This window comes from Clostridium sp. SHJSY1, assembly GCF_031626875.1.
Taxonomy (GTDB): domain Bacteria; phylum Bacillota; class Clostridia; order Clostridiales; family Clostridiaceae; genus Clostridium.
The window spans coordinates 1-115,343 of record NZ_JANDMF010000004.1; the positions used below are offsets into that span (position 1 = coordinate 1).

At 28.6% G+C, this 115,343-nt stretch carries 105 protein-coding genes and 1 other annotated feature (1 of these 106 running past the window's edge); of the genes, 22 read left to right on the plus strand and 83 right to left on the minus strand.

Annotated features, from left to right (window positions below; translation table 11 throughout):
• Window positions 1-467 precede the first annotated feature (467 nt).
• From NNC19_RS03485 to NNC19_RS03505, 5 genes are all read right to left on the minus strand, one after another.
• Complete coding sequence (locus NNC19_RS03485) at window positions 468-647, minus strand: hypothetical protein (RefSeq protein ID WP_310937224.1); 180 nt, start codon at window positions 645-647, stop codon at window positions 468-470.
• Window positions 648-668: 21 nt separating this feature from the next.
• The gene (locus NNC19_RS03490) at window positions 669-2,171 is read right to left on the minus strand and encodes a reverse transcriptase family protein (protein ID WP_310937225.1); all 1,503 of its coding nucleotides are present in this window, start codon (window positions 2,169-2,171) and stop codon (window positions 669-671) included.
• On the minus strand, window positions 2,168-3,976 hold the full coding sequence (locus tag NNC19_RS03495; protein WP_310937226.1) for a hypothetical protein: 1,809 nt from the start codon (window positions 3,974-3,976) through the stop codon (window positions 2,168-2,170). The genes NNC19_RS03490 and NNC19_RS03495 overlap by 4 nt, the downstream gene beginning before the upstream one ends.
• A complete protein-coding gene (locus tag NNC19_RS03500; protein WP_310937227.1) occupies window positions 3,966-6,944 on the minus strand; it encodes a hypothetical protein in 2,979 nt (992 codons plus the stop codon). The genes NNC19_RS03495 and NNC19_RS03500 overlap by 11 nt, the downstream gene beginning before the upstream one ends.
• A gap of 362 nt (window positions 6,945-7,306) precedes the next feature.
• The gene (locus tag NNC19_RS03505; protein ID WP_310937228.1) at window positions 7,307-7,627 is read right to left on the minus strand and encodes a hypothetical protein; all 321 of its coding nucleotides are present in this window, start codon (window positions 7,625-7,627) and stop codon (window positions 7,307-7,309) included.
• Between the two features lie 290 nt (window positions 7,628-7,917).
• On the opposite strand from NNC19_RS03505, the gene NNC19_RS03510 reads away from it, so the two are divergent.
• From NNC19_RS03510 to NNC19_RS03520, 3 genes are all read left to right on the plus strand, one after another.
• Window positions 7,918-8,385, plus strand: coding sequence for an Lrp/AsnC ligand binding domain-containing protein (locus tag NNC19_RS03510; RefSeq protein WP_310937229.1), 468 nt, complete (start codon window positions 7,918-7,920; stop codon window positions 8,383-8,385).
• Between the two features lie 65 nt (window positions 8,386-8,450).
• A complete protein-coding gene (locus NNC19_RS03515) occupies window positions 8,451-8,657 on the plus strand; it encodes a DUF378 domain-containing protein (RefSeq protein ID WP_310937230.1) in 207 nt (68 codons plus the stop codon).
• Between the two features lie 151 nt (window positions 8,658-8,808).
• Window positions 8,809-9,477 carry a putative ABC transporter permease gene (locus NNC19_RS03520; protein WP_310937231.1) on the plus strand — a complete coding sequence of 223 codons (669 nt, stop codon included), beginning with the start codon at window positions 8,809-8,811 and terminating at the stop codon, window positions 9,475-9,477.
• Between the two features lie 74 nt (window positions 9,478-9,551).
• Here the strand turns inward: NNC19_RS03520 and NNC19_RS03525 are convergent, their stop codons facing one another.
• Both NNC19_RS03525 and NNC19_RS03530 read right to left on the minus strand, forming a co-directional pair.
• Window positions 9,552-11,297 carry a phosphoenolpyruvate carboxykinase gene (locus tag NNC19_RS03525; RefSeq protein ID WP_310937232.1) on the minus strand — a complete coding sequence of 582 codons (1,746 nt, stop codon included), beginning with the start codon at window positions 11,295-11,297 and terminating at the stop codon, window positions 9,552-9,554.
• 187 nt (window positions 11,298-11,484) lie between these two features.
• Complete coding sequence (locus NNC19_RS03530) at window positions 11,485-12,195, minus strand: lysophospholipid acyltransferase family protein (RefSeq protein ID WP_310937233.1); 711 nt, start codon at window positions 12,193-12,195, stop codon at window positions 11,485-11,487.
• 134 nt (window positions 12,196-12,329) lie between these two features.
• Between NNC19_RS03530 and NNC19_RS03535 the strand changes: the two genes are divergently transcribed.
• Entirely contained in the window at window positions 12,330-13,196 is an 867-nt protein-coding gene (locus NNC19_RS03535) for a ComEC/Rec2 family competence protein (RefSeq protein ID WP_310937234.1), read from the plus strand.
• A gap of 38 nt (window positions 13,197-13,234) precedes the next feature.
• Here NNC19_RS03535 and NNC19_RS03540 read toward each other — a convergent pair whose 3' ends face one another.
• From NNC19_RS03540 to NNC19_RS03550, 3 genes are read right to left on the minus strand one after another with little or no spacing between them, the layout of a single operon-like run.
• The gene (locus NNC19_RS03540; RefSeq protein WP_310937235.1) at window positions 13,235-13,366 is read right to left on the minus strand and encodes a FeoB-associated Cys-rich membrane protein; all 132 of its coding nucleotides are present in this window, start codon (window positions 13,364-13,366) and stop codon (window positions 13,235-13,237) included.
• A gap of 16 nt (window positions 13,367-13,382) precedes the next feature.
• Window positions 13,383-15,146 (minus strand): ferrous iron transport protein B, encoded by a 1,764-nt coding sequence (gene feoB, locus NNC19_RS03545; RefSeq protein ID WP_310937236.1) that lies wholly within the window; start codon window positions 15,144-15,146, stop codon window positions 13,383-13,385.
• Between the two features lie 11 nt (window positions 15,147-15,157).
• Window positions 15,158-15,379: a FeoA family protein gene (locus NNC19_RS03550; protein ID WP_310937237.1), complete on the minus strand. Its 222-nt coding sequence runs from the start codon at window positions 15,377-15,379 to the stop codon at window positions 15,158-15,160.
• A gap of 224 nt (window positions 15,380-15,603) precedes the next feature.
• On the opposite strand from NNC19_RS03550, the gene NNC19_RS03555 reads away from it, so the two are divergent.
• Window positions 15,604-16,332 (plus strand): ribonuclease H-like domain-containing protein, encoded by a 729-nt coding sequence (locus NNC19_RS03555; protein WP_310937238.1) that lies wholly within the window; start codon window positions 15,604-15,606, stop codon window positions 16,330-16,332.
• An 87-nt stretch (window positions 16,333-16,419) separates the two neighbouring features.
• Here the strand turns inward: NNC19_RS03555 and argS are convergent, their stop codons facing one another.
• Window positions 16,420-18,111 (minus strand): arginine--tRNA ligase, encoded by a 1,692-nt coding sequence (gene argS / locus NNC19_RS03560; protein WP_310937239.1) that lies wholly within the window; start codon window positions 18,109-18,111, stop codon window positions 16,420-16,422.
• Window positions 18,112-18,186: 75 nt separating this feature from the next.
• Window positions 18,187-18,385 (minus strand) — a binding site (T-box leader).
• Window positions 18,386-18,513: 128 nt separating this feature from the next.
• On the opposite strand from argS, the gene NNC19_RS03565 reads away from it, so the two are divergent.
• Window positions 18,514-20,022, plus strand: coding sequence for a Ppx/GppA phosphatase family protein (locus NNC19_RS03565; RefSeq protein ID WP_310937240.1), 1,509 nt, complete (start codon window positions 18,514-18,516; stop codon window positions 20,020-20,022).
• 52 nt (window positions 20,023-20,074) lie between these two features.
• Here NNC19_RS03565 and trmB read toward each other — a convergent pair whose 3' ends face one another.
• From trmB to NNC19_RS03590, 5 genes are all read right to left on the minus strand, one after another.
• Window positions 20,075-20,713, minus strand: a complete 639-nt coding sequence (gene trmB / locus NNC19_RS03570; protein ID WP_310937241.1) for a tRNA (guanosine(46)-N7)-methyltransferase TrmB — start codon at window positions 20,711-20,713, stop codon at window positions 20,075-20,077.
• Window positions 20,714-20,728: 15 nt separating this feature from the next.
• Complete coding sequence (locus NNC19_RS03575; protein ID WP_310937242.1) at window positions 20,729-21,403, minus strand: site-2 protease family protein; 675 nt, start codon at window positions 21,401-21,403, stop codon at window positions 20,729-20,731.
• 116 nt (window positions 21,404-21,519) lie between these two features.
• Window positions 21,520-22,596, minus strand: coding sequence for a hypothetical protein (locus tag NNC19_RS03580; protein WP_310937243.1), 1,077 nt, complete (start codon window positions 22,594-22,596; stop codon window positions 21,520-21,522).
• 17 nt (window positions 22,597-22,613) lie between these two features.
• Entirely contained in the window at window positions 22,614-23,648 is a 1,035-nt protein-coding gene (locus NNC19_RS03585; RefSeq protein WP_310937244.1) for a phosphodiester glycosidase family protein, read from the minus strand.
• A gap of 309 nt (window positions 23,649-23,957) precedes the next feature.
• On the minus strand, window positions 23,958-24,908 hold the full coding sequence (locus NNC19_RS03590) for an L-lactate dehydrogenase (RefSeq protein ID WP_310937245.1): 951 nt from the start codon (window positions 24,906-24,908) through the stop codon (window positions 23,958-23,960).
• A 245-nt stretch (window positions 24,909-25,153) separates the two neighbouring features.
• Here NNC19_RS03590 and rocF point away from each other — a divergent pair, with 245 nt between their 5' ends.
• The gene (rocF, locus tag NNC19_RS03595) at window positions 25,154-26,050 is read left to right on the plus strand and encodes an arginase (protein WP_310937246.1); all 897 of its coding nucleotides are present in this window, start codon (window positions 25,154-25,156) and stop codon (window positions 26,048-26,050) included.
• 63 nt (window positions 26,051-26,113) lie between these two features.
• Entirely contained in the window at window positions 26,114-26,731 is a 618-nt protein-coding gene (locus tag NNC19_RS03600; RefSeq protein WP_310937247.1) for a 3'-5' exonuclease, read from the plus strand.
• 21 nt (window positions 26,732-26,752) lie between these two features.
• Here the strand turns inward: NNC19_RS03600 and NNC19_RS03605 are convergent, their stop codons facing one another.
• Together NNC19_RS03605 and pflA are read right to left on the minus strand one after the other, a co-directional pair.
• Window positions 26,753-27,982, minus strand: a complete 1,230-nt coding sequence (locus tag NNC19_RS03605) for a M48 family metallopeptidase (protein WP_310937248.1) — start codon at window positions 27,980-27,982, stop codon at window positions 26,753-26,755.
• 402 nt (window positions 27,983-28,384) lie between these two features.
• Entirely contained in the window at window positions 28,385-29,092 is a 708-nt protein-coding gene (gene pflA, locus NNC19_RS03610; protein WP_310937249.1) for a pyruvate formate-lyase-activating protein, read from the minus strand.
• Between the two features lie 229 nt (window positions 29,093-29,321).
• On the opposite strand from pflA, the gene NNC19_RS03615 reads away from it, so the two are divergent.
• Window positions 29,322-30,704, plus strand: coding sequence for a DUF2334 domain-containing protein (locus NNC19_RS03615; protein WP_310937250.1), 1,383 nt, complete (start codon window positions 29,322-29,324; stop codon window positions 30,702-30,704).
• Window positions 30,705-30,730: 26 nt separating this feature from the next.
• Here NNC19_RS03615 and NNC19_RS03620 read toward each other — a convergent pair whose 3' ends face one another.
• From NNC19_RS03620 to NNC19_RS03690, 15 genes are all read right to left on the minus strand, one after another.
• Complete coding sequence (locus tag NNC19_RS03620) at window positions 30,731-32,218, minus strand: glutamate synthase subunit beta (protein ID WP_310937251.1); 1,488 nt, start codon at window positions 32,216-32,218, stop codon at window positions 30,731-30,733.
• Between the two features lie 12 nt (window positions 32,219-32,230).
• Window positions 32,231-36,793, minus strand: a complete 4,563-nt coding sequence (gltB, locus tag NNC19_RS03625; protein ID WP_310937252.1) for a glutamate synthase large subunit — start codon at window positions 36,791-36,793, stop codon at window positions 32,231-32,233.
• 450 nt (window positions 36,794-37,243) lie between these two features.
• Window positions 37,244-37,918, minus strand: coding sequence for an orotate phosphoribosyltransferase (pyrE, locus tag NNC19_RS03630; protein WP_310937253.1), 675 nt, complete (start codon window positions 37,916-37,918; stop codon window positions 37,244-37,246).
• An 11-nt stretch (window positions 37,919-37,929) separates the two neighbouring features.
• The gene (locus tag NNC19_RS03635; protein WP_310937254.1) at window positions 37,930-38,826 is read right to left on the minus strand and encodes a dihydroorotate dehydrogenase; all 897 of its coding nucleotides are present in this window, start codon (window positions 38,824-38,826) and stop codon (window positions 37,930-37,932) included.
• Window positions 38,827-38,844: 18 nt separating this feature from the next.
• Window positions 38,845-39,588: a dihydroorotate dehydrogenase electron transfer subunit gene (locus tag NNC19_RS03640; RefSeq protein WP_310937255.1), complete on the minus strand. Its 744-nt coding sequence runs from the start codon at window positions 39,586-39,588 to the stop codon at window positions 38,845-38,847.
• A 10-nt stretch (window positions 39,589-39,598) separates the two neighbouring features.
• Window positions 39,599-40,468 carry an orotidine-5'-phosphate decarboxylase gene (pyrF, locus tag NNC19_RS03645; protein WP_310937256.1) on the minus strand — a complete coding sequence of 290 codons (870 nt, stop codon included), beginning with the start codon at window positions 40,466-40,468 and terminating at the stop codon, window positions 39,599-39,601.
• A 10-nt stretch (window positions 40,469-40,478) separates the two neighbouring features.
• Window positions 40,479-41,675 carry a dihydroorotase gene (locus NNC19_RS03650; protein ID WP_310937257.1) on the minus strand — a complete coding sequence of 399 codons (1,197 nt, stop codon included), beginning with the start codon at window positions 41,673-41,675 and terminating at the stop codon, window positions 40,479-40,481.
• A 14-nt stretch (window positions 41,676-41,689) separates the two neighbouring features.
• Complete coding sequence (locus tag NNC19_RS03655; protein ID WP_310937258.1) at window positions 41,690-42,124, minus strand: aspartate carbamoyltransferase regulatory subunit; 435 nt, start codon at window positions 42,122-42,124, stop codon at window positions 41,690-41,692.
• The gene (pyrB, locus tag NNC19_RS03660; protein WP_310937259.1) at window positions 42,125-43,045 is read right to left on the minus strand and encodes an aspartate carbamoyltransferase; all 921 of its coding nucleotides are present in this window, start codon (window positions 43,043-43,045) and stop codon (window positions 42,125-42,127) included.
• 301 nt (window positions 43,046-43,346) lie between these two features.
• Window positions 43,347-45,203: an HIRAN domain-containing protein gene (locus NNC19_RS03665; RefSeq protein WP_310937260.1), complete on the minus strand. Its 1,857-nt coding sequence runs from the start codon at window positions 45,201-45,203 to the stop codon at window positions 43,347-43,349.
• A 161-nt stretch (window positions 45,204-45,364) separates the two neighbouring features.
• The gene (locus NNC19_RS03670; protein ID WP_310937261.1) at window positions 45,365-45,505 is read right to left on the minus strand and encodes a hypothetical protein; all 141 of its coding nucleotides are present in this window, start codon (window positions 45,503-45,505) and stop codon (window positions 45,365-45,367) included.
• A gap of 211 nt (window positions 45,506-45,716) precedes the next feature.
• Entirely contained in the window at window positions 45,717-49,187 is a 3,471-nt protein-coding gene (locus NNC19_RS03675) for a pectinesterase family protein (RefSeq protein ID WP_310937263.1), read from the minus strand.
• A 319-nt stretch (window positions 49,188-49,506) separates the two neighbouring features.
• Window positions 49,507-50,286, minus strand: coding sequence for a serine hydrolase (locus tag NNC19_RS03680; RefSeq protein ID WP_310937264.1), 780 nt, complete (start codon window positions 50,284-50,286; stop codon window positions 49,507-49,509).
• Window positions 50,287-50,403: 117 nt separating this feature from the next.
• Window positions 50,404-51,504 carry a 6-phosphofructokinase gene (locus tag NNC19_RS03685; protein ID WP_310937265.1) on the minus strand — a complete coding sequence of 367 codons (1,101 nt, stop codon included), beginning with the start codon at window positions 51,502-51,504 and terminating at the stop codon, window positions 50,404-50,406.
• A gap of 216 nt (window positions 51,505-51,720) precedes the next feature.
• On the minus strand, window positions 51,721-52,572 hold the full coding sequence (locus NNC19_RS03690) for an undecaprenyl-diphosphate phosphatase (protein WP_310937371.1): 852 nt from the start codon (window positions 52,570-52,572) through the stop codon (window positions 51,721-51,723).
• 430 nt (window positions 52,573-53,002) lie between these two features.
• On the opposite strand from NNC19_RS03690, the gene NNC19_RS03695 reads away from it, so the two are divergent.
• On the plus strand, window positions 53,003-54,361 hold the full coding sequence (locus NNC19_RS03695; RefSeq protein ID WP_310937266.1) for a Mur ligase family protein: 1,359 nt from the start codon (window positions 53,003-53,005) through the stop codon (window positions 54,359-54,361).
• A 16-nt stretch (window positions 54,362-54,377) separates the two neighbouring features.
• On the plus strand, window positions 54,378-55,115 hold the full coding sequence (locus tag NNC19_RS03700) for a type 1 glutamine amidotransferase (protein ID WP_310937267.1): 738 nt from the start codon (window positions 54,378-54,380) through the stop codon (window positions 55,113-55,115).
• A 31-nt stretch (window positions 55,116-55,146) separates the two neighbouring features.
• Here NNC19_RS03700 and NNC19_RS03705 read toward each other — a convergent pair whose 3' ends face one another.
• Window positions 55,147-55,344 carry a hypothetical protein gene (locus NNC19_RS03705; protein ID WP_310937268.1) on the minus strand — a complete coding sequence of 66 codons (198 nt, stop codon included), beginning with the start codon at window positions 55,342-55,344 and terminating at the stop codon, window positions 55,147-55,149.
• Between the two features lie 318 nt (window positions 55,345-55,662).
• On the opposite strand from NNC19_RS03705, the gene NNC19_RS03710 reads away from it, so the two are divergent.
• Window positions 55,663-56,964: a serine hydrolase gene (locus tag NNC19_RS03710; protein WP_310937269.1), complete on the plus strand. Its 1,302-nt coding sequence runs from the start codon at window positions 55,663-55,665 to the stop codon at window positions 56,962-56,964.
• Window positions 56,965-56,988: 24 nt separating this feature from the next.
• A complete protein-coding gene (locus NNC19_RS03715; protein ID WP_310937270.1) occupies window positions 56,989-57,588 on the plus strand; it encodes a flavin reductase family protein in 600 nt (199 codons plus the stop codon).
• Window positions 57,589-57,606: 18 nt separating this feature from the next.
• Here NNC19_RS03715 and NNC19_RS03720 read toward each other — a convergent pair whose 3' ends face one another.
• The 19 genes from NNC19_RS03720 to NNC19_RS03810 form a co-directional block, all read right to left on the minus strand.
• Entirely contained in the window at window positions 57,607-57,954 is a 348-nt protein-coding gene (locus NNC19_RS03720) for an ArsC/Spx/MgsR family protein (RefSeq protein ID WP_310937271.1), read from the minus strand.
• Between the two features lie 8 nt (window positions 57,955-57,962).
• Window positions 57,963-58,598: a pyrophosphatase PpaX gene (gene ppaX / locus NNC19_RS03725; RefSeq protein ID WP_310937272.1), complete on the minus strand. Its 636-nt coding sequence runs from the start codon at window positions 58,596-58,598 to the stop codon at window positions 57,963-57,965.
• Window positions 58,599-58,756: 158 nt separating this feature from the next.
• Window positions 58,757-60,451 carry a GTP-binding protein gene (locus tag NNC19_RS03730; RefSeq protein WP_310937273.1) on the minus strand — a complete coding sequence of 565 codons (1,695 nt, stop codon included), beginning with the start codon at window positions 60,449-60,451 and terminating at the stop codon, window positions 58,757-58,759.
• 17 nt (window positions 60,452-60,468) lie between these two features.
• A complete protein-coding gene (gene cysD / locus NNC19_RS03735; protein ID WP_310937274.1) occupies window positions 60,469-61,269 on the minus strand; it encodes a sulfate adenylyltransferase subunit CysD in 801 nt (266 codons plus the stop codon).
• A 12-nt stretch (window positions 61,270-61,281) separates the two neighbouring features.
• A complete protein-coding gene (locus NNC19_RS03740) occupies window positions 61,282-61,593 on the minus strand; it encodes a 4Fe-4S binding protein (protein WP_310937275.1) in 312 nt (103 codons plus the stop codon).
• A complete protein-coding gene (locus NNC19_RS03745; protein WP_310937276.1) occupies window positions 61,577-63,253 on the minus strand; it encodes an adenylyl-sulfate reductase subunit alpha in 1,677 nt (558 codons plus the stop codon). Before NNC19_RS03745 ends, NNC19_RS03740 begins: the two co-directional genes overlap by 17 nt.
• Window positions 63,254-63,273: 20 nt before the next feature.
• Window positions 63,274-64,338: a sulfate ABC transporter ATP-binding protein gene (locus NNC19_RS03750; protein ID WP_310937277.1), complete on the minus strand. Its 1,065-nt coding sequence runs from the start codon at window positions 64,336-64,338 to the stop codon at window positions 63,274-63,276.
• 2 nt (window positions 64,339-64,340) lie between these two features.
• A complete protein-coding gene (gene cysW, locus NNC19_RS03755) occupies window positions 64,341-65,156 on the minus strand; it encodes a sulfate ABC transporter permease subunit CysW (RefSeq protein ID WP_310937278.1) in 816 nt (271 codons plus the stop codon).
• Between the two features lie 6 nt (window positions 65,157-65,162).
• Window positions 65,163-65,987 carry a sulfate ABC transporter permease subunit CysT gene (cysT, locus tag NNC19_RS03760; protein WP_310937279.1) on the minus strand — a complete coding sequence of 275 codons (825 nt, stop codon included), beginning with the start codon at window positions 65,985-65,987 and terminating at the stop codon, window positions 65,163-65,165.
• Between the two features lie 18 nt (window positions 65,988-66,005).
• Entirely contained in the window at window positions 66,006-67,034 is a 1,029-nt protein-coding gene (locus tag NNC19_RS03765; protein WP_310937280.1) for a sulfate ABC transporter substrate-binding protein, read from the minus strand.
• Between the two features lie 202 nt (window positions 67,035-67,236).
• The gene (locus NNC19_RS03770) at window positions 67,237-67,458 is read right to left on the minus strand and encodes an aminotransferase class I/II-fold pyridoxal phosphate-dependent enzyme (protein WP_310937281.1); all 222 of its coding nucleotides are present in this window, start codon (window positions 67,456-67,458) and stop codon (window positions 67,237-67,239) included.
• A gap of 1 nt (window position 67,459) precedes the next feature.
• Window positions 67,460-67,990: an aminotransferase class I/II-fold pyridoxal phosphate-dependent enzyme gene (locus NNC19_RS03775; protein WP_310937282.1), complete on the minus strand. Its 531-nt coding sequence runs from the start codon at window positions 67,988-67,990 to the stop codon at window positions 67,460-67,462.
• 175 nt (window positions 67,991-68,165) lie between these two features.
• Window positions 68,166-69,080: a cysteine synthase family protein gene (locus NNC19_RS03780; protein ID WP_310937283.1), complete on the minus strand. Its 915-nt coding sequence runs from the start codon at window positions 69,078-69,080 to the stop codon at window positions 68,166-68,168.
• On the minus strand, window positions 69,077-70,234 hold the full coding sequence (locus NNC19_RS03785) for a PLP-dependent aspartate aminotransferase family protein (protein WP_310937284.1): 1,158 nt from the start codon (window positions 70,232-70,234) through the stop codon (window positions 69,077-69,079). The genes NNC19_RS03780 and NNC19_RS03785 overlap by 4 nt, the downstream gene beginning before the upstream one ends.
• Window positions 70,235-70,344: 110 nt before the next feature.
• Window positions 70,345-70,458: a DUF2292 domain-containing protein gene (locus NNC19_RS03790; RefSeq protein WP_396136396.1), complete on the minus strand. Its 114-nt coding sequence runs from the start codon at window positions 70,456-70,458 to the stop codon at window positions 70,345-70,347.
• 188 nt (window positions 70,459-70,646) lie between these two features.
• Window positions 70,647-71,582, minus strand: a complete 936-nt coding sequence (cysK, locus tag NNC19_RS03795; protein ID WP_310937286.1) for a cysteine synthase A — start codon at window positions 71,580-71,582, stop codon at window positions 70,647-70,649.
• 235 nt (window positions 71,583-71,817) lie between these two features.
• On the minus strand, window positions 71,818-72,444 hold the full coding sequence (locus NNC19_RS03800) for a bifunctional 4-hydroxy-2-oxoglutarate aldolase/2-dehydro-3-deoxy-phosphogluconate aldolase (protein ID WP_310937287.1): 627 nt from the start codon (window positions 72,442-72,444) through the stop codon (window positions 71,818-71,820).
• A gap of 11 nt (window positions 72,445-72,455) precedes the next feature.
• Window positions 72,456-73,406 (minus strand): sugar kinase, encoded by a 951-nt coding sequence (locus NNC19_RS03805; protein ID WP_310937288.1) that lies wholly within the window; start codon window positions 73,404-73,406, stop codon window positions 72,456-72,458.
• Between the two features lie 137 nt (window positions 73,407-73,543).
• Window positions 73,544-74,332 (minus strand): gluconate 5-dehydrogenase, encoded by a 789-nt coding sequence (locus NNC19_RS03810; RefSeq protein ID WP_310937289.1) that lies wholly within the window; start codon window positions 74,330-74,332, stop codon window positions 73,544-73,546.
• A gap of 308 nt (window positions 74,333-74,640) precedes the next feature.
• Here NNC19_RS03810 and NNC19_RS03815 point away from each other — a divergent pair, with 308 nt between their 5' ends.
• Window positions 74,641-75,444, plus strand: coding sequence for an IclR family transcriptional regulator (locus NNC19_RS03815; protein WP_310937290.1), 804 nt, complete (start codon window positions 74,641-74,643; stop codon window positions 75,442-75,444).
• A 154-nt stretch (window positions 75,445-75,598) separates the two neighbouring features.
• Window positions 75,599-76,015 (plus strand): hypothetical protein, encoded by a 417-nt coding sequence (locus NNC19_RS03820; RefSeq protein ID WP_310937291.1) that lies wholly within the window; start codon window positions 75,599-75,601, stop codon window positions 76,013-76,015.
• Between the two features lie 41 nt (window positions 76,016-76,056).
• On the opposite strand, the gene NNC19_RS03825 is transcribed toward NNC19_RS03820, so the two are convergent.
• The 4 genes from NNC19_RS03825 to NNC19_RS03840 form a co-directional block, all read right to left on the minus strand.
• Window positions 76,057-76,311 carry a hypothetical protein gene (locus NNC19_RS03825; RefSeq protein WP_310937292.1) on the minus strand — a complete coding sequence of 85 codons (255 nt, stop codon included), beginning with the start codon at window positions 76,309-76,311 and terminating at the stop codon, window positions 76,057-76,059.
• 14 nt (window positions 76,312-76,325) lie between these two features.
• The gene (locus tag NNC19_RS03830; RefSeq protein ID WP_310937293.1) at window positions 76,326-76,484 is read right to left on the minus strand and encodes a hypothetical protein; all 159 of its coding nucleotides are present in this window, start codon (window positions 76,482-76,484) and stop codon (window positions 76,326-76,328) included.
• Window positions 76,485-76,606: 122 nt separating this feature from the next.
• A complete protein-coding gene (locus NNC19_RS03835) occupies window positions 76,607-77,572 on the minus strand; it encodes an AraC family transcriptional regulator (RefSeq protein ID WP_310937294.1) in 966 nt (321 codons plus the stop codon).
• Between the two features lie 169 nt (window positions 77,573-77,741).
• Window positions 77,742-79,736 carry an FAD-dependent oxidoreductase gene (locus tag NNC19_RS03840; RefSeq protein WP_310937295.1) on the minus strand — a complete coding sequence of 665 codons (1,995 nt, stop codon included), beginning with the start codon at window positions 79,734-79,736 and terminating at the stop codon, window positions 77,742-77,744.
• A 182-nt stretch (window positions 79,737-79,918) separates the two neighbouring features.
• Between NNC19_RS03840 and NNC19_RS03845 the strand changes: the two genes are divergently transcribed.
• Entirely contained in the window at window positions 79,919-80,470 is a 552-nt protein-coding gene (locus NNC19_RS03845; RefSeq protein ID WP_310937296.1) for a PadR family transcriptional regulator, read from the plus strand.
• 209 nt (window positions 80,471-80,679) lie between these two features.
• On the opposite strand, the gene NNC19_RS03850 is transcribed toward NNC19_RS03845, so the two are convergent.
• Complete coding sequence (locus NNC19_RS03850) at window positions 80,680-81,492, minus strand: metal ABC transporter permease (RefSeq protein ID WP_310937297.1); 813 nt, start codon at window positions 81,490-81,492, stop codon at window positions 80,680-80,682.
• Complete coding sequence (locus NNC19_RS03855; RefSeq protein ID WP_310937298.1) at window positions 81,485-82,162, minus strand: metal ABC transporter ATP-binding protein; 678 nt, start codon at window positions 82,160-82,162, stop codon at window positions 81,485-81,487. The genes NNC19_RS03850 and NNC19_RS03855 overlap by 8 nt, the downstream gene beginning before the upstream one ends.
• A gap of 118 nt (window positions 82,163-82,280) precedes the next feature.
• Between NNC19_RS03855 and NNC19_RS03860 the strand changes: the two genes are divergently transcribed.
• Window positions 82,281-83,192, plus strand: a complete 912-nt coding sequence (locus NNC19_RS03860) for a metal ABC transporter solute-binding protein, Zn/Mn family (protein ID WP_310937299.1) — start codon at window positions 82,281-82,283, stop codon at window positions 83,190-83,192.
• Window positions 83,193-83,317: 125 nt separating this feature from the next.
• On the opposite strand, the gene NNC19_RS03865 is transcribed toward NNC19_RS03860, so the two are convergent.
• The 3 genes from NNC19_RS03865 to NNC19_RS03875 form a co-directional block, all read right to left on the minus strand.
• Complete coding sequence (locus NNC19_RS03865; protein ID WP_310937300.1) at window positions 83,318-83,761, minus strand: GNAT family N-acetyltransferase; 444 nt, start codon at window positions 83,759-83,761, stop codon at window positions 83,318-83,320.
• A gap of 117 nt (window positions 83,762-83,878) precedes the next feature.
• Complete coding sequence (locus NNC19_RS03870; RefSeq protein WP_310937301.1) at window positions 83,879-85,126, minus strand: MFS transporter; 1,248 nt, start codon at window positions 85,124-85,126, stop codon at window positions 83,879-83,881.
• 150 nt (window positions 85,127-85,276) lie between these two features.
• Window positions 85,277-87,931: a family 78 glycoside hydrolase catalytic domain gene (locus tag NNC19_RS03875; protein WP_310937302.1), complete on the minus strand. Its 2,655-nt coding sequence runs from the start codon at window positions 87,929-87,931 to the stop codon at window positions 85,277-85,279.
• 175 nt (window positions 87,932-88,106) lie between these two features.
• Here NNC19_RS03875 and NNC19_RS03880 point away from each other — a divergent pair, with 175 nt between their 5' ends.
• Window positions 88,107-89,099: an AraC family transcriptional regulator gene (locus NNC19_RS03880; protein WP_310937303.1), complete on the plus strand. Its 993-nt coding sequence runs from the start codon at window positions 88,107-88,109 to the stop codon at window positions 89,097-89,099.
• A gap of 79 nt (window positions 89,100-89,178) precedes the next feature.
• Here NNC19_RS03880 and NNC19_RS03885 read toward each other — a convergent pair whose 3' ends face one another.
• The 7 genes from NNC19_RS03885 to NNC19_RS03915 form a co-directional block, all read right to left on the minus strand.
• Complete coding sequence (locus tag NNC19_RS03885; protein WP_310937304.1) at window positions 89,179-89,370, minus strand: hypothetical protein; 192 nt, start codon at window positions 89,368-89,370, stop codon at window positions 89,179-89,181.
• Between the two features lie 18 nt (window positions 89,371-89,388).
• Window positions 89,389-89,658, minus strand: coding sequence for a hypothetical protein (locus NNC19_RS03890; RefSeq protein ID WP_310937305.1), 270 nt, complete (start codon window positions 89,656-89,658; stop codon window positions 89,389-89,391).
• The gene (locus NNC19_RS03895; protein WP_310937306.1) at window positions 89,604-90,614 is read right to left on the minus strand and encodes an ABC transporter ATP-binding protein; all 1,011 of its coding nucleotides are present in this window, start codon (window positions 90,612-90,614) and stop codon (window positions 89,604-89,606) included. The genes NNC19_RS03890 and NNC19_RS03895 overlap by 55 nt, the downstream gene beginning before the upstream one ends.
• Before the next feature lies 1 nt (window position 90,615).
• Window positions 90,616-91,638 (minus strand): ABC transporter ATP-binding protein, encoded by a 1,023-nt coding sequence (locus NNC19_RS03900; RefSeq protein WP_310937307.1) that lies wholly within the window; start codon window positions 91,636-91,638, stop codon window positions 90,616-90,618.
• A 12-nt stretch (window positions 91,639-91,650) separates the two neighbouring features.
• Window positions 91,651-92,568: an ABC transporter permease gene (locus tag NNC19_RS03905; RefSeq protein WP_310937308.1), complete on the minus strand. Its 918-nt coding sequence runs from the start codon at window positions 92,566-92,568 to the stop codon at window positions 91,651-91,653.
• Window positions 92,569-92,570: 2 nt separating this feature from the next.
• Window positions 92,571-93,545, minus strand: coding sequence for an ABC transporter permease (locus tag NNC19_RS03910; RefSeq protein ID WP_310937309.1), 975 nt, complete (start codon window positions 93,543-93,545; stop codon window positions 92,571-92,573).
• A gap of 70 nt (window positions 93,546-93,615) precedes the next feature.
• On the minus strand, window positions 93,616-95,505 hold the full coding sequence (locus tag NNC19_RS03915; RefSeq protein WP_310937310.1) for an ABC transporter substrate-binding protein: 1,890 nt from the start codon (window positions 95,503-95,505) through the stop codon (window positions 93,616-93,618).
• Between the two features lie 392 nt (window positions 95,506-95,897).
• Between NNC19_RS03915 and NNC19_RS03920 the strand changes: the two genes are divergently transcribed.
• A complete protein-coding gene (locus NNC19_RS03920; protein ID WP_310937311.1) occupies window positions 95,898-96,758 on the plus strand; it encodes a GyrI-like domain-containing protein in 861 nt (286 codons plus the stop codon).
• A gap of 192 nt (window positions 96,759-96,950) precedes the next feature.
• Here the strand turns inward: NNC19_RS03920 and NNC19_RS03925 are convergent, their stop codons facing one another.
• The 3 genes from NNC19_RS03925 to NNC19_RS03935 are packed head-to-tail and all read right to left on the minus strand — an operon-like array spanning window position 96,951 to window position 98,827.
• A complete protein-coding gene (locus NNC19_RS03925; RefSeq protein WP_310937312.1) occupies window positions 96,951-97,595 on the minus strand; it encodes an ABC-2 transporter permease in 645 nt (214 codons plus the stop codon).
• The gene (locus NNC19_RS03930) at window positions 97,585-98,451 is read right to left on the minus strand and encodes an ABC transporter ATP-binding protein (protein ID WP_310937313.1); all 867 of its coding nucleotides are present in this window, start codon (window positions 98,449-98,451) and stop codon (window positions 97,585-97,587) included. Before NNC19_RS03930 ends, NNC19_RS03925 begins: the two co-directional genes overlap by 11 nt.
• Window positions 98,444-98,827, minus strand: a complete 384-nt coding sequence (locus tag NNC19_RS03935) for a GntR family transcriptional regulator (protein ID WP_310937314.1) — start codon at window positions 98,825-98,827, stop codon at window positions 98,444-98,446. The genes NNC19_RS03930 and NNC19_RS03935 overlap by 8 nt, the downstream gene beginning before the upstream one ends.
• A 280-nt stretch (window positions 98,828-99,107) precedes the next feature.
• Here NNC19_RS03935 and NNC19_RS03940 point away from each other — a divergent pair, with 280 nt between their 5' ends.
• Both NNC19_RS03940 and fabV read left to right on the plus strand, forming a co-directional pair.
• Complete coding sequence (locus tag NNC19_RS03940; RefSeq protein WP_310937315.1) at window positions 99,108-99,689, plus strand: DUF1349 domain-containing protein; 582 nt, start codon at window positions 99,108-99,110, stop codon at window positions 99,687-99,689.
• Window positions 99,690-99,778: 89 nt separating this feature from the next.
• Window positions 99,779-100,966: an enoyl-ACP reductase FabV gene (fabV, locus tag NNC19_RS03945; protein WP_310937316.1), complete on the plus strand. Its 1,188-nt coding sequence runs from the start codon at window positions 99,779-99,781 to the stop codon at window positions 100,964-100,966.
• 122 nt (window positions 100,967-101,088) lie between these two features.
• On the opposite strand, the gene NNC19_RS03950 is transcribed toward fabV, so the two are convergent.
• The 11 genes from NNC19_RS03950 to NNC19_RS04000 form a co-directional block, all read right to left on the minus strand.
• Window positions 101,089-102,492, minus strand: coding sequence for an FAD-binding oxidoreductase (locus NNC19_RS03950; RefSeq protein WP_310937317.1), 1,404 nt, complete (start codon window positions 102,490-102,492; stop codon window positions 101,089-101,091).
• A gap of 24 nt (window positions 102,493-102,516) precedes the next feature.
• Window positions 102,517-103,695 carry an electron transfer flavoprotein subunit alpha/FixB family protein gene (locus tag NNC19_RS03955; RefSeq protein WP_310937318.1) on the minus strand — a complete coding sequence of 393 codons (1,179 nt, stop codon included), beginning with the start codon at window positions 103,693-103,695 and terminating at the stop codon, window positions 102,517-102,519.
• A gap of 35 nt (window positions 103,696-103,730) precedes the next feature.
• Entirely contained in the window at window positions 103,731-104,519 is a 789-nt protein-coding gene (locus NNC19_RS03960; protein ID WP_310937319.1) for an electron transfer flavoprotein subunit beta/FixA family protein, read from the minus strand.
• 262 nt (window positions 104,520-104,781) lie between these two features.
• Window positions 104,782-105,477: a FadR/GntR family transcriptional regulator gene (locus NNC19_RS03965; protein ID WP_310937320.1), complete on the minus strand. Its 696-nt coding sequence runs from the start codon at window positions 105,475-105,477 to the stop codon at window positions 104,782-104,784.
• Between the two features lie 110 nt (window positions 105,478-105,587).
• Window positions 105,588-106,607 (minus strand): glycoside hydrolase family 130 protein, encoded by a 1,020-nt coding sequence (locus NNC19_RS03970; protein WP_310937321.1) that lies wholly within the window; start codon window positions 106,605-106,607, stop codon window positions 105,588-105,590.
• 29 nt (window positions 106,608-106,636) lie between these two features.
• The gene (locus NNC19_RS03975; RefSeq protein WP_310937322.1) at window positions 106,637-107,716 is read right to left on the minus strand and encodes a GDSL-type esterase/lipase family protein; all 1,080 of its coding nucleotides are present in this window, start codon (window positions 107,714-107,716) and stop codon (window positions 106,637-106,639) included.
• A gap of 17 nt (window positions 107,717-107,733) precedes the next feature.
• Window positions 107,734-108,837, minus strand: a complete 1,104-nt coding sequence (locus NNC19_RS03980) for an SGNH/GDSL hydrolase family protein (RefSeq protein ID WP_310937323.1) — start codon at window positions 108,835-108,837, stop codon at window positions 107,734-107,736.
• Between the two features lie 14 nt (window positions 108,838-108,851).
• Window positions 108,852-110,042, minus strand: coding sequence for an MFS transporter (locus NNC19_RS03985; protein WP_310937324.1), 1,191 nt, complete (start codon window positions 110,040-110,042; stop codon window positions 108,852-108,854).
• A 1-nt stretch (window position 110,043) separates the two neighbouring features.
• Window positions 110,044-112,278, minus strand: a complete 2,235-nt coding sequence (locus NNC19_RS03990; protein WP_310937325.1) for an alpha-galactosidase — start codon at window positions 112,276-112,278, stop codon at window positions 110,044-110,046.
• A gap of 148 nt (window positions 112,279-112,426) precedes the next feature.
• On the minus strand, window positions 112,427-113,704 hold the full coding sequence (locus NNC19_RS03995; RefSeq protein ID WP_310937326.1) for an extracellular solute-binding protein: 1,278 nt from the start codon (window positions 113,702-113,704) through the stop codon (window positions 112,427-112,429).
• A gap of 29 nt (window positions 113,705-113,733) precedes the next feature.
• Window positions 113,734-114,984 (minus strand): response regulator, encoded by a 1,251-nt coding sequence (locus NNC19_RS04000; protein WP_310937327.1) that lies wholly within the window; start codon window positions 114,982-114,984, stop codon window positions 113,734-113,736.
• 154 nt (window positions 114,985-115,138) lie between these two features.
• Here NNC19_RS04000 and NNC19_RS04005 point away from each other — a divergent pair, with 154 nt between their 5' ends.
• On the plus strand, window positions 115,139-115,343 hold the start of the coding sequence (locus NNC19_RS04005; RefSeq protein ID WP_310937328.1) for a histidine kinase. It continues 1,559 nt past the right edge of the window; the window shows 205 of its 1,764 coding nt (coding positions 1-205); its start codon is at window positions 115,139-115,141; its stop codon lies beyond the right edge, outside the window.

Sequence of the window (115,343 nt, forward strand, 5' to 3'; positions counted from 1 at the left end):
AAGAAATTTCGTATAACATATGTATAAGATAATTGTATTTCTCTCTCTTTTATCTTAACTACATTATACGAGAATATAAGAATACTACCATATATATGGTGAAGAATACTACCATATATATGGTGAAGAATATAAGAATATTTCCATATATTCTTCAGAATATACATATTTTATAACAAAAAAGATCATCTCATATAAAAATAAGAGACGACCTTAATATAGTTATGATAGATTCCTTGCTAACAATTCTTCAATTTAGTTGTGACACTTCAGCGTAGCATCACTACTGTCACATAACCGAAGGCTCGGTTTTTAATGTGCACAGTAGTGATAGCGCAGCGAATTGCGCACAACTTGATGATGTGGACCTGACAATTCTCCACTATGGCGCAACACCACAGTATAAAGGCCAAGGAATCTATTTATAATTCAACTTGTTTTCATTATAACAAATAAACAAACAAATTTCAACAATAAATTATTATTTTATCAATATTTTTTACATAGTTTTTCGAGTTTCTTATAAGAAATATCAGAAATAATATAATCATCTTCTTGTCTGTAGTTCCATAAAGTCCATTATATGATTGAATACCAAATTCATTAAAACCTGATTCATTTACTTTAATCTCAGTATTATCTATCATTATCTCTTATCCATTTTTTTATTATCCTAATAAATTATTTCCTGCTTCAATTATTTTGGCATATCTTTTAGCATTAACACTCTTAACCCATGATATCATTCCACTTATTTTACTTAAAGTACTTGCTGGTACTTCTTTTCCTTCTGACTTAAGCTTATTAGCATTATAAATTATAGCTCTTAAAGTTTTAATCCACTTTTTTGGAATTCCAACCTCATCATTATTTATAACAATACCAGTAACAGCTTGACGGTTATGTTTTCTAAGAAAGCGTGTCTTCTTTCTATTGATTGTAAGTCCCTCATCACATGCTATCCTAGAAATTAATCCCATAAACTTTCCAATATTCAAATCATAGTTTTCCTCAGCAAAACTAAAACTCATGTCATCTGCATATCTTGTATAAACACAATTATATTTTGTAGCAAGTCCACTTAATCTTTTATCAAGTTTCATACAAATAATATTTGTAATCATAGGACTTGCAGGTGAACCTTGTGGTAAAATTCTATCTGAAGTTTTAACATACTTCACTTCATCCCTAACTTCTATTGGCATACGTTCACAATATGTACATATCATTGATAATAAAGATGCAATATAACCTGAATATCCAAAAGATTTAAACATTCCTCTAACCCTTTCAAAGGTTATGCTTGGAAAGAAATCTTGAAGGTCCATATTTATTAATAATGCTGTATTTTCTCCATATGCTTTATCTGACATATGAGCTTTTGCACCTGAAATAACTGATTTTCCTTTTAAAAATCCATGTGTATAATCTGATACAGAAATCTTTGTCAAAATTTCTTCTAAAATAGTCTTTTGAGCATTTTTTAGCATTGTTTTTGGTGCTGCTATGTTACGCTCTCCACCCTTTTTCTTTGGTATAGTATATCTATGATAATGATCTATAGTAACTACATCCCTATGATAAACAAGAAATCTTAGTTTCTTATATTCAATCCCAAGAAACTCAGCTAAATCCTTATCATCTTTCACAATAGGCAAATCCTGTAATCTTAACTTTCCTTCATCATTTTCTTTGTCATGTAATAAACTAGAATAACCCTTCCCAATAAATAAAATTTTCTCAGCCTTCTCTTTTTTCCACGCTTCAGATTTTTCTATTCTTTCAAGAGCATTTTTCTCTTTTCTCTCTTTACGTCTTGCAATTGACTCTTCCATAATAGTTTTAGCTACATCTTGTCTTATTTTTTCATAATCCCAAGTTTGATTATATTTCTTCTTAAGGTCAATAAGTTTTTCATTTATCTTATCTTTTTCTTTATATAAGTTAGTAATCTGTTCACCTATTTTTTCATATTCCTTTATCAATTCTTTTCTATGTGCATAATCCTCTTTGGTTTCATTAGCTTGTCTTTCATAAGGTGTTGGTAGATTCTTTGGCCAAAATCCATATTCCTGCATTTTAATCAAAGTAAATTCTTTTTTTCCTATTTCATTTACTTGTGACCTATAATCTTGTCTATTATTTGTTGAATTTTCTCTATTCTCCATCATAATATTGTCTCCATAATATCATTTATTTTATATTCTCTATCCACTTCTAACTTTAACTTTGTAAACTTTGAAGAAATCAAATATAAAGTAAGAATATGTGCACAAGGTGCTGAAATATTTCTAGGTCCTTTATTGAATTCTTTACATTTACATTTTACCCTAGAAATTTGCCCATCTTCATCTATTACAATTTCTGTTTTTGTTAAATCATGCTCTCTACTATAATCTTCTGTGCCTTTAAAGTTCCAATTCTTATATTTAGGATTAGGTATTTTAAATGAGTGATTAAAGACGAACTCATTATTCTCTGTAAATTTAACTGAAAAATTATCCATGCTCTCTTTCATAAGTTCTTGAACTTTATATTCCATTTCTGTTGTTTCATATAATTCCTTTGGAATTTCAGTACTTAGAAGCCTTCTAAATCTTACAGTATCATTTATTGCATCAAAATATCCCTCACCACGTCTTAAAAGCATACCTACTCCTGCTTTATTTACAGTTTTGGAATCTTCTTTTATATTTTCATAAATCTTATCCAAAGATAAACAACGTTCTTCTTTCATTAATTCATAAACTTTATTATAGTTTCCATCACCTATAAATCCACCTATGATATTAAAGGCAGTTCCTTTAACCCAGTCATTAGAAGACCATGATGAGAACCCTATAGTCATCTTCATACCTCCAAGATCAGCAATAATAAACTGTGGCATACCAAATCCAAGCAATCTTATTTTAAAGGATTTTGCCAGTGGAAGTATTTTTTCTATTACAAGCCATCTCCTCCTTCCCCATATCTTTTCTTCTCTATACTTTTCACCATTATAAATTGCTTTTAAAGTAAGTTCAGTTCCAAATGGCTCAAATACTATTCTTATAGCATTTCCTGGATCTAATATCCACTTCATATATCTAGGCCCTTTTTGTTCTTTATGCCTTCTTAAAAATGAACATATATCATAAATATCTATAGGAGCCAGTTCAAGGTCAATTCCCCCTAAACTCGCTGCTGAAGAAACTTGATTAAAACCCTTAATCCAAGTTTCAGGCAAATCTATTTTCTTTTCAACATACTCTGGAATTATACCTGTATCTACAGTGAATCCTCCTGGATTTACAGATAATTTAACATCATTATATGTTCGAAATCTTTGAATTTCTTTAGCTAACTTTGCTGAAAAGTCTATATTTGTTGTCCCAAGAGATGGCTCTTGAAGAAGTTCAAATTCATTCATATCAATTGATAAACATCCATAAGTAGATTCATCTAATGAAAAGGCTTCAAAGGAAACTTGATCTTTATGTACAGTTATTACTGGATCAAGTACAAACCAAAGATCTAAATCCCTTTCTCTTATAAATTTCCAAAAATCTCTTTCAAGTTTATAATAATCCTTCCATGCATCATGACTATCAATTTCTTTTTTCATCTTATTTTTTACATCAATAAGCTTGTATATTTCAGAATTTTTATCATCTAATTTATTTAAAACTTCATTGATATCTTTATTTAAACTTTCTCTAATTTCTGGTAAATACTCTTTATGCTCTAGAACTCGTCTTTCTATCTCAGTATCAAGCCATTCAAAAAACTCAACTCTTTCTTTTTTCTTTACACTAGAATCTGAAATAACAATTTCACGAAGCATAAGCATTGCATCTCTAAAAAGAAGAGGATTTTTTAACTTTCCTAAAAAAGATACTTTTTCATCTCTAGAAAGATCCGGGCTAAGTCCAAGTACCTTATCATTACCTTCATTCATACACATAGATGGGCTTGCATATTTATAATTAACCTTCAATTAAAACAACCTCCTTTCTGATTTTTGCTAAAGTGGTAAGTGCTCTTTCTGAATCCACAATTATATTTGAACCTCCAATATCTAGTAATATATTTTGTACTTCCTCTAATTTATCTTTATATTCACACAAAAATCTTGGGATAACTTTATATAGGTTATCTTTGCTTCTGGATATTTTATTAGGAAGAAATATTATGGTCTTTAAATAATACATAAAAAGCTCTTTATCTCCATTTCCTAAATTATTAAGTATTTCATCTGTCTTATTTGAAATATAAGATTTAACTTCACTAGATGTGTGTTCAAGCATTTGAATTACAAAGTCTGCCGGAATTAAATCACTATATAATTCATCTAACTTTTTAAGACCAAAAGAATATACTTTATTTACAGGTGAATCAATAATAATACCATGTAATTCTTTTCTCTTATCCTCTTCCATGTTCTCAAATATTTCCTCTGCTCTTTTATTAAGTAAAGTTATATCTGATTCTAGCATAATCAATAAAGTAGAATTTCTATTACTTAATTCCTCTGTATTTACCATAAATGCATCAGCTAACATATTAATCATCTTTGAAGATCCTGTTTCTAATATGCTTATAATTTCAGAATCAGATGGCAAATTCTTATTTTGGATTGATTCTAATATAGAAATTACTTGTCTACTTCTTTGAGAAACTCTACTACCCTTTGATTCAATTTTAATTGAATTAAGTACATTTTCTAATTCTTCATATGAGATAGAAAAAATAATTTCTTCAATCAACTCTTCTATCCAAACCTCTATTCTTCCAACATTAAACATTTCGGAAATCATACTTAATATAAAATCTGCTTTTTCAACTTCTGAAATTTCTTCAATTTTACCAGTAGATAAAGATAATATATCTTTAATTTCTTTAGATAAACTAATATTTAAATCTCTGAATTTTTCACTACTCTTAATGATAGTCTTTACAAAGTTACAATAATCATTATTTTCTAATGTAAATATGCTTTCTTTAAAGATATTTATCCATATATCAATATTATTTAAACATATTAGATTCACTATATCATCAGATGAAAATGCTCCCTCTGTTTTCTCAAAAAATCTTCTAGCTATCTCATGATTTTCTTCTATTGAACTAGCCATTAATGAAATCATTATTACTGAATCAAAAACAGTTATGGAATGCAACTTTTTATAAAGTTCTTCTTTAAACATATCCACAAGTGGCTCATATGAACCTTCTGTTAAGGAAACTAATTCTTTAATAGACATAGATTCTACTAACTCCTTAGTCTTCTCAGATTCCTTTAAAATATAATAACACCCTTTTAATACTGGATTAATTTTAGCCATAGTTGCAATCTCTAATACATCTTTTAGATGATTGTCCCAAATTTCTTTCTTAAATTCATATCTTCCACTAAGCTTCATCAATTGATCGTTAGCCATCCAATTTTGTCTTTCATACCAACTTTCCCAACTTGTTGGAGGTTTTTCTTTAAAATCATAATATAAATAATATTTTAATAACTCATTAAATTGAAAGTTACCAGGAAATTTACATACATAATCATACTTGGTATAACTTGTTAAAAGGGTTTTCATAGCCTCTATGTATTTATCTGGATCATTTTCTGCATAAGAATTGATTATTCTTTTTATATACCTTTTATAGTACCTTAATTCTTTAGTTTTTGAATTTCCTCTAAAATAGTAATTTAATCTTGGTGCATCTAAATAGTAGGCAATTTTTCCAACAACATCTGCTAATCCATATATTTCTGCTTCTTGGATTACATTTTTTAATGCAATACTATTTAATACAACCCCATCACTATATGCACTTATCTTATAACGTTGCTTTCTTCTTACCGTTATCCATTTGCCTTGGGAATAATCATATCTTCCAATATTTTCACTAAGTAAACCTTGCAAAGCATATTTTCTATAAGCAGCACCTTCTAATATCTTTCCTTCAGGAATTTCCTTGTTATTTATATTTAGAATATGTAAATCTATATCTGATAAAGAATCTTTTATTAATATTTTTCTCTCAGCTTTTAATTCTTCATTAAAAGTTGAAATATAAATTCCAGCACATCTCTTCACACCATTTGCATAGCTTTCTTCTGCCCAATTAATTTCATTTTCTAATATTACCTTTGCTTCTTCAACTAATATATCATTATTTCTTTTAGCTAATTGTAAAAATAATCCACTTACAAGTTCAGTACTCCCTACTTTTAAAATTAATTCATATATATTTTTTGAAGGATTCATTCCTATTAATTCATTTAATGATTTCTTTCTAGTATAAAGATTTGAATCACAAAAGATACTATAAAGAATTTGATAATATTCACTAGATTCTTCATCCAATTTTAAAATTTCATTAGGATGTTTTGCTATTGTAAAATCAGCAAAGCTAATATTGTTTTCTTCTAGTATCCTTATGTAGTCCTCATAAGAGTTTGATTCAAAATATGGCAATATAACTTGCTCTTCTTCATTCAAATTTTTGAAACTTTTAACTATATACTCCTCATTTTTAGACCAATAATTTATTATTCCTGTTTTATAATACATTTTAGGCAATTCTTTATTTCTATTATAATAGTAATAATCTTCTACAATTCTAACAGCTTGAAATGCTGGTAAATGATCTTTTTTTCCTTTAAATACAGCATAGCTTGTATATTTAACATCATCTTCTAAAACATTACAAATAGACATCTCATTACTTTCACTACTTTTATATTGATGTTCTCCATAAAGTATTAAAAAGCTAGGATTATTATTCTCATCATACCCCCATAAAATAACATTTCTAAATGGATTATATTCTTTTTTCCATATTCGCTTCCTTTCTTTTGATTTCTCAATTAGGGTATCCTTTTTTAATTCATTTTTATTTAACTTCTCTTCTCCACCACTTGTTAGTGCCGAAAAAATTGATTTTAAAAACTTTGACATAATAGTAAACCACCTTAATTTTTTTATTTTAAAAGTTACTTAATCAAAATTACCTATATCTTTTCTAATAATATAAAATAATTCTATCATCAAAAGCTAAAGTTTCCAATAACATTTTCGACAATAATCGGTTATATTGCTTTTTTTTAAAGTCATTTTTTTAATCTTTCAAGTCTTTTTCGAATTTAAAAATATATTTATGTAAAAAATAATAATTTTCCTTGATATTTTACGCTAAAATATACTAGATAAACGTTTTTAAAATTAAAACAAAAAGCAAAAAATCCTCAAAAATTATTTTTGAAGATTTTTTGCTTTATTTTTCACATATTTTCTAAAGTTATTTTATATAAAACTTTAATTTACTTAATATTTTTAATTCTATTAGGCTTAGCTTTTGGTTTAATCACCACTTTTTTACCAGACTTCTTAGGTCCACCTGTTTGTTGAATATCTAAATACCATGAAAAAAATGTAACTACAAGTATCATTATACCAACATTTATATAAATATTTGTAAACTTTCCATACCATTGAACAATAAGCCCCACAATAGCTATAACCAATGGTATATATTTATTTATTCTTATTTTTGGAAAAACAAATTTTTTAAGCAAAGCAATTATTCCCATCACTATTACAAACATAATTACAAGAAATATTATACTTACTAGTGTATTCATACTATACCCTCCTATTAACTAACTCTACTTATAATATTAGATTATAAATTGTAGTTTTTCAAGTATTTATCCTTTATTTATAATAATATTATTTCTAAATACTTGCAGCTTTTAATATCTATATTAAGTTAATTCCAGGAATTATTTTACAATTTTAAAAACTAATTTCATTGTTTCTTAACGATATAGCAATAATATTTTTGTTTTTTTTATAATTATTCATTTTTTTCTTTAAAATTCTTATAATATTTGATAGAATAATATTAATGATTCATTAAAGAGGTGATAATATGACTGAAAATGTAACGCTTCAATTGGACGAGTTAGATCTTCAAATTTTAGATTTACTTATTAAAGATTGTAGAACTCCATATTTGGAAATAGCTAGAATATGTCATGTGAGTGGTGGAACTATACATGTTCGTATGAAAAAAATGGAAGATTTAGGTATTATTAAAGGTTCAAGAATTCTTCTTGACCTTGGAAAACTTGGTTATGATGTTTGTTGCTTTGTTGGAATTTATGTGGACAAGGCATCATCATTCAATACTGTAATAGAAGAAATGCAAAAAATTGATGAAGTTGTAGAACTTCATTTAACAACAGGTGATTATTCCATGTTTGCAAAAGTTATTTCAAAGAATATTCATGATTTACAAAATGTATTGCTAGAAAAAATCAATAATATCTCAGGAATACAAAGAACATATACTTTTGTATCTTTGTCACAGCCAATTGATAGAAATATTACATTATAATATTTGCATAAAAAAACATATTCCGGATATACTAAATATTGTACATATAAAGGAGCGTGTTTTTTATGAAACTTTTAAGCAAAATTGCTTTTATTTTAGTTTTGATTGGCGCTATAAATTGGGCACTTGTCGGATTTTTTAAATTTGACTTGGTAGCCATACTATTTGGAGAAATGACAATGCTTAGCAGGTTAATTTATGGGCTTGTTGGTATTGCAGGTTTATATTGTATTTCATTTTTCTCAAAGAAAGAATTTAGAAGCGCACATTGAAGCTAATCATAGCCATTCTTTATAAGATTGGCTATTTTTTTATTCAAAACTAAAACCCATATATAAAATTAAGTTTTTTTTAAGCTTTTCTTTAATTAAATATTATTAAAACTATTGTATAATATACTTAATAATTAAAAAGGAGGTTACTATGCAATTAATTCATTTTTCAGATTACGGTATTTATAATTTATTTTTTTATTATATTGTTTACTCTTTTCTAGGCTGGTGTGCTGAAGTAGGATATGCATTTAAGAATCAAAAGAAATTTGTTAATAGAGGCTTTTTACATGGACCTCTTTGTCCAATATATGGAGCCTGCATATTATCTGTAATATTATTACTTAACGAATTTAAATACAGTAATATATTTCTTTTACTGTTATTTGCAACATTTTTCACATCATTAATAGAATATCTTACAGGTTTTCTATTAGAAAAGTTATTTAAAACAAAATATTGGGATTATACAGAAGACCCTTTTAATCTTCATGGGAGAATTTGTTTACATTTTTCACTAATGTGGGGAGCTGTTACAATAGGAATAGTTAAGGTGATTCACCCTATTGTAGTTAATATTATAAATTTAATTCCTGACATTTTAAAACCAGCATTATTTTTTACATTAATTCTATTTGTGATTGCTGATTTCTATTCAACACTTAAATCATTGATAAATTTCAGAAAAATAGTTTTTATATTTCAACCAAATGGTTTGTTAGGAAATAAATATTATTCATTTATTCAAAATTCAAATTTTGAAACAAGAATCAACGAAATTAAAGAAAAACTTTTTAAATGGAAAAATAAACGTTATTAAAAAGTGTGGATTTGTAATCCACACTTTTTATTTATAAACAAGGAATTCATTATAATTTTTTTATACTTAATCTATTATAATTTCTTTATCTCTTCAAATAATTCTAAGGCTGCATCTCTAGGCCCTGTTTTTTCTTGTCCAGATACCCCAAGACAAGTCTTTATTTGTCCAACTTTTACCTCAGCTTCTTTAAACATTGCATCAAAATATTTATCAATTAATGCATCTGTTTCTTTTTCTTTCTGAGCAGGTCCAAATGGATTTGCAAAAAAAGATTCTACTAATCCTTTTTCTGTAGTTGTTCCTTTTGCCATTCTAGCTCCAGCCCTAAATACTTTAATAGCATCTACTGGTGCATTAAAATACTCAAGAGACTTTCCATTTTCATCAACTTTAGTATAGTTATTTGCATAATAAAACAAATCTACTGGATATCCTTTAGTTATTACATTATATGGAGCAACTGGAGTTACAAGTCTTGCATTTATTTTATCTGGATTCATAAAAATACTTCTATCAATTTCCTTAAATGCATAACCTTGATCTAAATCATCAAGCCTTACAAAAGCACCAATTTCAGTACCATATCCAACTATCTTTCCATCTTCAAGCTTAAATGTTCCCATATCATCAAATATTATACTCATGTCTGAAATATAGTCTTCACTCAATGATCTAAATGCTTCTAAACTTTCCGATTTACCAGCACCACTATCACCCATGATAACAACATTTGCTGTCTTCCCACTCTTTAGTGTTAAATTAACCATAGCTCCATGTATTGGCAAGCATCCTCTTTTAATCATTATAAGATTATGAAGAGTTAATGTCATCTTTTTAATGTATCCAAAGTAATCAATTTTATCTGAATGATTTACATATCCTAACATAATATTATTTTCATTATCATCATAGAAGACTGTTTTTAATTCTTGTCCATCTGTAGCCCCATACACATAGACAATATCTGGCTTCCTTCCTCTACATTCTTCTTTTCTTGCCATTTCAAATAAATTACATAAAGTAATTCCATGTTCCATAAAATCTCTATGGAAATATATATATGCTAATAATTCTCCAACTTTTGCAGGATAGCAGAACCAATGATCTTTATTTATATTAGCATCCTTTAAAGGATTTTCAAAAACTTCTGTAAACATTCCATCCCTTGTATTTCTTTTTGGATAAGTTATAAAAGGTGCTTCTAATAATATTGAATCTACAAAAGGAATATCCTCCAATACTTCATAGTTTTTTGGAATTGGCCATACAAGTTTATTAATCATAATAGACGCATTTCCACCTGCTGGAAGTTCTCTAAACACTTTAGGCACTACTCCTAAAACATTTTTTTCAATTTTCCTATATAATGATAATATCAAATTGGAAAATCTATCATTCGCTTCTGTAAAGCTCATTGCAGCTAATCCTTGCGCAACTCTTCCACTATGAATTAGTGTATATCTTTCAAGTCTTCTCCAAAATAAATAAAAATCTTCAACTACACGAATAAAACTCTCTTTATCTGATAATAATTTTTCAAATTTAGGATTTGTCTCTACAATTTCTCTTGCACTCATAACAGTTAAACATTTAAAAACTTTTGCTAGGTTTTTTCTAATACTTTCAATATCATCTTCTTGCATTACATTACTTAAATAAGTATAAGAAAGATTCTTTTTTTTCTGAGCTTGTTTTAGGTATACATCTAAAACCCTTCTAAATCCTTCACTTTCTAACAAACTTTCAAAAGTCTTACAATACTTTGCTGTAAAATTAATAATGATTTTATCATTACTAATCGAGAATTCTTTTCTCATTTAATTTTGCCCCCTTATGATTTTTCCTTTTAAATAATTACATTTGCTTAATAACAATATACACATTATAGCATAGGTTTTGCAACTTTCAAACCTTCACCTCTTCATTTTCAAGGGTTTTTTTAATCTTTTTCCACATGTAAACCTTATCACTGAAAGTTGTTTCTTAAATATGAAGGATTTCATTTTATGAAATCTCTTCATATTTAGTACAAATTTCTTGATATAATTTATCAATAAGCATCCTTTCTTCCTCTTTTGATAAATTTTCAGTATCAATAGGTTTTCCAAATATTATTTTTACTTTTCCTTGTTTGAATTTTTTATTATCTTCAAAGCATGCAGATGTTCCATTAATGGCAAATGGTACAATCTTGGCTTTTGATTTAGTAGCAATTTTTATGCTTCCCTTTTTAAATTCCTTTATTTTTCCATCTTTACTTCTAGTCCCTTCTGGAAATATTGCAAAGTTGTATCCATCTTTTATCCTATCAATTGCTATATTCATAGCTTTCAACCCTTCTCTAGCATTACTTCTATCCAATGTAACACCCTTTAAATTAGCAATCCAATATCCTATAACAGGTACCTTTAATAATTCTTCTTTTGCAACGAAATCTACTGTTCTACCTATTGTATGCCTTATCACAGGTATATCTAATATACTTTGATGATTTCCCATGAATACACAAGTACCCTCTGGTATATTTTCTTTTCCTATAACCTCTATATCAATTTTCAGCATCTTTATAGTGAAATCGCTAAAGCCTGAAAAGACCTTTTGCCCATACTTCCATGCTTCCTTATCCCCTTTAAATTTTTCAATAAAATACCTCTTTACACCTCTAATTCTCATCCAAATCATGTACATCACATATAAAATTATTCTTAAGTACAATTTTTATCCACCTTTCTAATAAAGTCAAACCTATTATATTATTACAACACAATATATGCAACTAAAACTATTTTTTCTTACATTGTATATTTGCAAAACTTATGGCTAGTATATTAATGTTTAAGGAGATTAAAATGAAAAAGAAAATATTTATACTAATCTATATATTATTTATTCCAATGACTGCTATATGTTGCGAGCATGATAAAATTAATTTAGAAAACTTATCACAAAATATTAATGTTCATTTTATTAATGTAGGTCAAGGAGATTCTATTTTAATTCAAGTTAACAACAAAAATTTATTAATCGATTCTGGGCCAAAGGATTCTAAAAAAAATATAATTAATTATCTTGATAATTTAAATATAAAAAAAATAGACTTTTTATTAGCAACTCACCCTCATGAAGACCATATTGGGAATATGAGTGAAATAATAAAAAAATATGATATAAAAACCTTTTATTCACCTAAAGTTATCAGTACTACCAAAAGCTTTGAATCTATGATTGATGCATTAAAAAGTAAAAATTTAAAAATTAATATATTAAAAGCTGGATCATCTTCAATAGATTTAGGCGAAAACACTTCAGTTTCTATATTTTCTCCTAATAAAGATAAATATATGAGTGGTAATACTGAAAATCTAAACAATTACTCACCTGTAATACTAATTAGATTTGGCAAAAATAAATTTCTATTTACAGGAGATGCAGAGAAGGATGTAGAAAAAGAAATATTATCATCCAATATAGATATAAAAGCAGACATTTTAAAACTTGGCCATCATGGGTCCTCAACTTCTACGTCTGAAGAGTTTCTTAATGCTGTTAATCCGTCAATAGGTGTTATAAGTGTAGGAGAGGATAACTCCTATGGTCACCCCCATAAAGAAGTCTTAAATCTATTGAATTCTAAAAAAATTAAAATCTTAAGGACAGATATTGATGGAGATATAATACTTTCATCAGACGGAAAAAATATATTTCAAGTAAATTAAAGGAGTTGCTTAAATTGCAACTCCTTCCTATCATAATTTTATACTTTTCTTGAAGAACATTTTTTTGAGCAATCACTACAATTACATTTTCCTTTTGAAGAACTTTTTATATTTTTTGATATAATAAAGATTGCTGCTACTATAATTACACCTGTAATTAAAATCTCCATAAAGTCACCTTCTTTTTTAGATAATTAAACTACCTATTCTAAACACTAAAAATGATACTACCCAAGCTAATACTAATTGATAAAATACAGAGAATAAAGTTAACTTGGTACCATATTCTTTTTTCATAGTACCTATTACTGATACACAAGGTGTATAAAGCAATATAAATACCAGGAATGCATATGCTGATAAAGCTGTAAAATGAGCTGATAAAGTTACTCCTAAATCACCAGCAAATATTACTTCCATAGAAGCTAAAACCGTTTCTTTTGCTAGGATTCCTGAAAGCAGAGAAACCGCTGATTGCCAATTACCAAAACCCAAAGGTGCAAGTACTGGTGCAAGTACTGAACCTATATTTGCTAATATACTTTCATCAATATTTTCAGTCATTCCTGAAAAATTAAAGTTAGATAGCACCCAAATTACTACACTCATTGCAAATATTATTGTTCCTGCCTTCTTGATAAATCCCTTTGCTTTATCAAGAGTTTGCTTAATTACTGATTTAAATTCAGGCATTTTGTATTCAGGAAGTTCTATAATAAATGGCTCTTCATCTTTTTTAAATAATGTATTTTTAAATAGTATCCCTATAAAAAATGCAATTAATATTCCTAATATGTATAGAGATGCTACTACAAGCCCTTGGTATTCTGAAAAGAAAGCTGCTGCAAAGACTGTATAAACTGGAAGTCTAGCATTACAAGACATAAGAGGAACAAGCAACGCAGTAAGTTTTCTATCTTTTTCACTTTCAAGAGTTCTTGCAGTCATAATTGCAGGAACAGAACAACCAAATCCTACTATCATTGGTATGAAAGCTTTACCTGATAATCCTATCTTTCTCATGAATTTATCCATTAAGAATGCAACTCTCGCCATATATCCGCTATCTTCTAAAATAGTTATACATATAAATAATGCTAAAATTACTGGAAGCAATACCAATATTCCTCCAACACCAGATATAATTCCATCTACAATCAATGATTTAAACCAATCTGATGAATTAACAAGCAACTCCCTTACCCATGGCATAAATGAATCATTTAGCAATCCATCTAATAAATCTGATAAAGGTTGTCCTATCCATGAAAAAGTTATCTCAAAAGTTAAGATCATCATAAGTATAAATATAGGATATGCAAGCCATGGATTTAATAAAATTTTATCAACCTTATCTGAAAGAGATATTTTATTTTTATCTTCTTTAACTTTACACTCTAATAGTACTTCTTCAATAAAATTATATGCATCTTTCTCACTTTCAAAACTAAATTTCTCTCTATCATTTATATTATTATCATTCTTTTCTTTTAAACAATCTATTAATTTATCAATTCCTATGTCCTTTGCTGCTGATATTGGTATAACTTTTACATTTAATAATTCACCTAACTTTTCATAATCAATTATAATCCCTCTGTTTTCAGCTATATCAACCATATTAACAGCTAGAATTATAGGTTTATTAAATTCCTTTAGTTGTGTAGTTAAATATAAATTTCTATCAAGATTAGTTGCATCAACAATATTTAATATTAAATCAACCTCATCCTGTTTCAAGAAATTTTTAGCTACTTTCTCTTCATTAGAAAAAGTGTCCATAGCATAGATTCCAGGAAGATCAACTACTTTTATATCTTCATAGTATCCTTCTTTTTTATCTACTGTTACACCAGGCCAGTTACCAACATATTGTTTTGAACCTGTAAGTTTATTAAATAATGTAGTTTTCCCTACATTTGGATTTCCAAGTAATGCTATTGTTGTCATTAGGGCCCCCTTTAGTTATGAATAAATATATTTTTAGCATCTTTCTTTCTAATAGCTAAATCAAATCCTCTAAGATTAATTATCATAGGATCTCCTAAAGGAGCTTTTCTTTTTAACAATACCTCTGTCCCTTCTATACATCCAAGAGCTGAAAGTCTCTTAGCTAACTTTTCATCTCCACTTACCATTTTTACTACTCCAAATTCGCCTATTTTTAAATCACATAGACACATGTTATCACCTCGTATTGAAAATCATTATCATACACTTATAATATCATCTTCTTTCACTTAAGTCAACTTTTAGTATAATTGTATTTAAACTTTCATACTATTCCTATTTGTAGTATTAATGGTATAATAAAATGAAACTTAAACTATAATTAAAATAAATACACTATTTAAATACTTATGTTACCTAGATGTGACTTAAATTTATTGAAGAAAGTTGTGGTATTATGATAATTAGAGAAAATACCCTAAAGGTTAAATCTTCAGGCAAATATATTCTTTGCCATGATGAAATGAATTTTTCACCTAAAGATCTAATTTTCTTTGATTTGGAGCATTATGTCTACAAAAAGCCAAAATGTATAGGAGTATTTGGTGCCTGTATATTTGATGAAAAAAGAAATGAACTTCATGTGACTCAATATATGATAGAGAATAGAATGGAATCTATTGATATTCTATATTTAGCTAAAAAATACTTCATAAAGATGAAGCAAAAAGAAAAAAAAGCCATAGTTACTTTTTCAGGAAATAATGATTTTAGCGTTATCAATTACCTATTCCAAAAATATGGTATAGACTTTGATTTTAAGACAGAATTTGCCTCTGTAGATATTCAAAAAGAGTATGAAAGAGATAAATCCACTTCAATAGGACTTAAAAATCTAGAAAAAGTTTTTGGGATAATACGAGAAAGTGAAGTAATGAGTGGTTCAAATCTAGCTAAAACTTTTCATAAAGTTATGAAGGATAAAGACTATGTTAGTAGAATGCCTAAAGAAAAATTAGAGAATATTTTATTATACAATGAACAAGATGTAGTAAACCTATATCACATTTTTATCAACTGGAAGCAATATATTTATGATGATATCTCTGAATCAAATGAAGATATATCAGAAGCAGAAGAATCATCAGATGAAGAGCTTGATCTTTCTGATACAAATGAAATTTAAAGTTTGTTCATTGTAAGAACACCCCCTTAAAATAGAAGTACTATTTTAAGGGGGTGTTTCTTTTAGTTATTTAACCATATTTCTTTTCTACATCTCTTCAACAACTTCTATACCTATAAGTTCAAGTGCATTCTTAATAACTTGACAAGTTGCTTTTACTAAATTTAATCTAGTTAATTTTAAACTTTCATCATCAAGGTTCAATACTGAATGAATAGTATAGAATTTATTAAAGTCTTTCGCTACATCTATAACATATCTAGTTAATACTGATGGTTCTAATTTATCTAATGAAATAAGAATATATTTATTAAACTTTTCTAAAGTTTTAACTAATTCAAATTCTTCTTTAGAATTCAGTTTAGAATAATCAACTATACCTTTTATTTCCCCAGCTCTTCTTAAAATACTATTCGCTCTTGCATATGCATACTGTACATAAGGTCCTGTTTCACCTTCAAACGAAAGTATTTCTTTCCAATCAAACACTATATCTTTCTCTCTTGAATTCTTAAGATAAGTAAATACTACTGCACCTACTCCTATTTTTTTTGCTACATCTTCTTTGTTTGCAAGATCAGGATTTTTTTCATTCATTATTTCTAAAGTCTTTTCAACTGATTCTCTTAAAAGGTCATCAAGTAATATTACTTCCCCTTTTCTAGTTGAAAGCTTTCTATCCGCAAATTTAACTAATCCAAAGCCTACATGAACACAATCCTTAGCCCATTCATTTCCTGCAAGTTCTAACACTTTAAATACTTGTTTAAAATGCAATGCTTGCGGAGTTCCTACAACATATATGCTCTTATAGAAATCATATGTTTTCTTTCTGTACATCGCTGCAGCTAAATCTCTTGTTGCATATATTGAAGCTCCATCACCTTTAAGAACTATACATGGTGGCATGTTATAATCATCAAGCATAACAACTTGAGCTCCATTACTCTCTACTAAAAGCCCTTTGTCTTTTAATGTATCTACAACTACATCCATCTTATCATTATAAAATGCTTCTCCAGCATAAGAATCAAATTCTACACCTAATATTTTATAAACTCTTTCAAATTCCTTTAAACTTAAATCTCTAAATCTCTTCCATAAAGCTTCTGCATCTTTATCTCCATCTTCTAAAGCCTTAAAATATGCTCTTCCTTCATCTTCAAGTTCTGGATTTTTTTCAGCTTCATCATGAAATTTTACATAAATTCTTAAAAGTTCTTTTATAGGATCTTCTTCTAAAGCTTCTTCATCTATCCACCTATGATAAGCAGATATCAGCTTACCAAATTGAGTTCCCCAATCACCAAGATGATTTATACCTATTGCATTGTATCCTTCTTTTTTAAACATCTTATATAAAGAATGACCTATTGCTGTAGTAAATAAATGTCCAACATGAAATGGCTTTGCAATATTAGGTGATGAATATTCAACACATACAGTCTTTCCTTCACCTACATTTGAAGAACCATAATTCTCTCCGTCTGACAATACCTTCTCTATTGTATTCTTAGCAAATACACTTTTATCAGCAAAGAAATTAATGTACGGTCCTAAATTCTCAATTTTTTCAAATCCTTCACTATTTAACTTATTCTTTAATTCTTCTGCTATCATGTTAGGAGCTTTTCTCATTGTTTTTGCAAATTGAAAACATGGAAAAGCATAATCTCCCATTTCTGGTCTTGGTGGAATTTCTATTAATTTTTCAATTTCTTCTACATCTAATTCTACTTCTGCACTGATTAATTCAGCAACTTTCTTTTTATAATCCATAAAATCCTCCTAAATATATAAACTTACTTCAAATATAAAATAAGCTCTTAAAATAAAAAAACGCCTCTTAATAAAATAAGAGACGGAATATTTCTTCCGCGGTACCACTCTAATTGCAGTAAATGCCACTTAAATTTCTTAACGCAATTTCTCGCGACTACTTTTTAGGTAGTTTCTCCAAGGCTCTATTCAAACCAATCTATTCATAAGGCTTACACCATCCCTTACTCGCTTCCAAATCAATTAATCCTACTTCCCTTTTCACAGAATCTCTTTATTAAATTCTTTAGTATATTATACATATAAAGAAGATTTTATGTCAATACAGAAATTTATTAACATTATATACTAAATGATAATATAATATTATCTAAGCTTATTTAATTTTAAGAGGCGTTTAATATGGACAAAACTGGAGTCATTATAATCGGTGGTAATTCAATTACTTTTACCCTCACCGAAATTCAAAAAAGTGGCTATTTCAAAATAATTGATGAACTATCTTTTCCCATAAGACTTTATGATGACATTATGAAAAATTATGAAATATCTGATTTAAAACTAAAAGAAACTATATCTATATTAAAAGAATTTAGAAATCTTGCTGATACTTATGAGGTAACCAAACTCATACCAGTATCCACCAGCTTCTTAAATGATGCCATTAATAAAGATATTTTTATCAAAACCATTAAGAAAGAACTTAATATAGAATTATGTATTTTAGAAACTAAAGATGAAATATATTATACTTATCTATCTATAATAAACAGTATTTATTTAGATAATGCTATACTCATTAATATACAAGAAAAAACAACTCATATAATATGGATAACCAATAAAACTATAAAGCACAGTGTCACCTTATCAATAGGTTCAACTAATTTATCATATAACTATAATTTACAAGATAAAATATTGAAAGAAAATATTGATAAGGCTTTAATAAATATTAAAAGTGAGTTAAATAAAATTAGCAAAATAAAAGGAATAAAATTTGATCATATAATTGGTACTGGTGAAACTATTCACTCAGTTGCCAAACTCGATAGGATACGAAAAAAATATCCTCTTGACATATTGCACAACTACATTACAAATGATATAGATATTCAAGATATATATAATCTACTAAAATCTAAAACTCTTACACAAAGAAAAAGGCTGGATGGAATTTCACAAGAAAATGTAGATCTACTAGTTGGGGGAACTCTTTTATTTCAAGAAATAGTTTCATATTTTAATATATCTAACATTACTATATCTAAACCTAGCTTAAAAGAAGGTATTATTTTTGATTATATAGAAAAAAACTTCAATTTAACACAAGATATATTAGACTTAAGTTTAATAGGTTTAGTAGAAGACTTCAACTTAAACCTGTCTCATTCCAAACATGTTTACCATACTACAAAAAAACTTTTTGAATCATTAAAACCGCTCCATAAATTAGGTGATTACTATAATAAAATTATTAAAACCGCATCATATCTTCATGATATAGGTACAAATATAAACTATTACCAGCACGAAAAACATTCATTTTATATAATATTAAACTCCAACATTAATGGCTTAACTCATAAAGAATTACTTCTTAGTTCCGCCATAGCTGCTTCACATAGGAATTTCAGTTATCATCTTTCCTTACCCCAATATTGTTTACTAATAAATAAGCTTAATGTGAAAGCAATAGATGAAATAGGAATTCTTTTAGCTATAGCTGAAAAGTTAAATAGAAATCTTAAAAGTGAAGCAGAAGACCTACATGTAACTATAACTGAAAATTCTGTAATAATAAAAATTTTATCAAAATCTGACTTAAATTTAGAATTTCAACAAATTTCAAAATTATCACGAAGATTTCATGAAATATATGATAAAACTCTTTTAATTTTTAAAGATTAAAAAACAAGCTATCTAAACTAGTTAAGTAATTTAACTGTTCAGATAGCTTGTTTTATTTCAATCTTGCTTTTAAAAACATTGTTTTCATTCCCAATTTAGTGAACTTAGTTTCATATTCAGTCATTATATTTTCTTTAAAATCAGAATTATGTAGGTCATATGTTAAAAATTCTATTTCAAATCCACTTTCTTTGAAATATTCCTGTGAATCATTAAAAAGATTTGTATCATCTGTCTTAAACCACATTTCAGAACCTACCTTCAAGAATTTCTTATATTCCTCTAAAAACCTTGAATGTGTTAATCTCCTCTTATTATGTCTATCCTTAGGCCATGGGTTGCAAAAATTAATATAAATCTTTTCTATCTCATCTTTATCGAAAAGTTCACTTACAAAGCTTATATTTAAAGCTACTAATCTTCCATTATTAATTTCAGGATACTCTTGAACCTTTCTCATAGCATATACTAAAACTTCATCTTTTAAATCAATAGCTACATGGTTTATATCAGGATACTTTAAACAATTTTGTGTTAAAAATCCACCACGTCCACATCCAAGCTCTAGATGTATAGGATTATTATTTCCAAACTCTTCTTTCCACTTGCCTTTAAGTTCTCTTGGCTCATTTACAAACAATTTATTTTCTTCTAATTCTGGTCTCGCCCACCATTTTTTTCTTAGTCTCATTTCTGTCCTCCTAGATTAGTACAACAATCCAAATATTGGTTTTACTATCATTAAAATAAACTGCATTACGTATCCAACTGGGATAGATAAAACTCTTCCTCCCAAAAATATAACTGCAAACCAAATAATCGGTTGATATCTATATAATGTGTCACTAATACTATTAAAAAAATCTGGTTTTAAATCTCTTAACACCCAAAAACCATCTAGTCCTGGAAGTGGTAATAAATTAAATACAAAAAGTGATGCATTAATAGAAAAAACAGCTTGCAACATTCCAATAATAACATTAGAAATTGCACTTGGTAAAAAGCTTGTTTTCATAACAAGTACCATAAATACTCCCCAACATAGACACCCTATAAAAGCTAAAAATAAATTTGCAAGTGGTCCAGCTATACTAACCTTTAGATCATCCTTATAATAATTTTTAAAAACTCTTGGATTTGTTTCTACAGGTTTTGCCCACCCAAAGCCAACAAAAAGTATAAGTAGTGTTCCTAAAGGATCTAAGTGACTTGCAGGATTAAGAGTAAGTCTCCCTTGAAATCTTGGCGTTTTATCACCTAACATATCTGCAACCTTAGCATGAGCATATTCATGAAATGCAAATGCTAAAAGTATTGCAGGAACAATTATAATTTTGCTATATAGAAAATCTGTTAAGCTCATGTTATTCATTAAGTCCATAATTCTCTCCTATTCAAAAAGTATTCTGAAAGGTATTATATCATAAAGTATAGCAAATTGAAATTTATATGACTAAAAACTTCTCTAGAATATTCTAGAGAAGTTTTTAGTTCAAGTTATTTAGTTTCCTTATTAGATTCCTCAGCTAAGTTTTTAACATATAACTTATCATTATCTTTGCTTAAAATCACCTTATTATTCACAGAAATAAATTTACCTGAATAACTTACTTCTACATTTGTAGTAAGGTTTTTTACCTTTCCTTCTAAGCTATTATTAACCAAAATTTCATTTTTGTTATTAATATATATTTCCTTCTTAGATACTCCTTTGTCAAGCTGTACAGTCTTCCATGTAGCTATTTTAGTATCAATAGAACCATAAACTATTTTTGTTATTTTATCTCCAGCACCTAACTCCCCCCAATATACATTATCCTTTGAATCTATGCCTAAAAGTTCATATTTATTAGAATCAGTAAAATTAATTATTGTTGATTTTCCATTTGAATAACTATAAAATTTATTATTTTTTTTGTCTTTATAAATCATATCTCCATTTTTATTGGGATATATTAACAATTCACTAACAGTCATATTTTTTATAGGTATATTTTCAAATTTACCATCAATGTTTCTTCTAACTATAGTTGAAGTACTGCCATTAGTGTTTACAGGTATATATATAACTCCATTTTTTGTTTCTGTTTCAATTCCAACAATCTCCATTCCATTGGTATATGTAATTAGTACACCTTTTTCTGTAAAAGACTTTTCCTTTTTATTATTTGCTGTAAAACCTAATATATCTACAATATTTTTTTTAGAAGAACTCCCCACTTTCTTTTCAGCTATTGTAAGCATATTTGAATCTGAAAGCCATTTACTATACAAAACTTCTCTTTTTTCATCATTTGTTATTATTTCTTCTGATGTACCATTTTTTGTATCTAAAAGATACAATTTATTTTCTACAAAATAAGTCACATATTTACCATCAAATGAACTTTCTATTTTTGTGGCTTCATTTGGTATTGACAAATCCACATTATTTGGTATTACTTCTTTCTTAGGTTCTTGTACTTTAAAATCAGAAGATTGTTTAAAATATACTTTATCTAAATATAATAATCCAGCAGCTTGCATCAGTACTGATAACAAAGCCCATATTATAATTCTTTTGAATCCATTCATATGTTAACCTCTCTAACTTATTTTACTATAACAGCAGTTGGTATATACCTTTCTCCAAGTTCATTTGAAGGAGTATTTATAACTTCCCCATTATAATACATAGTTGTAGACTTACCTCCATCTAATGTAGTAGCTGTCATACAACCTAATTTAATCATTACTTGTTGTGCTTCATCTAAAGTTGCGGCCATTCTACTCCCGCTTTTAGAATCTAAAACTACAAATAGTATACTACCATCACTTTTTTGTCCAATTAGAGTTCTAGGGGAATATCCACCAATACGATATTTCAATTTTGCTGCTTTTCCTTCAACAACCAGAACATCTGTATCAAAACTAACAGCTTCTGTAACTCCTTTTGACAATAATTCATTTTTAGTAAAATCACCAGATATTAAACGACCATTAGCCATAGCAATAGTTCCTTTTTTCGCCCCTGCTGTATCATCATAAATTACATTTCCTCCAGTAATAATCACTCCAGAAGGAGTACCTCCATTTGCAGACCACGCTTGACTATTTGGCTCATCTTGAAACGCTCCGCCATTTATAGCTGCTACTGCGTTATTATTTTCAGCTATCATAGATGTTGTCTCACCTTCTTTTTGAGAAGAATTTAACTTCGATGTATAACCTATTTTAATTCTAAAGGGATCATTTATTGTAAGAACCTGTCCAATAAAATTTTCTCCTTCAATTGTTTTATGATCAATTGTCTCATCATGATTGTTAGAGATACTAATTAAATTTGAATTTGTATCCGTTGAAATATTATTCTCGTTAGATTCTGTTCCTCCTCTTCCTAAAATTTTATTAATTTCTTCTTCTGAAAGAAATGTAGTTGCTAACCAACTATAATGCATTGAACCAACTGCTGTACCAACAAATATAGATTTTGCAGTTTGAAATGGCCCATACAATAATACCAATGGTCCAGTTGCACCTGTAAAAATCAATTCAAAAAACATAAATCCAATTAATAACTTCCAACTAAATTTTCTAATCTTTTTAATCTTTTTTTTCTTTTTTATCTTACTAACATTTTTCTCCATTCGCTGCCTCTCCATTAAAAATTTAATTCTACACTTTATTTTCTCTAATATATAATCGTTTTACAGTAATATCAATATTAATAATATTTTTTTCACTATTTAGCTATTTTTTTTAATATTCATACTAAATTATACTTCAAGTTTTTATAGTTGTAAAATCATATTATAAATTCAGAGTTATTGCAATAAAACATTTACAAAAATATTTCTTACAATTAAAAATAAAATTGAAATAAGGTATAATTTAGACAAAAATAATTATCTAAATTATACCTAAAAACTTTACTGAATAAATTATAAAAAAATGAATTATAAATTACATTTTTTTAAATGTTCTTTTAAAATATCAGCTGACTTTTTTAACTTATCTTTTTCTTCAGTATCAAGAGGCATTTCAATTGTGCTTTTAGCTCCAGTTCTATTAACTATTGTTGGTATAGCTAAATAAATATCCTCTATCCCATATTCTCCTTGAAATAGACTAGAGACAGTTAAAATACTATTTTCATCTCTAAATATTGCCTCTACTATCCTATTAACAGCAAGCCCTATTGCAAAATAAGTAGCCTTCTTTCTACTAATTATTTCATAAGCAGCATTCTTAACATCATTTTCTATTACATCTTTTATTTCATTATCCCATTCTAAATTTCTTTGCTTTGAATATTCATCAAAACTCTCTCCAGCAATACTTGAACTACTCCAAGTTACAACTTCACTATCTCCATGCTCACCTACAACATATCCATGAATATTACTATTATTAACTTCAAAATACTTACCTAATACAAACTTAAGTCTTGAAGTATCTAGCACTGTTCCTGACCCAATTACCCTTCCTTTTGGAAAACCAGATATTTTATAAGTTATATAAGTTAAAATATCTACTGGGTTTGATACTACTAGCAAAATAGATTTAGGACTATACTTTACTAATTCAGGAATAAAGCTTTGAAATATCTTATAATTTTTATCAATTAAATCTAATCTAGTTTCCCCCTCTTTTTGTCCTGCCCCAGCAGTAATTATTATAATATCTGAATCTTTTGTTTCGTCTAACCCACCTGCATAAATATTAACAGGCTTTACAAATGAAGTTCCATGAACTAAATCCATTACTTCTCCTAATGCCTTATCCATATTAATATCATAAATACATATTTCAGTTGCAATCCCACTATTCATTAATGCATAAGCTGTAGTTGCACCTACAAAACCTGCTCCAATTATTGATATTTTTCTTTTACCTTCTTTTATCATAATTACTCCTCCTTGTATATTTTAGTATTATATAAATCTCAAGTAATTGTCTATATTTAATTTAAAATAGTTAATTAATAATTTATAATACATATATTTATCATAATATCATATAATTATTAATTTTTCGTCTTATTTAAACATAAACTAAGTATATAAAATTTAATAAAATTTTATATTTACATTACATCATTATGATATTAATATAGTTAATGGGCTATAAAGACGAAAACTGGAGGTATGATATGGATATAAATATAATTGGTGTCCCATTATTCTATGGCTGTGATAAACCAGGTGTAGACCTTGGGCCTAATACACTTAGAGAAAATGGACTTGTTAATATATTTTCTAAAAATCATAACGTAAATGATTTAGGGAATATTTTTATAAATAATGTGAATACAAATGATAAATTCATACACAGTAAGAAAATGAAATATCTTAACGAAATAGTAGATGCTAATGAACTTTTAGCAAATTCTGTATGGAATAGTTTGAAAAATGATAAATTTCCTCTAGTTATCGGTGGAGATCATGCATTAGCTCTTGGAAGCGTTGCAGCTTCTGGAGAATTCTATAAAGATGATTATGCTGTTATATGGGTTGATGCTCATGGTGACCTTAATACAGAAAATACAACACCATCTGGAAATGTTCATGGAATGCCATTGGCTGCTTCAATGGGATTGGGAGACAATGATTTAACATCAATATTTTCAAAAAGTCAAAAGGTTTCTATGAAAAATGTTTTTATACTAGGTGCTAGAGACCTAGATCAAGGAGAATTAGACTTAATAAAATCAAATAACCTTAATGTTTGGACTATGAAGGCAATAAAGGAAAAAGGGTTAGATGCTTGTATTAATGAAGTTCTTGATATAATTAACAAAAAAAATATAAATAATATTCATTTAAGTTTTGATATAGATTCAATAGATCCATCCTTTGTTCCTGGTACTGGTACTCCAGTTGATGATGGACTAACTTTAGAAGGTGGAAAAAAAATAATTAGTTCTTTATTTATGACAAAAAAAGTTAAATCCATGGATTTTGTAGAGTTTAATCCATTACTTGATAGTAATGATACTTGCTTGAATAGCTGTTTATCTCTTTTAAATACAATTAGTAATTCACTATAGTTCTTAAAGCTTAGGTTGTGATATAATTGTTTTATTGTCACAATAATCTTTAGGAGGAATAAAATGAAATTATTAATTTTTGATACAGAAACTACGAGCATAAGGCCTGGTCATATATGCCAGCTTAGCTATATTACAATAGATGCTTCAACTAAGCCACAAAAAACAGAAGGAAAAAACTTTTTCATAACTGTTGATGAAATGGACCCTTCCGCAGAAGCTATACATGGTTTTTCATTGGAGAAATTATATGAATTATCAAATGGTAAATATTTTGAAGATATGTTAGAGGAATTTGAAAATGACTTTAGAGATGCTGACTTTGTTATAGGTCATAATGTGAATTTTGATATAAAATTTATGAAACATGAACTAAACTGTATGGGAATTGATTATGAACCAAGAAATACTTTTTGTACTATGAATTATTACAAGAATATATGTAAGATTTTACGACCTAATGGGGATTATAAGAATCCAAAGCTAGAAGAAGTTATTTCATTCTTAAATATAAGCAAAGATCAAATTTCTGCTAAAGCTAACCAACTGTTTCAAGGTAGTGGAAATTATCATGATGCTAGATTTGATACTGCTGCAACTTATTTACTAATTATAGAAGGATTAAAAAAAGGATATATTCCTGCTGGTTATTTCAGTTCACAAAACAAAAGAGGTTACTAATAAGTAGCCTCTTTTGTTTTGCTATTCTTTAAATTTATTACTATTCTCAATTCTTTCTTTCACTGTAGGGTGATCATAGGCAAGCCATTTATATAAACTATTAACATTTATAGGTGTTAAATTACTTTCTACAAACTTTAACTCCAATAGACCATTTGTTAAATTATCATGAGTGACTTTCATTGCAAATTCATCAGCTTCTACCTCAGCTTTTCTAGAAATAGCAGTCTCTAACGGTGCTGTTAAAATAGATATTATGCTTAATATTAATAATATCCTTGGAACATTATCAATTATTCTATATTCTCTTCCCTTACTTTTAAGCATAAATATATGAATGGCTAAAACCATCATTACAATTCCTAGTAATCCAAGAATCATGGATTTTTGGATATGATTGAGTTTATAATGCCCCATTTCATGTGCTGCAACTGATAATATTTCTTTTTCACTTAATTTATTTAATGTAGTATCCCAAAATACAATTCTTCTACTATTATGTATTCCTGTCATATATGCATTCATACTTTCTGTTTTATGACTTTTTGGGATAACCTTTATATCTAAATTTTCAATGCCAGCATCCTTTGACAACTCTAAAATCTTATCTTTTAATTCTCCATCTTCCATATCAACAAGGTTATTTTCCATTTCATCAATATATGGATAAACATAATTGCTAATTAAGCTAACTGATACTAATATACCAGATACCCATATATACCATCTCTTCCTTTTTAGAAAAATCAAATATATAACCACAGCAATTGGTAATACAAATATTAAATCTTCTCCTAACCCTTTTATAAAATCACTTAAAAAATTAAAAAAACTTTGATTACTCAAGCCTACTAATCTTGCTCTATAAAAGCTACTAAACAGCACCTTTGGAAATAATAGAATTTCTGATAAAGCTCCATACAATATACATAATACTATTCCTTCTATTATCTTCTTTTTAAGTTTCATCCTCTTAATAAGTTCAATTCCTCCAAAATAGTAAAAAAGTATTGGAGTCCCTAAACTTATGAGTGTTCCACAAAAAAAATATAACTGTGAAAACTCATAATTTGCTTGTACCTTTTTAGGAGTCTCTGGAACTTGAATTTGTCCATCCACAATACTTTCTTCAACTTTAACCTGCTCTGTTAAACCGCTTTTATTCTTAAACTCTAAAGCCATAGTTAAGGCAAATAGTATAATAAATATTAAAGAAAATCCAACCAGTGTCCTTACAAGAAACTTTTTCATTATATCTCCTCCATCCCTTTTTATATATATTCTATCTCTCTTAAAATAATCCATTAACTTAACAAAACATTTCTTACTATTAATTGTAACTTTTGATAATATTATGTATAATTGATTTATAGTTATATTGGGAGGTATTAATATGAATTTCACCACTAAAAATTTCATACACTTTTTATTAGCCTTTTTAGGTATATCAATTAGTTTTTCATTTCTATTTCAGAAAATTTATATAGGTATACCTATAGGTCTTTTTTTATCCATATGTATATTTTATGACCCAAAAAAATATGAAAGCTCTAAGAAAAAATTTGAACATAAACAATCTTCAAATAGTGATGATAATATTTAACATTTAACAAAGCACCAATTACCAAAATTCATTAGTAATTGGTGCTATATTTATTTAGTTATTAATTTCTTATAACTTTCACATACTTCTTTATCCATTGTAGGAACACCTTCTAATGGATATTTCATATTCATCATTTCATATTTGTTTACCCCCAAAAGATGATAAGGTAATAACTCCACTTTTTCTACATTTGGAATATCTGAAATATAGTCATTAAGTTTCCTTATATGTTCTTCTCCATCTGTGTACCCTGGAACCACAACATGTCTTATCCATATTTTAGTATTGTTTCTTTTCATAGCTTCTAAGAAATTTAAAGACTCATCTATCTCCATAAGAGTTATTTTCTTATAGTCTTCTCTTGTAATATCCTTAATATCAAAAAGAACTAAATCCGTATATTTTAATATTTCATCATAGTCTCCAAATCCATATCCTGCAGTATCAATACAAGTGTTTATATCATTTTCTTTACAAAGCTTTAATACCTCTAAAAGAAATTCAGGTTGCCTTAATGGATCTCCTCCTGAAAAAGTAACCCCACCTCCACTTTTTTGAAAATATGGTTTAAAACTTTTAATTTTATTCACAAGCCTTTCAGGTGAATATTCTTCACCTTCATTTACTGCCCATGTATCAGGATTATGGCAATACTTACACCTTAATGCACATCCCTGAAAAAATACCACAACTCTAATTCCAGGTCCATCTACAAGTCCCATTGATTCTATTGAATGAATTCTACCTATAGCCATATTTTCCTCCAATCAAAACTTTCATTTGTTTATATTTTTATTATATAACATATTCTTTAATATAAAAAGGTGAAAGAATATTATGTTTAATATTTTATCTTTAAAGCTTAAAATTCAAGCCTTTATTCTTATTTAAGTCAAATTATCCTAAATTATTGTATACTAGTTGATAAAAAAATAGTATAATTAGAAGAAATTAAAATTTATATACAACTGGTAGGTGTAGAGAATGAAAAAGAAAATTAAATTAATCGTAATTCCACTTATTTTACTAATGATTTTAACAGGTTATGGCATATGGCGCCATTATATTTTTTTAAATAATGAAGTAACTATAAAAAATAATGTACTATCATCTTCTCTTTTACCTGATGATAATTTTACAAGTTCATACAAAGCAAAACTTAATTTTGATGATATGTCAATTAGCAAAGTTTCAGGAGTTACTTTCAATATTCTTAATGACCATAATATAAAAAATATTCCTGTGCTTTTAAAATCTCAAAGATATTATATACCTTTATCATACATATCTAACAAATTGGGATACAAGACTCTGTATAATGATGAATTATATTCTATAATAAGTGATTCTAACAAAATTCTAGTAAATGCTAACTCTAATTCTTTTACAAAAAATGAAAAAACAGGACATTTAAGAGGTAATATACTTTTTAAAGACAATGAACCCTATATATCAATATCTGATATAGAAGAGCTTTTTAATCTTTTTGCAGAATTTGATTTTGACGCAAATAGTATTACTCTTTTAAATAATGAAGTAAAAACTCCAACCCCACAAACTTTAGAAGATGGTAAGAACATAGCTTTATTTAGGTTTGAAGATTTTACTTGTGGTGATTCAAATTTTGTTGACAAAAATCAAACCAAAATTAAAATTATGGGAGATTATCTATTTTCTCAAGGAATTAAATTTCATCTTGGATGGATTCCTAGATTTAAGGCTCCAACTGATGGTATTGATAATGATTTACTGACAAATAACAATATTACTAATGTTGGTTTTATTAATCTTCTTGATTACTTAATTAATAAAGGTTGTGAAATTGGATTGCATGGTTACACTCATCAACATGATGATGAAAGAAGTGCTGTAGGTGAAGAAATGTCTAAAAATGTTAATAGTGATGAAAAATCAACTAGAGAAGTTATTGAAAATGGTATTGATACAGCTAGCGCTCTAAATATTCCAATAAGTTTTTATGAAAGTCCTCATTATAGAGATACTCATTTGCAACAAAAAATAATAGGAGATTATTTTAGATATATTTACGAACCTTATGATAATTCAAAGAAAAATATATATAAATCAGAAGAAGGCAGCTTATTTGTTCCTACTCCGTTGGGATTTGTTGAAAATGGAAGTTCAGCAAGTATAACTAATGGACTGGCTTCAAAGGATAAAAGTGTATTAAAAAGTTTTTTCTATCATCCTTCAATTGAAATTGACTATATAGACTTTAATACAGATAATAATAAACTTAATTATACTATTAGTGATGATTCTCCAATGAAAACAATAGTTAATTCTATTAAAAATAATAATTGCGTGACTATTCATGTAGATGAACTGAAAAAGTCAGACAATTAAAAAAAGTGGATTAAATCCACTTTTTTTTATTCTAAATTAGTATATCCCATTAAGTTTAAATCTACTTCTTTAGCTACTTCACGTCCTTCTCTAATTGCCCAAACAACCAAAGACTGACCTCTATGCATATCTCCTGTTACAAATACACCATCAACACTTGTTTTGTATTTGCCTGATTCTGTTAACACATTACTACGCCCATCGACTTCAACATCAAAAGCCTTAGTAACATAATTTTCACTTCCTAAGAAACCAGCAGCAATAAGTACTAAATCAGCCTCTACTTCATATTCTGAATCAGATATTTCTACCATCATCATTCTACCTGTATCTTCATCTTTCTTACTTTCAAGCTTAACAAGTTTTGCTTTACATACTTCTCCAGCTTCATTAGAAATAAACTCTTTAACTGTTGTTTGATATACTCTTGGATCATGTCCATATACAGCAATAGCTTCCTCTTGACCATAGTCTGTTTTGCAAACTCTAGGCCATTCAGGCCAAGGATTGTTATCAGCTCTTTCATCTGGTAATTTTGGCATCATTTCAAGTTGCATTACCGATGCTGCTCCATGTCTAATTGATGTACCAACACAGTCATTACCAGTATCTCCTCCACCAATTACTATTACCTTCTTATCCTTAGCTGATATATATTTACCATCTTGTAAATTAGAATTCAAAAGACTCTTTGTAGTTGACTTTAGAAAATCTACTGCAAAATAAACTCCTTTAGCTTCCCTTCCAGGTACCTTAATATCTCTTGGATTTGATGCACCACAAGCTAAAATAATACTATCAAATTCCTTCTTGAGCTTTGAAGCTTTATAGTTTGCACCAATATTTGCATTAGTTACAAACTTAACTCCTTCTTCTTTCATTATAGAAACTTTTCTTTCTATAATATTTTTTTCAAGTTTCATATTTGGGATTCCATACATAAGTAATCCTCCAATACGATCTTCTCTTTCATATACTGTTACATCATGACCACGTTTATTTAATTGATCAGCAGCAGCAAGTCCTGATGGACCAGAACCTACTATTGCTATCTTTTTCCCAGTTCTAACTTTTGGTATATTAACTTCTACAACACCATTTTCATAAGCATTTTCAATAATACTTAATTCATTTTCTTTAATAGAAACTGGCGAACAATTAATTCCTGAAGTACATGCTGCTTCGCAAGGCGCTGGACATACTCTTCCTGTGAATTCTGGGAAGTTATTTGTTTTTAATAAACGCTTATATGATTGATCCCAATTATCAGTAAATATCAAATCATTCCACTCTGGAATCAAATTATGCAAAGGACATCCTGTTGTTGCTCCTTTAATTGTCATTCCTGATTGACAAAATGGTACTCCACAATCCATACAACGAGCCCCTTGAGCTTTTCTTTTTTCCTTTGTCAGTGGTGTATGAAATTCATTAAAATTATTTATTCTTTCTTTTGGATCTATAGCTAAACTATTTTCACGTTCAAATTCTAAAAAGCCTGTTGGTTTTCCCATGTTATTTCGCTCCTATCTCTTTGTATTAGCATAAAATGCTTCAATTTGTGCTTGCTCACTGCTAAGTCCTTTTTCTTCCATTTGCACTGTTGTCATAAGCATACGCTTATAATCATATGGGATTACCTTCTTAAACTTCGGTAAATATTCTCCAAAATTTTCTAGTATTTCTCTACCTTTTTTAGAATTAGTATGTTTTACATGCTCTTCAATGATTTCTTTCAATTCTAAAACATCATACTTAGAAGTAACACCTTCAGTTGAAACAAGTTCCTTATTTAGCTTCTTATATAAATCTCTATTTTCATCTAATACATAGGCAATTCCGCCACTCATACCAGCAGCAAAGTTTTTACCTGTTTTTCCAAGTACAATAACACGTCCACCAGTCATATATTCACATCCATGTTCACCAACTCCTTCAACAACAGCAGTTGCTCCAGAATTACGTACACAGAATCTTTCTCCTGCTACACCATTTATAAATACCTTACCACTTGTAGCTCCATATAATGCAACATTACCTATTATAATATTTTCATCTTCTTTAAATTTAACACCTTTTGGTGGATAAACTATTATTTTTCCTCCAGATAGTCCTTTTCCTAAATAGTCATTGCTATCACCTATAAGTTCTAATGTTAATCCTTTTGGAATAAATGCTCCAAAACTTTGTCCACCACTACCTTTACATTTTACAACAAAAGTATCATCTTCCAATGTGTTATGATATTTCTTTGTAATTTCAGCTCCAAATATTGTTCCTAATGTACGATCTATATTTGTTACATCTATTTCAATAGTTTTCTTTTCCTTATTATCAAGTGATAATTTTAATTTCTTAAGCAACACTCTTTCATCAACAGTCTTCTCAAGTTCAAAATCATATACTTGCTTATTATCATAATTGGTATTAGTATAGTTTTCTCCAATATAAGGATTATTTATAATTCTAGAAAGATCTATAGTATTAGCTGCTTTTAATGAAACATTTTCTTTTTGTCTTAATAAATCAGTTCTTCCAATCAATTCGTCAATTTTTCTAATACCTAGTTTAGCCATATATTCACGTAACTCTTGGGCTACAAACCTCATAAAGTTCATAACATATTCTGGTTTACCCTTAAATCTCTTTCTAAGTTCAGGATTTTGTGTTGCAACACCAACTGGGCAAGTATCTAAATTACATACTCTCATCATTACACAACCTAAAGTTACAAGTGGTGCAGTTGCAAAACCAAATTCTTCCGCTCCAAGTAGTGCTGCTACTAAAACATCTCTACCACTCATAAGTTTACCATCAGTTTCAAGAATAACTTTTGATCTTAAATCATTCATTATTAATGTTTGATGTGTTTCTGCAACTCCAAGTTCCCATGGAAGACCTGCATTGTATATTGAATTTCTAGGTGCAGCTCCTGTACCACCATCATAACCTGAAACAAGAATAACTTGTGCACCAGCCTTAGCAACGCCTGCAGCTACTGTACCTACCCCAGCTTCTGAAACAAGTTTAACTGATATTCTAGCATCCTTATTTGCGTTCTTACAGTCATATATTAATTGAGCTAAATCTTCAATTGAATATATATCATGATGTGGTGGCGGAGATATTAACCCTACCCCTGGAGTTGAATGTCTTGTCTTAGCAACCCATGGATATACCTTTCCTGATGGTAAATGTCCACCTTCACCTGGTTTTGCTCCTTGAGCCATCTTTATTTGAATTTCCTTAGCACTTACCAGATATCTTGAAGTAACTCCAAATCTTCCTGATGCAACTTGCTTTATTGCAGAACATTTATTAATGCCATCTTCACCTACAGTAAGCCTTTCTAAATCTTCTCCACCTTCACCAGAGTTTGATTTACCTTGAAGCATATTCATTGCAATTGCAAGAGTTTCATGAGCTTCCTTTGATATAGAACCATAACTCATAGCCCCTGTTTTAAATCTCTTTACAATAGATTCAACACTTTCAACTTCATCAATTGATATACCTTTTTTAGGATAATTAAATTCTAATAATCCTCTTAAATTCCCTATATCTGTTTCACTATTAATAAATGAAGTATATTCTTTAAACGTATCATAATCTCCACTACGAGTTGCTGATTGTAGAAGATGAATTGTTTTAGGGTTATACAAATGTTCTTCTTTTTCACTTCTAAGCTTGTGACTTCCTTCACTATTTAATGTTAAATCAACATTTAGTCCAAGTGGATCAAAAGCTGAAGAATGAAGTTCATCTACCTGCTTTTCAATATCTTTAACACTAATTCCTTCTATTCTACTAACTGTATTAGTAAAATATTTATTTATAACTTCTGAATTAATACCTATAGCTTCAAAAATTTGTGATCCTTGATATGACTGAATTGTAGATATTCCCATTTTGGATGCAATCTTAACTATTCCATGAAGAATTGCATTATTATAATCATCTACTGCAGCATAGTAATCTTTATCAAGCATTCTATTATCAATAAGCTCTTTTATACTTTCTTGAGCCAAATATGGATTGATTGCACAAGCTCCATAACCAAGTAAAGTAGCAAAATGATGGACTTCTCTTGGTTCTCCACTTTCAAGTATCATTGCAACAGAAGTTCTCTTCTTTGTTTTTACTAAATGTTGTTGAAGTGCTGAAACTGCAAGAAGTGATGGTATTGCAACATGATTTTCATCTACTCCTCTATCAGAAAGTATCAAAATATTAGCTCCATCTCTATATGCTCTATCAGTTTCAAGGCACAGATGCTCTATTGCATGTTCTAATGATGTATTCTTATAGTAAGTAATAGGAATAACTACAACTTTAAATCCATCTGCTTTCATATTTTTTATTTTTAGCAAATCAGTGCTAGTAAGTATTGGATTATTAACTTTCAACACCCTACAATTTATAGCTTCTTCTTCCAACAAGTTACCATCTTCACCAATATATACAGATGTTGATGTTACTATTTCTTCCCTGATAGCATCAATTGGTGGATTTGTTACTTGCGCAAAAAGTTGCTTAAAATAATTAAATAACGGTTGTTTCATTTTTGATAAAACTGGTAGTGGACTATCAACCCCCATTGCAGCAGTTGGCTCTGCTCCTGTTCTTGCCATTGGAAGAATTGCAGTCTTTAAATCCTCATATGTATATCCAAAGGCTCTTTGAAGTTTAGCTCTTTCTTCAGGTGAACATTCTTCTACTCTTTTGTTAGGTATAGTAAGATCCTTAAGTCTAATTAAATTACTATCTAACCATTCTCCATAAGGTTGCTTATGTGCATAATATTCTTTTAATACTTCATCATCAATAAGCTCACCTTTAATAGTATCAACTAGTAACATTTTTCCTGGTCTTAATCTTTCCTTAACAAGAATCTTTGCAGGATCAATATCAAGCACCCCAACTTCTGAAGATAATATTAAATTATCATCATCTGTTATATAGTAACGAGATGGTCTAAGTCCATTACGGTCCAATATAGCTCCCATTATATCTCCATCACTAAAAAGAATGGAAGCTGGTCCATCCCATGGTTCCATCATTGTTGCATAGTATTGATAGAAATCTTTTTTAGATTGACTAATACTATTATCCTTGCTCCATGGTTCTGGAATTGCAATCATTACTGCTAGTGGTAATGGCATTCCACTCATAACTAAGAATTCAAGTGTATTATCAAGCATAGCAGAATCTGATCCTTCTTGATTTACAACTGGAATCACTTTATGCATATCATGCTCTAAGTATTTAGATGACATATTTTCTTCTCTTGCAAGCATCTTATCTACATTTCCACGGATAGTATTAATTTCTCCATTATGAACAATAAATCTATTTGGATGTGCTCTATGCCAACTTGGATTTGTATTAGTACTAAAACGTGAATGAACTAATGCAATAGCTGATATATATAATGGATTTTGCAAATCTCTGAAGAATAATCGAAGTTGTCCAACTAAAAACATTCCTTTATATACAATTGTACGGCTAGATAAAGATACAACATATGTATTATCATTACTTTGCTCAAATACCCTACGAATTATATAAAGTTTTCGATCAAAATCTAATCCTTTTGATAAACTATCAGGCCTTTTAACAAATCCTTGCATTATACATGGCATACAGTCAACAGCCTTGCTTCCAAGTACAGTTGAGTCTGTTGGAACTTCTCTCCAACCCAAAAACTCTAATCCTTCTTTTTCTACAATTATTTCAAACATTTTTTTTGCTTGATTTCTCTTTAATTCATCTTGTGGAAAAAAGAACATCCCTATTCCATAATCTCTTTCAGAACCTAAATTTATACCTAAAGGTTTAACTGCTTCTAGAAAGAATTCATGTGATATTTGAAGCAATATTCCAACTCCATCACCAGTTTTACCTTCAGCATCCTTACCTGCTCTATGTTCTAAATTCTCAACAATCTTTAGGGCATTAGCTACGGTTTCATGAGTTTTTATTCCCTTGATATTAACTACAGCCCCAATACCACAATTATCATGTTCAAATCTTGAATCGTATAAACCACCATTTGAACCTTTTTCCATAATATCATTTTCTCTTCTCATACAACCTATCCTTTCTAGTCTTCTTGTTTATAATATATATCTTTTTTTTATTTTTTTAAAGAATTTTGTTTAATTTCTTTATTTTTTTAAGTTAGAACATATAAATCCTTTCATATTTATACACTTTACTGTATAAAGGAAAGTATGTTTATTAGTTTTTTTTATGTTTTTTTACGAATTTATTTAAATAATCACACTAATATTAAGTATATTATATTAATTTAAATCAATTAATACAATATGATTAATTTTACTTTTTTGTCTCTTTATACTTTATACTATCTTTTTCAATTGTATTCTTGCTTAATATTCTTTATAAGCACATTTTTTTGTAAATTTTATTCTTATTTTGCTATACTAATAAAGCCATCAATGTCTATATAATAACATTAATGGCCTCTGATATTTTCCACTTATCAATTTAGTTTTTTTAATGAATTATGATTTTTTCTATTTTGCACCATACTTTTTATAGTAAGAATCTATTCTTTCATTAATTTCATCATTAATTACTATATTTCCATTTACTTCTTTATTATATAAATACTCTCTAACCTCAGCCATAGTAACTATAGCACAAGTTTTAAATCCAAATTTCTCTTTAATTTCTACTAACGCTGATTTCTCTCCTTGTCCTCTTTCCATTCTATCAACTGATATTATAAGCCCAGTTACATCAACATTTCCTTGTTCTTTTAAAATAGGCATTGTTTCATAAATCGAAGTTCCTGCAGTAGTTACATCTTCAACTATAAGAATTTTATCCCCATCTCCTATTTTACTTCCAAGAAGTATCCCTTTATCCCCATGATCTTTTACTTCTTTTCTATTAGAACAATAATTCACATCAATACCATACATATCTGATAATGCAATTGTAGTTGTAACACTTAATGGAATTCCTTTATATGCTGGGCCAAAAACTATAGTATAATCTTCTTGGAAATTTTCCTTTATGGCTTTAGCATAGAACTCTCCTAATTTTTTAAGTTGACTTCCTGTTCTATAATTGCCTGTATTTACAAAAAACGGAGTCTTTCTTCCACTCTTGGTTACGAAATCACCAAAAGTTAATACTCCACATTCTATCATAAATTCTATAAATTCTTTCTTATATTGTTGCATTTTTATTCCTCCTAAACAATTCCTACAATTTCATTTATATCTTTAATACCTTGAGACTTACAAAAAGCCTCCATCTCTTGTATTATTTCTTTTCCGGCCAATGGATTACTAAAATTCACTGTACCAATTTGAACTGCACTAGCACCAGCCATCATAAATTCTATAGCATCTATTCCTGTAGAAATACCTCCAAGACCAATAACAGGGACTTTTACAGCTTTAGCTACTTCATGAACCATTCTTAAAGCAACTGGTTTAACAGCTGGCCCTGAAAGACCTGCATAAACATTTTCAAATACTGGCTTTCTTTTATATACATCTATAGCCAAACCTTTAAGAGTGTTTATTAAACTTAATGAGTCAGCTCCTGCTTCTTCGCACTTTAATGCCATTTCAACTATATTTTCTGCATTTGGAGATAACTTAATCATCAATGGCTTTTTAGATATCTTCTTAATTTCTTTAACAAAGTTGTAAGCTACTTCTGACTTAATCCCATAGGCCATTCCACCAGCCTTAACATTTGGACATGATATATTAAGTTCTATTATCTGTACATTTGTATTATTAATTTTTTCAATAGCTTCTGCATAATCCTCAAAACATCCTCCACCAACATTGGCCAGTATATTAGTTCCTAACTTCTCCATTTTAGGAAGTTCATTATTTATAAATCCATCTATTCCTGGATTATTAAGGCCTACAGAATTCATCATTCCTGATGGAGTTTCAAGAACCCTAATTCCATCATTGCCTTCTTTTTGATTTAATGTTAATCCTTTTGAAGATATGCCTCCCAAAATCCCTACATTATAAAAATTGTTATACTCTTCTCCAAAACCAAAGGTTCCAGAAGCTGCTATAACAGGATTCTTAAATTCAATTCCATTTATATTTACCTTTAACATGCTTTTTCCTCCTAAGGTTTATAGTTCTACATAATTTCCATCAAAAACTGGTCCATCTTTACAAGTTCTCTTATTTCCATCTTTAGTTTTACAAGTACATACTAAACATGCACCTACTCCACAAGCCATATGTTTTTCCATAGAAACATATATCTTGACTCCTTTTTCCTTACACATATTAACAACAGCCTTCATCATTACTTCTGGACCACAGCACAATACAGTATCATAATTTTCTGGTTTAAATATTTCTGTAACTAGACCTTTGTATCCATATTTTCCTGTATTAGTTGTAACTTCAACCTTATCAGCATAATTAGATAATTCTTCAATTAAATATACTTCATCCCTAAAACCTGTATAAACATCTACAATACAATCTTTATGTTTTTCTCTAAGTCTTTTTGATACTTCAACCATAGGTGCTGTTCCAATTCCCCCTGCAACTATCGCGACTCTGCCAAGCTCTTCATCTAAATTAAATCCATTTCCTAGAGGTCCTGTTAAGGATATTTCTTCCCCTTTTTTAATTTTTGAAAATTCCTCAGTTCCTTTTCCTACAACTGCATAAAGAAAGGTTATTTTATTATCTTCTTTTTCGCATATACTTATTGGCCTTGGAAGTAAAGTCTGTCCATTAAGTTTTAACATATAAAATTGTCCAGCCTTTATATCATTTTCATCTTCACAAACCATTTTATATATATTATCAACAACTTTTTCGTTTAAAATCACTTTTGACTTTCTATATGTAATACCCATATGTTTCCCCCTATAGTTTATTTATTGCTTCTTTTATTTCATCTCTCATCCTTATTGCTTCTTCTCTTGCACACTTTGCAAATTCATTAGGTTTATTTTCTTTCTTATATGCAAGCAAAATGCCTCTTGAAGAATTTACAACTCCACCATTACCATTATTTAAGTACATAGCAACATCTTCAGCCTTACCACCCTGTGCTCCATATCCAGGAATCAAAAAGAACATTGAACTAAATCTTTTTCTTAATTCTTTTCCTTCTTCCACATGAGTACATCCTATAACTCCTCCAAGTGGATGATATCCACACTTTGAAACTAAATTCTCACCTAATTTCATTAATTTATCTCCAACTACATGATAAACTTTATCTCCTAAAGTTGTATCTAAGTATTCAATATCTTCTGCTCCCTTATTAGAAGTTCTAACCAAACTAAATATTCCCTTCTTTCCATTTTCTAAATATGGTAAGTAGGGTTCTATACTATCCATTCCCATATAAGGACTTAGAGTAATAAAGTCAGCTTCAAAATCTCCTGTAAAATGAGCTTTTGCATACATTTTAGCTGTAGCTGCAATATCACCTCTTTTTATATCTGCAATTATTATTGCATCCTTTTCTCTTAGATAGGATAATGTTCTCTTATAAGCTATCATTCCTGTAATTCCTAAAGCTTCATAATATGCAATTTGAACTTTAAAACATGCTGCTACATCTAATGTTTCATCAATAATTTCCTTATTAAATTCGAAAATGGCATCCTCATCTGTTTTTCCTAACCTAATATGTTCTGGTATATAATCAAATGATGTATCTAATCCTACACAAACAACTCCTCTTTCTTTTACCCTATTGTATAGTTTATCCATTATATTACTCATAAAATTCCTCCTACTTTTTATATAAAACTTTTCCGCTTTTTATTGTCATTTCAATTTGTCCATAGAATTCCATACCTTTAAATGGAGTATTTTTTCCCTTTGAAGCAAACTTATTAGAATCAATTTTGTACTTTTTATCCAAGTTTATAAGAACTAAATCTCCATCTTTCCCTATACTTATAGTTCCCTTGTTCATTCCTAAAATTCTAGCAGAATTTTTGCTCATGATTTCACTTAGTTTATTCAAAGTAATTACATCTCCTTTAACTAAACTTGTATAACAAATTGCAAAAGCAGTTTCAAGTCCTACCATCCCTGGTGATCCTTTAAGTTTTTCCTCTTCTGTATGTGGAGCATGATCTGTCCCTATAGTATCTACAAATCCATTTTTTATAGCATAATGTATAAAATTAACATCTTTTTTCTCTCTAATTGGTGGATTTACCCTATAATCATTAACATCTCTTGTCAGAAAAATATGATGTGGTGTTACTTCACAAGTCACATTTGCTCCATTAAGCTTTGCATCAATTATATATTTCATAGATTCCTTAGTAGATACATGAGCCATATGAAGCCTACCACCAGTGTATTTAGCAAGTTCAATATCTCTAAGTGTCATCATATCTTCTGCAAGCCTCATATCCAAATCAGAGAATTCTGGACTTTCTGCATGAGACATTATTATCCATCCATACTCTTTAGATTTTCTCAGAGCTTCAAGCATTATTCTTGCATCCTTTACACCTTTTCCATCATCTGATATTGCTTTTATTTCTGTATCATTTTTTAATTCATCTAAATGTTCTAACGTTTTTCCATCAAAACCTTTTGTAATAGATAAACACTGATGTATATCTATCAGACCAACTTCTTTTCCTTTATTTCTTACATATTCCAGAACTTCTTTAGATGAAACTATTGGATTAGTATTGGCCATTAAGCAAACTCCTGTATAGCCCCCTTTTAAAGCTGCCCTAGATCCTGTTTCTATATCTTCCTTCCAAGTTAATCCCGGGTCTCTAAAGTGAGTATGCGTATCAATAAACGAAGGCATTAAAGTTAGTCCTTTAGCATCAATTATTTCTGTATCTTTTTTATTAATCTCCAAAGATATTTCTTTTATCAATCCATTTTCTATATATAAATCTCCTATAAAATCTTGACTACAATCTATTATTCTTGCATTTTTTATTAGTAAATTCATTTAAAACACCCCAATTAAACTTCTGATAATTTTGTTATTTCATCACAATATTCACATCTATATGTACCTTCTTCTCTATCCATAAGTACAAATGAATGAGGAACATATTTTTCAACACCTGTAATACATCGTGGATTCTTACATCTTAAAATCTCTACAACTCTCTCTGGTAAAATTGGTCTTACCTTAACTACCTCGCCTTCTCTAACCTCATCTATTGTTATAGATGGTGACATAAGTCCAAGAACTGTATAATCTATATCATCCCAATTTTCTTTTTCAATTTTTATAATATCTTTTCTACCTAACTTCTTACTTTCAGCATTCATTATTAGAGCAACTCTATCTTTTGATTTATCTAAATTTAAATAATTAAATATTTTCACTCCCATTCCTGCATTTATATGATCAATAACTAAACCATTTCTAATACTTGTTATCTCTAACATTTAAGCCACCCCCAAAAGTTTACACATTAAAGCCATTCTTACATACATAGCATACTCTGCTTGTTTAAAGTAAGCTGCTCTATCATCACTATCAACTTCTATTGATATCTCATTTACTCTTGGTAACGGATGCATAACTATCATATCTTTTTTTGCATTCTTCATCTTTTCTGTATCTAAAATATAACTATCTTTTAATCTTAAATATTCTTCTTCATTAAAAAATCTTTCTCTTTGAATTCTTGTCATGTATAGTATATCTATTTTATCCATCACATCTTCTAATCTTTCAACTTCTATATATTCCTTACCTTTTTTCTCTATAAATTCTTGTTTTATATAATCAGGTACTTTTAATTCCTTTGGTGAAATCAGAATAAATTTTGTTTCTTCATACCTAGACATCGCTTTAATTAGTGAATGTACAGTTCTTCCATATTTTAAATCACCACATATTCCCACAGTATGTCCTCTCAAACCTTTTTTCAAGCACTCAATAGTAAGTAAATCTGCTAAAGTTTGAGTTGGATGTTGATGTCCACCATCTCCTGCATTTATTATTGGAACACTTGAATATAGACTTGCCACCTTCGCTGAGCCTTCTTTAGGATGTCTCATAGCAATTATATCTGTATAAATTGATACCATTTTTATAGTATCTGCTAATGTCTCGCCTTTTGATGCTGAACTTGAATTTGGTTCTGAAAAACCTAAGATTTTACCACCTAGCTTCATCATAGCTGCTTCAAAGCTAAATTTTGTTCTTGTACTAGGTTCATAGAAAAGTGTTCCTAAAATCATTCCATCACATATTTTTGAGAATTTTTTAGGATCATTAATAATTTGGTGTGCTAATTCGAAGATTTCATCTAATTCTTCTACTGAAAAATCCATTGGGTCTATTAAATGTTTATTTATCATTTATGTAATCACTCCTTCTTAACTTCTCTGAGCTAAAATTAAAGGTTAATATAATACATAACTTTAAATTATGTTTAAAAATCTTTAATGTTTTTTTATTATCTCAAAACTTTATCTAAACTATTCGTAATAATCATATTTGAGTATAAAAAAACCTTCCTTTAAATTCAAAGGAAGGCGCAATAATCCTATTAATAAACAGTTTAAATAACTTCCTTACTGACCTCTCTGGATCAAATTAAAGGTTTTGTCTTTTGTTAAGAATACCACCTAATGAATCTATTGTCAATGACTAACACTTCTAATTCAAAAAACCTCCTGTATTACTTCCATGTAACATTAAAATTGTATCGTTTATTGATTCTATTACGTCCTTATAACTTAAGTAAACACTTATATCAATATGATTATTATCTAAATTATATTTATCAATCTTTCCATATAAATATTTTCCCCCTGATAAAAGATTGCTTAATATATAATTATCCTTTCTAGAAATAAATCCAATAACAAATCCATTCTCTCCTATTACCTTAATTACCCTATCATCACACGAATTATTTTCTTCAAGTTTTAAATTAAATATCTTACTATTTTCAAGTTCTTCTTCTAAACTTCTTATATGTCTAAATTGACAACCTGTTACTTCTGTACTTACTAAGAAAATATCTGCAACATGCTCATAATTAACCAAATCTGTTACATCTATATATTCTTTTTTTTCATCATTGTAATTAAATATCAATGTTTCTATCTCATGCTTAATTTTATAATTAGGTTCAGTCTCACAAGCTTTCCTAATTATAGTTAAATCTTTATTGGTAAGTTTATCTCTATATTTTTTAAGATATTTTACTGATTCATATCTAATTTTATTTATTCTCCCATTTATAGCTTTTATAGCTATATTCTTTCCTTGTGGATAAATTCCACTTAACGATTTCACTATTAAAGCAAATATTACACATTTTAAATCATCTTTTTGCAACTGCTCATCATCTATATCTTTTGCTTCTGTATAAAATTCCTCTAAATTGAAATGATTTTTAAAAAATTTAAAAAGCTTTATTTTATCTTCTTCATTTCCTTCGTTGACTAAATAGTAATATATATTAATATTCTCAGTATCTCTTTTCAAATACTGATACAAATCTTCATATTCTAACTTATATTCATAAAAATTTGCTAAAGAAAGTATATCTTTCCCTATTCCAATGCCTTCTTGAATTGCACTTTCAAATATACCGCTCCATTTTTCATCTTCTAATAATTTATCAAGTTTCTTTTCTAAATCCTTATAACTAACTTCAAATTTTTCATCTTCACTTATAGCTTCTTTAATTAAATAAATAGAATTCAAATACTCATAATTATATTCCATTTTTGATATTAAACTTAAGTATCTCTCAATAAATTCACTCTTAGATCTAATTAAAGAAAACTCATTTTTTCTTAAATAACTACATATCAAATAAGATAAATTATCCATTTTTCCCTTAGTAATCTTATTTTCTAAATATTTAGATAAATTGATTGTTGTAAAAATGTGCTTTATCAAAACCTCTTCATACATTTCATCTTTATAACCTTGTTCAATTAAATATGAAACAACATCTAAACTAAAGTAATCAATATTTGTTATAGAAAATACTTTTATTGTTCCTCTTGAATCTTTAGATAATTTTACTAAATATTCATTATATCTATAAAGATTTCTTATTGCATTAGTTAAATAAAAAATATATTCACCACTCTTAGAAAATACCTCAAACACCTCTGAAAGTTTTTCTTTAGGTAAATACTTACTTGCTAATATTAAACCTAATTTTACTTCCCAAGGTCTTTCACCATTATAAATCAAATTATCAGTTAAATCTTCAATCCACCTTTTTTCTATTACTCCTTCATTTATCAAAGTATTAATTTTTCTAATTAGTGGGTTCATACAATAAATTAAATTTCTTTCTTTCAAATTCACTTTGAAAGAGTAACCACCCTTTTTAAACATATTTATTATTTGGTCAGCTAAACATTCAGCTAAATCTATCTGCTCATTTACTGACAAATTATCAGATAGATATAAATATTCTAATTCATCTTTACCTGATTCATATTCATATTCTTTAGATTCTTTTAATATTTCAAATATCTTGCTCACATTCCACCCACCTTTTAATCAAAATTTCCTTTAACTTAATTAAATTTAAGTAATTATATAAAATATACATAAACTTGTAAATGTAAAAATGTATTTTTCTTAAAAAAGAGAAAGAATTTAAAGCTATTGCCCATACTCTTCCTCATGAAAAAATATAATATTTATTTTTTCCCATCTTCGTCCAATAAATTATCCTCTTCTTTATAGTTGTCATCCCTAATATTATTTAATAATTTCTGAAATTTATTTTCACTATTGTTTCCAAAATCAATCATCTTAGGTTCTATGATAAAATCATCCATTTAATTTAATACCTCCTAATTGATTTAGAGTTTTCTACCTTTTTTAAATTAACCTATTACAATATTATTAAAACATGTACACTATACAAAATATATATTATATATCTATTCTCTTTTCTAAGAATATATACTTTTTTAATATGAAGAAAGGTTACTTTAAATAAATATTTTAAAGTAACCTAAAATAGTATCATTAATCTTTGGTTTAAGTTTATTTTTTCTTTTTTCTACTACTTATAGATCCTGCTAATGAAACAACACCTAATCCTAAAACTCCAAGAAAACCTATATCTCCTGTTTTAGCTGTAGTACTAGTGTTTGAATCACTATCATTTTCTGTACTTTCTCCCAAAGTTGATTTTGGACTTGGGCTTGGACTTGGTTCTGGACTTGGAGTTTTACCAACCAACACCATATATCCTTTTCTATCTATATTGTAATTACTATCTCTAACTATAGAATTTGGCATCTCTGTACTTACAAAATCAGATGCTTCAATCTTTTTACCTTTTGAGTTTTCTGTATCTGTACCATTATAGAAATAATTACTTTCTCCTTTTACCATGTCAACTATAACATCAGCCTTTCCAGGTTTTGTTCTAAACGAAATGTTATTTTCAAAATTGAATTGAAGATTAGCTCCAGTATAATAATCTAAACTATAGTTAACATCATTGTCTACTGAAACACTGTTTTGAACAATTATTGCTGGATTACTATTACTTGTTATTCCTGCTGCATTATTTCCAAAGGATAATGAATTCTTAAGTATATGCTTAACTGGTATTCCTTCACCACCTAATTTAAATCCATTACCATCTCCTTTAGTAACAGTTCCATCTGTTAATGTCCCATTACCATATGCTACACAATCTTCAATTGTAACTGGATCAATTGCTCCACTTTCAAGTTTAGAAAACAAATCCCAACCATCATCGCAGTTATTATGAGATATACAACCTCTAAATACATTTCCAGATCCTGTAGAAATTTTAGCTGCAAATCCATCAGCATTGTTCATCGCGCCATCCATATTGTCATAAGATTCACAATTTAATATCAAATTATTTTTAGGCCACTTATCCTTAGAATCATCCACTGCTCCACTTACTTGAAGCCCAGTATCTCCATTTTTATAAGTTTTAACCGCTTCTACTTTATTATTGTTACCAGATACTGTTATTCCATGTTCTTTGTCAGATGTATTACACACATCAACTCCATAAACATGCCAGTAACTTCCTGCAATGGTTAGCCCAGCAGATATCTTTCCAAAATCAAAAATAGCTCTTTCCCCATCATAAGTTGTCAGTGCCTTTAGCCTATCTTCTGTCCCTTTATTATCTTTGCTTATTGTAAGTGGTTTTTTAAGGTTATATGTTCCCCCTTTAACTTTTATACTTTGTCCATTGTTTGTATACTTTAATGCTGAATATATATCTATAGGATTATCAATTGTTCCTGATCCATCAGATGTACCATTTTGAGATACATATACATCCCCATTTTCTGTTCCATAACTCTTATAAATAACATTACATGGTACAGTTATAGGAGATATATTTGAATTTGCTGAAGTTTTATCTGGTGTATAAGTTATTTCAAATTTATTAGTCCCTAGCTTAAGGTTTGTATCAATACTGAATTCACTATTTTTTTGTGCTTTAGCATCATATACTTGTTCCCCATTTAATTTAACATTGACATTTCCTTCAACTGTATTTTTAAGTGATAGTTTATATTTTGAAGAACCTGTATCACTTGATGATAAAACTTTTATACTTGGATCTATTTTTTGTTCTGGTTCTGGCACTCCAGCAGGATCTGTAGCTACATTTGATGTTGTTAAGTTAATATCAGATACAGTAATCGACGCTATACGTGCAGTAAAGAACCCAACATAAACTTTATTATCAATTACTTCTAATTGTTTTGGTCTATAATATGTTACTTCTTCACCATTATCAATACTTGCAATATACCCTGTATTTGTTTTCTTAAGTTTTAACTTATAAGTTGCTGTTCCATCATTTGCTGGACGCTTGCTGTTGAACACGTGTGGATTTTCCATTGTAATTTTTCCACTTAAGTCACTTGTAACTCCATTCCTAAATACTGACATCATTTTTCCTTGATATCCTCCAACTAATGCCATATTTGATGGGCTTACTGATGAATCATTTGCAACTCCTAATATATCTCTTGCCATAATTCCAAAACCACATTGGTTATCTGGTTTTTCCTTTTCAAAATAGTTTACCTTTACATTAGCTGAAAGTTCAAAGTTTTTAGTATTATCTAATTCAGTATAATAATAGGATATCCCATCATTTGAACCAGCTATTTTTCCACCTGGGCTTGTCCCATCTTTTTTCCCTGAAGTTAATGTTACAGTTTTATTTTTATCATCTACTGAAACTGTATTATTTGCTTCTGATGTAGTAGCCCCAAATCTTGTAAAATTCCATTTAACTTGTTCAGCCTCATTTGTACTACTATTTGAGTTATTATTATTTGAATTATCATCCTTTGGAATAGTATTATTAAATGCAGTTAATTCATTTACTTTACTAGTTGTATCCCATCCTTGTAGTACATTTTCTTTTGTAAATTTACCAGCTTGTTCTTCCGAAAGAACTTTTCTAGTGTCACTTGTTTTAGCCCCTTCTCCAGTACTACCATATTCATACATAAAGTTATTTTCAGGTAATTGCCCAGACATTTCAGACCAACCTACTTTTGAAATATGTCTACCCATTTCACAGTTCTTAAATACAACATTTGATTTTACAGATTGTGTAACACCTCCTGGATGCCATGGTCTTCCTAAATATACACTTCCTTCTTCAGATATATCACTTGTTAATTTTGAATTTAAGAACAAGTAACCATAGGAATTTTCTGCTAGTGTGCTTGGAGCTGCTACATACCCTTTAGGATTATTAATTCCTTCTCTATTAATTGAATTAATTTCACAGTTATCAAAAACCGCACTTGCTGCACCAAAAATAAAGTCTACATCACCTTGAATAAAACATTTATAATAATATTGTTTATTTTTATTTGCATATAATGTATCTTGATTTCCTATAAATCTACAATTTACAAAAGTACTCTTATCAGCTTCATTTTTTATAGCAACAGCCTGCTGATTTTTTATATTAGAATGTGCTTCTTCATTAAATGAATTTTCAATAGTAAGATTTGCTGCTGAAAATCCTGTTGCTGTTGTAGTTAATGTAATGCTAGCTGATCCAGTTGTTCCATACGTTGCTACTCCATTTCCACCATGTTCTGGTAATTTTACAGTTCCATTTGCAACATCATATGTTAATATTGTCTTTTTGCTATCTTCACCTATTAAGGTGATATTTGGTTTTGAAATTATCATTTTTTCTTTATAGGTACCATTCTTAATAAATATAATTATTTCATTTGAATTATTATCAGGTACTGTATTAATAGCAGCTTGTACAGTTTTAAATGTCTTAATATTATTCAATATTTCTCCATCATTTCCTGAATAATTTGCATCTACTACCATATTAACGTTTTCATTATTTACAACATTTTCATAATTAGTTATATTTAATTCTTCAGCTTTTGTTACTATGGGATTTAATAACCCTTGTGAAACAATTATTGTTGTAGCAATTAACATTGATAAAAACTTTTTTTTCATCTTAATCTTCTCCTTCAAATTAAATTTTGGCTAACTTGCTTGATATGCTTGTATACCAAACTTCCTTCTTTACTAATATGCTGTTATGTATATTATTTTTATTTAAAAATCGGTATATTAAACGTTTCCAGGTATATTTTACTACATATATTTTCTAATTTCAAACATAAAATGTATATTTCTGAAATTCAATGCAACATATTTTTGAATTTGTTGTATACAAATTCAAAAATTGCTTATTGGGATTAGTATTTTATATAAATTTATTTTCAATAAAAAATAACCCCTAGAAACCTAGGAGTTATGACTTTTTATTTTATTAATGCCAATTATTCATAATATTATCCCACATCATCTTTCCAGACTTAGCCAATGTAACTGTGCCATAAACGCTGTTTGGTATACAACTTGATAGCACAGTAAATACAAATGTTCCTTTAGGTAGTTGTACTAGTGCAGTATCATTTTCTACCCCTTTCTTATCACCAGTTTTACTTGAAATTTCAAATTTTAAATCATCCGGAATATATAATGCTAACTTGTTTTTTATTTGTTGCCTTCTTAATATATCTATTAGCATTGTACTGTTATCTTTATTTAGGAAGGTACTCTTGTGTAAATGTTTCCATATCATTGATAAATCATAAGCACTTGTTATGTTTTCTATTTCACTTTTTTTATTTCTCTCATCACTTGTTTTTCTATTTAATGATGTATTTTTAAGTCCCATTTTTCTTATATTATCATTAATCACATCCATACCTATGATATCTATGATTTTATTTGCAGCTGTATTATCACTTTGTATAAGCATGGCAACTAATAATTCAAAAACTGTATATTCTCTTTCATCAAACTCATGAATTATACCTGTTCCATATACTTTATCTTCCCTTTTTATAGCTATCTTTTTCATAAAATCCACTTTATTTTCTTCTACAGCCTTTATAAGTGAAACTGCTATAGGAAGTTTCATACAGCCAGCAGCAACCATTTGTATATTTTCATTATATCCATATATAAAGCCACTTCCTAAATCCTCAAAAAAGAAGCTATAAGTTCCTATTCTTGACTCTAAATATCTTTTAATCTCTTTCATAATACCCTCCTGTAAAATCAACTATATAATAATATTTTTATACAAAATACAATTTTATTTTTAATTTAATAAATATATCATCAAAGCACTAACTCAATAGAATTAGTGCCTATATTTCTAATCTCCAAAAGATATACCTATCTTTTTAGCTATGGTAACCAATTCTCCTTTTGGACTAACCTGTTTAGTTTTTTGACCAATTACATTTTCTAAACTATCTGAAGATATTGTATCTCCTTTAAGACAAACCATATGACCAAATTTTCCATCATTAATTAATTCTACTGCTGCCACACCATATCTTGTAGATAATATTCTATCATAAGTAGATGTTGTTCCACCTCTTTGAATATGACCAAGAACAGTACATCTTATTTCGTGATGTTTAATTAATCGCTCCAAATCATCTGCTAATTTATTTCCTATCCCACCTAATCTAATTGGGTCTGGACTATCCTTCACTATTTTAGATACTACTACATCTCCATCCTTGGATTTTGCTCCCTCTGCGACAGCTATTATTGTGAATAATTTGCCTTCTTTTTTTCTATGTTCTATTTTTTCTACAATTTTATTGATATCATAAGGTATTTCTGGAAGCAAAATTACATCAGCAGACCCTGCAATTCCTGATTCCAAGGCAATCCAACCAGCATTTCTTCCCATAACTTCACAAATCATTATTCTATGATGTGATTCTGCAGTCGTATGAAGCCTATCTAAAGCCTCAGTTGCAACATCTATTGCGGTATTAAATCCAAAAGTAACATCAGTTGAAGCTAAATCATTATCTATTGTTTTTGGAACTCCAATAACCTTAATACCTTTTCTTGAAAAATCTCTTGCTGATGTTAATGTTCCATCTCCACCAATAACAACTAGAACATCTACACCTTCTTTTTTTAAGTTTTCTACAGCTACATCTGATACATCTTTCTTGACGCTTTTTCCATTTTCCTCAATTTGATAATCAAATAAATTATCTTTATTTGAACTATATAAGATAGTACCACCTCTACTAAGTATGCCTGATACGGATTCAAGAGTAAGAGGAATGAAATCATTATTATATAATCCCCTATATCCAAATTTATATCCAATTACCTCATATCCACAATTTAATATTGCTGTCCTTGTAACAGCTCTTATTACTGCATTAAGCCCTGGACAGTCTCCTCCACCTGTCAATAGAGCTATTTTTTTTATTTTCTCACTCATTTTCAATCTCCCTTCTACCCACACACTATTCTTGACAATTGTCTTTATTTTCTGACAATTATCATGAAAAAATATAAAGATACTATCCTTATCAGTTAAAATAAAATATCTTCTATGAAATATGATACCACAATAATTCCCAACAATAAAGTATTTTATATTTATATAATTACACAAAAAACCCAAGATAAAAAATATATCTTGGGCTAAATAAACTTAAAGAGTGATTATTTTTGTAAATACTAATATAGCCAATAAAATTCCTGCTAATACTCTATATACTGCAAATACCCTCATAGGTTTTTTCTTTAAAAATGATACAAACCCATCCATAACCACTATAGATACCAAGAAGGCAACAATGAAACCAATGGCTAAAGCTATCCAACTTGATGTATTCATAATAGAGTAATCAAATTCAAATAAATCTTTTCCTGATGATCCTATCATTGCAGGAATTGCTAAGAAAAATGAATACTCAGCAGCTATCGGAGTTGAAATTCCAGCTATCCAACCTCCCATGATAGTTGATGCACTTCTTGACATTCCAGGCCACATAGAAAGAACTTGAAATAACCCTACCTTTAATGATTGAACAGGTGTTATTTCGTCTATGGATTTTGTTGCTTGTTTTTTCTTTCTGAAGGTGTTTTCAATAATTATTAATAATACACCTCCAACAATAAATCCGATAATAACAGCTTCTGGTCTAAAAAGAGATTTAATTTTACTGTAAAATAGGACACCTGCAACACCTGCTGGTATAGATCCTATAATTACATTTATACCAAATCTAAATCCATTTTTTCCATCTTTACCACCAGTAAATATGAATCTAAAAAATTCTACCACACTATCTTTTATTTTCTTCCAATAAAGAACTACTACAGCAAGTATTGCTCCTAATTGAATTACAACTTCAAACATATCAGCAAAATCGCCTTTAAAATTTATAATTGCTCCAAATAAAATCATATGCCCAGTTGACGATACTGGTATGAATTCAGTTAGCCCTTCAACTATCGCTATAATTATAGCTTTAAATATTAAAATAAAATCTAATCCCAATGACATCACTCGCTTTCATTAAACTACTGTTTAATTATACTTATTAAAATCTCTGTTGTCTATTTTATTAATTTATTTTTAAGATTATGTTGAATTGATAAAAATTAAATATTTATATTTTTTAATTCTCACATAAAAAAATCACCATATAATGGAGAAAAACCTTTTTATGATTTCATTTTTTCTTATTATAGATTGAGTACATAAACATATATATGAAAGGCTCATCCTTATATATAAGTAGCGTATTATACATAAATTAATCATAAAATTTTCTAATTTCTTCTATTAATTATGTTTATTACTTAACCTTTTAACATTACTCAGACAAAAATCTACTAAAAATACATTGATGATAAATTATGGTTTGTGCTATACTTAATTTCAAAGTTTAAAATTATGACATAAAATATTTATAGCATTTAAGGTGGTGATTAAGATTAATATAAAATCAATTTTAAGTCTATTAGCTGGTAAAACAACTATTTTTTTATCAAAACATCTACTAAAAGGGGGAAGTACTTTCCCAGGTACTGTTGCCTTAAAGTTTGACAAACAAATCTTAAGTAAGGTGGCAAAAGGTTACAAGGTAATTTTAGTTACAGGTACTAATGGTAAAACAACAACAACTAGTATGATTACTAACATTTTCAAAGAAAAAGGTTACAGAGTAATTACTAATAATACTGGGGCGAATCTTTTTAGAGGTGTAGTTTCATGTTTTATTGATAATTACAGTTTTTTTAGAAGCAATGAGGGCAGCTATGCCATTATTGAAGTAGATGAAGCAAATGTTAAGTTTGTTACAAAGTATATAACTCCAGAGATTATTACAATAACAAATTTATTTAGAGATCAACTAGATAGATATGGTGAGGTCTATACTACTTTAAACAAAATTCTAGAAGGAATTATAAATGTTCCTAATACAAAACTTGTGTTAAATGGCGACGATTCTTTATTTGGGAAATTAGATGTTCCAAATGAAACTATATACTATGGATTTAATAAAACTTTAAATGATGAAACTGCAATTGATGTAAATGCAGATGCAAAGTTTTGTAAGTTTTGTAAATCACCATATGAATATAACTTCATTACCTACAATCATTTAGGTGACTTTTATTGTCCAAACTGTGATTATAAAAGAGCTGATCTTAAATATTCAATTGAAGAGATTTTAGATTTAACTCCTAACGATTCAACAGTTATGATGAATGATTCAAAAGTTACTATTAGTCAATCCGGTTTGTACAATATATATAATGGTTTATGTGCATATTCAATCGGTAAAGAAATGGGGATTGATGATGAATGCATCTCAAATTCATTAGGAAAACAAGATTCTAGTTTTGGTAGACAAGAGGAAATTGATATTGATGGTAAAAAAGCTAAAATTATTTTAGTAAAAAACCCTGCTGGATATAATCAAGCTTTAGATACGCTTTGTTTAAACACAGAAAACTTTTCTACATTATTTATGTTAAATGATAATTATGCTGATGGAACTGATGTATCTTGGATTTGGGATGTAGACTTTGAAAAATTATCTACCCTTCCAATTAAAGATGTATTTATATCAGGTACTAGGTTATATGATATGGCTGTAAGATTAAAAACTGCTGGACTTAATTCTAATTCTTTTAAAGTAGAAGCAGATTATGAAGAATTAACTAACAAAATTAGAAATTCTTCTACAGATAGGATTTATATATTAGCTACTTATACAGCTATGATTAATTATAGAAAGTATTTACATTCAAAAGGCTATATTAAAAAGCTTTGGTAAGAATTAGGAGGCAATTATGGAATTAAACATCTGTCATCTTTACCCAGACTTATTAAATGTATATGGTGATGTGGGTAATATTTTAATTTTAAAAGATAGAGCTGAAAGCCGTGGAATAAAAGTAAATATTATTAATATCTCCCTTAAAGATGATCTTAAAAGTGAAGATATGGATATAATTTTCTTTGGTGGTGGTCAAGATTATGAGCAGTCCATAGTTTCAGAAGACTTAAAGAAAAATAAAAAAGAAGAACTATCTAAATATATAGAATCCGAAAAAGTATTCTTAGCAATTTGTGGTGGTTATCAATTACTAGGACAATATTATAGAGCTCCTAATGGAGAAAAACTTGAAGGATTAGGAATATTAGATATTTACACTGAAGGTGGAGATACTAGATTTATTGGTAATACTGTTATTTATAATGAAGAAACTAAAGAAACTTATGTTGGTTTTGAAAATCATTCTGGAAGGACCTATATAAATAATTTGAAACCTCTTGGAAAATGTATCTATGGGTATGGAAATAATGGTGAAGATGGTAATGAAGGATGCGTTTATAAAAACACATTTTGTACATACTTTCATGGCTCTCTATTATCTAAAAATCCAGAACTTGCAGATAGAATGATTAAATTAGCTTTAGAAAAAAAATATGGTAATGTAACTCTAGATCCTCTAGATGATACTTTTTCTCTTAAAGCAAAAGAAACTATACTTAATGCTTATAAATCTGAAAATTGGAATAAATAATAAAAAAAGATCCTTTTGGGATCTTTTTTTATTATTTATTTTTTATAACACCAGCCATTTCATCTGAAATAGGTATTAATTTATCTCTTAGTACTCCCTTTTCCTTAACAGCATAAAAATAAAAATCATCTCCAACTTTACATCTAATATTATCATTTTTTATGATTTTGTACTTTTTACCGTTATAATCTTCCCCTATGTAATATCTACTATTCTCTACTTTTATCATACATCTATATGCATCGTTCACTTTTTAGTTCATCCCCCACCACAGTATTTCGTTATTTATTATAACACAAAATATAATTTTTTTAGACCTTTTTTTTGTAACATAAAAAAATCATCGAATTTCAAGAATTAGTATCATATTTTAAATAAGATAATTATTATTTTAACCATTAATCTTTAATTTAATCATTCATATATTTCAAATTTTGAAATGTATTTAGTATTTTTATTCAATACATACTTTTACTTATTGTTATTAATTTTTATAAATGATATACTAATAAATGTTTTTAAGTATATTTTAGATGGGAGATAAATCATGACTAAGGGAAAATTATTTAGAACTATTACACTCGCGCTTTCTATAGCATTCTTAACACCTTTTGCTAATAAAGTATATGCTACTGAAAACGTAAATAACATAAATATAGTATCAAAGGCAGCTATAGTTATGGACTATGATACTGGAGAAATAATCTACGAAAAAAATGCTAATGATAAAATGTTTTTAGCTAGTACTTCAAAATTAATGACTGCTTTACTTTTTGCTGAACACAATAAAGAAACTGATAACATAACTTATACAGAATCAGCTAAAGCTCAACCACCATATACATTAGATAACGATATGATGAAACCTTACGGAAAATCTTTTACTGTTGGTCAAACATTAACAGCTGATGTAGTTATGAAGGGACTTTTGTTGTTTTCTGGTAATGACACTGCATACATGATTTCAGACGAAGTTGGTGGAAGCAAAGAGAAATTTGCTGATATGATGAATAAAAAGGCAAAAGAAATGGGTTTAGACAATACCCACTTTGAAAATCCAAATGGACTTCCTGAAAATGGACATGATGTTAACTATTCAAATGCATATGAATTAGCTTTATTAATGAAAGCTGCTTATGAAAATGAATGGATAAATAAGACAGTTCAACTTCATGATGCTAATATTACTTTACCCGAATATACAAAAGTAAAATTAGAGAATAGAAATTTTGAATTGGGTAAAAACGGAAATATCGGTGGTAAAACTGGTATAACTAATGAAGCTGGAACATGCTTTGCTGGAGTTTATGAAAGAAATAATAAAAAATTTTTAGCTGTTGTTTTGAAATGTGATTTAAATGATAATTTAAAAAGATTTGATGACATTAACAAGATGATGACCTATAGCCAAGATGCAAATAGAGAAGTATATAAAAAATCTGGTGAAGAAGTTGGAACTGCTGAGTTAGAATATAAATTATTTAGATTCTTTGGTCCTAAAAAGACAATAAACGCACCAATTGTATTAGCAGAAGATGTTAACCTTTATAATAATTCAATTAATTTTAATGAAGCATCAATAAAACTTAACTCTGATGAAAATAATGCTTGGAAAGTTGCATCTGAAGATTCAACAAAGCTTACTGTTTCTGTTAAACATTTTTCAACAGATGTTAAAGGTAAGGTTAATATAAGCACTATGACTATTATTAAAGCTAATATTCTAGCATATCTTGCTTTAATTGCTGTTATAGTTATTGTTATTATTTTAATATTACTAATAATTAAAATGATTAATAATAGTCGTCATAAGAAAAAGAATAAATACAGAAGTAGAATAAGATTTTAATACTTATGCTAGGAAGAGGTAATTATGGATAAAGTCAATTTTAAAGGTAGTGTAATGTTAAATCCTACCCCTGTTGTTTTAGTTACAACTAGAAATAATGAAGGAAAAATTAATGTATTTACGATTGGTTGGGTAAGCACCGTTTGCACGAAACCACCTGTTATGGCTGTAGGCATTAGACCTGAAAGATTATCTTATGATTTTATCAAAGAAAGTATGGAATGTGTTATCAACTTAACTACTCAAGATATGGTTAAAATAGTTGACTATTGTGGAGTTAGAAGTGGCAAAAAAGAAAATAAAATAGAACATTTTGATTTAAAACTTAATGAAGGTATTACAATATCAACTCCATCATTAGAAGCCTCTCCAGTTGCCTTAGAATGCAAAGTAAAATCCATAACCCCTTTAGGGACTCATGATATGTTCCTACTAGATATAACTAATGTAAAGGTCGATAAAAGTCTTATTAATGAGAATAATAAAATCTGCTTTGACAGAGCTAATCTTATTTGCTATAGTCATGGTGAATACTTTGGTTTAAATCAAAAACCATTGGGTTCATTTGGCTACTCTATAAAGAAAAAAACAAAACAGAAATTGAAAAAAAGTCAGAAAAAATAATTCTGACTTTTTTTCAATTTATTCAGTTTTAATCCATTCTTCCCAAACTTCAGGTTTAAATCCAACAGTTGATTTTTTACCATTTCTAACAATAGGTGTAATTAATAAGCTTTGATCTTTAAGCAATAGTTCTTCTTTTATTTCAGTACTCCTTATACTTCCTATATTAGATTTCAAATAGTTCTTAGACTTAGTGTTTACAAGTTCATTTATACCAACTGAAATTTTAACAGAGTTTAACTCCCCCTTACTCATACCTTTTTCATTCATATCAATCATCTGATACTTAATTCTTCTTTCTTTAAAAAATCTTTCAGCTTTTTTTGTATCAAAGCACTTTCTGGTTCCAAAAATCTGTATATTCATAATTCCTCCTAAATTAACTCTAATATCTCTAATGGATTCTTAATCATATAGCTTGGCTCCACTTTAGCTAATTCCTTTAATTCCAAGGCAGTATATTCTACTCCACAAGTAAAGCAACCTGCAGCTTTACCTGACAAAAGATCATATGGACTATCTCCTACCATAATTGCTTCTTTAGGTGATATATTCAATATTTCACATGCTTTTAATACTGGTTCTCCTTCAGGTTTATGCTTTATAGTATCCTCTGGAGAAACTATTACATTCATATAATCCATTATCTTACCAAGTTCTAATCCCTTTATTGCTAATTCTTTTCGCTTTGAAGTAACAATTCCAAGCTTTATTCCCTTATCTTTTAAAGATATTAATAATTCTTTTACACCCTCAAAAGGCTTACACATATCATCATGATGTTTAACATTATAACTTCTATAGGTACTTACTAAACACTCTAAGAGTTTTTCATCATCAGTGTATTTTGTAAGACTAGTTTTAAGTGGTTTTCCATATAGTAATGTAATCTCTTCTTTAGGTAGTTCCATATTTAAAACTTCTTTAAACGCTGTGCAAAATGAATCATAAATTAAATCATTTGTATCAAGTAGTGTTCCATCTAAATCAAATAAAACTGCTTTAACCATTTCTAAACCTCTTTCATTCACTTTTGTTGCTAAATTTCTTTACATATAAACTATATATTATATCTGATAATCAGTAAAGTTTTTGATTTTAATAAATATAATCAAACAGGAAAGGTGACTACTCTTTTTCTGAATAAGTCACCTTTTCTACTTAAATCTTATTTAAATGTTAAGTTTCTATACTTGTCTATTATAAACCATTCACTTAGGAATTTAGATAAATCTTTTTTGCTTCCTTGAGTCTTTTCATACCCCTCTATTAATGCTTTTAAGTCATCCTCATCTTCTAATTTAACTGCAAATCCTCTTCCATTTACTACCGGATATCCTTCATAAATATAGTTTTTAATATTATCTACAGATGATACTCTTCCATTTCTAACTTTAATTGATACTTTATCTCTAAACACTAAAATATCTAAATCAGTAGGATAATTGTAACTATCACCACTCAATGGCAATATATCTCCTACAGTATAAACTTCCCTATTATTTAATTCCTTTTTAAGAGAAAAACTTATATCTTCATAATAATATTCTTCAAATATATCACCTCTAGCAGTTATACCATTAAACTCAAAGCCATTGGCAAGAGCTTCACCATAAACTTCCTCATTCTGAGTAATAATACCTCCACCAGCTACATCATATCCATCTACAATAACAAATCTTCCTGTGGCACTGCTATCACTGAATTTATCAAATGCCACATTTTCATTAGTTTTAACAATTACTTCTGCAACATCATTTAAAACTATTTTAGTATTTTCCTTATTACTATCCAAACTTGAAGCATCAATTACTCTAACTATACTTTCAATTTCGCCTTCTACTTCTTGAGTAGTTAGTTTAATCTTATATTTCTTACCTTTAACTAAATCATTTTTACCCATCCAGAAAATGTTTGCTCTAAAACTATTTGAAACCTCTGGAGATTCACTTTCAAATGTTATAACTTCCCCTCTTTTATTGAAAAATTCATCAGTCACTGTAATTCCTATAGATTCTCCAGCATAAGCTGTATCTTTCTTATCTTTTTCTACCCAATATTCTATTGTTTTGACTTTAGTCTTCTTACCTTCTGGATAAATAGTTATTTCATCATTAACACTAATTTTACCACTTTCTATTCTTCCAGCAATAATTCTTCTATCATCAAATTTATAAACATCTTGTATTGGAAATCTTAAAGCTTTTTCTTCTATTCCTTTTTCTTTTTCTATCAAATCAATTGATTCAATAACTGATTTCCCCTTATACCATATCATCTTATCAGAAGCTGTTAAAATATTTTCTCCCAAAAAAGCTGAAACTGGTATATAATTTAATGGATAAACATTAAGATCTGCTAAAAATTTTGACATATCATTTTTTACATTTTTAAACACTTCTTCTGAGTAGTTTACTAAATCCATTTTATTTACAATAACGTAAACTTTCTTTATACCAAGTAATGAAAGTATATATGCATGTCTTTTAGATTGTTCTTGTACTCCTTGCTTAGCATCAACTATTAATAGTGCTGCCTCTGCATCAGCTGCTCCTGAAATCATATTCTTCAAAAATTCTTTATGTCCTGGTGCATCTATAATTACATAATCTCTATTTTCAGTTGCAAATTGAATTTGTGTTGTATCTATAGTTATCCCTTGTTTTTGTTCTTCTTCAAAAGCATCTAAAAGATAGGCATATTCAAAAGGTTTTCCTGTTTCCTTAGCTATTCTTTTAACTTTATCTATTGCTCCTTCTGGTAAAGAATGAGTATCATAAAGTAACTTTCCTATTACTGTAGATTTACCATGGTCAACGTGTCCAACTACCACTATATTTAGTGTCTCTCTATTATTTATCATGATTTTTGCCCCCTTAATTACATATAGCCATCTTTTCTTAATTTTTGCATTGCATAAGAATCTTCCTGGTCTTGAGCCCTTCCAGCACGTTCTCCAGTTGTAGTTGTCTTTAACTCTTCTATTATTTCATCCAATGTAGAAGCATTAGACTTAATTCTTCCTGTGCATGGTGCACAACCTAAACTTCTATAACGTTCTCCATTCTTTGCGAAATATAAATCAATTATAGGAATATTTTCTCTCTTTATATATTCCCATATATCAAGTTCATTCCATTGTAGAAGTGGATGTACCCTAATATGATTTCCTTTTGGAAAATCAGTTTTAAATTGATTCCATAATTCTGGTGGTTGATTTGAATAATCCCATTCATAATCTTTATTTCTTTCACTAAATACTCTTTCTTTAGAACGAGAACCTTCCTCATCACGTCTAACACCAACAATAAGTCCTTCAAAACCATAGTCCCTTACAACTTGTTGAAGTCCTTCTGTTTTTAATGCCTTACAACATTGTAATCTTCCTTTTTCTGGTCCCATGCCTGCTTCTATTGCTTCCTTATTTGTATGAACTATTAAATCTAAGTTTAATTCCTTTGCAACTCTATCTCTATATTCAATCATTTCAGGAATTTTAAAAGTTGTATCAACATGTATAAACGGAAATGGACAGTGTCCATAAAAAGCTTTCTTAGCAAGCCATAATAATACTGTTGAATCCTTTCCTATTGACCACAACATTCCAAGCTTACCAAGTTTTTTGTAAGCCTCTCTTAATATAAAAATACTTTCTGCTTCAAGTCTATCTAAATGATCCATTTCATATCCCCCTTAATATGCATTTGCATTCTTTTTATTAACATCAATTATTATTTCTTCTTTGTCTTTTTTTATAATCCAATGAGTAATATCTCCTTCTTCCTTTATGGATAATGTACTTCCTAAGCCTCCAATATCAGCTCCTAAGTAAAACTTTATTGCATCTACCTTGCATTCCTTAACACAAGATGCACATCCCCAACAACTTTCAGGAAACTTTATATAGGCTTTTCTATTTTTATCACACTTAATTAGGTTCCCAGGACAAACCTCTTGGCACTTACCACAACCTACACAGGATTTTTTATTAATTGCTATGCTCATAGATTTCACCTCCATTAACCAAATTTCTAAGTAATATATTTACTTTTCCATCCTGCATAACTGAATTAACATATTTTAAATATTTATCATCATTATTTGGATAATCTAAATTCTCACAGAAACTATGCCATCTTGTTTCTTTTCTAGCTCTTAAATGTGCTATAAGAACTTTACATACAACTAGTCTCTCTTTCAATTCAAATATATGAATTAAGTCATCAATATCCTCTGCTTTTAAATTCTCAGCAAGTTCTATAATATTATCAATTTTTAAATCAGCAAGTTCTAATTGTTTTTCATTAAATTGATAATTATTACTTATTCCTCCAGCATATTTGTCCATTACTGTTTGCATACCTTCTTCTAGATTATCAATTTCATAAAGTTCTTTATCTACACTAAAATGATTTATAATTTTATTAAATACTTCACTTATTTCTTCTTCATCTATAGCCCTTAAATTTACACTATCTATGTAATTTAGTGCAGCCATCCCTGCTATCTCTCCTTCAACTAAAGCACCAGTAACATATTTTTGAGGACATCCCCCAGCAACATCTCCAGCAGCATATAGCCCTTTTATTGTAGTAGCTCTATTTGTATCCACCCAATATCCACTAGCAGTATGTCCACCAACCACATATGGTTCTGTACCTTCTATTTCAACATTTTCCTTTCTTGGTCCACTACCACTTTCAATCCATTTTAATGTTTGACTTGGAGCCATATTAAGATATGCTTTTAATAAATCTTGTTCTGCTTTCTTGCTTATTCCTTCTGTTTTTAAATAGCATGGTCCTCTCCCCTCTAAATTTTCCTTAACAGTACCATAAACTCTTTCTGATGTAGTATTACCATAAATTTTCCCATAATCTTCACCTTTAGAATTTATTTGTGGTGCCACAACCCCTTGTGCTATAGTTCCAGTTGGTGCAATTGTATCTTTGCATCTTAGTGCTATAAATCTCATTTCAAATGTAGTCATTTCCGCGCCTGCTCTTATACCCATAGCAAATCCAGCACCTGTATTAAATGGACTATACCACATTTTATGTTTAGAAAAGCCTGGATTATTTGGTTTATATAAACCTGATGCCCCACCTGTTGCACATATAACAGCTTTAGCTTCAACTACATAAAATATTTCTTCATCAGTAGAGATTCCATATGCTCCATAGATTTGATTATCTTTTACTAAATAATCTATAACATTTACTTTATTTACTACCTCAACATTTTTAAGTTTGTTTACTGCATTAGCTAATATAGACTTAATATTTTCACCATTTATTTTTATATTTCTATTACCTCTTGTTACATATTCTCCATTTTCATCTTTAAGAATTACTAATCCTAAATCTTCTAATTTTTCAGTAACATCATTAAGTCTTCTTGCCATAGTAATTAATAAATCTTCTCTTACTATTCCTTCAGCATCTCTTTTTGCATAATCAACATAATCCTCTGGTTTTTGTCCTTTTACAATGTATGCATTTAATGCATTAACACCTGCTGCTAAACATCCACTTCTTTTAATATTTGCTTTTTCTAAAATTAATACCTTTTTATTAGATTCTTTTGCTATAGCTAAGGCTGCATAGCATCCAGCTGTTCCTCCACCAATAATTAATATATCAGTTGAAAGCTTTTTAATCTCCATAAAATCACCCATCCTAAAATTTAAATGTATATCTGCATTGGATCTGTCTTCTTCAAACTATTTTCCAACATTTTTGACTCTTTATCATTAAATACATAAAGTCTATGCACCAATACATATACCTGGTCATTAACATTTAATTGTTCATCTTCTAAACTTCTATATGAAGTAAGAAATATATCACCAACTTTTACTTGAATTTCAAGATTGTTTCCTCTGAAAGAAACTGCACTAACTTTCCCTTTTTCTGCGGCTGAGGGAACTGGCATTTCTTCTTTACTTATACCTATTTGTATAAACTCAGGTCGTACTATAGCTTTTTCTCCTAATGTATCTTCACTAAAGCCTTTTAACTTTTTATACTCTTCTATAATAGTTGATTCTCCAATAAACTGAGTTACAAATGGAGTCTTTGGATTTTTATATATTTCAATAGGAGTTCCCATTTGTTCAATTACACCTTTATTAGTAACAATTATTTCATCTGCAACTTCAACCGCTTCATCTTGATCATGAGTTACAAATATGCTAGTTATTCCAAGCTTGCTTATCATTTCTCTAAGCCATGCTCTAAGTTCTTTTCTTACTTTTGCATCTATTGCTGCAAAAGGTTCATCTAATAGTAGAAGTTTTGGACTTGGTGCTAGTGCTCTTGCAAATGCTACCCTTTGCCTTTGTCCACCTGAAAGCTGATGAGGATATCTTTTTTCCAAACCTTTCAATCCAATTAATTCTATAAGCTCAGTTACCCTTTTTTTTATTTCAGTTTTACTAGCTTTTTTTACCTCTAATCCAAAAGCAATATTATCATAGATAGTCATATGACGAAATAAAGCATAATTTTGAAATACAAAGCCTATCCCTCTTTTTCCTGCAGGTATATTATTTACCTTTGTACCACCTATAATAATATCCCCAGAATCTGGGGTCTCAAGCCCTGCAATCATCCTTAAAATAGTTGTTTTCCCACTTCCGCTAGGCCCTAAAAGTCCTATAAGTTTTCCTTCATCTATATTGAAATTAACATTATTCGAAGCTTTAAAACTTCCATATGATTTATTAATCTTTCTTAATTCAACATACATTTTTATACCTCTCCTTTGCTTTTCCACTCAATAATATTTCTGAAAATCAATATAATTATAGCCATAATTACTAGTATTGAAGCCACTGCAAAGGCTGCTGCAAATTGATATTCATTATAAAGTATCTCAACATGCAATGGTAAAGTATCAGTTTTTCCTCTAATATGCCCTGATACAACTGAAACTGCTCCAAATTCACCCATAGCTCTAGCTATACATAGAATAATTCCATATAAAAGGCCCCATTTTATGTTTGGTAGTGTAACTTTTCTAAATATCCTAAACCCACTAGCTCCCATCATAGCTGCAGCTTCTTCCTCATCTTTTCCTTGCGAATTCATTAATGGTATAAGTTCACGAGATATAAGAGGAAATGTTACAAATATAGTTGCTAATATAATTCCTGGTACAGCAAATATGACTTTTATCCCTAACCCTTGAGTAACCCCAGCAAAATATCCTCCTCTACCGTAGCAAAGCGCAAATACTAACCCAGCAATAACTGGTGAAATTGCAAAAGGTAAATCTATTAATGTATTTAAAAGATTTTTATGTTTTATTTTAAATTTTGTTATTGCCCAAGCTGCACTTAAACCAAAGATTGTATTAAATAATGTAGCTACTACTGTTGCCATAAGAGTTAATTCAATAGCTTTCATTGTGTAATTATCTTTTATTGCAGCTACATAAACATCAACACCCTTACTAAGAGATTCAATAATTACAACTGATAATGGCATACCTAGCATCACTACCAAGAATAGAACACTAATAGATATTAATATCCACTTAATCAATTTACTTTCTTTTCTATTCATCTTAAATCACCCCTTTATAAACTTATTAGTACGATGTGCTAAAAGATTTATAAAAAAGAGTACCAAGAAGGAAAATACAAGCATCACTAAAGCTATTGCTGTTGCACCCTTATAGTCAAATTGCTCAAGCTTGCTCATAATCAATAGTGGTGCTATTTCAGTTTTCATTGGCATATTCCCTGAAATAAATACTACACTTCCATACTCACCCATACCTCTAGCAAGAGCTAATCCAAACCCAGTTAAGAGTGGTGGTAATATTTCAGGAAATATTACTTTAAAAAACGTTCTTATTCTTCCTGAACCAAGCATAGTAGCTGCTTCTTCATATTGAACATCAAATTCTTCCAATACTGGCTGTATTGTTCTAACAACAAAAGGAATTCCTATAAATATAAGAGCTACTATAATTCCAAAAGTCGAAAAAGCTGATTGAATTCCTAAAGAATATAACCATTTTCCAATCAATCCATTTTTAGAATATAATGTAGTAAGTGCAATACCTGCAACTGCTGTTGGCAATGCAAATGGTAAATCTATAACCCCATCTAAAATCCTCTTAAAAGGAAATTTGTACCTAACAAGAACCCATGCTAAAATTAAACCAAATACACTATTTATTAGTGCTGCTATTAAAGCACATATAAAACTCACCCTATAACTTGCCACAACTCTAGCATCAGTTACTGTTTTAAAAAAATCTCCTATTCCCATTTCTGATCCTTTCAGGACTATTGTACTTAGTGGAATTAATACAATAAAACTTAAATATGTCAGTGTAAATCCCATAGATAATCCAAACCCTGGGATGACTTTTTTTTCTTTTTTCATCCTTGACCCCCCTCAATATTAATTACTCCTTGGAACATATATCTCATCGAAAATACCACCATCAGCAAAATGTTTTTTTTGAGCTTCTTGCCATCCCCCAAAGGTATCATCTATGGTAACTAAATTAAGATCTTTAAATCTATCCTTATATTTATTAGCTATTTTCTTATTGCTTGGCCTATAATAATTTTTAGCCACAATTTCTTGTGCTTCATCACTATAAAGATAATCTATGTATGCCTGCGCTACTTCCCTTGTACCTCTTTTCTCCACAACATCATCAACAACAGCTACTGGTGGTTCCGCTAGTATACTTATCGAAGGTACAACCATTTCAAATTCATCTGGTCCAAGTTCATTAATAGCTAAGAATGCTTCATTTTCCCATGCTATAAGCACATCTCCAATTCCATTTTGAACAAAAGTAGTAGTAGATTCTCTAGCACCAGATGCTAACACCTCAACATTTTTATATAATTTAGAAACAAATTCCTTTGCTGAATCTTCACTTCCATTGTTATTTTTTAAAGCATAAGCCCATGCAGCTAAATAATTCCATCTTGCACCACCTGAAGTTTTAGGATTAGGAGTAATTATTGAAACTCCTTCCTTCGTCAAATCATTCCAATCCTTTATACCTTTAGGATTTCCTTTTCTAACCAGAAAAACAATTGTTGATGTATATGGGGAACTATTATTACTATACTTACTTTGCCACTCCTTATCTATTAATCCCGATTTACTTATATTATCTATATCATATGATAGTGCTAAAGTTACCACATCAGCTTCTAGACCTTGTATTACTGCACGTCCCTGTTTTCCTGAGCCTCCATGTGATTGATTTATAGTTACTTCTTGTCCTGTTTTTTCCTTCCAATACTTTGCAAAGCTTTCATTGTAATCCGAATATAATTCTCTAGTAGGATCATAGGATACATTTAATAATTCCACTTTTCTGTTATTCTCATTTTTTTCTGTACAACCTGTTATTATCCCCAATAACATAACGCAACCTAAAATTATACTTATAATTCTTTTTTTCATTTTTTCGCCCCCATCTTATTCGTATAACCCTTATAAGTATTATAAGTTTATTATGAATTAGTATATGCTAGGAAATTCACTTTGTCAACAGTTTTGATTATTTTTTTAATTACTGAATAATTTTCTTTAGTATCCAACACTATCCTACAAAAATAAAAAGACTCATCTTATAAACATAATTGTTTAAAAATGAGTCTCTTTATTAATCTAATATTTCCTTTAATGCTTTTATCAAACGGTCAATTTCATTAACTTTCCCTACTGTAATCCTTAATTTATCATCAAGCATGGGAGAATTAAAATATCTGATATAAATTTTATATTCATACAATTTTTTCACTATAAAATCAGCATTAACTTTCTCAGGTGGTTTGCAAAGCACAAAATTTGTTCCAGATGATAAAACTTGTGTTGAAAAGTCCATATTATGCTTCATCAATTACTACTAAACCTTCATAACTGTTTAATATCTTCTCTATTTCATATTTGGTAATTAATATTCCTGTTGGTGCATTTGGATTAGCTAAAAAAATTGCATCAGAATTATTTTTTAACATTCCTTCTACATCAATTCCCCAATTTTCATTTACATTTACACTTTGATATTCTATATCAAACATGTCTGCATAAGTTTTATAAACTGTATAAGTAGGATATGGAGAAATAATTCTATCTCCCTTATCCAAAAAAACTCTCATTATAAGTGAAATCACTTCATCCGACCCATTTCCACAAAAAACCTCTTCTTTTGAAATTCCATATAAATTAGTTATATTATTTCTAAGTTTATCACTTTTAGATGATGGATAATAACAAAGTCTATTAATGTCTATATTTACCAGAAGCGATTTAATACATGGTGAAGGTGGACATGCATTTTCATTAGCATTCAATTTTAACACTTCATTATCATCTAAATTAGGTTGAAATCCTGAAATATATGGTTCTAAATTCATTATAGTTTTTTTTATTTTTCATATTGCTGCCCCCCTTTTAATCAATATTAAACTAAAAGTGTAGCCCTGTAAATATCACTGTTACAACATATTTTTCATAGTTGACATTTTTATTATCTATCATTAAAATTTCTAAACCAAACATTTTCATTTTCTCTAAAAAACTTTATTTTGTCTAATCATCAAATAAACCTTTACTTATATATCTATCACCACTATCCGGAAAAATAGTTACAATATTACCTTTGTCTATTTCATCAGCTAATTTTAATGCTACAGCCAGAGCAGCTCCTGAAGATGATCCAACTATCATTCCTTCCTTTTTAGCTAAAAGTTTTACTTTTTCAAAAGCTTCATTATCACTAACTTTAATTACCCTATCCACCAAGGATAAATCCATAGTTTGTGGTACAAAATCATTTCCTATTCCTTCTATTTCATAATCTCCATGTTCACCTTCAACCATAGTTGATCCAATAGGATCAGCTAGTACACCTTTTACTTTAGGATTTTTACTCTTAAGATATCTAGCAACTCCACTAAAGGTCCCGCCACTTCCTGCTCCTGCTATAAAATAATCAATTTCATCTCCTAAAGCTTCATAAATTTCTGCACCTGTTCCTTCATAGTGTGCTAATGGATTATCTTCATTAGCAAATTGTTTTAAACTAATACTATTAGGAATTTCTTTCAATAATTCTTCAGCTTTCTCTACTGCTCCAAGCATTCCATTTTCCTTAGGAGTATTTATTACTTTAGCACCTAGTACTTTCACTATTTTTTGTTTTTCTTCTGAAAATTTTAATGGTATTATAAAAATCACATTGTATCCTCTATTTATAGCAGCTAAAGCTATTCCAATTCCTGTATTTCCTGCTGTAGCATCTATAATTGTATCTCCTTTCTTAAGTTCACCTCTTTTCTCTGCGCCTTCAATCATTGATATTCCAATTCTATCTTTTACACTTCCTCCAGGATTTAAATATTCAAGTTTTGCAAAAATATTTACATCTTTCTTTGTTTTAATATAGTTTAGTTTTATTAATGGTGTTTTCCCAATGAGTTCCCTTATGTCATTGATGTATTTCATCTAACTCTACTCTCCTTAAATGCATTATTTAAATCTTCTAATAAATCCTCTACATTTTCTATACCTACAGATAATCTAATAAGCTCATCTACAATTCCAACCTTTTGCCTTATTTTAAAAGGTATAGCTCCATGAGTCATTGTAGCTGGATGGCAAATTAATGATTCAACTCCGCCTAAACTTTCCCCAAAAGAAATGACCTTAAAACTACTTAAAAATTTTTTGTAATCTATTTGATCACTAATAACAAATGACACTACTCCTCCAAATCCAGTAGCCTGATTTTTATGAACTTCATAACCTGGATTATTTTTAAGTCCAGGATAATATACTTTTATTACATTTTCATTTTCCAATAAATATTTTGTAACTGTTTTTGCATTCTCATTGTGTCTATCCATCCTTACTGCAAGAGTCTTAATTCCTTTCACAAGCAGAAATGAATCAAAAGGTCCAAGTACTCCTCCAGTAGAGTTTTGGATAAAGTGTAACTTTTCCAAAAGGCCTTTTTCTTTTACAACAATAAGGCCTGCTACTACATCACTATGTCCTCCAAGATATTTTGTAGCACTATGAATTACTATATCAGCTCCAAGTTCTAATGGTTTTTGTAAATAAGGAGTCATAAAGGTGTTGTCCACAATAGTTAACGCTCCATATTTCTTAGAAATTTCACTTACTATTCTAATATCTGCAATATCCATTAATGGATTAGTTGGAGTCTCAATAAATACACCTTTTATTTTGCTATTTTCTTTTTCTAGAATTTTTTTTACTTCCTCTATATTTGAAATATCTACAATCTCATAATCTATATTGAAATTATTAAACACTTTATCTATTACTCTAAAGGTTCCACCATAGAGATTACTTGGAATTAATATTTTATCACCACTTTTAAATAGTGATAATACTGCTGTTATGGCCGCCATCCCACTTCCAAAAGCCAAACCACCAATTCCACCTTCTAAATCTGTTATGAGCCTTTCAAGTGCTTCTCTGGTTGGATTACCAGTTCTTGAATATTCATATCCTTTATTTTCTCCAAATGATGACTGTTTATATGTGGATGTTTGAAATATAGGAATATTTACTGCTCCTGTCTTATCATCTCCATCTATTCCTCCATGAATTAATAATGATTCTATTTTCATATTATTTCCCCCTGAATTATCCATTAAAATTTCAATTGCAAAAAACAAAGGACATATTTCTCTATTTAGAAATATGTCCTCTGGTTTTTCCAGTCAGATATATTATAACATTATCTTATTCTAATTTTCTCATTTCTATCAACTTGTACTACTATACCATCTTGTATTACTAAAGTTACAGAACCATAGTTTATCTCTGAAACTAATTCTAATATTTGTTTCATCTTTTCTTCAGTTAAAGTTTTAGTTTTCTTTTCGCCGATATTTATTACTGACAATTTTTTCACCCCAAATTGAAAATTTATTTTCTAATAAAAATCTTCTCTGTAAATATTACAGAGGCAGATAATAAATCCACGGTTCCACTCTGAATATCTTAAATTAATTCTATATAAATCTTCTAAAATGATTGCTACTTATCTTCGAATAATGCTGTTGATAAATAACGTTCTCCTGTATCTGGTAATAAAACCACTATTGTTTTGCCTTCGTTTTCTGGACGTTTAGCAAATTCTATTGCTGCAAAAGCAGCTGCCCCTGATGAAATTCCAACAAGTAATCCTTCTGTTTTTGATAACTCTCTTGAAGTTATAAATGCATCCTCATTTTGAACCTTAATTATTTCATCGTAAATTTTTGTATTTAGTGTATCTGGAACAAATCCAGCACCTATTCCTTGAATTTTATGTGCACCAGCCCTTCCTTCTGATAAAACTGGTGAATCTGCTGGTTCTACTGCTACTATTTTGACATTTGGATTTTTTAATTTTAAATATTCACCAACACCAGAAATAGTTCCTCCAGTACCAACACCAGCTACAAAAACATCAACTTTTCCATCTGTATCTTCCCAAATTTCAGGACCAGTTGTATTTTTGTGAATTTCTGGATTAGCTGGATTTTGGAATTGACCTGGTATAAATGAATTAGGAATTTCCTTTGCTAGTTCATCAGCCTTAGCAATAGCACCTTTCATTCCTTTTACCCCTTCTGTTAACACAACTTCTGCACCATATGCTTTTATTAAGCTACGCCTTTCAACACTCATTGTTTCAGGCATTACAATTATAACTTTATAACCTTTAGCAGTACCAACTGATGCTATTCCTATACCTGTATTTCCACTAGTTGGTTCAATAATTACTGATCCTTCTTTTAACATTCCCTTTTCTTCTGCATCTTCTATCATTGCTTTTGCAATTCTATCTTTAACACTTCCTGCTGGATTAAAATATTCTAACTTAACTACTATATTTGCTTTTACATTTTTCTTTTTACTAAAACTTGATACCTGTAGTAAAGGTGTCCTTCCTACTAAATCTGCTAAACTCTTAAATATTTTCTCCATACAATTCACTCCTATCTCACTTTTGCATTTCCTATATATCTTATACGTTTAATATGGTATTAGTATATGCTATCAATTACTAATTGTCAACTTCTTTATTTAGAAATTATTAATAATTTTTAATAACCTAAACCACTTCCATATTTATTCTTCCCTAATTAATTTTTAAAATCAAAAAAGATAGCTCATTTTAATGAACTATCTCCAAAATTATTTTGTATAATATATTTTTATTTTATATATTTTGTACTCTTTTAATAACTTCTGTACAATATTCTTTTACTCCTAAAGATCCATTCTTTTTATAAGCTTTATTTAAATCGCTTCCTATTCCACTACAATCTGCTCCAAGTTCTATCCATTCATTAATATTATCTTTATTAACCCCACCTGTAGGCATTATATTTATATCTGGAAATATAGATTTTGCCGCTCCAATAAAACCTTTTCCTACAACATTTCCTGGAAAAACCTTTATAAATCTTAATCCTAGCTTGTATACTTTGTTTAATTCTGAGATTGTCATAACTCCTGGAATTATAAAAGCATTTCTAATCTTTGCATAATCAATTATTTCTTCATCTGTGCAAGGAGAAACTATAAAATCTGCTTTATTCTCAACACATTCATCTAATGATTCCTTTGTTAAAACAGTTCCTGCTCCAACACATAATTCTGTATACTTTTCTTTAAGTTCTTTTATAAGCTTTGGCCCATTTGGAACACTCATAGTAACTTCTATGACTTTAATTCCACCCTCAATTGCTGCTTCACTAATTTCTCTTGCTTCTTCATAAGTATTAGTTCTAACAACTGCTACTGCTTTTTTCTCCATTAATGTCTTACAAACTTCTTCAAACACTTCTATTCACCTTATCTTTCTATTTTTTTAGCTTGTCCTAAATGTACTAATACATCATCATAATAAGGTAATCCCTCATTATCACCTTCAATACCAACTACTAAAGATCCAACGGCATTAGCAAATCTTATACTTTCCTTGAAAGTCTTACCTTTAAGGGTTGCGGTTAGAAAACCTGCTGCAAATCCATCTCCAGCGCCAACAGTATCAACTAAAGCTCTTGGTTTTATAGCTTCAACCTTATAAATTTCTTTACCATTAGATCCAATAGCTCCTTTAGCTCCTTTTTTAACTATAACTTTTCCTATTCCATAGTTATGAAATATCTTAATAGCCTCATCTATTGTTACTTGTCCTAATAGAAGTTCCACTTCTTCATCACCTATTAATAAAATATCAACATTTGGTAAAAGCAACTCTATATAATTTTTAGCTTCTTCTTTAGTCCACATTTTTAATCTTATATTTGGATCAAAAGATACAACTAAATTATGTTTCTTAGCTAATTCTACTGATTGCAATATAACTTTTTGATTATTTTTATTAATTGAAGGAAAAACACCTGTAATATGTAGAACCTTAGAATTTTTAAAATATTCTTCATTTAATTCTTCTACATTCATTGTGCTAGTTGGAGACTTTTCTCTATAGTAAAATGATCTACTTGATCCATCAGCTAAAACTTCTCTAAAATAAACTGATGTTGGATATCCTTCAACATATTTAACTTCTGAAGTCTCTATACCTTCCCCTCGTACTACTTTGGTTATGTATTTTCCAAAGTCATCATTTCCTAGTCTACTTATCCATCCAGATTTCAATCCTAGTCTTGCACATCCAATAGCAACATTTAATTCTGCTCCCCCTATTTTTCTCTCAAAAGTATTACAGAATATTATTGGTCCTTTTTGAATAGGAACCATTGCTATCATTGCATCTCCAACTGTAATTACATCTAACATAAATCTTCCTCCTAAAAATATAAATTTGTATTAATAAGATTTCTTACACTTTTGTTTGTATTTACATTTTTATATTACAAAAGAACTAGGCAGTATCCTTTTGTCTAGTTCTTTTATATTTATATTTATTATCTTAATTATTTAGGTTGTTTACCAATATAAGCTAATATTCCACCATCAACATAAAGAATATGTCCATTTACAAAATCAGATGCATCTGAAGCCAAGAATATAGCTGGGCCTGTTAAATCTTCTGGTGTTCCCCAACGTGCAGCTGGAGTCTTAGAAATTATAAAGTTATTAAATGGATGTCCTTCTGTTCTCAAAGGAGCTGTTTGTGGGGTTTCAATATATCCAGGTCCAATACCATTACATTGGATATTGTACTCACCATATTCAGATGCTATATTTTTAGTTAACATCTTAAGACCACCTTTAGCTGCAGCATAAGCTGAAACTGTTTCTCTTCCTAATTCACTCATCATTGAACAGATGTTAATTATTTTACCATGACCTTTTTTAATCATTCCTGGAATTACTGCCTTAGATACTATAAATGGAGCATTTAAATCTACATCTATAACTTTTCTAAAATCTTCTGCTTTCATCTCAAGCATTGGAATACGCTTTATTATACCAGCATTGTTTACCAATATATCAATTATTCCAACCTCTTTTTCTATTTTAGCTACTAATTCATTTACTTTTTCTTCATCAGTAACATCACATACATATCCATGTGCTTTTATTCCTTCTTCAGCATATGCTTTTATTCCTTTATCAATTAAATCTTGATTAATATCATTAAAAACAATTGTTGCCCCTGCTTTTGCAAAAGATTTTGCTAATGCAAATCCAATACCATATGATGCTCCAGTTACTAATGCTATTTTACCTTCTAATGAAAAATTTTTAATTCCTTCCATGAGTCATCCTCCTTAAAACTTACAATATTTTTAGCCATAATAATGTCAATAACCTGAAAAATCCAAATTCAAAAACACTATTAATACAATTTTTTTGACTTATTAGTAGAAAAATCAAACTACATTACTTGTCCTTAAATTGCAATCATGTTGTTCCGCACTATGGAACGACGTTTCATTTTTCTAATATCATTTTAATCTCATATTTTGTAATTGTCAATCCTACAATATTTAAATTTTATTTGTTAAAATCAAATTTAAATATTACAATATATTCTGAAGTAAAAGTTATACAAGGAGGATTATATATGTCTCAAGATTCAAGTAATTCTAATTTAGTGCAGTCTGTCGAACGTGCTCTAGATATACTTGATTGTTTATCTGAATATCCAAAAGGTTGTGGAATTGGAGAACTTTCAAAAAATTTAAATTTAAGCAAAAGTACAATCCATAGAATAATATCAACACTAAAATTTAAAGGTTATGTATCACAAAATAAAGAAAATGATAAATATCAACTTGGTTTTAAAGTTCTTAATTTATCATCATCCTTTGTTAGTGGAATGGATCTTGTTAACAACGCACGACCTTATATATATGAATTTGTAAATAAAATTGATGAAGTTATACATCTTTGTATTGCTGATGAATCATATTCTAATATTATATATTTAGATAAAATTTCGCCCGAAAATACTACAAGAACAATAACTATGTCTTCTAGCATTGGTAAAAGGGCACCTATTTATTGTACTGCATCAGGAAAGTTACTTTTATCTCAATTTTCTGATGAAAAAATAAAAGAATTATTAAAGGATATTAATTTTATTAAATATACACATAATACAATAATTAATATAGAAAATTTTATAACTGAAATACATGAAATAAGAAAAAATCAATATGCTTTTGATAATGTTGAATATGACACTGGAGTCATTTGCATTGCATTCCCTATTTTTGATCAAACTAATAAAATAATTGCTGCAATTAGCATTTCATCTGTAACTCTATTTAATGAATTAGATGATTTATTAAAGCATAAAGATGAATGCATAAAAATCTCAAATAATATTAGTAAATTGATGGGGTACAGTCCAAAAAGTTTATAATTTAATTTAGAATATGCTTTAGCTAACATGGTTATTTTTATATAATGTTAGCTATTTCTGATTTAATTTATGACAAATAATTTCTTGTTTGAATTTTTTGTCGAATTAAATTATAATAAATCTATGCTGTTTAACGAATTAAGGAGGCTTATTGTTGAGGAAAAAGAATTATGTAGAAAAAAATTTCAACACTAATTATTCTGAACCATCTAAAGGAAACTTCTTTACATTTTTTTTAGGAATTATAGTATTTTTAGTAGGTATATTTATGGTTTTTCAAAACACTACTATTTATACTGGATTTACTCTAATGAGTGTATTAGGGTTTACCCCAAACTTTGGAATACTTGTTTTGCCTTTATTAATCGGAGTAGTTCTCTTATTTTTTAAAGAACGTTCTATATTAGGATGGTTTTTAATTATTGCTGGAATTCTTGTTATAGCTATTGGAATTTTCATGGGTTTAAGTATATATTTTAGACCTGTAAGTTTAATTAAAGGAATTTTCATGTTTGGAACAATTGCTGCTGGAATAGGATTAATATTAAAAGGTCTTTTTAGAAAGAACTAAAAAAAGTATCAAATAGTAGACAAACTATTTGATACTTTTTTTTATAATGATCTATATTTTCTATAGCAAAATAATTTATTTAATTCCCCAGAAACCCCATCTTCATCTGAAAAAGATATAACATCTGAAAACATAGTACCATTTGGAGTTATGACTATTATTCCATCAGGCTTAATTTCACCAATTTCTCTACTTATCTTGCTGTTTGCTAAATTGGTCTTTTTCACCTCACTATTCCCTCTCTTTTTTATAATTATTGGTGGTTGTAACATTGAATAATAACTTAACACTTCCATTTACTTTTCACCTCTTAATGCATACTATTATTATTTTCACTATTATCTTTAACTTTTTCTAAATAATCTTTTTGATTAACTATATTTTCTTCAAAATTTTCTACTGCATTTTTTGTAAAGTTTTCAACTCTAGCTATATTTGATAAATTTTCTAACTTACCATTTTTATTCATCCTAAAAACCTCCTTTTATATTTTAATACATGTTTAATAATAGTATCTCAACTTAAATTTGTTTTATCCTTGTAGGTAAAGCTTGCAAGATTAGCTAAATATAAATAAGCTATAAAAATTTTCTATATATTATTTTTCTTTCTATACTCCATTGGAGTAACACCATAACTTTCTTTAAATATTTTATAAAAATATGTTGGATTTTCATAACCTACCATCTCCATTATTTCTAACACTGAAAGCCCTCTAACTTTTAATAGTTCAATAGCTCTACTTAATCTTTTTTCTTGTACCAATTCTTTAAATGTCATTTTAGTATGCTTCTTTATTAACTTACTTAATTTATAATCTGGTTGACTTAGTTTTTCTGCAATTTCAGAAAGAGAACATTCATTATAGAATTTATCAATATATTTAAATATTTGAATTATTAATATTTTGTCATAATTGTCAACTGAATATATTTCAATATTCTCAGGCTTCTTAACTAATTCTACAAGAAGTAATCCAACTAATAATTTTATTGTTACTTTACTCATTATTTCATTTGTGTAAAGTTCTATAATTATCTTTTCTAAAATCTCTTGTACACTTTTTTCATCTGAAACTTTAAAATATAGGTATTCCCCTTCATGATAGTCAGTATATAATGTTGTAATTAAAAACCTGCTTATTATATTTTCATTATCTAAAAGTTTTAATATATAATCAAAGAATTCTGGTTTTATTATAAAATTTATACTTATATCATTTTCATCACAAGATTCTAATTCATGGTTTATATATTGATTTAAAAATAGTAACTCTCCTTTTTTTAGTTCTATTTCTTTATTATCAATAACTTCTTTTAATTTACCTTGATAAACATAATTAAATTCTATATAGTTATGTTTATGCTCTGGAAACTTAATAAATCTTGTATGTTTTCTAATATCTATCAGTTCCCCTTGAGACAAGAATTTATCACTATCTATAACAAATTGACCATTATCTGTATATAAACTTTTATCTACTTCAACTTCACCATTTAAGATATGCTTTTCTTCTTCTGTTAACTCTAATAATTTTTCATGTATATCTTGTCTCATAATAAAGATTTCACTCCTTTTCTAAGATTTATTATATCAGCAATATTGAAATTGTAATATCAATATTCAAAATACTATGTTGATTATTTTATACATAAAAAAGATGTAGCAGATTTTTATTACAAAATCTTGCCACATCCCTTTTTATGTTTGAGTATTTTTTATTATCTTATATATGATTCGCTACTTCAAATGCATCCCAAATAGCATACATTATATTTGAAACCTTACGTGCATCTCCTAGTAAATAAATATCTGCTATATCGAATTCTAATTCTTTATATAGAGTATTTTCTTCTTTATACCCTACAGAAAGGATTACTGAATCACACTTAATGTTTTCAATACCATTTTCTGTTTCCATTTCAAGTATTCCATCTTTATATGCTTTAACCTTTGAATTTGTTTTAACTTCTATGTTATTAAATGGAATTAATTTTTCAAGCATTTCACTATTAGCTGAACATAAAGGTCCATTTAAAGCAAGTATTTTGTGTAAAGCTTCTACAATTGTTACCTTCTTACCTTGCTTTGCTAAATGAAGTGCTGTTTCACATCCTACAAGTCCACCACCTACAACAATTGTTGTATCTTTAGGATCTTTAACATCTGTTAAAACATCTGCTGCTGTAAATACATTTTCATCATCTCCAAGTGAAAATACCTTTGGAGTTGAACCTGTTGCAATTATTACGCTATCAGCATTAAATTCTAATATTTGTTTTTTAGTTACTTCACTATTTAAATGTACTTCAACATTTAATTCTTCTAAAGTTTGTGCATACCAATCAGCTAGAGCTATATCATCTTCTTTAAAGTCTGGAACTCCACCAGGAATTAGATTTCCTCCTATTCTTGATGATTTTTCAAATAACACTGGTTCATGTCCTCTTAATGCTAGAACTCTTGCAGCTTCGCAACCAGCTACACCTCCACCAACTATTAATACCTTTTTCTTCTTTAAAATAGGTGTTAATGAGTTTACTTTTTCTTTACAAGCTTGTGGGTTTACTGCACAGTTAAGCATAGAGAAATGCTGAAGACGGCCCATACATCCTTCTTGACAAGATATACATGGTCTAATTGATTTACATCTATTGCTTCTTAATTTATTTACATAATCAGGATCTGCAAGTAATGGTCTTCCTAAACTTATCATATCGCATGTCCCATTTTCCACAGCTTCTAAAGCCATATCAGGATCATCCATTCTACCTGCACAAATAACTGGTACATCTACGGTTTCTTTCATAAGTTTAGCATAAGGTCTGTATAAACCTTTTTCTTGATACATTGGAGGATGACTCCACCACCATGAATCATAGGATCCAACATCTGTGTCTAAAGCGTCATATCCATACTTAACTAATAATTTAGCTGCTTCTATACCTTCTTCTAAATCTCTACCCTTTTCTACAAATTCTTCACCTGGTAAAGCTCCATCTCTAAAATCTTTTATAAAACTTTTTGGTGAATATCTTAATGTAACAGGGAAATCTTGTCCACATCTTTCTTTTATCTCTTCAACTATTTCACGAGCAAAACGAAGTCTATTTTCTAAAGTTCCACCATATTCATCAGTTCTTTGATTGAAAAGTGCAATTGCAAATTGATCTATTAAATAACCTTCATGAACAGCATGAATTTGAACTCCATCAAATCCTGCTCTTTTTGCATTAAATGCTCCATCACCAAACTTTTTAACTATAGATTTTATTTCTTCTATAGTAAGTTCACGACATGTTTTATCAAGCCATCTATGTTGTATTGGAGATGGTGCTACTGGTGGAAACTCACCTAAATTTGTTGGTATAGTAACTCTTCCAAATCCACCTGACATTTGTAAAAATACTTTTGAATTATATGCATGTATTCTTTCTGTCATTTCTTTTCCTGTTCTAACAAATTGAACTGGATTATGTGTTGGACATGGAACATTTGGCATACCATGTTCTTCTATTTCATTATCAACAAAAGTTACACCTGTAATTATTAAACCAGTGCCTCCTTTTGCTCTTTCAGTATAGTAGTCTATACCTCTTTGATTGAATCCACCTTCACTATCTGCAAGCCCTAATGGCCCCATTGGTGCTAATGCAAAACGATTTTTAATTTCACAGCTACCAATTTTTACTGATTCAAATAACTTTTTATACTTATTCATCTTTTGCCCTCCTAAAATTAGACCTCAATGGTTAATTATAATTAGTTAAACTTTTCACATTGATTATATTATTAATTTATTTGTTATGTCAATACTTACATGTTTTATTTTAGTGTGCATCTTGTGTTTACTTTTTTTTTAATCGTGTTAAAATATTAGCTAGAAGGAGTGAAATTTTACATATGAGGACTTTAAAATATGCTATATTAGGATTAGTAAACAGAAAACCCTTAACAGGTTATGACATAACTAAAGAATTTAATGAAGGTCTTGTTAACTTTTGGTATGCAAAACATAGTCAAATTTATCCTGAACTAAGAAAGTTAACTGATGAAGGACTTATTTCATATGAAACTGTTATTCAAGGAGAAAAATTAGAAAAGAAACTTTATAATATTACAAAAGAAGGAAAAAGCGCTCTTAAGAATTGGTTATCTAAAGATGAACCTCTAGAGCCAACCCCTAAAGATATCTTTAGACTTAAGGCTTATTTTTGTGATGAAATAGATAGAAAAACCGTACTTAACTTATTCTTTAGCCAATTAGAAAAACGTAAAGAAAAACTTCAAATTCTAGAACAATATATCATCAACCTTTCTGATATTGATGAAATATCTTCACCTAAATTTGGAGATTATATAGTTTTAAAGGGTGCTATTCTTAGAGAAAAATCTTATATTGAATGGCTTGAATTTTGTATAAATAAAATAGAAAATTCTAAGAAAAATATATAAGTTTTTTACAATTATTTATGTACAATTTAATTTAATCCCCATACTTTGTAGTCAATTATTAAAAATTAACCATAATAATTTTTTATTTTAATTATTATGGTTAATTTTGCTTTGATGTACAAATATATCATAATATTTTCGTATATTAAGGCCTTGTACAATTAATAAATAATACTATATATATCGTTTCTATTCTATTATTCAAGAATTTAATTGAATTTTTTATGTTTGCTAGATAATATGCTTTTCACAACTAATACACAAGCAAGAACAACAACTGAAATTAATGCAGTAAATCCCCCAGATGCAACATTTAGATAATATGAAATGAACAATCCCAACATTATATCTATTATGCTAAAAATAATAGAGAATATCAATGTTGTTTTAAATCCTTTTCTAAGTTGTAAAGCTGTAGCAACAGGGAGTGCAATCATAGAACTTAACACTAACACTCCTACTATTCTTATTGATACCGATATTGTTGATGCTACAAGAATAGAAAACACATAATTAATTAATTTCACTCTTACTCCAGCTATTTTAGCCGCTTCTTCATCATATGATATGTAAATTAATTGATTATATAAAAATATAAGAGTCAAAACAGAAATCACACTTAAAACAAAAACCATAATCATATCAAATTTTGTTACTGTTAGTATACTTCCAAACATAAATGAATCTGCATTTGCATGAAGTTTTCCTGAACTGATAATTGTAATTGCAGTTCCTACACTTAAAGAAAGAACAATTGTAAGAATTAGATCAGCATATTTCTTAAAATAGCTTTGTAAAAATTCAATTATAGCTCCACATATAGATGTAAATACAAATGCACCCAGTACAGGACTCTGATTGGCCATTAGACTAATTGTAATCCCTGCAAGAGAAGCATGAGATAATGTATCTCCTATCATAGAGTATCGACGAAGAACCAAGAAAATGCCAATACATGGACATAAAATTGAAATAAACACTGAAACAAAAATTGCATTCTGCATAAAAGTATAATTAAACAATCATATCACCCCTTATATTATTTCTTAAATATTTATCAAAATATTTCTGAGGAGTACAAAGATATCCTCTTCCACCAATAAGATGATATATAAGTGTTGAATTTGAAATAGCTGCATTTAAATTATGTTCAACAGAAACTATTGTAATTCCATTTTCTTTATTTATTTTTTTTAGGAATCCATAAATTTCATCTTGACTGTTAATATCAACTCCAGTAGAAGGTTCATCAAGAATCAATAAATCTGGGTTTCCCATCAATGCTCTTGCAATTAGTATTTTTTGACTTTGTCCACCAGACAAAGTTCCCATCAAGGAATTTGTATAATCAGTCATTCCAACTTTTTTAAGATTTTCTATAATCGCATCTTTATCTTTTATTTTTAAAAGCTTTCTATAAGAATTAAGCATTTCGTAAACTGTAATTGGAAAATCAGAATTAGAAAAATCATTTTTTTGAGGCACATATCCAATTCTCTTTGCATTAGATATAATTCTTCCTTTTGTTGTTTTTATAAATTTTAATATTAACCTCATAAAAGTACTTTTCCCACAACCATTTTCACCCAATACTGATATATACTCTCCATCTTGTATTTCCAGATTAATTTCATCTAATAAATATGGTGACATTCCAGTATATGAAAAGAATAAATTTTCTGCTTTTATCATAATAAACACCCTTTCTAATTATAAAACATCATTCTTGACAAATATATCCACATGTTCTATTATATATTTTAAATGCAAACGGTATGCATTTGCAAGTATAATTTAGGAGGTTTATAAAATGTTTAAAAGATTAAGTGCTTTATTATTATTATTTCTAATTGTAATCATGAATTTTTCAGGATGTGGTAATAATAATGTAAGTAAAACTAAAGGAGAAAAGTTAAAAGTTTCTGTTACTTTTAATGCAATGAAAGAATTTGTTGATGCTGTTGGAAAGGATAAAGTAGATATTTCAACAATTATTCCAGATGGCACAGAACCCCATGACTTTGAACCAAAGTCACAGGATCTTGTTAATCTTAGTACAGCTAAAATTTTTGTATATAGCGGTTTAGGAATGGAATCTTGGGCTGATGATGCTATTAAATCTGCAAATAATAAAAATCTGATTGCAGTAGAAGCATCAAACGGTGTTAATGCAATAGCTAATACTAATGCTGAGGAAATTAAAGAACATGGACAGTATGATCCTCATATCTGGCTTAGTCTTAAAGGTGCTGAAACTGAAGTTAAAAACATAAAAGATGCACTTGTTAAAGCTGATCCATCAAATAAAGATTATTATGAAAATAATTGTACTGAGTTTGTCTCCAAACTGGATAGTCTTTATAATGAATATAAAGAAAAATTTAACTCTGTGAAAAAGAAAGGTATTGTAACTGGACATGCTGCTTTTGCTTACTTATGTCAGGATTTTGATTTAACTCAAAATAGTGTTGAAGATGTTTTTGCAGAAGGAGAACCTAGTGCTCAACAATTAAGCGATCTTGTAAAATACTGCAAAGAAAATAAAGTTTCAACAATTTTTGCTGAAGAAATGGCAAGTCCTGAAGTTTCTAAAACATTAGCTAATGAAGTTGGGTCAAAAGTAGATACAATTTATACTATTGAAGGCAATGAGGATAATAAGACATATATCGAACGTGTAAAAGAAAACCTCTATAAGATTTATGATTCTTTGATAAAATAATTCGTTCATATTTCAGTTATATACTAAAAATAAGCCATCCTTCTACACAAATTATTTAAAACAATTTATATAGAAGGATGATTTATCTATTCTTATTTTTTTATTTCAATTTTGAAATTATATATTTAATTGCTATATAGCATCTCTATATGTGGAATTCCATCTTCTAAATACTTATCACTTGTTTGTTTAAATCCCAAATTTCCATAAAAGTTTATCAAGTGAGCTTGAGCTGAAATTCTAATTTCCGTTTCATTTAATTCTTTTTCAATAAACTGAATGGCTCTTTTTAACATATCACTTGCTATAGAGTGTCCCCTATAAGATTTTTTTACTACAACTCTCCCAATAGACATTTCTTTATAAGAAATATTTTTTGGCAAAATTCTTAAATAAGCTATAATTTGTCCATTATTTTTTAAATATAAGTGATATGATTTTTCATCTTTTCCATCACAATCTTCATAAATACATTCTTGTTCTATTACAAATACTTCACTTCTTAGTCTTAAAATTTTATACATATCTTCACTATTTAATTCTTTAAACTTTTTTAAAATCCAATCCATTAAAATTTCCTCCATTAGTAAAGCTTATAACTTTTATTATATTCCATAAAAATACACAAAGCAATTGAATTAGCAACACTTACCATATTGTTATACACATGGAAGCATCTCTATTAATCAAGAATAAAGTTTCCCTTTAAAATTTGTTATCATTTCAGGTATTGGTAATACTGCTGCTGCACTTATTACACTGCATACTGCTAAAGCTGAAAATAATAATGCAAATCCACCTATTCCTATAAGAGTTGGGGCAAAGGCTGGTACTATTGAGTTTGGTAAATTCCCTGCTGTATTAACTATACTCATATCCTTTGCTACTTCTTGCATGTTTGGTAAAATACGCATTGTTAATGCCATATCTACTGCTAAATATGCAGAATATCCCGAACTAATAAATATACAAGCTATTATAGCCATTACTATTGAATTAGCTAAAACTAATAATATTAATCCTAATGCTACAATAAACCCACTAGCTATTAAAATTGGCTTTTGCTTCTTAAACTTATCTGAAATGCTTCCAGCTATTATACTAGCTACTGCACCAACAACTGAACCTATAATTCCATTTATGAAAACTAATTGTGTAACTTCATTTTGTGGAATGTTAAAATGCATTACAAAATACAATGTCATATAAGTTTGAGATGCATAAGAAATAGCCATGAAAAAACGTGTAGCCACTCCCCATGAGAATTCTGGGTATTTTTTCAAACTTGGATAAAATGAAATTTTGTCCTTTTTTATTTTATTATTAGTGGTCTTTTTTTCTGCTGGAGTATCTTTTATAATTGTACAGCAGATAACAGAAGTAATTACATAAATCACAGCTAGAACATTAAACTTTGTTGAAATACTTGAATTATTTATAAATGTCATAATACCAATGCCAATTTGTATTCCTACTGGTGCAAAAATACCTAGCAAACCACCAGCTGTGCCTCTCTTTTCGTTTTCACATTGATCTGCCAATGCTCCATTAAGAGCTGAATACATAAAATTAAATCCAATACAACATACAACCCATAATAAAACAATTACTTTAACTGAAGTTGAATATCCAATAACACATAAACCAACTGAACCTATTAATGATCCTAATATAATCCACGTTTTACGTTTACCAAATTTAATACATGTCTTGTCACTTATCATTCCTCCAATATATCCTGCAATTAGAGTAGCAATCCCTCCAATTGCAGCTGTTAAACTAAAATTAATTGTTGCATCTTGTGGGGTTAATTCTAAAAACTTAAGTGTTAAAAGTAAAGCTGTAGGTACTATAGATGCTATATAAAATCCAACATTTCCAATAATCAAACCTGTCATTAATTTTTTAAATGATGTGCATATTTCATTATTCATTTTATTTCTCTCCTTTTAATCCATCTTAATTTTTTGATATTCTTTATATAGCGAGAATAAATTGACCACATATTATAAATCATATTAAGCTTCATATTAATCTATATACTTTTAAAAACGCTGCATTTATTTAACCTTTACTTCACGAAGTTATCTTTTCATATCAATTTTATATGAACCTGATTCAAACACCTTATTTTTTTCATTTGATAATTTTACAAGTATAGTTGCTCCTATTGGAACAACTATACTAAGTTCACTTTTATCTTCTCTAAAATCCCAATTAACTTCTATTGTTCCGTAAATAGATTCATATGATAAGTTACAATATTCAAAGGGTGATTCTAAATCTATATCAACCATATATTTTCCACTTTCTTGCAGCTTTACTAAACCTCCAATTTTACGAACTATGTAATCTTGAACACTACCTAATGAATAATGATTATATGATATTATACTTTTATTTCCATCAGGTTTAATTGCATCCCAACACTCCCATATAGTTGTTGCTCCTTGTTTTACCATGTATAGCCATGATGGACATTCTTCTTGAAATAGAAGTTTATATGCTAAATCCTTCTCACCATAATTTGTTAATACATCTAACAAAATAGGAGTTCCTAGAAATCCTGTATCTAACTTATTTCCATTTTCTTTGATTTTGAATGTTAATCTATCAATAAATTTCTTATTAACTTCATCACTTCCCATATTAAAATGAGCTGCTAATGCATATAGTCCTTGTAAATCATTTGAAATTTTACCTTCAGAATCTACAAAAACTTCATTAAATGAATATTTCACTTTATTTGATAAATCAGCATAATACTCTTTATCAGTTTTTTTCCCAAGTATCCCTGCAATTTTAGATAAAAGTTCTGATGAATAAGCATAATACATTGTTGCAACTTGTTCAGCTGTTAATTGTGAAGAAAGCATAGGATCAATACTACCATCTTCTTTTGTACAGCTTGGAGTCATCCAATCCCCATAATGAAAATCCATATTCCATATATATTTTTCATATTCTTTTGATTCTTGTAACACATTAGACATACATCTCTCCTTGACATAATTAATCCATTTTTTCATCATTTCATAATTATCTTTAAGATAATTAATATCATCATATTGAATATAAAGATGCCAAGGTATTATTATACATGCATCTGCCCATCCAGCTGTGCTGATGTTTCCAAAAGAATTTGAAAGCATATTATCTGATTCAATCCACGGTATTAACCCTGGAATCTGCCCATTTTCATATTGATCAACTCTCATATTTTCAAGCCAACGTCTCATAAAGTTATCTATTTTCATATTAAAAATTGCTGTTGGTGTATAAATTTGAGCATCACCTGTCCAACCACCCTTTTCTCTTTGAGGACAATCTGTAGGTACTGAAATAAAGTTACTTTCCTGTGAATGATATATATTTTCAATTAACCTATTAATCTTTGAATTTGAAGTTTCTATATTGCCAGTTCTTTTACAATTTGTAGATAATACATATGCAGTAAAATTATCTTTATTTATTTCTCCTGGATACCCTGTAACCTTGACATATCTAAATCCTTGGTAGGTAAACTTAGGAATGAATACTTCTTCTTCATTTCCTTTTAGAACAAATGTATTTGTTTGAAATTTGTTTTGTCCCATATTATTAACAAAAAAATTTCCTTCTAAGTCCAATTCTTCTGTATGTTGTAATTGAACAACATCCCCTTTTTGGCCTTTTACTTTAATTTCAACAATACCAGCTAAGTTTCTTCCAAAATCAATTACTTTTTCGCCTTTTTGTGTTGTAATTATATCTACAGCTTTAATTTTTTCTATACATTTAATTGGATCAGCTAAATCAGACTTCAATTGCTTATATCCGTAATCGGTTTCAATGATTCCATAAAAAAATTTCTCTTTTTCTATATGATTTTGCTTTTCTCCAATAAATAAATCTGAGTACTCTATGTCTCCTGTATGAGCTACAAAAGATTTATCTGTTCCAATTATCAATTTTTCTCCATCCACATATTCCACTTCAATTTGCGCCAATAAAGCAAGTTTCTTACCAAATTGATGACCTATCCCAGCTAGTCCAATTTTACTTCTATACCATCCATCAGCAACAATTATTTCTATTCTGTTTACTTCATTTCTTATCTGATTTGTAATATCATAAGTTTGATAATATTGTAATTTGGGATATGAAGTAAAACCAGGTGCTAGATAATCATCTCCAACTTTTTTTTCATTTAGGTTAACCTCATATACTCCATGAGCAGTAGAATACAACCTTGCTTTTTTTACTTTTTTATCCTTTATAATAAATTCTTTTGAAAATGATATAGGTGGATCTAACTTTATATTTTCAATTTCTTTTGGATCTGGATGATAAGAAAATATTCGCTTTATGTTAAATTTTTCCTTTATAGATTTAGTTTCAATATCTGCTTCAATCCACTTTCCAATCCAATCCTCTTTATTTTTCAAGCCAATTTCAAAACTATTAAAGTTGCTTTCTGATACTTCATTATAATTATTCCATACACTTACTTTCCAATAGTATTCTTTTCTACTTTCAAGATTTGGTCCTTCATATAGAACATTTGTTGAATTTTTACTAATAATTTTACCCGTTTCCCAAATAATTTTCTCTTTATTATTAACTAATTTTAATTGATAAGCTTTTTGGACTACATTATTTTTATCACTTTCCATTTGCCATGCAAAATATATTTTTTCACTATCAATTACATTATTTTTTTCATTGCTATTTGTAAAACATTTTTTTATTAAAAACAAACCATTCACCTCTTTATACTTTTTTATTTAGACATGTTATAATTATATTGGAAAGTTAAAATAGAGTATTTGTTTTTATCTAATCAAATATTGTTTTTATTTAACCGATTACACAAAACGCACTTTTTATTATTTAAATTTTAATTAGATGTAATCTTAAACATGGAGGTTTATTATGAATAATGATACCGAAATATTGCTTAATAAAAAAATACATACTTATATGAGAAATTTATCCAAATATTTCGATTCTAATATAAATAATTTAGATTCTTATACTACCTTAAATGAGTCAATCTTTAACTTTAATCCAACTGGAGATATTGCAATAAACTTACATAGTAAACATGGAAACAGTCTATTTCATAAGCATGATTTTTTTGAATTGATATATATTTATTCTGGGCAGTGTACTCAAAAAATTGATAACAAAGAAATGATTTTATCTAAAGGGCATTTATGCTTAGTTAATTCTAAAGCATATCATTCTATTATTACTGAAAATGATGAAGATAATATTATATTTAACTTTATGTTTAAAAAATCTTTTTTTTCACGTTATTTTCTAACTCTTATTGGGGAAAATGATACTTTATCATCTTTTTTAATTAATTATTTGTTTGATGAAAGCAGTCAAGATACATATTTAATATTTAATATTAACCATTCAAATAGAATAGACGAAATTATTTTATCAATAATTAATGAGTTTATAGATGAACGTCTTGGATTTAGAAGCATATTGGAAAGTCTATATGTTATTTTATTTATAGAAATTTCAAGAAATAATACTATAAAACCTAGCAATATTCTTAATCCAAATAAAAATTTCTCTAAAATTAACGAAATTATTAATTATATTGAAAATAATTTTGCTACCACAAGCTTAAAAAAAACTGCTGCACATTTTCATTATCATCCAAACTATCTCTCAAAAGAAATAAAAAAGAATACAAATAAGACTTATTCAGAAATTCTACAAAACATTAAACTAAAACAAGCATGTTTTTATTTATCAAAAACAAATCTTTCTGTACAAGAAATTGTAGAAAAAGTAGGATATTCTGAATTAAGTCATTTTTATCATATATTTAAAAAAAATTTTACCGTTACTCCATATGAATATAGAAGCCAGTTTCTAAATAATTTTGAAACTAATTCTTATTAAAAGTGCATATTACTTCAGTAACATCATTGTTAAATTATTCAATAAAAAATACTACCAGAATAACTAGTAGTATTTTAATCTATAAATTTAAAGATCTAAGCTTATGAACCATCTCAATTTGCCTGCTATACATATCTTCTCTCTCATTTACATATATTCTTTTTAATTCAGAATCTTTTTCTGCATTTATTTTCTCATCCATCTTTTGTATAAGTTCACCCATACGAAAAAGATGTAATGCTAGTTCTAAAGCATTTTTTTCTTTATTCATTCTTAAAACACTGCCTCCTTAGAGTTGATTTAAAATATTTGATTTTTTCATAAGATATTTAACTGGGATTTTTCCAAGTAAGATTATCATTAAGTTTACTACAATTACCATTGTATATATTACTCTAGCACTAATATTATCTCCTACAGCTAATAAACCTAATAAAGATATTCCTAAAATCCCACAAGCTATGCATTGTAAAAATTTCACAAAGTTAAGTACTGCAGTTAATTCTATCCTATCTTTACTGCTGCTCTTTTTTCTTCTATCTCTTGAACGCAATGACATGCTACATAACCTCCTTTATACTTCTCTAAAATTGGTTCTTCCTTTTCACATTTATCTGTATAATAAGGGCATCTTGTATGAAACTTACAGCCTGATGGTGGATTAACTATGCTTGGCATATCTAAAGTTCTTAGTGGTAAAGTTTTTGAACCACCATCTCTTCTTGCTCCAACTGTTTGTGGCACTGCTGCAAGCAAAGCATGGAAATATGGATGTTTAGGATTGTCTATAGCATCATATATGTTATTAAGCTCTATTATTTTTCCAAGATACATTACAACAAGTCGTCCATTTTTAGCTATATATCTTGCTGTAGCCAAATCATGGGTTATATATATAAATGAAATATTAAATTTCTTATTCATTTTAGTCATGAGGTCAATAAGCGAAATTCTAAGAGAAACATCAACCATAGATACTGGTTCATCTGCTACAATTAATTTTGGTTTAACTGATAAAGCTCTTGCTAATAATATCCTTTGTCTTTGTCCACCACTTAATTGATGAGGATATTTATATAAAAACTGTTCTTGAGGAACTAGTCCAACTTCTTCAAAATACTCTTTTAATAATTTTTCTGCTTCTTCTTTATTTTTAACTATTTTATGTTGTAGTAGTGGCATAGATAATGATTGAAAAATAGTTCTATTAGGATTTAAAGCTGCAAATGAATCTTGGTGTACCATTTGAACCCCTAACCTATAGTCCTTAAACTCTCCTTTCTTTATTTTTTTAATATCTTTTCCCTTATAAACTATCCTCCCTTTAGTTGGGGTATGAATTCCTACAATCATTTTTCCTAAAGTAGTTTTCCCACATCCACTTTCTCCAACTACAGCTACAATTTCTCCTTCTTCAATTGACAAATTAATATCTGATAAAACTTGTACCTTTTGTTTTTTATTTACTCTATTATCAAATTCAATACTAGCATTATCTACTTCTAGCAAACTCATTTTATGCACCTTCCTTTGCTATTACTATTTTTTTAGATTCAGCATATTTATAACATCTAGTACATTTACTATTTCCAACCTTGTATAATATCTCTGTCTTCTCTTTATCCCCTTTGCATTCATCATTTAAAAACATAGGACAACGTGGTGAAAACTTACATTCTTGAAATTCTTGTATAAGATTTGGAGGTGAACCCGGAATAGCTTTACGCTGAGTTATGTCATCATGTAATGTTGGAATTGCATTAAGTAATCCTTTTGTATATGGATGAGAAGGCTCTTCAAATACATCCTTAACATCTCCATACTCAACTAATTCACCAGCATACATTACAGCAATCCTATCTATTATTCCTGAAATTACTGAAATATCATGTGTCAAAAATATTAATGTTACCTCAAGATCATCATGAATTTGCTTTAAAATATCCAATATATACCATTGAGTTATTACATCAAGAGCTGTTGTTGGTTCATCTAACAAAATTACTTTTGGATCTAAAATAAGACTTAAGGCTATTAAAACTCTTTGTTTCATCCCTCCACTTAACTGATGTGGATAATATTCTAATGCACTTTTATCAAGTCTTACATATTCTAAAACCTTTTCTGCTTTCCTCATTATTTCCTCATTATTTATTTCATTAGTATGGGCATAAACAGTTTCAAAAAAATGTTCTTTAATTTTAAGCACTGGATTTAATGCATTTTGTGCTGCTTGAAACACTGTTGCTATTTCACTCCATCTATGTTTATTTAATTCCTCTTTACTTAATTCTAATAGATTAATTTTTTTATCATCTTCTAGATAATAGTTAACCTCTCCAGAAGATATTTTTCCTGGAGCCTGTACTAAATTCAAAATTCCAGAGGCCAAAGTAGATTTACCACTTCCACTTTCGCCTATTATTCCCACTATTTCACCTTTATATATAGTGAATGAAACATCATCACAAGCCCTTAGCCTACCATTATTAATCATGAAATCTATAGTTAGATTTTTTACTTCTATTAATGGTTTCATATTTCTTCCTCCTTATTTACGTAATCTTGGATTCATTGCTTCATCTAAGCCATTAGCAAATAAATAGCATCCTACTTGAAATAAAACAATTCCTGTTATAGGAGTTAAAAAATATACAATTGGCCCAACTCCACCATAAGCCACTGCTGATTGTGACATAGCCATTTGAATCATCATACCCCAATGACTTCCTTCAAAAGGTACAAGTCCTAAAACCATTAACCCTACAGATGTGATTATTGCAACTTTCATAATAGCTATAAAATTAATTGCTATAAATGAAGTTATATTTGGAATTATATCTTTTACAATTATATTAAAATTGCTTATCCCCATTATTTTGCTTGATTCTATAAAATCCTTATTTCGTATAACTAGAACTTGAGATCGTATAGCCTTTGCAAGTCCAGCCCAAGACCATAAACTTAATACTAATCCAAATAAAATGCTATTATTTACATTAATAATCATAGAAAGTACCATTGTTACTGGGAAGCTTGGCATAGTTAATACAATATTAGTAATCATCATTAAAACTTCATCTGTTTTACCACCAATTAACCCAGATGTAATTCCCATTGCACAAGCAATTACTATAGAAAAGAATGCTGCATAAAATGCAACTAATAGAACAGATCTTGATCCTACTATAAACTGTGCTAATATATCTCTTCCTGCATAATCAGTTCCTAATAAATGATCTGCTGATGGTGCTAATAACCTATCTAAATAATTTGAAGTGGGGTTTTTCACTATTATTGGTCCTAATATAGATAATAGTAAGAAAAATACTAATATTATAAACCCAACTCTAGACATTTTATTCTTCCAGATTACTTGAAAAAATTCCTTAAACCAATTAGAAAGTGTACCTTCTTTGGAAAAGGCATTAATTTTAGTCTTATTGTTTGCACTTAATGAACTACTCATAATTACTTCTCCCTTAACCTTGGATTTAACCTAGTATATAAAAATTCTGCAAATAAACCTGACAATAATACCATTATTATTATCATTAAGAACATACCTTCCATCAAAGTATAGTCTCTTCTAGATATCGCTGTTGCTAAATAATACCCAACTCCTGGATATACAAATAAATTTTCTATAAGAGGAGATCCCCCAAACATCATTCCAAAAGATATTGCAACACTTGTTACCATTGGCAATATTGCATTTTTCCCTAAATAACTAAATACAATACGCTTATTGGAAAGACCTCTTGCTTTTGAATAATTTATATAATCTTCACCAAGAACACTCATGCAACTTGCTTTCATTCCCATTATCCATCCTGCTAAAGTTGTTAAAAAGTATGCTAGTACTGGTAAAATTGCATGTTGAAGAACACTTAAAATAAATGCTCCAGTAAATCCTGGTGAAATATTTGAATCATAGGCTCCCTTTGATGGCAAAACTCCCAAAAATACTGAAAATAGTAATACTAAAAGATAAGCTACTATATAATCTGGAATGGATCCAAATAATGCTTGATATCCTGTGACAGCTCCATCTAATACATTACTCCGCTTCCAAGCTACATATATTCCAATTATTACTCCCACAATAAAAGATAAGAACAGAGATATAGAACATACTAAAAGAGTCCAAGGTAATGCTCCTAAAACTATTGATATAACAGGTTCTTTATAAGACATAGATTGTCCCAAATTTCCTGTTACAATTCCTTTAACATATTGACCAAATCTATCCATTAAAGGAGTATCTGGATCATAATTTAAAGCTATTTTGGCCTTTGGGTAAGCCTGGTCATATTGCATACCACTAGTTCTCATATATTCTTGTGTTAATGTTTCTACTGGATTTCCTGGCATGGCTTGTATTACAAAAAACACTAAAAGTAGTGATGTTAACATAGTAAATATACATGTCAGCAACTTTTTCATTTTTCTTCCTCCTTTTTTAATTTATTAGTATATCTCAAGGCAATCCGTCTTTGAGATATACTAATAATAGCTATTTAATGTAATATACTTGATTGTCTCTAAGCATCTTTCCAAGAAGTGCACTAGTAGTTCCAGACCAGTAGAAATCACTTAACTCTTTTCCAGTTTCAGCTGGTGCCATAGAAAGCTTGTTATTGTGAATTCTATAAATATAAAATTTTTCTGTTATTGGAACAAAATACATAGCATCATTAAAGAATTTTGCAAAATCCTTTGCCTTTTCTGTTACTTCACTATCATTTTTAGTTCTAAATAATTCAAGCAATTTTTCTGTATATTTGAAATCTTCTCCTGTAACAGGATCTTTGTATACTTGGTCTCCTTTATCAGGATTTTTTATATTCATTCTCTTTCCATACCATGATAAAGAGTCATAAGCTTCAAATGGGTGTTGTGTTCCTGTAGTACTTCCAAATCCATCAATTACCATAGATGCATCCCCAGATGTAGCATAATCGTTATAGGCAGCTGATTCTTTTGGTGTAAAGGTTGCATTAAGCCCAAAATCTTTTAACATATTAGTTGCTGCTTCACCCATAACTACATAAGCTGGGAATTCTCCAACACCTGCTATCTTAATTTCAGGAGATTGTCCACTTGCATCAACCCATTTTCCACCACTTTCTTTCCATCCGGCATCTTTTAATAATTGTTTAGCCTTATCAGTATTTACAGTATAGTCTTCTAACCCATTTAAGAAATCTTTATCAAAGTATTTATCTCTAATTGAAGGTGGTAAACCTAATCCATACTGATCTCCAACTCTCATGCCTGGTTCAGATACTGGTGCAATTTGTGCTTTATCTATAATATAAGCAATAGCTTTTCTAACTTTTACATCATCTGTAGGTGCTTTATTAATATTAAAACAGAATCCAAGTTCACTATATTCAGGAATTAACATTTGTCTAATTGTATCCTTATTATTTTCTGCAACCTTTTGAGCCATATCTAAAGACAATCCCATACCTTCTGCATCATATTCTTTATTCATAACAGCAACTGCTTGAGATTCAGTACTTGTTGGCCTAATTCCCTTAATCTTTTCTATTTTCATCTTAGTTCTATAGTTAGGGTTTCTTTCAAAAATCATTTCTGAAGATGTTACTGTAGTTGGCATATATGGACCTGAACATAAAGCTTGTTTTATATCAGGTAAATAATTATCAAATTCAACTGTAGCTGCAGCTACCTTATCATCACCTTCTTTGGTAAATTTATAATTTCCATCTGATTTAATTTCTCTATTGTTAGTAAAGGCATCTTTAAAAGTATCTGCCCATTTTCCATAAACCTTTTGAGCATATCTAATTGGAGATTTTAACATATAATCCAAAATAAGAGATGCATCAGTATTGTATTTAATTTGTACAGTTACATCATCTAGTTTTGTTACACTTTCTGCATAATATGCAATCTTATTTACTGTCATATCCATAAATAAATTACATAGTAAATCATCTGCATTAAGCGGACTACCATCACTCCATTTTAATCCCTGTTTTAATTTTAATGTTAATACTTTATCTTTAAAGTCATAACTATCTAACAATGAAGGTTTGAAAGTTTTTTCTGGCTGAGAACTATATCCACATAGATAGTCATACATAATGGGTTCCATAGACCAATCTGGTCCACCATTTACAGCTGGATTTCCATGCCCTGCTGGTGCTGGAGTAAAAGTCATCATAGTAGTAAGTGTAGTTCCATCTGATGGAGCTTCTTCTCCATCAAGTTTTGCATTTTTTAAAGTAGTTTCTACCTTTGACACACTCTCTTCAACACTTGGCTTGTTTTCTTGTGTTTTTTTACTGCTGCTCCCACAACCTGTGAATGATGTTACACTAATAGATGCTATAATAGCAACTGCTATAAGTTTAGTTAATTTGGTCTTTTTCATTTCTTTCCCCCCATAAATATAAGTTAATTTATTATTTATTTCCTTGTACATTTAAATTATATTTATGCCCACAACTTCTGTAAACGTTAACTAGTAAATGTAGTAATTTTAGTTTATATATATTAAAATTTGTTTATATTTTTTTAATAATACTTTACAATAAAAAAGACATAATAATTTTCTATTAACTGTGTTTATTAATACCCACATAATTTTTTCCTTTATAATCGTATTAATTTCAGTTTATTGCATCACATATTTACACTTTATACATTTATAAGTAATATTAATATAGACATTCTTAATTGATTATTATGATAAATTTGTGCAAGAAAAGTTGCGATTAAAATACTGATATTTAGTATGATTTACTCATGAAGGAGATGAAATATATGAAATGGCTTGATAAAATGAATTCTGCACTTAATTACATTGAAGAAAATCTTGATGGTGAAATAGATAATGAAATCATAGCCCAAAAGGCTTGTTGCTCTAATTATAATTTTCAAAGAATGTTTTCTTTTATTGCTGATGTAACTTTAGCAGAATATATTAGGAGAAGACGATTAACACAAGCAGCTTTTGATTTGCAAAAGACAGATATAACAATACTTGATGTATCACTTAAATATGGTTATGATTCTCCAGTTTCTTTTGCAAGAGCATTTCAAAATCTACATGGATTAAAACCAAGTGAGGCAAAAAAGAAAGGTTCATTATTAAAATCATTTCCAAAAATCTCTTTCAAATTAACTGTTAAAGGAGTAGAAGAAATGAATTATCGTATTGAACAACTTAAAGAATTTAGACTTGTTGGTGTAAGTAAACCAATAACAACAATTGATGGAGAAAATTTTAAACTTATACCTAAAATGTGGGATGAAGTATGTGAAAACAAAACTGATGAAAAAATTATAAAGTTAGGAAAACATAAAAATCCAGAATTTTATGGAGTATGTTATAATTTCAGAAAAGATGATTTCGATTATATGATAGCTGTAGAATCTGATAGTAAATTACCTGAAGAGTTAGTTGAGTTAACTGTTCCTGAACTTACATGGGTAAAATTTGAATGTCGCGGAAAACTTCCTGAAGCACAACAAGATGTATGGAAGAGAGTTTTCACAGAATGGTTCCCAAATTCAGGTTATGAACATGCAGATGGACCTGAATTGGAGTGGTATTCTAATGAATATATTGGTAGTGATAATTATTTAAGTGAAGTATGGATACCTATTAAAAAATCTAACTAAGGGACATGAAAATAAATAGCGAGTCCAAATTTGCCATGAATATTTTTCATCAGGCAATCTGCTGACACAGGATGATGGAAAATAGACTGGCGGATTGACTTGTTATTTTTTTGAGTGTCCCTAAATTAAATGACTAAAAAATACTCATACCATATCAATAAAAATTATCTGATATAAGTATAAGTATTTAAATTATAAATCTTTCTTAGCATAAATTCCCATAGATATATACATTGAAATTAATCCAATAAATAAGGCAAGTAAATAAATTAAACTATTTAAAGTCATACTCATATTAGAAAGATTGAAATTTATGCTTATATGATTTAAACTCATCCAACTCAATAATTTAGGGGTACCAAAAATTGTAACAAATAGTATTATCATACCTATATATCTTGTTTTTTGAAGACCAAATTTGTATAAAATCGGTATATATATTCCAAATATTATTGCACTAAATAACAATGCTATACCAAATTCTAAAATGCTAAGCTTTTCCATACCTATAGGAAGAAATAATGTTGTAGCAGTATATAATATAAAATTCAACATAAATACTGATAATACAAAAAGATACTTTTCTTTTACTAATGTTTTTCTTGTATAAGGTGTTGTGCATAAAAGCATAGACCCTTTATTTTTCTCTTCACTAGTCCAAACTGTACTTAGCATCATATATTCTAAAAGTATAGCAATATAAATAAATGTAGAAGTTCCTTTAACTTGTGTATCTGTCATATTAAATACAACTGGCATTACAACAGCATAAATAATAAAGAATATTAAATATTTTTTAGCTAAAATGAAATCTTTTTTTAACAAACTAAACAACATATCTTTCTCCTCCTATATGAGCAAGCATAATATCTTCAATTGTTGGTCTTTCAATTAACACACTATCCATGTATTTACGCACTTCATTCTTTCTATTTGTAATGGCTTCAAAATTATATCTGCTTTCTTTTATGTTTAAAAACATTTTTCTATTTTCATCAGTTAAAAGGCTATTATCACCTTTAACTACTCCATAAGTGTCTAATATCAAATCTTTTTCTTCATTTAACAGAATTTCACCTTTATCTATTAAAATAAGCACATCAGCTATCTTATCTAAATCTGAAGTTATATGTGTTGAAAAGAACACACTTTTTCCTTCTTTTTTTATAAATTCTAGGACTATATCAAGAATTTCACTTCTAATTAAAGGATCTAACCCACTTGTTGGTTCATCCATTATAAGTAAATCTGCATGATGAGAAAGAGCCAATGCTATGCTATATTTCATCTTCATTCCTTTTGATAATGTTGATATTTTTTGATTAAGCTTTAACCCAAAACGACTTATATAATTTTCAAATACATTTTCATCCCAATTCGTATAAGCTGGAGCTATAACATTTTTCATTTCTTTTAGAGTCATCTCTTCATAAAAACATCCTTCATCTAAAACTACACCTATATGATTCTTTAACTCCTGCTCATTTTTAGCAATTTCTTTTCCAAATAGTTTAACACTTCCACCATCTTTTAAAACAAGACCAAGAATTGATTTTATAGTTGTTGTTTTTCCAGCTCCATTTACTCCTATAAAACCAGTAATACACCCTTCTTGTAATGAAAAACTAACATTATTTAATTTAAATGCTCCATAATCTTTTTCTAAACCTTCAATCTCTAAAATATTACTCATTTTTATCCTCCTCAAAAATAATATCCATCATAGAATACAATTCATCCCTAGAAATTCCTAGAGAACGTGCTGTTTCCCAAGCTTCTGCTAACTTATCTTCTACCATACGCCTTTTAGACTCTCTTAAAAGTTCAAGATTTCCTGGTGCAACAAAGGAGCCTTTTCCAGCTTGAGTTATAATAAATCCTTCTTCTTCAAGTTCACTATATACTCTTCTTGTGGTAAGAACACTAACACGTAAATCATTTGCCAGTACTCTTATTGAAGGTAATGTTTCTCCTTCTTTTAACTCTCCAGAAATTATTGCAGATTTTATTTGTTCTTTTATTTGCTGATACAAGGGTTGCTCTGAAACATTAGTTACAATAATCTTCATTTGAATTCCTCTTTCTCAACTGTTTATATTGTTAATACACAGTATATACACAATACATATTGTATTTAATAACATCACTTTTGTCAATATCTTCTTTTAAGGTTTTATTTATTCATTAATATAATTTCAACATATAATTTAACCAAGATAATTTTTTAGATAGAATTAGGGTAAAAAAATATGGTATAATATGGTAAATGACAATTATAATTTCAGCTCACACTTTATTTTTTATATTGCAAATTGTGAGTTGTACTCTTATAAATGGAGGTATGTAATCATGTTAAATTTCAATTATACAGAAACTTTCTGGATTAATAAGCCTAAAAAATTTGAAATTAATAAAAATAAAATTACTATCGTAACAGAAAAAAATACAGATCTTTGGCAAAGAACATATTATGGATTTAGAAATGATAATGCACCTGCATTGTTAATAAAAACAGATGAAAAATATTTTTCATTTACTGTTAAAACTGATTTTGATAGTAAAAAGCAATTTGATCAATGTGGAGTTATTATCTATCAAGATAGTAAAAATTGGTTCAAAGCATCTATTGAATATGAAAATGAAGAATATCAAAGATTAGGAAGTGTTGTTACTAATAATGGATTTTCTGATTGGGCTACTACTGATATAGTCGACAGTATTAAATCTATGTATTATAGATTAAGCCGTAGAGAAAGTGATTTTTATATTGAAAATTCTATTGATGGCAAATCATTTAAACAAATGAGAATTTTTCATTTATTTCAAGGTGATACTGAAGTAAACTTTGGTATTTATGCTTGTAGTCCTTCTAATTCATCATTTAATGCAACATTTTCTGAAATAAGTGTATCTGAATGTTTATGGAAATAGAGTAATATTAACTTTTTAATTAATTAACTTTATGTTAATATTTATAACGAGGGATTTATATAATATCCATTTACATTAGGAGGAATTTTATGATAATAAAACCTAGATTTAAAGACTTTATATGTATAACAGCACATCCAGAAGGCTGTAAAAATAATGTATTAACTCAAATTGACTACACTTTGAAAAAAGGTAAAATTAGTGGTTCTAAGAAAGTTCTTGTACTTGGTGCCTCAACTGGATATGGGTTAGCTTCAAGAATAGTATCAACCTTTGGTATGAATGCTGATACTATTGGTGTTGTATTTGAAAAACCTGCAACTAATAACAGACCTGCAACTGCTGGATGGTATAATACAGCTGCTTTTCAAGAACAATCAAGAAAACATGGTTTTCAATCTATAACAATTAATGGAGATGCTTTTTCAAAGGAAACAAAAGAAAAAACTATTGAATCTATTAAAAATACTTTTGGAAAAGTAGATCTTGTTATATATAGCATAGCCTCTCCTAGAAGAAAGGATCCTAATTCAGACAAAGTTTATAACTCTACTTTAAAACCAATAGGTGATGCTTATGAAAATAAAACAGTTGATTTTCATACTAAAGTCATATCTAATACAAAAATTCAACCAGCAACTTCTGAAGAAATAGAAGAAACTATAAAGGTTATGGGTGGAGAAGATTGGAAGCTTTGGATAGAAGCTCTTAGTGAATCAAATGTTTTAGCTGATGGTGCAAAAACAATTGCCTACTCTTACATTGGGCCAGATATAACCCATGCTATATATAGATCTGGTACAATCGGAAAAGCTAAGGAAAATTTAGAAAAATCAGCACATGAATTAAATGAATTACTTTCAAAATCTAATGGTAATGCATATGTAGCAGTTAATAAAGCTCTTGTTACACAATCAAGTTTGGCTATACCTGTTCTTCCATTATATATATCAATACTTAATAAAGTTATGGATGAAAAATCTATAAATGAAGGTTGTATAGAACAAATGTATAGATTATTTTCAGATTTCCTTTATAAAAAAGATGTCTTATTAGATTCAAAAGGAAGAATACGCCTTGATGACTTAGAAATGAGAAATGATGTTCAAAAAGAAGTCTTAGATATCTGGAATCAAATTAATAGTGATAATATTAATGATCTAACTGATATTGATGGATTTGAAAATGAATTTTTCAACCTTTTTGGATTTGCTATTTCAGATATTAATTATGATGCTGAAGTTGATCTAAAGGTAGAAATAGAAAATTTAATTTAGGAATTATAGTAAATTTAGGGATGTATCAAAATGCTGATACATCTTTTTTCTATATCTAAAAAAGCCACCTAACTGAAAATTTTTCTAAAGTTAGGTGACGCTCTTTAATTATTTTTATAATATTAACATATCTTTCCTGGGTTTAAGATATTTTTAGGGTCATATGCTTGTTTTATATTTTTCATCAGTATAGAAGTAACATTTCCTATCTGATCTTTTAAGTAAGGTTTCTTCGCAAATCCTATACCATGTTCTCCTGAAACCTGTCCTTGTAATTCCCTAGCTTTTTCATACATGCAGTTAAAGACTTGTGATAATTTTTTATTCCATTCTTCTTCTGTCATTTTATCTTTTAATATATAAACATGAAGATTTCCATCTCCAGCATGACCAAAGTTCTTTATTCTTACATTAAACTCCTTTTGAAGATCATATGTGTAGTTTATAAAATCAGCTACTTTATTTCTTGGAACGCAAACATCACATTCATCCATTTCAGTTGTAGATGCTTTAATTGCTTCTAAAAATGCTCCTCTAGCAGACCAAATGGCTTCTTTTCTTTCATCTGTATCAGCTATAAATATATCTAATGCACCTTCATTTAAAACTATATTTGCTACGCCTTCATAATCTTTCTCTATTTCTTCTGTGCTATTACCATCAAATGTTAATAATAGATAAGCATCTGCTGTGTTATCTGGAAATTTTCTTCCTAAGAATTCTTCTGCTGCAAGGATTACATCTCTTTCCATGAATTCTATTGATGTAGGTATTACTTTTGATTTTATTATCTTTGGAACTGTTTCTATCGCTAAAGATAAATTAGGAAATGGAACTAATAGACTTATTGATTTTTTTGGTGCTGGAATTAACTTTAATATAGCTTTTGTAACTATCGCAAGAGTTCCTTCCGATCCACAAACCATATCTTTTATGCTATATCCTGAGCTATTTTTTACAACCTTGCCTCCAACTTCTATGATTTCTCCTGTTGGAAGTACTAGTTCTAGTCCTCTTACATAATCTCTAGTTACTCCATATTTTACAGCTCTCATTCCACCTGCATTTGTATTTATATTTCCTGCTATTGTTGCTGACTTTTCTCCTGGATCTGGTGGATAGAATAAATCATATTCCTTAACATAATCTCCAATTTCCATTAAAAGAACTCCTGGTTCTACTGTTAAAGTTAGATTTTCTTCATCTATCTCTAATATTTTATTCATCTTGCACATGTTAATCATAATTCCGCCATGTATAGGAACTGAAGCTCCAACAAGACCTGTTCCTGAACCTCTTGGAATAACTGGAATATTATTTTCATATGCATATTTAACTACTTTTGAAACTTCTTCTGTTGTTAATACTTCAACCAAAACTTCAGGCATTTTACTTATTCCACCTAATTCATCATGGCTAAAATCTTCACTAATTTCATCTCCTGATAAAACTCTATCTTGTCCTAATACTGATTTTAAATATTCAATATCTTTTCCATCTATTTTTTTATATTTATCTAAACTCATAGCAATATCCTCCTTATAAAATCCTTAAGCTCTTATTTTTTCAGCTAATTTAGGTATTATTTCATATAAATCTCCAACTATACCATAGTGAGCAACATTAAATATTGCAGCATTAGGATCTTTATTAATAGCTATTATACAATCTGAATTATTCATACCAGCTGTATATTGAACTGCACCTGAAATTCCTATAGCAAAAATCAATTTAGGTTTTACTGTTCTTCCACTTAATCCAATTTGATGTTTTGCATCAATGAGACCATTTTCAACTAAAGGTCTAGTACCTGCTACTTGTCCTCCTATTGAATTAGCAAATTCTTTTATAAACTCTAAATCTTTTTCTGACTTTATTCCTCTACCAACAGATACTATAATTTCAGCATCAGCTATACTTTCTTCAATTTCTTTTTTCACTACCTTTAATACTTCAATATTAGAAGTTACTTCATCTATTTTACATAAACTTATTTTTCCACTTTTTTCTTCACTTCTATCAGGTGCATTCATAACTTTATATCTTACTGTAGCAAGTTGTGGTCTATTATTAGGATTAATTATTTGCGCCATTATATTTCCACCAAAAGCTGGTCTTATTTGAACTAAGTCTGTATTTTCTTTCATGCCAAGTATAGTACAATCTGCTGTTAATCCTGTTCTAAATCTAGCTGCAATTCTAGGAGCTAATGATCTTCCAATTGTTGTTGCCCCAACTAATATAGTGGAAGGCTTATTGCTATTTATAAAATCTTCAAAGGCCTTTGTGTAAGGTTCTATCCTAAAATATTTAAACTCATCATCATCATACACAAATACCTCATCAACTCCATAATGAAGTAATTCTTCTGCCTTTTCTTTTATGTTTTTTCCAATAAATACTGCATAAACTGGATGATTTATTTTGCTTGCAAGCTCTTTTGCTTTTCCAATTAGCTCATATGTAACTGGATGTATATCTCCATCTACATGGTCAACATATACTGCTATTCCTCTCCAAAGACTTTTATCTATTAATACTTTCTCTTCTTCTACAAATTCAACAACTCCAGCTGGTCCTTTCTTAACACATAACCTACACATTTTACATCCAGCTGAAATCTCAAGTTTATTTTCTTTTCTTTCCATTGCACCAAATGGACATATTTTAACTAATTCTTCTATAACTTTATCATTTAATTTATTTTCATTAATAACTAACTTTCCCATTATAGTTCCTCCTAACACTAAATCCTTCTACTTTTTTAAACAAATTTCATTTCTTTTAATTTATTAAATAGTTTCCCTGATAGCTCATCACTATTTCCATTCCATGTTTCTTTATCTGAATTCACAGATGGTGGGAATATTCTTTCTACTTGAGTTGGTGAACCATTTAATCCATACATATTTTCATTTTTATCTTCAAAATCACTTAATCCATATACTTTTATTTCTCTATCTTTTGTTTCTATTTTCTTTTTGTAGGAAGGAAGTCTAGGTTCAAAAATATCTTTTTCTACTGTTAATAAACAAGGATATTTTATATCTACAACTTCTAAAGTATTTGGCATGTCCATTTCTACTACTACTGATTTTTCTTTTACTTCTATAATCTTTCTAACATTAGCTATATGCGGAATTTTTAAATATTCAGCCATTTCTGGTCCAACTTGTGCTGTATCCCCATCTGTTGTTTGTTTCCCACATAGAATCAAATCAAAGTTACCAGCTTTTTTAACACCTTGAGATATGGTATAAGAAGTTGCTAAAACATCAGCTCCTGCAAACTTTCTATCTGAAAGTAGTACTCCTTCATCAGCACCCATCATATAAGCTTCTTTAATAACTGACTCTGCTTGAGGTGGTCCCATACTAATAACGGCTACCTTTCCACCTTTTTTTTCTTTAATTTTTAAAGCAGTTTCTAAGGCATATAAATCATAAGGATTCATTTTTGAATCCACACCATCTCTTTTAAGCACTCCTGTTTTTTCATCTACTTCAACTTTGCTTGTTCCTGGAACTTGCTTAATACAAACTAATATTTCCATTTAATAGTACCTCCCATATTTTATTTACTGGTCTAGTGGTCTGACCACTATATTAAAAGTATCATACTTTTCTAAATATTTCTATATCTTTGGCTAATTTCACATACTTTTTTGTAAAAAATTATATATTACCTATCTTAAAATATTAATTTGATAATTTTTCTCCATTATTTTGTAATTATTGAAAATAGTACGATCATTTCATACTCCTATAAAAAACGAAAGAAAGTATGCTAACTTAAATCAGCATACTTTCTTTTTTCTATTTTTTTATATTATATTCATAAATTAAATCTAAATGCTCACTCATTGCCTTTGAAGCTATCTTACTATCATGTTTAATTAATCCCTCAAGTATAGCTTTATGTTGCTCCATTAATATACTCCTATTTTCTTCTACCATTAAAATTTTACCTCTAGCTTCACTGATAAAAGAATCCATTAATGAAGATACTGCATTTAGCATATTAACTATTAAGATATTTTTTGAAGCTTTTGCTATATTATAGTGAAACTTCTTATCATATTTTACTTTTTCTTCTTCAGCCTCTACCTCATTCAATTTGTTTAAGCACTCTGTAAGCTCTTCTATTTCTTTATCTGTGATCTTTTTTGCAGCTAATGCTGCTGTTTCAACCTCTATAACTCTTCTTAATTCCAAAATTTGTTCTTTATCACTTCCATTTAGCATGAAAATAAGCAAAAATGGATCTATTAAACTCTCTTCAAAATTCTCTCTTATAAAGTTGCCTTCACCATGCCTTGATTCAACAAAACCTATCATTTGAAGTGCACTTAAAGCTTCTCTTATAGCTGATCTACTTACTCCTAGCTGATTTACAAGCTCTCTTTCAGAAGGTAATTTATCACCTTTTTTTAATGTGCCATTTGCAATCATAGCTTTAAATTGATCTATTATTTGTTCATATACTTTTGTACTTTTAACTTGCGTAAACACTAAAACATCTATCTCCTAACTAACATTTTATTGTGTAATTCTAAAATTAATTGTACTCTATGAAATAGATATTAACAATAATAAGTTAGGCAAAATTTTCATATAAACTATTATCTAAATTCTAAATCATCTCCATACGCAAGTTCAGAATTACTCTTTATATATCTAACCAATTCATCTACTTCTGAATATGCCACTGAAACATAAGTATCTGCAGCTCCATAATAAATAGCTATCTTTCCTGTTGCTGCATCTTGAAGTGTTGCACATGGAAATGCTACATTTGGTACAAAGCCTGTAGTTTCATAATCTTTTTCAGGTGTTAATAAATAATCTCTTGTTCTATAAAGTACTTTTGAAGGATTATCTATATCTAAAATAGCAGCTCCTATACTATAAACAAAGCCATTACATGTGCCTGAAACACCATGATAAAATAATAGCCAACCTTCTGAAGTTTCTATAGGAATAGCTCCTCCACCTATCTTAGTTCCTTGCCACCAGCCTGAGCCACCTTTTGACATAACTCTTCTATGCTTTCCCCAGTAGACTAAATCTGGACTTTCACTTATGAATATATCTCCGAAAGGAGTATGTCCACTATCACTAGGTCTACTTAAAAGTAAATATTTATCCCCAATCTTTCTTGGAAATAATACTCCATTTCTATTAAAAGGTATGAATGGATTCTCAAGTCTTGTAAACTTTTTAAAGTCCTTAGTCATTCCAAGCCCTAAAGCTGCCCCTCCAAAATCTGCACACCAAATTATATAAAAGGTATCATCTATCTTTACAAGTCTTGGATCATAAGAATAATTAGGCTGATAGTCTTTCCCCTCTTCATCCTTCCAATGAATTTCTTCATCTTCTATATCCCAAGCAAGTCCATCTTTACTCTTTCCTAAATGTAACTGAGGCTTTCCATGTTTATGATCTGCTCTAAATACTCCAATAAAACCATCTTCATATGGTACTACAGCACTATTAAAAATTCTTGCTGCCTTTTTTGTAGGATTCCAGTTTATTATTGGATTTCCGCTATGCCTCCATACAACTCCATCAAATCCTTCTGGCTTTTCTTGCCAAGGCATATTTCTTAACTCTTCACCTAATATTTTTACCTTACTCATCATATTCTCCTCCTATAAATCTAATTAAATTATTTCCAAATTTCTTCTCCAAAAGATTCAATAAAATTTGTAAGCTCATTTGCCATTTCTTCAGCTTCTGGAATCCTTACATGACCTGGAGTTCCTATTCCATTTCTTTTAAATAAATATCTTACAATCTTTGTATCTTCAAGTTCTTCTACCATTTCATCAAGTGCTTCATCCCAGCCTTTGTCATGACATAATATAGTTGTAATAACCACAAATAGAGCATTAGGATACTTACTTCTCAAATCTTTAATTATCCCTTTATACTTTTCTTTCCAAATATGTCTTCTTTCTTTATCTGCATTTATATAATTATCTGGATGAGCATCATTTTGACCTAATGCCATAATTACTACATGTGGTGTAAACTTTAAAAAGTCCCAACTATTGCAGTATCCAAGCTGAGGGTTGTACCTTAATTTATCATAGGTAAATTCAAGTCCTAAATATTCTCCTTCTCGAAAATATCCTGTTCCATTTAAGACTGCTAATCCACCTTGTGCATTATTATTAATCTCAGCCTTTAAATTTCTTGCTGTCATCATAGAATAAGAATACCATGCATTAGAATATCTACCATCATGATTTTCTGGATCTTCTTTTCCTACATAATCAATAGCTTCTGAAAGTTCTCCTGCTGAAATAGAATCTCCAAAACACTCCATTCTTCTTTTTAATCTGGTACCTGGAAATAGTATTGTACATCCTTTATCTAAAATCACCCCATAGAAATCAAAGTAATGGTATGAATCAGATCTTTTATATAAAATCAAATCATGGGTCTTGTTCTCTAAACCATTAATTATTTCTAATACTATATCTTTATTTTCTTCATCAATTATAGCCTTTCCATGAATAGTTCCATCGATTATATAACCAATAGCATTTTCACAAGAAAGATGATTATTCTTTATAGCAATTTTTAATGTTGTACCTTGAAATTTAGTTTTTATAAGACTACCTGCATAAATCATAGTTGGTGCTTTTTTGTTTTGAAAATCTATTCTTCCATTAAACTCATAATTGCAATCATTGGCTTCAATTAATGTATACTTGTCCTTATTCAGATCATCTAAGTACATCTCTTTTCCTCCTAATTCTAAGATGCTAAAAATCCCATAATAGAAATTTCATTAGTTTTATCATCATCTAAAACAGTTATTTCTATTTTATGTTTACAAGTTTCCTCTTCATCTACTAAAAGATGTGTTTCTGAATAATCCCCCCAGCCATCTTCAAAATAGGTATCTAATATTCCTTTCTGTCCATCATCAACTTTTACAAATATTCTTGCAGCTGTTTCACAAACACTCTTTTTATATAATAGATAAATACTTTTACCTTCTAATTCCACAGTCAATTTTCCTACATCACTTATAGTTGAATTATACTTCCACCCATTTCCAAATACTTGAAATCCTTCGTTATCTTCTAAAAAACCTACTCTTTCTTTAACCACAATGTTATTATTATTAAAAATCTTACCACTTATATATTTGTCTCCAAAGATGGTTTCACCTAAACCTAATTCTTCTTTATTTGAATCCTCTTCGTTATAAATACCTTCTAAAAAATTAGTTAATAATCTTGAAATTATTTTATGACCTAAATTATTAGGATGTACATTATCTGTTGCTACTTCTTCCCATATCAATTTTCCTTTAATCATTTCATTATAAATTGAATTTCTATAGCTTATCATTGGTATATTATATTTTTCACCAATTTTAATCTGTTGATCTTGCACATTGTGTCCAACATCTGTGCTCATAAAAACTTCTACTATAGCTGGTTTACTTTCAGATGTATATATTCTTCTTATTAAGCTTTCATAAGCTATTTTGTTATAAATATTTTCTTTATCATTTACTGCAAAATCTATAAACACTATATCAGGATTAAAATCTAACATCTGCTCCTTAACTCTATGAACTCCAATAATGGAGCCTGTTGCTCCGACTCCTGCATTAATATACTCTACTTTGACATCTTTAAATTTTTCTTTAAACCACTTATAGGTTCTATTTGCATAGGAGTTTTCATGAGTAGTTGCATGACATCCTTGAGTTATAGACCCTCCAAAGAATCCAATCCTTATATCTTCACCACTTTTTGCTTTATTAAAAAGCTTTTTAATTCTTATAACATTGCCTTTATTAATAATTGAATTTTTAAGCATCTCTTCATTTATGCTAAATTCCATACCCCTCATCCCTTCTATTCATTGATAGCTCTATTATTTATTTTGAATTTAATTAGTATACCTAAACTTACTAGAGTAAGTGCAAGGTAAACAAAGCCGTAGCTATGTACTCCATATATAACAGCAATATAACCTGTAATTAAATTTATAATTCCTGGGAAAATCGTGAATGAGAATAAGTTATTCATTATGATAGCTGTGGAATGATCCTCTTTAGGAACCACATCCCATATAACCTTATTAGGTAATGGAATTAAAAGTCCATTGATTATGCCATGCATCAAAGTTACTACAACTATTATCATATATGAATTTGCCATTCCTATAATGGTCCATCTAATTATAAGAAATAAACATGCTATTCTTAATACACGATTAACATTTTTATAAATTTCAAATTTCTCAACACAAGGCAAAAGAATTGCTTCAAAACTTATCATAAGTATTGGTAGCATTCCAATATAGAAGTTTGGTGCATTTAACTTTATAAGTATCATAGGTACACCATACCCAGTTGACGAACAAATTACGGCTGTTAATAATGAAAATGTTAGGATGAAAATTCTATAGTCATTATTTTTAAATAACTCTTTAATTTTAACCTTTTCACCCTTATCATCTTCTCTTGGTGGTTTTGTTATCTCTGGTAAGAAAAAAAGAACTATTATATTAGCTATGATAAAAATACTTGATATCATTATGGTTTTTTCTGGGCTCATGAACCTTAACGCTATAGCACATATTGCTCCTGCGAGTCCAAAACCAATAGTTGAAAAGACTCTTATCTTACCAAAAGTAACACCATATTTATTAGATAAATTTAAGAGATATTCTTCATTAACTACTCCCCCTGGTTGCATTAAAACATTTCTTATTAAATTTAATATAAAAAACAAATAAAAATTATCTACCCATACAAGTCCAGCTAATGTTGTAATATTCACGATATTTACAAACTTATTTATTAATAACAATCTTTTATATTTATCTATTATGATTCCCCAAACAAAAAAGGTAACTACGGTTATTAGTGGCAAAATTCCTACTATAAGGCTAATCTGCCCATCTGAAAATCCTTTAGTATTTGATATAAATAATATATAGGTATTGCCTATTATAGTATTTCCTAAGCTATTTAAAACTGAATTTGCAGAAAAAATATTTACTACCCTTTTTATTTCTTTATCCTTGATTTTAGTTTCCATCTTAAGTATCCCTTACCTCATTTAATACAAATAATTTAGACATGAAATCTTCATGTTTTCTTTCATAGTATTCTCTAATCTTCCCTGTATAATCCTTAGATAATATAATTCCTAAATTCATCAGCTCATCTCCATAGTAATTTTCTTCTCTGCCTTCTATGGAATAAAGCTTATTTGGATTTAATCCTTTTAGTTTTATTCGATTATACTTTTCATTTGGTCTACTTAAAATTTGATAATAGCCTACAATAGCTTTCTTTTTATCCTCTGAAACTACCATCCATGAGGTTTCATTTCCTTGAAATGGACTCATTAATCTATAGAAATCTCCATGATGCAAAAGTAGTTTATTCTCTTTAAAAAACCTAATTTGCTCTTTAATAATCTTCTTTTCTTCCTCTGTAATAGAATTTAAATTTAATTCATATCCAAAAGTTCCAAAAAGTGCAACATTTCCTCTTGTTTCAAGAGGTGTAATACGTCCTACCTGATGATTTGGAATAGCTGATACATGACTTCCAATAGAACTTAAAGGATAAATAATAGAACTTCCATATTGTATCTTAAGTCTTTCTATTGCATCTGTATCATCACTTGCCCAAGCTTGTGGTGCATAATATAACATTCCTGGATCAAATCTTGCCCCACCTCCTGCACAAGATTCTATTAATATATCTGGATAATTTTTTGTTAACTTTTGAAGTAATTTATATACTCCAAGTATATACCTATGAAACAATTCTCCCTGAGTATCTTCTTTTAATGATTTTGAATAAGCTTCAGTAATATACCTATTCATATCCCATTTAATATATGAAATTTTAGAATTTCCTATCACTTTATCTATTAAGTTAAAAATATATTCTACAACTTCATCTTGTGAAAAATCTAAAACAAATTGATTTCTCCCATGAGACATATTTCTATTAGGTGTATTTATAACCCACTCTGGATGTTTTTTATAAATTTTTGTATCTAAACAAACCATTTCAGGTTCAAACCACAAACCAAATTTTAAACCTATTTCTTCAATCTTTTTTGATAAACCAGCTATTCCTTCTGGTAATTTTTCTAGATTAGGAAACCAATCGCCAAGAGAAGTCTTATCATCATTTCTTCTTCCAAACCATCCATCATCTAGTACAAATAATTCTATGCCCAAATTCTTTGCGCTTTTTGCAATAGATAAAATCTTTTCTTCATTAAAATCAAAATATGTGGCTTCCCAATTATTTATAAGAATTGGTCTTTCTTTATCTCTCCATTTTCCACGGGCTAGTCTTGTCCTATAAATTTTATGGAAAGTTTGACTCATTTTATTTAATCCTTCTGAAGAATAAACCATCACACATTCTGGTGTTTGGAACTCTTCATTTGAATTAAGCTTCCATCTAAATTCATCTGGATGAATTCCCATCATAACCCTTGAAACTCCATATGGGTCAACTTCAACTTGACCTAAAAAATTACCACTATAAACTAATGAAAAACCATATGATTCTCCAATATTTTCTGTAGTATCTGGCCTCTTCAAAATTAGAAATGGATTATGCATGTGACTACTTGCCCCTCTTAAGCTGTGAATTGATTGAACACCTTCTACAAGTTTTCTTGTTCTTAAATGACATTCTCTAGCCCATGCACCTGAAGTATGAATCATTTCAAAATCGCAGTCAGCCAAATCTATGCTTAAACTCATAGCACTATCAATAAAGAAAGGTTCTTTTCCTATATTTATTATTTTAGTGTTTCTACATATTACATCTAAGTCTTTGTAAATAGTATAACTAAGTATAAGTTTGCTTTTTAATACCTCATCAACTAAAGTTATTTCAAGGCTTTCTGCTTCTTTTTCATCTTCCACATAAGTTGCTGGCAAGCCTTGGAGCTTTCTCTTTCCTTTAAAAATTTCATATCCTTTATATACAAAATTACTAATCTTACTTCCATTTTTACCTGTAATAGAAAATGCAGGATATCTATAATCTGTTGTGCCATAGCTTGGATAATCCTGTTTAATATGCTCTAGTGATGAAGTATAATCATCTTTAAACATGTTGCAAGAAGGTCTAAGTTCCCTTTCTATTATGTGTTTAAAAGAGCTTCTATGTTTAATCTTTTTCCCAAAATATAAATTTTCAATCTGCTCTATTTTATCCATTACCCTTATGATATAACTTATATTATTGTTATAAAGATGGAACTCCCTTGTATTCTCATTAAACTTTATTGTCATAGTATCCTCCTTCTTAGTAAACGTATACTTGAAAAATATAGCATTTTTCTGCTTTTCTAAGTATATATCTCCAAATTAATCCTGTCTACGAAATGTTCTCTATACCATACTTTTTGTTAATAATTCATATTTAAAGTTAATTTTTTGCTTATCTTAAGTTTTTCCACTCTTTATTGCTTTCTTCTCTTATCTCCTTTACATCTGGAGCTATTACATACTTTTGTACATATTTTGAATTAAGTCCAGTTATCTTTCTATTGTTATTATATTTATCATGAATTCTCCTTTCTTCATCTGTTTGATTTTTCATCATATCTCCTTCTATTATTATTGGTAAATTAAACTCTTTTAAAGACTCAATCATTTTCATGTTATTTTCATTATTTTTTAATGTAGACATTATATTTACAGCCTTAGCATATCTATCTTCCTCATACATAAACTTCATAAAATCTTTAGCTATCTCTGGATTTTTAGTGTTTTTACTAATTCCAAATCTAAAGTTTCCAGCTATATTTATAAATTTACTTTCAGGAATTGGAAATATTCCTATATCTTCTTTATTCATTCCCATATCTTCTAGCTGATAAATTAAATCTGAACTACAATTAATCATGGCAATCTTTCCATCTTTAATATCATTTTTACACTGTTCCCAATCATAATTAAGCAAATCATCTTCACAGTATCCTTTTTTAACTATATTTCTTGCAAATTCTAAAGATTTATATATACCACTTTCAGAACCTAATACATCATTAGAATTTATTACTATTTTATTTTCGATATCTTGATCTAGTAAATATGGTACTGTATCAACCCATATACTCATGGCCCATGACTGCTTATAATTTAATGTAATTGGTGTTTTTCCTATAGTTTTTATTTTATTACAAGCATCAAAAAATTCATCTATAGTTTTAGGTATATGTTGTATATTTGCATCTTTAAATATTTTTTTATTATAGATTATGCCTGGCCAAGCAATTGAAGTTGATAAGCTATATAACTTTTCATCATCACCAACTCCAACACTATAACTATAAATATTATCTTCATTAAATCCTAAATCATCTAGAGGAATAAAATAATCTTTATATTCATTTGTGCTTATAACTGTTGGTACTAATGTAACATCTGGCAACTCTCCAACAGAAGCCTTCCTCTCCAATATTTCCTCAAAATCACCTTTAAGATCTAAATTAACTTGTACCTTTGGATGTATTTTTTCAAACTCCTCAATCAATGAATTTAACTCTTCTCTCTTATCTGTTCTATTGCTTATAAAAGTAATTGTTCCTTCTAATTCATTTTTACTTTCACTAAAGTTAGCACTCCTATTAAGAACTACAACTGTACAAATAATAATTATAAAAATTAATAAAACTAAACATGATATTTTTATAGTTTTATTATATTTACTCACACAAAACCCTCTTTCCTCTTTTTATCAGTTTAATTTATTTTTGCCTTACTATTTCTAAATCCATTTGGAGTAGTCCCTGTAATTTTTTTAAAAGCTCGTCCAAAAGTTATTGAATCACTGTATCCTACATGTTCTGCAATTTCATATACTTTTAAGTTTGTTGTCATAAGAATTTCTTTAGCTTTTTTTATCCTGTATTTTGATAAAAAATCATAAAATCCTTCTCCTACTTCTTTTTTAAATAGCTCTGATAAATAGTTATGACTTAAATAAACTTCAGAAGCTACATCCTTTAAAGTAATATCTTTATTAAAATTATTAATTATATATTTTTTAGCCAAATCTACAGCTATAGTATTAGAATTTTTTTTATCTTCTTTTAATATTTCTAAAAGCTTTTGTGACTGATTCAAAAAATATTTCTTTGTTTTACAATCACAGCATATATTTGACTTAACTTTAGCTACCAATCTAGACTGTTCCCTTAATTCCCACACTTTTTCTGTTTTCTCTAGAATATATACAAGTCTTCCACTTTCAACAAAAATATCAGTTTCCTTTTCCATTTTTCTTCTTAAATCATTTACATTTGTACAAGCATTAACATTGAAATATAAAATCATATATATACTATCTTCATAATTAAAAAATAAGTATTCAAGATATTCATATTTTTTTATTAGATTTTTTATAAAACTTTTCAATATCACATTATCATCCTCTTTTTTTCTTTCGATAACAATCATATTGTAAAGATAATTTTCATCTAACTGCATATTTTCAAGTAATGAATTATTTACTTTATAATTTATATTCTTATTAGAAAATAATATATTCTTAAAAAAATCCTTCTTTAAGATTTCAATTGATTTATTTAAGATTTTATCTTGTCTTATGTTATTGCTTATTTTCACCTCAACATCACTAAGTGCTTCCTTTAACTCCTCTTCTTTAATAGGTTTTAAAAGATAGTTATTTGCACCTGCTTTCATACTATCCCTAACATAATTAAACTCATCATAACCACTTAAAACTATAAAAGCAGGAGCCTTACTAAGCTCTGCTATAGATTTTTCTATAAGTTCTAGTCCTGTCATTATTGGCATCTTTATATCTGTTATTACTAAATCAACATCTTTATAATTTTTTTTCAAGTAATCAAATGCTAGTGATCCATTTTGGAAATGGTTTTTAACCTCATAATCATTGAATAATCGCTTAATTTTTTTACTTAACCCCATTCGAATTATTTTATCATCATCTACGATTAATATTCTCATAAATCTCCTCCTCATAGACATTGAATATTTTTTAGGATTGATATATATTAAGATTATACAATAAAAATATATTCTTTTAAATTATAGATATATCTTTTCTTTCTACATTATATTCTTTATTTTACAAAAATATAGCAGTATAGAAGGTGCCACTATGAAATTAAATAGAAATTTATCCATAAAAAAGTTAACTTTAATCATTTTTAGTATTATGTATACTATATTTTTTATAATAACAAGTATAAATCTATATTCATATTCTAAATACGAATTCAGTAAAACTGAAAAGCTTATTAAAAATTACAATATAAGTTTAAGTCAACAACTTACTGAAAAGATAAATAACATATCTAACGTTT

What these genes read in the sequence shown, in the direction of transcription:
- NNC19_RS03520 (WP_310937231.1), top strand. Translation starts at nt 8,809, where the DNA reads ATGCAATTAATTCATTTTTCAGATTACGGTATTTATAATTTATTTTTT.
- NNC19_RS03770 (WP_310937281.1), bottom strand. Translation starts at nt 67,458, where the DNA reads ATGGACTTTTCAACACAAGTTTTATCATCTGGAACAAATTTTGTGCTT.
- NNC19_RS03785 (WP_310937284.1), bottom strand. Translation starts at nt 70,234, where the DNA reads ATGAAAATAGAATCATTATTAATTCATGGAGGAATAGATGGAGATGAT.
- cysT (WP_310937279.1), bottom strand. Translation starts at nt 65,987, where the DNA reads ATGAAAAAAGAAAAAAAAGTCATCCCAGGGTTTGGATTATCTATGGGA.
- NNC19_RS03990 (WP_310937325.1), bottom strand. Translation starts at nt 112,278, where the DNA reads ATGACAATAAAGTTTAATGAGAATACAAGGGAGTTCCATCTTTATAAC.
- NNC19_RS03980 (WP_310937323.1), bottom strand. Translation starts at nt 108,837, where the DNA reads ATGGAATTTAGCATAAATGAAGAGATGCTTAAAAATTCAATTATTAAT.
- NNC19_RS03940 (WP_310937315.1), top strand. Translation starts at nt 99,108, where the DNA reads ATGTTAAATTTCAATTATACAGAAACTTTCTGGATTAATAAGCCTAAA.
- NNC19_RS03810 (WP_310937289.1), bottom strand. Translation starts at nt 74,332, where the DNA reads ATGGAAGGAATTAAAAATTTTTCATTAGAAGGTAAAATAGCATTAGTA.
- NNC19_RS04000 (WP_310937327.1), bottom strand. Translation starts at nt 114,984, where the DNA reads ATGAGAATATTAATCGTAGATGATGATAAAATAATTCGAATGGGGTTA.
- NNC19_RS03525 (WP_310937232.1), bottom strand. Translation starts at nt 11,297, where the DNA reads ATGAGAAAAGAATTCTCGATTAGTAATGATAAAATCATTATTAATTTT.
- NNC19_RS03655 (WP_310937258.1), bottom strand. Translation starts at nt 42,124, where the DNA reads ATGTTAGAGATAACAAGTATTAGAAATGGTTTAGTTATTGATCATATA.
- NNC19_RS03485 (WP_310937224.1), bottom strand. Translation starts at nt 647, where the DNA reads ATGATAGATAATACTGAGATTAAAGTAAATGAATCAGGTTTTAATGAA.
- fabV (WP_310937316.1), top strand. Translation starts at nt 99,779, where the DNA reads ATGATAATAAAACCTAGATTTAAAGACTTTATATGTATAACAGCACAT.
- NNC19_RS03825 (WP_310937292.1), bottom strand. Translation starts at nt 76,311, where the DNA reads ATGGAAGTGTTAAGTTATTATTCAATGTTACAACCACCAATAATTATA.
- NNC19_RS03575 (WP_310937242.1), bottom strand. Translation starts at nt 21,403, where the DNA reads ATGGACTTAATGAATAACATGAGCTTAACAGATTTTCTATATAGCAAA.
- NNC19_RS03845 (WP_310937296.1), top strand. Translation starts at nt 79,919, where the DNA reads ATGAGGACTTTAAAATATGCTATATTAGGATTAGTAAACAGAAAACCC.
- NNC19_RS03855 (WP_310937298.1), bottom strand. Translation starts at nt 82,162, where the DNA reads ATGATAAAAGCAGAAAATTTATTCTTTTCATATACTGGAATGTCACCA.
- NNC19_RS03765 (WP_310937280.1), bottom strand. Translation starts at nt 67,034, where the DNA reads ATGAAAAAAAGAATTATAAGTATAATTTTAGGTTGCGTTATGTTATTG.
- NNC19_RS03620 (WP_310937251.1), bottom strand. Translation starts at nt 32,218, where the DNA reads ATGGGAAAACCAACAGGCTTTTTAGAATTTGAACGTGAAAATAGTTTA.
- NNC19_RS03540 (WP_310937235.1), bottom strand. Translation starts at nt 13,366, where the DNA reads ATGGAGATTTTAATTACAGGTGTAATTATAGTAGCAGCAATCTTTATT.
- NNC19_RS03640 (WP_310937255.1), bottom strand. Translation starts at nt 39,588, where the DNA reads ATGGGTATTACATATAGAAAGTCAAAAGTGATTTTAAACGAAAAAGTT.
- NNC19_RS03920 (WP_310937311.1), top strand. Translation starts at nt 95,898, where the DNA reads ATGAAATGGCTTGATAAAATGAATTCTGCACTTAATTACATTGAAGAA.
- NNC19_RS03720 (WP_310937271.1), bottom strand. Translation starts at nt 57,954, where the DNA reads ATGAATATACAGATTTTTGGAACCAGAAAGTGCTTTGATACAAAAAAA.
- NNC19_RS03605 (WP_310937248.1), bottom strand. Translation starts at nt 27,982, where the DNA reads ATGAAAAAGTTTCTTGTAAGGACACTGGTTGGATTTTCTTTAATATTT.
- NNC19_RS03870 (WP_310937301.1), bottom strand. Translation starts at nt 85,126, where the DNA reads ATGAATAATGAAATATGCACATCATTTAAAAAATTAATGACAGGTTTG.
- NNC19_RS03960 (WP_310937319.1), bottom strand. Translation starts at nt 104,519, where the DNA reads ATGGAAATATTAGTTTGTATTAAGCAAGTTCCAGGAACAAGCAAAGTT.
- NNC19_RS03680 (WP_310937264.1), bottom strand. Translation starts at nt 50,286, where the DNA reads ATGAAAGAGATTAAAAGATATTTAGAGTCAAGAATAGGAACTTATAGC.
- rocF (WP_310937246.1), top strand. Translation starts at nt 25,154, where the DNA reads ATGGATATAAATATAATTGGTGTCCCATTATTCTATGGCTGTGATAAA.
- NNC19_RS03555 (WP_310937238.1), top strand. Translation starts at nt 15,604, where the DNA reads ATGATAATTAGAGAAAATACCCTAAAGGTTAAATCTTCAGGCAAATAT.
- NNC19_RS03670 (WP_310937261.1), bottom strand. Translation starts at nt 45,505, where the DNA reads ATGGATGATTTTATCATAGAACCTAAGATGATTGATTTTGGAAACAAT.
- NNC19_RS03885 (WP_310937304.1), bottom strand. Translation starts at nt 89,370, where the DNA reads ATGAATAAAGAAAAAAATGCTTTAGAACTAGCATTACATCTTTTTCGT.
- NNC19_RS03635 (WP_310937254.1), bottom strand. Translation starts at nt 38,826, where the DNA reads ATGTTAAAGGTAAATATAAATGGAATTGAATTTAAGAATCCTGTTATA.
- NNC19_RS03715 (WP_310937270.1), top strand. Translation starts at nt 56,989, where the DNA reads ATGGATAAAGTCAATTTTAAAGGTAGTGTAATGTTAAATCCTACCCCT.
- pyrB (WP_310937259.1), bottom strand. Translation starts at nt 43,045, where the DNA reads ATGATAAATAAACATTTAATAGACCCAATGGATTTTTCAGTAGAAGAA.
- pflA (WP_310937249.1), bottom strand. Translation starts at nt 29,092, where the DNA reads ATGGCTATAGGTAGAATTCATTCAATAGAATCAATGGGACTTGTAGAT.
- NNC19_RS03740 (WP_310937275.1), bottom strand. Translation starts at nt 61,593, where the DNA reads ATGAGCATAGCAATTAATAAAAAATCCTGTGTAGGTTGTGGTAAGTGC.
- NNC19_RS03745 (WP_310937276.1), bottom strand. Translation starts at nt 63,253, where the DNA reads ATGGAGATTAAAAAGCTTTCAACTGATATATTAATTATTGGTGGAGGA.
- NNC19_RS03615 (WP_310937250.1), top strand. Translation starts at nt 29,322, where the DNA reads ATGAAAAAGAAAATTAAATTAATCGTAATTCCACTTATTTTACTAATG.
- NNC19_RS03650 (WP_310937257.1), bottom strand. Translation starts at nt 41,675, where the DNA reads ATGAATTTACTAATAAAAAATGCAAGAATAATAGATTGTAGTCAAGAT.
- NNC19_RS03880 (WP_310937303.1), top strand. Translation starts at nt 88,107, where the DNA reads ATGAATAATGATACCGAAATATTGCTTAATAAAAAAATACATACTTAT.
- NNC19_RS03830 (WP_310937293.1), bottom strand. Translation starts at nt 76,484, where the DNA reads ATGAATAAAAATGGTAAGTTAGAAAATTTATCAAATATAGCTAGAGTT.
- NNC19_RS03685 (WP_310937265.1), bottom strand. Translation starts at nt 51,504, where the DNA reads ATGAGTGAGAAAATAAAAAAAATAGCTCTATTGACAGGTGGAGGAGAC.
- cysK (WP_310937286.1), bottom strand. Translation starts at nt 71,582, where the DNA reads ATGGAGAAAATATTTAAGAGTTTAGCAGATTTAGTAGGAAGGACACCT.
- NNC19_RS03790 (WP_396136396.1), bottom strand. Translation starts at nt 70,458, where the DNA reads ATGAAACAAATATTAGAATTAGTTTCAGAGATAAACTATGGTTCTGTA.
- NNC19_RS03750 (WP_310937277.1), bottom strand. Translation starts at nt 64,338, where the DNA reads ATGTATGTTGAATTAAGAAAGATTAATAAATCATATGGAAGTTTTAAA.
- NNC19_RS03600 (WP_310937247.1), top strand. Translation starts at nt 26,114, where the DNA reads ATGAAATTATTAATTTTTGATACAGAAACTACGAGCATAAGGCCTGGT.
- NNC19_RS03675 (WP_310937263.1), bottom strand. Translation starts at nt 49,187, where the DNA reads ATGAAAAAAAAGTTTTTATCAATGTTAATTGCTACAACAATAATTGTT.
- NNC19_RS03510 (WP_310937229.1), top strand. Translation starts at nt 7,918, where the DNA reads ATGACTGAAAATGTAACGCTTCAATTGGACGAGTTAGATCTTCAAATT.
- NNC19_RS03955 (WP_310937318.1), bottom strand. Translation starts at nt 103,695, where the DNA reads ATGGGAAAGTTAGTTATTAATGAAAATAAATTAAATGATAAAGTTATA.
- gltB (WP_310937252.1), bottom strand. Translation starts at nt 36,793, where the DNA reads ATGAGAAGAGAAAATGATATTATGGAAAAAGGTTCAAATGGTGGTTTA.
- pyrF (WP_310937256.1), bottom strand. Translation starts at nt 40,468, where the DNA reads ATGAGTAATATAATGGATAAACTATACAATAGGGTAAAAGAAAGAGGA.
- NNC19_RS03835 (WP_310937294.1), bottom strand. Translation starts at nt 77,572, where the DNA reads ATGAGACAAGATATACATGAAAAATTATTAGAGTTAACAGAAGAAGAA.
- NNC19_RS03590 (WP_310937245.1), bottom strand. Translation starts at nt 24,908, where the DNA reads ATGATAAAAGAAGGTAAAAGAAAAATATCAATAATTGGAGCAGGTTTT.
- NNC19_RS03900 (WP_310937307.1), bottom strand. Translation starts at nt 91,638, where the DNA reads ATGAAACCATTAATAGAAGTAAAAAATCTAACTATAGATTTCATGATT.
- NNC19_RS03910 (WP_310937309.1), bottom strand. Translation starts at nt 93,545, where the DNA reads ATGAAAAAGTTGCTGACATGTATATTTACTATGTTAACATCACTACTT.
- NNC19_RS03905 (WP_310937308.1), bottom strand. Translation starts at nt 92,568, where the DNA reads ATGAGTAGTTCATTAAGTGCAAACAATAAGACTAAAATTAATGCCTTT.
- NNC19_RS03815 (WP_310937290.1), top strand. Translation starts at nt 74,641, where the DNA reads ATGTCTCAAGATTCAAGTAATTCTAATTTAGTGCAGTCTGTCGAACGT.
- pyrE (WP_310937253.1), bottom strand. Translation starts at nt 37,918, where the DNA reads ATGCAACAATATAAGAAAGAATTTATAGAATTTATGATAGAATGTGGA.
- cysD (WP_310937274.1), bottom strand. Translation starts at nt 61,269, where the DNA reads ATGGATCATTTAGATAGACTTGAAGCAGAAAGTATTTTTATATTAAGA.
- ppaX (WP_310937272.1), bottom strand. Translation starts at nt 58,598, where the DNA reads ATGGTTAAAGCAGTTTTATTTGATTTAGATGGAACACTACTTGATACA.
- NNC19_RS03890 (WP_310937305.1), bottom strand. Translation starts at nt 89,658, where the DNA reads ATGTCATTGCGTTCAAGAGATAGAAGAAAAAAGAGCAGCAGTAAAGAT.
- NNC19_RS03550 (WP_310937237.1), bottom strand. Translation starts at nt 15,379, where the DNA reads ATGTGTCTATGTGATTTAAAAATAGGCGAATTTGGAGTAGTAAAAATG.
- NNC19_RS03930 (WP_310937313.1), bottom strand. Translation starts at nt 98,451, where the DNA reads ATGAGTAATATTTTAGAGATTGAAGGTTTAGAAAAAGATTATGGAGCA.
- NNC19_RS03710 (WP_310937269.1), top strand. Translation starts at nt 55,663, where the DNA reads ATGACTAAGGGAAAATTATTTAGAACTATTACACTCGCGCTTTCTATA.
- NNC19_RS03935 (WP_310937314.1), bottom strand. Translation starts at nt 98,827, where the DNA reads ATGAAGATTATTGTAACTAATGTTTCAGAGCAACCCTTGTATCAGCAA.
- NNC19_RS03950 (WP_310937317.1), bottom strand. Translation starts at nt 102,492, where the DNA reads ATGAGTTTAGATAAATATAAAAAAATAGATGGAAAAGATATTGAATAT.
- NNC19_RS03500 (WP_310937227.1), bottom strand. Translation starts at nt 6,944, where the DNA reads ATGTCAAAGTTTTTAAAATCAATTTTTTCGGCACTAACAAGTGGTGGA.
- NNC19_RS03730 (WP_310937273.1), bottom strand. Translation starts at nt 60,451, where the DNA reads ATGATAAATAATAGAGAGACACTAAATATAGTGGTAGTTGGACACGTT.
- trmB (WP_310937241.1), bottom strand. Translation starts at nt 20,713, where the DNA reads ATGAGACTAAGAAAAAAATGGTGGGCGAGACCAGAATTAGAAGAAAAT.
- NNC19_RS03580 (WP_310937243.1), bottom strand. Translation starts at nt 22,596, where the DNA reads ATGAATGGATTCAAAAGAATTATAATATGGGCTTTGTTATCAGTACTG.
- NNC19_RS03585 (WP_310937244.1), bottom strand. Translation starts at nt 23,648, where the DNA reads ATGGAGAAAAATGTTAGTAAGATAAAAAAGAAAAAAAAGATTAAAAAG.
- NNC19_RS03775 (WP_310937282.1), bottom strand. Translation starts at nt 67,990, where the DNA reads ATGAATTTAGAACCATATATTTCAGGATTTCAACCTAATTTAGATGAT.
- NNC19_RS03780 (WP_310937283.1), bottom strand. Translation starts at nt 69,080, where the DNA reads ATGAAATACATCAATGACATAAGGGAACTCATTGGGAAAACACCATTA.
- argS (WP_310937239.1), bottom strand. Translation starts at nt 18,111, where the DNA reads ATGGATTATAAAAAGAAAGTTGCTGAATTAATCAGTGCAGAAGTAGAA.
- NNC19_RS03860 (WP_310937299.1), top strand. Translation starts at nt 82,281, where the DNA reads ATGTTTAAAAGATTAAGTGCTTTATTATTATTATTTCTAATTGTAATC.
- NNC19_RS03700 (WP_310937267.1), top strand. Translation starts at nt 54,378, where the DNA reads ATGGAATTAAACATCTGTCATCTTTACCCAGACTTATTAAATGTATAT.
- feoB (WP_310937236.1), bottom strand. Translation starts at nt 15,146, where the DNA reads ATGACAACAATAGCATTACTTGGAAATCCAAATGTAGGGAAAACTACA.
- NNC19_RS03515 (WP_310937230.1), top strand. Translation starts at nt 8,451, where the DNA reads ATGAAACTTTTAAGCAAAATTGCTTTTATTTTAGTTTTGATTGGCGCT.
- cysW (WP_310937278.1), bottom strand. Translation starts at nt 65,156, where the DNA reads ATGAATAGAAAAGAAAGTAAATTGATTAAGTGGATATTAATATCTATT.
- NNC19_RS03840 (WP_310937295.1), bottom strand. Translation starts at nt 79,736, where the DNA reads ATGAATAAGTATAAAAAGTTATTTGAATCAGTAAAAATTGGTAGCTGT.
- NNC19_RS03985 (WP_310937324.1), bottom strand. Translation starts at nt 110,042, where the DNA reads ATGGAAACTAAAATCAAGGATAAAGAAATAAAAAGGGTAGTAAATATT.
- NNC19_RS03865 (WP_310937300.1), bottom strand. Translation starts at nt 83,761, where the DNA reads ATGGATTGGATTTTAAAAAAGTTTAAAGAATTAAATAGTGAAGATATG.
- NNC19_RS03970 (WP_310937321.1), bottom strand. Translation starts at nt 106,607, where the DNA reads ATGAGTAAGGTAAAAATATTAGGTGAAGAGTTAAGAAATATGCCTTGG.
- NNC19_RS03705 (WP_310937268.1), bottom strand. Translation starts at nt 55,344, where the DNA reads ATGATAAAAGTAGAGAATAGTAGATATTACATAGGGGAAGATTATAAC.
- NNC19_RS03565 (WP_310937240.1), top strand. Translation starts at nt 18,514, where the DNA reads ATGGACAAAACTGGAGTCATTATAATCGGTGGTAATTCAATTACTTTT.
- NNC19_RS03505 (WP_310937228.1), bottom strand. Translation starts at nt 7,627, where the DNA reads ATGAATACACTAGTAAGTATAATATTTCTTGTAATTATGTTTGTAATA.
- NNC19_RS03925 (WP_310937312.1), bottom strand. Translation starts at nt 97,595, where the DNA reads ATGTTGTTTAGTTTGTTAAAAAAAGATTTCATTTTAGCTAAAAAATAT.
- NNC19_RS03915 (WP_310937310.1), bottom strand. Translation starts at nt 95,505, where the DNA reads ATGAAAAAGACCAAATTAACTAAACTTATAGCAGTTGCTATTATAGCA.
- NNC19_RS03535 (WP_310937234.1), top strand. Translation starts at nt 12,330, where the DNA reads ATGAAAAAGAAAATATTTATACTAATCTATATATTATTTATTCCAATG.
- NNC19_RS03805 (WP_310937288.1), bottom strand. Translation starts at nt 73,406, where the DNA reads ATGTTAGATGTAATTACAGTTGGAGATGCAATGATAGCAATGGTTCCT.
- NNC19_RS03975 (WP_310937322.1), bottom strand. Translation starts at nt 107,716, where the DNA reads ATGTACTTAGATGATCTGAATAAGGACAAGTATACATTAATTGAAGCC.
- NNC19_RS03490 (WP_310937225.1), bottom strand. Translation starts at nt 2,171, where the DNA reads ATGATGGAGAATAGAGAAAATTCAACAAATAATAGACAAGATTATAGG.
- NNC19_RS03895 (WP_310937306.1), bottom strand. Translation starts at nt 90,614, where the DNA reads ATGAGTTTGCTAGAAGTAGATAATGCTAGTATTGAATTTGATAATAGA.